Below are 115,343 nucleotides of genomic sequence, written 5' to 3'. Positions count from 1 at the left end.
AATGACAAAAATGAAACATCTGTATCAAAATATCCCCGGCTCGCCGCCTGAATGCCATAATATCCATTTCCAAAATAAATATTATTAAGATAAAACTCTAAGATTTCATCCTTGGTATATTTCTTTTCCAGCTCTGTGGCAATGAAAATTTCTTCCATTTTTCGCTGCCACGTTCTGTCATTATTTAGGAAAATGGTTCTTGCAAGCTGCTGCGTAATGGTACTTCCGCCCTGGGTTACTTCTCCATTACGCACCATCGCCCAGACTGCACGGATAATTGCCTTAAAATCAATTCCGCCATGACTGTAAAATTTTTTATCTTCTATACTGACCATGGCTTCTTTGACTTCTTCCGGTATCTCATCACTGGTCAGATAGCTTACATCCTTGGTGCCACGAAGTGACATGATTCTCGTTCCATTCACATCATAAACCTGGCTGGTCTGCTCCGCCCGGAATGTGTCCTTCGTCGACTCTTTTACAAACCGGACTGCCTCTTCATGCATGGCACTGACCTGACTGGCATACCCGCCAAAATAGTAATACGCCAGCCCGCCGATTACCAGAAGTATCAGAACTATCTGCAGCTTTACAAAAAGCCAGAAACCACGGTATTTCTTTTTCCTTTTTTTCTTCTCTTTATGGGACATGGGATTCCTCCATATTGCTCTATTTTACACTGTTCCATAAAAAGATACAAGGCTACTGTTCCATTTGTCTTCCTAAAAATCCCGCCGCTGTAATAGCAAGCTTGCTTTCGGTTTCTCCCATTTTTGCAGTTTCATTTTTCTCATATAAAACAACTGCTCCGATGGCATCTCCTTCACAGATAATCGTGCTGATTGCCTGGTCATGATAGTTCCCGGTATCATCTAAGGTAATTCGTACAAATTTGCTGTCTCCCTGCTGTGCAAGAATATTTTTCCGGTCTTCGATCAGTTCCTCTAACTGCCTGCTGATTGGTTTTCCTTCGAATTCCTTCTTTCCGTTTCCTGCAGCCGCAATCACATGGTCCCGGTCGGTAATACATACCAGATGCCCGGTGCTCTGTGCCAGGCTCTCTGCATACTGTCCGGCAAACTGGCTCAGTTCTCCAATCGGTGAATATTTCTTAAGAATAATCTCACCTTCCCGGTCTGTAAAAATTTCCAGCGGGTCACCTTCCCGGATTCGCAGTGTCCTGCGGATTTCCTTTGGCACTACAACTCTCCCCAAATCATCTATTCTACGTACAATTCCTGTTGCTTTCATTAAAAATTCCTCCTGTTTCCTACATACTTTCCATTTTTGTGCTGTATGGGTAGTATGTGGAAAACAGGAGGAATTATGCAAGCCTTCCTCGTATTTACATTTTTAAATCACTGGTGTTTTTATTAGCCAAAATCAATCTTTTTTCATTTTTGGCTGATAGCTGCAACCAAACAGTACTGGCAGTGCAAACAAAATTAACGGCTTCATGATTTTTCCTTCCGGTTTAAGATTGCAAATGCAACAACACAGATAATTGCGGAAAGCAGGGAGCCTGCTGCCGTTGCCAGTCCCATTGGGAATAAGGTATCCGGGAATAAAGTCGAAGTCAGATAAACGCCCGGAATTCTTACCAGTGTAATTGCAATAATATTATGTAAAAATGAGATGCCGGATTTGCCGCAGGCACAGAAATATCCGCTGAAGCTGAAATGAATTCCTGCGAACATGCAATCCCAGACATATCCCCTTAAGTATTGACCTCCCAGACGTACCACTTCCGCTCCCGATGCATCCGATGCATCTGTAAATAACGCCACCACCGGACTGGCGAAGAACTGCATGAAGATTCCTACGATAATTCCAAAGCCCACTGTAATCATCACAGCATAGCGCAGTGTTTCATTGGCACGCTGCCTCTTTCCCGCTCCGATATTCTGTGCACCAAGTGCAGATACTGTTGATAACATGGAGGACGGAATCAGGAACAGGAAGCTTATTATCTTTTCCACGATTCCCACAGCTGCTGCATCATTTAATCCACGCTGGTTCGCAATGATGGTGATAATCATAAATGCCACCTGAATGAAACCGTCCTGCAATGCAATGGGAATACCGATTTTTAAAATCTGTCCCATTACATTTCGGTTCGGTCTGAAATCTTTTCTGCTAAGAGAAAATTTCTCCCGCTGTCTTATAATCATAACGAGGGAAATCATTACACTGATGACCTGAGCGCAGGTAGTTCCAAGAGCTGCACCTGCCGGTCCAAGATGCAGGCCGCCGATAAATACATAATCCAAGACAATATTTGCCGCACATGCAATGGCAATAAAGTACATCGGACTCTTGCTGTCACCCATACCACGGAAAATTGCACTGATAATATTATATGCTGTAATAAAAGGAATCCCGATAAAGCAGATGGTAAGATAGGATATCGTTCCCATTATTGCTTCCTGCGGTGTAGACATTACTATTACAATTGGTTTTGTCAGCAAGAGCAGCACCGTCATCAGCACAAGGGCAACTCCCATAAATAGGATTACCGTGTTTCCAATTCCTTCTGCCACCCGTTTCTTATCTTTGCTTCCAATCGCCTGTCCGATGCTGACCGTTGTTCCCATGGCAAGTCCCACCAGCATAACTGTTATCATATGCATGACCTGTGAGCCAATGGATACCGCCGTAGTGCTGGCAACTCCTTCAAACTGCCCGATGATAAATAAATCTGCCATTCCATACAATGTCTGTAAAAAATAAGATAAAAGGTATGGTAGCGAAAATATAATTACATTTTTAAATACACTTCCTGTAGTAAGATTCCGTTCCACCATTTCATTCTGCTTCCTCTAAGCCAGCGCTGCGCCCAGATGACGGGTCAGCAAATCCACCAGCCATGCATGGTCTTCTGCTGACAGCTCGCTCTGCCTTACCAGAATCACCTGATTGGACAGATTTCTGATATAAATATAATTTTCATAGAATCCCCAGTCCTTATATGCAGTCCACAGATTCACACCCTCCGCTATTTCTGATTTTATGCTGATGCTTTCTTCACTGAAAATATACTTGCGGTGGCCACTTACCAGTGCCTTCTGTGCATTTGCATAAAATCTCTTAAGTCTTGCTTTCTGCTGTACCTTTTTGCCGCCGCATGCAAAATATAGAAAAGCTGCCCATAGAATCATAAAAAGTGAACCCATTTCTGCCCTGCCAAGCATAAAGCTTAACATTCCGGATGACAGACAGACTATGCACATAATCACAGAAGTAATCGTTACCACTTTTCTTCTCTTCCGGTATACATCCGATTGCAAAGTTATTTCCAACAGCGCGTCCCGCTCTTCTTTTCCAATTTCAATTTCATATTCTAACATCTCTGTTCCCCCATTTTCTTTTCGTCTATTTTTTATTTATTTTCTTTCCATTCATTTCTCATTTACTGCTTTTCCCAGATGACGGGTCAGTAAATCAATCAGCCATGTCCTTTCTTCTGCCGACAATTTATCCTGTTTTACAAGAACATTTTCATTCGACAGATTCCTGATGCAGATGTAATTTCCATAGATTTCCCAATCCTTATAAAGTGTCCATGCAGTATTTCCTTCTGAAACTTCTGATTTTAAAAGAATTCCATCTTCACTGAAAGTATACTTCCGATAACCGGATTTTAGTTCTTTATCCATTACTGTAACAGATTTCTTTAATACCGTCTTCTGCATCAGCTTGCTTCCTCCGCATATCATAAAAAGACTATATGCAGCCAGGAGTGAGCAAAGTACAACAAGCCTTGTATCGCTATTTGTTACTCTCCATATTATAATCAAAATACAAGCTACAATCAGAATTAAAAATTTTATTGCTTCCGCTTTTCTTTTCTTTCGATACTCCTTCGAATTCAAAGCGATTTCAAGCAGCGCATCCTGCTCTTCTTTTCCGATTTCAATTTCACATTCTAACATCCCTGTTCCCCCATTTCTTTTTTCTAAAAACATTGTAATGAACACTGCTTATTCTGTCAAACACTATCGGTTGTTATCTTTGCTGTTCTGCTTTTGCATGAAACTCTGACTCCTTTTGAAATTCCGGGAGCACTGCTGATACTAATCGGCACAATACCGACTTCTATAGAAAATGCCTCATAGACGCATAAAATGTCTATGAGGCATTATAACTTTACTCGGCAAATATCTGCTCAATTATTTTATCAAACTCTAATGTGTGATATCTTCTTTTTAATGAATCGAGATTGTAAAGTGCCTGACCATTTATCAGTCCATTACAAGTATCATTATCATCTCCTTTATTTTTTGCTACAGCTCCCGAAAATTCCAAATCATCTGTATCAGAAAGCCATAAGGATGTCAGAAATCCTTCACACTGAATTCCAGGCATTGTATATCCATACATTCTTTGTGGCATAGATAAACCGTGCTGCATTCCTAATGTTACAATTTTTCCCAATATAGCCAGTTTTTTATTCCCACTATACTCTGCAATTCGCATTAAATCTGGTACGAATTCTACAAATTCATCGTCCACATAGCTACATCCCGGAATAACATCACACCCTGCCCAGCCAGTTGTTCCAAAATCATTCTTTCCAAGAAGTGTATTTTCATCAAACGGAATATCCCAAAGATAAGTCCATGATGCAAGAATCTGTGCTGCTGATTTTGCGCCATACAAATATCGTTCTTTTTTGGTAGTTTCATATGCCAACAACAATGTCCGCATATTATACATTACTCCAACAGCATCTATCTTTACAGACTTTTTATGTGTTGTATCATTTAATCCTCCCAGATATAAAACATCTTCTACATAATGTTCCATAATAAAATCAGCAGCTTTACACAATGCACTTCTATATTTCTCATTACCGGTGTATTCATGTACTAATGCTAATACTTCTCCCGGAAAAATTGTTCCTGACCCCTGCTCTATCACATTACTTCCAAACCATTCTTCCGGATATGTCATTGGAGTACCTTCCATCGTATATGCCCGATACCAGGAGCCATCTGTATTCTGAATTTCAATCATTTTATCACAAAATGCAACCACTACATCCAGCCAATCTTTATGTAATGTTCCATTTTCCTTTTCCTCCAGAAAACAGAGCATTAAATAATACATAGCCTCCGTCATGGTCCGGCAATAATTTCCTTTTGTTCCTTTTAATTTTTCTGCAATTCCCATCATTGCACCTACGACCTGATTCCCCAGAAATTTTTCTAATTCTTTCCTGTTTTCCGAATACTGAAATGGCATTAATACGCCAGTCCACCAATAAACAAATTCTTCTTTTTCTACACTGTACATTGCATTCGGCAAACCACTTTCTGCAATACAGTGTTCCACAAAAAATTGTATTGTTTTTAATGCCCGTTCCCTATATTCTTCCTTTCCTGTTTCTTCTGCAGCCCGAAGCATTTCATAGCAAACCATAGTCTGATTTCCAGAAAATCCATATTCCAGTACATTCTGATTTCCATATTTTTCTCTTGGTGAGAAATGGCACACATAACCACAAGGATGATTTTTCTTTTCTGGAAAATCTCTAAAGCTATTGTGTAATAAGTCTCTTCTGTATGGTATTGTTTCTTCCAGACTAAATGGATGTCTGATATCATCATTAAGAATTCGTTCCATCTGAAATACGCTCGTCTTCCACGATGCTTCTGTCAGATTTTCAGCTTCTCCAAACTGCAGGATATATGAAACTTCCAATTCTTCTCCCTGTTTTATCTTTCGATATGCAGCCCACTCCGATCCATCTACATTTAAGCAAAATGAATTTCTCTCATAAAATGGATAATCACAACGTAACAAAAATTCTTCCATTCTATTTGCAGATGGTGCAATTCCCAGGGATCCAATATCTGTATTATGAACAAAATGCCTTTCTGCTATCTGTTTTCTGGTTATTGTAGTATCCACCTTTGGAATATCTGCCCGAATTAGTGAAATAAATTGCTTGTCATTTTTTGCAAATCCTGTCACTGACAAATTTGGATTTCTATCATCCTTATAATCCTGCTCAAAAGTTCCAAGATAATCATCCTGTCCATTCTGGTCTGTATCATTCTTATTATAAAAAGCACCCGGTATTACAAATTGATAATCGTCAAAATTTTTTGCATGTTTTGATTTACAATGGAATTCCGTAGATATCCGGATAGCAGTCTCTTTTTCTGCTGAAATACAGGCCACCTTTCTACTCAGTTTTATATTATTTGTATTTTGTTCCCACATATCAATAATATGAAATCTATTTTCTTTATTTACTTCTACGTCTGCTTCTGCAATATGAATGTTTTTTTCACTTCTTATAACATCATACTTTGCTTTCTTATTTCTTTCCTTTAAAATCTGAATCTGAACCGGCCACGGTACTTCTATTTTTATTCCGTCCCTTTCTATTAAAACTTCATTTTTTTCTAATCCTACCGGAAATTTAAGTTCCATCACATCATCCCTTCCTTTCCACTAATTCGATACAAATTTGATTTTTCCTACCTGCTATAAGCTTTTCTTCCAGTTCAGCCTGATGTAGCACAACAGAGGTACTATTTATCTGATTCTTCCATACTTCTCCATTTATGCTAAGTTCTCCCAACTGATATTCTCCATAATCCAAATATTTTCTGTTATAAAAAGAAACACATACTTCTTTTTCCGCAAATAATGTGTCTACTGTTAAAACTTCACCGGAATCATACTGCTCCTTTACTAGTTTTGGTTCAATTAATAAGTCTCCAAGCTTTCCCCTCACACCATATACCTGTGTCAGCATCAGAAAAATTGTCCAGCTTCCTGCACCAGTAACATAAGAATACATTCCCCTTCCTCTGCTACTGATATACTCCGGCACACCAGGATATATTTGTGCTATTTGTGTATTTGTAGAAAGTTCATAAATAGATTTTATAATCTGATAACCTTCCCTTACATACCCTCTGCTATATAACGCATAAGCATACATAGTTGTCATATGGCTAAACATGCCACCATTTTCTTTTTCTCCATAAATAAGTGCAAATCCTCTTCCAAAATTCCAGGTATTATCTCCCAATGGTAACGTCAGCCTGATTCCTCCGGTATTTTTATCCGGAAGATAATTATTTACAGCATGTATTGTTTTTTGAACCTGTTCATCCGTCGCCGCCCCTGACATAATAGAAAAGGTCTGGGCTGTCAATCCAAATCGCAATTTTCCATCTCCAAGAATTCCATCAACTGCATTTCCATTATTATTATAATAACCATTAAAAAAGCCTTCTTTTGATGATAATTCAATCCATTCATTTTCTCGGACCTGCTGTAATAATTGTTTTCCTTTCCAGCGCAACATATCTTTTAATTCTAAAACCGGTATTTTTTTCTTTTTTCCGCTTATTCCAAATCTTATGTGTTCATAATATTTCTTTAATACTTCCACTTCTTTTTGGGGTTCCTTTTCCTTTAATCCCTCAAGCAGTATTTCCATTTCTTCAAATACAGAAATCGTTTTTCGGTCTTCTTTCTCTATTTGAATCTCAAGTAAATCTGCTATATCACATATATTTTTTCCATAAAAAGCCGTAAATGGTATTGTTTCCCCTTTATCCGGAGCCATATCCAACTGATCATTCCAATCTCCATCTTCAAGCTTTATATTCCCGTGTTCTCCAATATTTAAGCTGCAAATTAAATTTTCTAAAAGTAAATGCTCTAATATTGTTCCGGTATAACATTCACCATCCTTTGTCTTTTGACTATTTCCATCTTCTTTTTTCCAATTTGTGTCAATCCTTTTCGCTCTTTCAATTTGTGCATCTTTCCAGTAAGACACTTCTTCATCTAAAATAGAAATATCTCCAGTTTGATTCATATATAACAACAATGTAAATAATGGCCAGACACCATGATCCATCCAAACTCTGGATATTTTGTTTCTGTCTGCCTGAAAATTGCCCTCACCGTCCAAAATAATAGTTGCATTACTTCCATCCAGTCTGACACCTTTCATGTTATGAACAAAAACACTTCGAACCCGCATTGGATTTTGTAATAATAATGTCAGATAATCCTGCCACAAATCTCTCCACCCGCGACCACCTCTTCCATAATCATGATATGGAAGAAATGAACAACCATATATTTTTCTTAAAACAGGCTGTATACTTACCCACCTTAACCAGCCATCAAACTTATCTGAATTGCCTTGAAATTTTATCTTGTCAGCTTCTCCATTCCAATGCTCTTCATTTTGTTTCCACGCAGCTTCAACCTTTTCTTTACTGTTATACTTTTCAAACTCCTTGTTAAAATTTTCTTTTTCAGTAATTCCAGCGCAGATAATATATTCTTTTTTTTCGCCTGGTGCTAACCGTACCTTTGCAAAACGCATTGCGCCAATGCATTCCATACCATCTTTCCGATATGTCATATCATGTTCTGGTATACTATTTTCTACTACTGTTCTAGGCCAGTCTAATGTTCCTCCCTTTCCAATAAACTCCTCTACTGTAGGGAACATTTCTACTGCTGCCTGCCCGCTTTCATCTGATCCATATACAAAATAACTTGTATCATTCGGTTCATGACCTCTTTCATCATGGTGTATCGTTGGCTTTACAACAATCCCGTTTTCTTCCAATGTTATCCTCTGCATCAGTGATGTTGCATGTCTATGATCTCTTAAATTATCTGCCGATCGTCCAAAAATAGGGAATGCCGCTGTTGGCACAAATTCCAGAATTTCTGACCCGTAATTTTCCAGAATAACCCTGTTAATTTCTACTACATCCTCATTTGCCGGACAAAACGTTGTAAAAATACAGTTTAATTTCAATTCAGGGATTGCATAATACAAGCTGTGATATAGCAAACCGCACTCTATTTTATTCCATTTTTCTTCATCTTTAAAGCAATGCTCCGCTCTCTGTCTTGCAGAATTTCCCACCACAGAAAATGCTCCCTGCTCTTTTGTATAAACCCAGAAATTTCTTCCAGAACGATTATTATGTAAGTCCTCTACTGAAACTGGCAGATACAAAAATTCATTTTGATTCTTTTTGGCATCTCCATTTAAGCAGGGTGTCACCGATGCTTTCATTCCAGCCTCATTGCATATAGGAAAATATAATTGATTTACTTCCCGGGCATTTTCACAAACAAAAGTCCCTTTTTTGTCAATAAAATTCCACTTAAATCCGTGTTCCATTCTTTACTCCTTTTTCTTAACCCTTAACCGCTCCTGCCGTTAATCCTCCTACAATATATCTTTGGAAAATTAGTGCTAATACCATTGGTACAACTGTAGCCAGCAATCCTGCAGTCATCATCATTCCATAATCAATTCCATACTTTGTTCCAAACTCTGATACCGCAACCGTTAATGTCTTCGAAGTTTTTGATGTAGTAAAAATTAATGCGTACAGAAATTCATCCCATGCCATAAGGAATGCAAGAACACCTACTGCAACATACCCCGGTAATGCTGTTGGCATAATAATTTTCCAAAACACCTGATTCCAACTACAACCATCTACCCGTCCTGCTTCTTCAAGTTCAAATGGAACCGATTTAAAATATCCGTTCAAGACCCAGATTACATAGGCAAGAACTGCATTTGTATTAATTAATATTAATGTTCCCAAATGATCCAGCAGCCCCATCCGGCTAATCATGATATAATACGGTATTACCAATGCAATTGGTGGTAGCAGCTGAAAAAACATTACTCCAAATAACATTGGTTTTTTCATTCGAAAGCGTAATCTTGCAAACGCATAGGATGCCACTGCACCTAATACAAGACTAATTACTGTTGTTGTACCCGCAACAATGCAACTGTTTTTTATTGCCATTCGGAATACTTCAACTTGTTTTGTTGGATTTTTATCCAACAATAACATTTTGTATCGTTCCCAGGTAATTGATGTAGGCAGTATTTTGTCACTACTTAACAATTCATTTTCTGATATGATACTGGATATAAACATCCAGATAATTGGCAATAGCGTCCAAAGAACCAATAATATCACTGCCAAATATAATAATATCCTTCCTATTCTTCTCTTTACCGTTCGATTCATATCTTAATCCTCCGTTTTTCCTGCTTTCAGGTAAAGAAGGCTCAATAACAATATAACAACTGCTATAATTACGCATATTGCCGAACCTTTACCATAATGTAAGTAATCAAAGATTTCATGATACGCATAAAAGCTTACTACCTGTGTACTGTCATTTGGTCCACCTGACGTCAACGAATATACAATATCAAAAACTCGAATCGTCTGAATTGTACGCAAAACAAGAACCACTATATACATTGGCCTTAATGCAGGAAAATACACTACTTTAAATCTCTGCCATGCATTTGCCCCGTCTATAATTGATGCCTCCTTTGCATCATTAGACACGGTCTGGAGTCCTGCAAGCAGCATAATGATAACAAGTGGAAGCATCTTCCATGTATCTGATAATATAATCATATTAATTGCAAGCTTACCACTTCCAAGCCAGACTATATTTTCATCTATCAAATGTAATTTTAATAATACTTTATTCAAAATTCCTGCGTTCGCATTAAAAATCCATTTCCACAAATTTGCATTTACAATCGTTGGCACTGCCCATGGAATCAGAATAATTCCACGCACAAAGCCTCTTCCCTTAAAATTTTGATTCAGCAATAATGCTGTAAGTGTTCCCAATATAATCTGAATTATCACTGATACAACTGAAAAATATAAAGTAATTTTTAAAGAATTCCAAAATGCATGGGTACTCATAACTTCTGCATAATTCTTTAATCCAACAAATTTCGTTGCAAGACTACCTGGATTTACATCATTTAAGCTGAACCACAATGTAAACAAAACAGGAAATAATCCTAATCCCATGATAATCAGCATGGCAGGAGTAATCATTCCATAAGCAGTTCTTGCTTGTGATATACTTGATTTATTCTTCCTCTTCATATTCTTACCCTCATATTAAAAATGGCAGGCAGTTTACCTACCTGCCATTCTCTATTTAATTCACAAAACTTTCTGATACTTCTTCTGCCTGATTTAGTGCATCCTCTATTGAAGTTGACCCTGACAGTGCTGCCGAAAATAATGGTTGTACTGTATTAGACCACTCACTATAATCAGCAAGCTGAGGTCTTGGATGTGCTGTTGCAAACTGCGGATAAAACTTAGCCAGCTCTTCATGTTCAGTCACCAGATTCTCATCTTTATATAATGCATCAATTGTCGGCAGTACATTATAATTCTCATATGCATATTTCTGAATATCCTCACTAGTAAATAACTCAATATATTTATATGCATACTCCGGATATTTTGAGGTAGATAATACTCCGAAGCCACCGCCACCAGTTACTGAAGCACTTTCTGCTTTATCAGTTCCAGGCATTAAACATACATCTACATTTCCTGCAACAGTAGAATTTTCTGGATTATTTGCATATCCATACACATAAGCCCAATTCATAACAAATGCTGTATCTCCTGCCATGAATGGATCCAGGCAATCTCTGTCCGTGTAGGTAATTGATGCTGGATCTGCCCATCCATCCTGCATCGAATCATACATAAACTGTACTGCATTATTTGCACTTTCACTGTTGATGTCAAATGAGCCATCTTCTTTCTGCCATGTTCCGCCAAAACTGTAAATCATGGTTGTCAAATCACAAATCAAACCTTCTGCCTGGGATGCTCCCCACGCAATACCATACTTGCAAATGCCTTTATCCATCATATCCTGAGACATTTCTTTTAATTCATCCCATGTTTTTGGTGGCTCCTCATATCCAGCATCCGCTAACATCTGCTTATTATAAAACATCCATTTTCCACCATTTGCAAACGGAATTGCTTCTGTTTTTCCATTATAAATCATCTGATTTAACGAACTCTCAATCAAACTGTTTTTTACATCTTCATCCATATATTCACTCAAGTCTATGGTTACTCCCTTACTTTCAAATTCTGCAACCCATGGAATATCTACATAGCATACATCCGCATTGCCTCCACCGGTCCATGTTGTAGTAATTTTTTCGTGTGTACTATCATAGGACTGACAAATCAGATTTACTTTTACACCATACATTTCTTCGTACTTCTTTCCAGCATACTCATAAAGTCCTTCTTCGTCGGTTGTACAAATAACGCTAATGCTTTCCGGTTTATCTCCGGCTTCTGTTCCTGCTACTTTGTTATTTTCTGTTTCAGAGTTACCACAAGCTGTAATTGATACTGCCATTGTCATACACAAAAGTACTGCAACTAATCTCTTCATTCTTTTTCCTCCTTTTACACTAATACTTTTTTGTTCTTCTCCCCTGGCGCCTTTTACTTTATTCTCCTTGCTTTTTGTAGTTTAAATATAACGATTTTATATTCATGATTCAATTTCATTCTTGCTTTATTTTTGCACTATTTTGCGTGAGACATTTTTAATTAAAAAAAGACGAAATATACTAATCACATTTTGTATATTTCGTCTCCTTTATATACTACTATATTTTAAATTCTGGAATGATGATAACCCTCACAGTTTATTTCTTCATTTCCACTTATTTTACGGTATCTGCTTGGTCCCATAGAATATACTTCCTTAAACTTCCGGTTAAAATAGCTCAATCCTGAGAAACCAGATTCATATGCCACTTCACTGATGGGGAGTTTTGTGGAAAGCAATAATTTTTCTGCAGATTTTAATCGGATATGATTTAAATACTCTACAAATGTATAATCTGTTGCCTGTTTAAACACTCTGCAAAATGTATACATACTCATGCAACACAATTCTGCTACATTTTGTAACTCTATATGATTTTGATAATTTTCTTCTATGTAAGACAACGCAGGTCTGATTTTTTCCAAGGCTATCATAACTTCTGTCGCAGGTCTTCTGGCACAAATATAATCATTTCGCATAAAGTATACCATTAGTTCCATAATATACGCAGGTATCCGAATCTCATAACCCAAAATCTTCTTTTTATATTCTCCCTCTATTTTCCACATAATGGATTCTACTTTTTTACTTCTCAAATTAAAATGTCCAACTTTTCGAAATGGATCTAATAATATACTTGGAATGTGTTGATATTCCTTTGCCACAGAAAAATAGGGTAAAACAGGTTCCATTTGAAACTGTAACAACAATATTTTATGTCGCTTTGTAATTTTTTCCGTTTCATGTGGTTCTTCCCCAGAAATGACCGTGATGTCGCCTGGTCTTGAAATAATCTTCTCCCCACCAAATCTTACATATGCTTCACCCTCTAACTGGCACAAAATTTCCCATGAATGATGCCAGTGCATCGCACACCCCGCTAAAGTATAAATTCCTGCTGAGAACGGTAATTTTGCCTCTTCAATATAAAAAAGCTCCGAAGAGTGAAACTTATTTGCAGTTGATATGGGTTCTTTGATTTTTATAATTTCTTTCTTGTCTTCCATTTTTCTCCTGTTAATCTCTCCCATCCAAGCTATAATTTTTTTGTCAAATCCACCAATTTTTCTACTCTGTAATCTGCCTGCTGCTCTAACTCTCTTAATTTTTCGTTGGTTATGGCATCTTCCGGATGATACCAACAGGTTTTAAGTCCTGCAGCATGCCCTCCTGCAATATCTGCTGTCAGGGAATCACCTATCATCAGGCATTCTTCCGGTTCAATTCCAGGCAATTCTTCCATACATTTTTCAAAAAAACGAAGGCTCGGTTTCTCTACGCCAACCTTTTCCGAAACAAAGCAATGTGTAAAATATTTACGCATGCCGCCTCGTTCCAGGCGGTTTAGCTGCTGCTCATACGGTCCGTTGCTTGCTGCACAGAATATGTATTTTCCTGCTAAAGCTTCCAATGTTTCCAATGCACCGCTCACCGGCACTGCACTATTATGAAGGTAGCTTCGGAACACATGCTCCATTGCCACACCATCGGCTTTTAATCCCAGCCGTTTTAATATAATCTGCCAGCGGACATAGGGAAGGTCTTCCCTTGATAATTCACCCTTTTCGATTTTGTCCCAGATAATATGATTTTCTTCCTGAAAAACATTAAACATTTCCGGTTTAAACTCCAGCCCCAAATCTGCAAATGCCTGTTTCATGGAATCTTCTGCTCCCGCATCAAAATCAAGCAGTGTATTATCAATATCCCAAAAAAGGACTTTTATATTCTGGATTTTATTCATCCTTTATTTCCTCATCATCCTAAGGTTTTATGCTATGCAAAATGCAATACATCTATCAACAGCAGCCAGACTAATCCATAATAGGTTACTACTGCTACCAGGTCATTAATTGTGGTAATCAATGGACCGGATGCCACTGCCGGATCAATCTTAATCTTATGAAAAAGCATTGGAATCAAGGTTCCCACAAGGCTTGATATTACCATTGCTATCATCAGTGCAAGGCCCACGCATCCTGAAATAATAAATGCATGACTCACCGGATTATTCTTTAACAACCAGACATATAATCCGATAAAGGAAAATGCCAGTATCCCCAGAAAAAGCCCGTTCATAAACCCAACACGCATTTCTTTTCCTACCAGATGACGCTTCTGTTTTGATGTAAGATTTTCATCTACCAGTACACGAATGGTTACAGCCAGCGACTGTGTTCCTACATTTCCTGCCATGTCAAGTATCAGCGACTGGAAACACATGACAATTGGAATTACGGCTACAACGGTCTCAAAAATCCCCACTACGGAAGATACGCCCATGCCAAGTACCAGTAAGATAATCAGCCATGGCAGACGTTTCTTCATACTCTCTACCAGCGTTTCCTGTAAATCTTCTTCGGCGGTCAGACCTGCTAACTTTGCGTAGTCATCACCCATCTCATCATCCACAACTTCTACGATATCCTGAGATGTGATAACACCTAAGATTTCATCATTTTCATCCAGTACCGGAATGGAGTCCTCTGCATAGTCCTTCATTCGCTCGATACATTCACTGATCTGTTCATGATCCCGCAAATACGGATAGGATGTACTGATGATATCTTCCAGTGCATTATTTTCACGGGCAATGATTAAGTCCTTTAAATCGATGGCTCCATAGAATTTACCTGCTTCATCAGTAACATAAACTGTCAAAATGTTATCATTTTCTCCCGCCTGACGAATCAGCTCCCGCATAGCCTGCCGGATGGTAAGATCATTCTTAATCACAATGAAGTTCGTAGTCATCTTACTACCGACTTCATCATCCTCATAGGACTGAATCATCTTAATGTCATGACTGGATTCCTCGTCCAGCAACTCTACCAGCTGTGCCTGCTTGGAATCATCCAGTTCGTCTAAGACATCTACCGCATCATCGGAGTCCATGTAGGAAATAACCCGTGCCGCTTTATCCAGATCCAATTCATTCAGATATAGATCCGGGTCATCAATATAAGTAAAGATTTCCGCAACCTGTTCCGCTCCCAGGATTGGGTATAATCTCTTTCGTTCTTCTTCATCCAGACGCACAAATGCATCCGCAATATCATTTTCATGATAATCGGATAATTTATCCCGCAGTTCCTCATTGCTCTTCGTACTACGGATTATCTCTATTAACTCTTCTACATAATTCTGCTCTTTTAATTTCTCGTCCACTGCTTCTGCCTCCTTACATCATTTTCCTGCAGTAGCAGCACAGATGATACCCTCACAATTACAGGAAACACACAGCGCATTTCCAGCGTAAAAAGAGCAATTGTCCTGTATGGATTCTTACCTGAAATCCATGGCCAATTGCGCCAAAATCATCTTCTGTCTGCTACCGCAGATACTACTTCGCCCAGTACTGTCGCAACTGTCCATGCATTTCACCTCCTGATTCATTCTCTTTTTCCATTCTAATCCTCGGAATGAATCAAGTCAAGATTTGCTTTGTCTGATATTTGTATAATCTTTGTAAAATATATATTTTTTATTCTATTTCTTCCATAAATATTCCAGGCAATTGTGAATGAGGGATTGAGAAGAGTTGCCACAATAATATTACGTTGATTCGCAGTGGATTTTCTTTCGCTACGAAATACCACAGTTCTAAAATGCGGGGTTTTCTTTTGGTTATAAAAACAGTCTTTCCAATGTTTGTCAGAATCGCTGTACGGTTCGCCGAAGTACAGATGCCTGATAAGGGCTGTTAGGGGCACTTGGAATTTCGTCTGGCAACGGGCAACGCTGGTACAGGGATGTACCAGCGAGGTGCAATTGAACATGGATGTGAATTTGTGCCGGTTGCCAGATGAAATTATAATTATATCGAAATTCCCAGTGCCCCTTGCAGGCTTTATGTGGCATCTGCTCTCGACGGACAGTGCAGCGATTCTGACAAAGCAAGCGGAAAGACAGTTTACAAGCAAGAAAAACCCGCATTCTAAGAACTGTTGGCATTTCATATCGGATAAAGATAATCCTCTGTGAATCAACGTAATATTTTCCGTGCAAAATCTATCTCTCTTTCGCAATTGCCTGCTATATTTATCGAATATTTGTATAGTCTAAGAAAAAGCACATACAGCTTGCCCGTTCACTTCCTTCATTCCGGTAAATGTGCGGCTGGTCTGTTTCAAATTTGTAGACCTGGCTCTTTTCCACCTTCTGGCTGTGGTCATGGCATTCTATGGTCAGCGTGCCGTCGATTACCGTAATATATTCTCTCGTCCGCTCGCCGTGGCTTCCACTGGTGTATACACCGCCCGGCTCTACGTCAATCCGGTAGATTTCTACGGACTGGGAGTCCTCAAATGGAAAGCAGGTAAAGACCTTATACTGTCCCTCCAGTTCCTTGGTTGGAATCATTTCTTCCGGCTTCACCAGACAGAAATCCACACGGGGAGCTTCAATTAAAGTCTGAAATTCAATCCGCAGTCCGCTTGTAATCTTTCCAAGCACACCCAATGATGGATTTGCCGTTCCCTTTTCAATCTGTGCCAGCATACTCTTACTTACACCGGTCTGCTCTGCCACCTGATCAAGACTCATCCCCTTGGACTGACGCAGTCTCTTTAAATTTTCCGATACATTGTGTGACAGGTAATCCATACATTTTCCTCGCTTTCCATTTGAAACTTCCACTTCAAATTTTTTACATCAAACTTTTCGCATCAAATTTTTATGATATTAACCGATGTTTTTGATAAAGATATCTGTTTTACAGTGCCTTGCGGTATAACATTTCTATATCACACTGACGGGATGACCGTGGGTTCACTGCAATATTGCCGCTCTTCATGGCATCTGCTGCCATTGCTTCTATTTTCTCTTCGATGGTCTCCCGGCTGATGCTTCCTGTTTTGCCTGCCTGATTGATGGCTTCCGTAAGATTTGCCGGAATTCCGATGGCTTTGCATAAGGAACGGATGGCATCCACTAACATCATCGGTTCAAATTCATCTTCATAGGCCGGAATTTCACTGATGTAGTTATAAATTTTATAATACCTTCCATGGTCAGCTAAGGCATTATACTCCGCTACTACCGGAAGCAATACTGCATTGGCAACTCCGTGTGGCACATCAAAAAATGCACTGACTGGATGGCTCATGGCATGTACATTTCCAAGTCTTGCAAAAGAAAATGCAATTCCAGCAAACAGTGAGCCTACCATCATTGCCTCTGCCGCCTCCACATCGGTGCGGTTTGCCACAAATCTCCGGATATTTTCTCCGATGAGCTCCATTGCTTTTTCTGCCATGGCATCGGAAAATGGAGAAGCCGCAGTTGAAATATACGCCTCTTCTGCATGGATAAATGCATCAATTCCGCAGGCTGCCGCCACACTGGCTGGTGCCGTTGTAATCAGGTCTGCGTCCAGAATAGCATATGCCGGCAGCAGTTCATAAGAAAATACCGTCAGTTTATAGTCTCTGCTGTGGTCAGTAATTACAGAAAATGCTGTTACCTCAGAACCGGTTCCTGCTGTAGTCGGCAGTGCCACCAATGGAATAATTTTGCCCGGCACTTTATGTGCCCCTTCATATTCGGTAATGCTTCCACCGTATTTTGCTACTACACCGACTGCCTTTGCTACATCCATCGGAGAACCGCCGCCAAAAGCTACGATAAAGTCTGCCCCGGAAGCCTGAAATGCTTCTGTCGCTGCTTCCACGGTTGTAACGGAAGGATTTCCTTCGATATCCGTAAAGTCATCCACCAAAATTCCTTCGGCTCTTAAAGATTCTGCAGCTTTCTCCACCAGTCCCATCTTCTTAAGATGCGGTCCGGATATGATAAACGCATGCTTTCCACCCATTTTTTTTGCAACTTCCGGAAGTTTTGCCATAGAGCCTCTTCCTACGATAATATTCTGTGGTACTGAAAAATTAAATTCGTTCATAGCTTTTCCTCTCATTTTCTGTCGGTATTTTCAGAACTTACTACTCGACTTTTCTATATTCTGCTTTCTTCACTCTATACATTCCATTATCCTGCCAGCCGCGCCAATACACGGTCGATTGCCACATCGATTACCTGATCCAGCTCCACATCATCTGCCTCCGGCATCAATGTTGCTGCATCTTCATCTGAAATAAGCTGTACCAGACTGCCAAAGGACTCTTTGTATTTCTTTTTACAGATTACAAAGAATACAACTCCAAGCAAGCTCCAGGCTCCAACCATCAACCACTCCGGAAGAATCAGGCTGCCGCCGGTTCCCGGAATGCAGTACATGCATACCATAAATCCTGACATTAAAACTGCCATTACACCCACAAATTTATAACCAGTCACTTTATACGGACGAGGCATATCCGGTTCTTTCTTTCTTAAAATCAGAAATGAAATGGATACCATACAATAGGCAAGACAGCATCCAAAGTTACCTGCATCACAAATCCATACCATCATGACACGTCCCGCAAACGGTGCTAACATCGTAAGAATTCCCATCAGGATTAATGCATTTAACGGGGTCTTATGCTTTGGATGAAGTTTTGCAAAAGTTCTTGGAATCATATAGGATTCTGCCATGGAATATAAAGCACGGGAACCACCAATCATAAAGGAGTTCCAGGAAGTAATGATTCCGCACATTCCACCAACAATAATTACTTTTGCCATAACCGATGTTTTGAACGCTACTGCCATGGCATCTGCGGTTACAAGACCGGTTCCTGTCTGTGATGCTGCAATGGCATCCGGCTTTAATACCAGACCTACTGCAATGATAACCAGTGAGTAAAACAGCACTGCCAGTACAACAGATAATATCAGCATTTTTCCAATTTTCTTCGGTGGAACATTGATTTCCTCTGCTGCCTGCGGGATAACATCAAATCCGATAAAATAAAATGGAGATAACACCGCAACACTGAGTACTGCCTTGATTCCACCTCCGGTTGATGTGCCGGCAAACATCTGTCCGTTAAGATTATCTACACTTCCGTTGATGACGGATGCAACAATCAACAAAATCCCTGCTCCACCAATGATAATAGTAAGAATGGTCTGTAAAATAGCTGCTGTTTTGGCTCCAAAAATGTTTATTATCATAATTAAAAATGCAACGATAATTGCTACAATCAGCCAGGAAGCATAGATATCAAACCCAGCTACCGTATAAAGATATCCCTTTAAAAATCCCGGCCAGAGATAGGTCAGAATCGTTGGAAATGCACATGCTTCAAAGCAGGTAACTCCGACATATCCCAGGACGATTGCCCATGTACAGATAAAGGAACCATTTGAGCCCATTGCCCGGTAACTGAACACATGCTCACCACCACACTGTGGCATGGCTGCTGTAAGTTCTGCATAAGTCAATCCCACAAAGAATATCATGATTCCACCAAGAACAAATCCGATAGCTGCTCCAAGAACTCCGCCTTTCTGAATCCAGCCACCGGAGGATACGACCCAGCCCCATCCAATCATGGCACCAAATGCAATGACAAGAATATCCCAGGCATTAAATACTTTATTGAATTCTGTTTTCTTCTGTTCCATATTTACTACCTCCTATTCCTGAAATACTTTTCCGGCTACTTCTTCAATCAACTGTGCAGTTCCATCCACACCCAGCAAATCGCTGTTAATCAGCATATCCCTGTTATGTCTGTCTCCACGATTGCTTCCGGTCAGTGCCATATGTCTTTTGTGATAACGTTTATCTTTTTCCACAATCAGCAATTTTGCATCATCTGCCGAAAGATTGTGGCTTTCCATTACATTCTTTATCCGGATTTCGTCCGGTGCATAAATGAAAATGCGTAATATTGGTTTCTGTTCTTTTAAAATATAATCAGCAGAACGTCCTATAATCACACAGGACTCTCTTGCTGCGAGTTTTCGAATAATTGTTTTCTGGACGTGAATTGCACGTTCTGTCAAATCAGCGTATTTGGAGAAAGAACCCCTGACATCACCTTCTGCTCCTTTACCGGCAATGGTCACTCCTTCTTCTACCTTTTCCATAATATCTTTGGGAATTCCTACTTCTTTGATAATCTCATCTACCGTTTCACGGTCATAAAACTTGATGCCCAAATCCTGTGCAACCTTTCTCCCAATCTGATTTCCTTTTGCGCCATATTCGCATCCTATTGTAATAACAAGATGTTCCATTTTGCTTCCCTTCCTTAATGTATATACATGCGTTTTTTCTCATCCATACGAACCTGCCACTGGCAGCTTCGTATGGATGCCTGACAACTATCTGCATAAAAAAGACGAGGGCGCACTTATTTTCTGTGACATCCTCGTCTTTTCTATTTCTTATTTTTATCTTTCTGTTATTCTTCCGGTGCCCGGTTTGAAGGACACGAATTCCTAAATTTCTTACTTTTCCAGTGATTTTACCGTTTCTTCAATGATTGCATATGCCTTGTCGCATTCTTCTGCGGATACGATAAGTGGCGGCACCATACGAATGACATGTGCACCGATAGCTGTAATCAGAAGCTTTCTGTCTAAGCAGCCATGTTTTACATCTACACCGGAAATGGTATCATCAAATTCTACACCAACTAATAAGCCCTGATGTCTTACTTCTTTGACATGTGGTAATTTTTCTAATTTTGCTGAGAAATAATCTCCCATCTTCTTTGCATTTCCAGCTAAGTCATTGTCTAATAGCTCTCCTACCTCAGCTAAGGCTGCTGCACAGCTGATTGGATGTCCACCAAAGGTTGTTCCGTGGGAACCTGGTGTAAATGCTTTGGCGACCTCTTCCGTTGCACAGATTGCACCGATTGGCATTCCGCCGCCAAGACCTTTTGCCATAGATACGATATCCGGTTTTACGCCATAATTCATATAAGACATTACTGCTCCGGTTCTGCACCATCCGGTCTGTACCTCATCTAATAATAAGAGCATTCCTTTTTCATCACAGAATTCTCTTAAGCCTTTCATAAATTCCATGGTTGCCGGATGTACTCCGCCTTCACCCTGTACCGGCTCGATCATAATTGCAATGGTATTCTCTGTGCATGCATTTTTAAATGCTTCCAAATCGTTGTATGGTGCATAAGAAAATCCATAAGTCATTGGTCCGAATCCTACCTGGCAGCCATTTCCCGGCTGACCGGTTGCTGACATTGCTCCAAATGTTCTTCCGTGGAATCCCATTTTAGCAGTTACGATATGATATTTATTTGGACCGTATTTTTCAATTCCATATTTACGGGCCATTTTAATCATTGCTTCGTTTGCTTCTGTTCCAGAGTTCTGATAGAAAATTTTATCCATGCCAATGGTCTTACAAACTTTTTCTGCTAATAGTGCCTGTGGAATGGTATATGGATAGTTGAAGGTATGCATGATATCATCTACCTGATCTTTTACTGCTGCTACTACCTTCGGGTTACGGTTTCCTGCATTGTTAACAGCGATTCCTGCATAGAAGTCAAGATACGGTGTTCCTTTCTCATCATAGAGGTACATGCCCTCTGCTGTCTCAGCCAGGAAATCGAAACGCTCATATGTTTCAATCATATATTTATTTACTTTATCTTTAATGTCCTGTACGCTTAATCCTGTGTCTTTTAATTTCATAATTGAATCCTCCTTGACATATTCTTTACTCTTTTTTGTTTTCTCTTTAAACCGGTTTGTTTTGTTCAATCGACGGAACAATGAATGTGCCTCGGCACATTCTCGCGCCTGCGTCGGTCGCTTGCGACATCTACCTTATACGCCGCAGTGCGCATCCTCGCGGAGCGTTTTTTACTTTACAGGAAAGCAATTTCCTGTAAAGTAAAAAAGGCACTTACCGATTGGTAAGCGCCTTCGCTTTTGTTTGTCTATTATTTTAAACAGTTATACAATATCACGTCTTTTTTGCTCTGTCAATATTTTTTTACAAAAAGTTGCATTTTCCTGTTTTTTCTGCTTTTTTCAGTCTGTTCGTTAGAATTAATAGAATATATTGTGTTATTTTGTGTATTATATCGTACATTTGTATTATCCATTCGTACACTATAGTATCGTTTTGACTTTATACACTCTCCGCTCCGATATAAGCTTCGATTCTATCCCGTTGTAAATGCTCTCCGATTACAATAATAACTTCCTGGCCTTCCTGAATCGGTTCCATCCGCACTCCGTTATGGGTAGCATTAAGTTGTATCCAGGAATTATCTTCTGCTTTTATAAATCCCTTAATCCGAAATACTGCTCCGCAGGAACTGTCTTCTAAGATTTCTTTTGCAACCTTCTGCATTTTTTCTGCCGTCATAGGTACATTCATAAAATACTGTGACTCGAAGCCGGAGTGTTCCTCCAGATCCATTTTCTCATAATTTTCCATCACATAGCCGCTGCTCATAATCCAGTGTAAATCTTCCGAAGTAAGCTGCGGTGTACTCTTACGCAGAATCTCTTTTTCAATTCTTCTCTTACAGTGTATCTTCTCCAATGCTTCGTTGATGTGTGAAACCGTTGCATCCATTTCTTCTGCTGTAGCTTCATCTGCATGGCTTAATAGAATGCAGCCTGCATCTGCCACCTCTGATGCCAAAATAAAATCTGCCTCATCAGACAGCTCTTTTTCCAGCTTGGCATCTACGATTGCAATTACATTTCCAATCTCATACCACTGATCCAGCGGTTCTTCCCTCAATGCATCAAAGAATTCGTCCACATCAAAAATTCCGGATGGCTCCACCAGCACCCTGTCATATCCGCACATGCCCATGGCGATTAGCTTTGTCTTAAAACGTCTTCTGTGGCAGTCCTTATCACAGCCTCCGGCTACCATTTCCAACTCACAGTTATCTCCCATCAAATCCTGCAGCAGCATCATGTCCACATTTACTGCGCCATAGTCATTCTCCAAGATTCCAATATTCATGCCCTGTTCCATCAGATACTGGGCGTATTTTCTTATAAATGTTGTTTTACCGGAACCTAAAAAGCCGGTAATTAAGTCGATTTTTACCATGTTTGTCTTCCTCCTTCTCAGACATCCCGCTCCAGCCGCCGCAAGAGCTCCTGGTATGCCTCCATTACTTTATCATGATGACTTCGGATATAATCCGTATCCGGAATGTCATGATTCTTGATGGCATACTCTAATCCCTTAAACTGCTCGGACAGCTCCATGGCTCCGATATTCGCAGACACATTTTTCAGTCCATGCACATGAATCTGATACTGTGCCCAGGCCCCTGCCTCATAATCCTGCTGCAGAGTATCCACCATCTCATCTTTCAGATAGACTTTTAATATCTTAAAATAAAACGCTTCATCTCCCATGCATACGGACATTCCCTGCTCGGTGTCAAGGTATGGGAAACGCTCCTGCAATAATTTCTTATTTTCTTCTGCTCCACCGTCAGAATTTTGCTTTTCCACTGTATCTGTCTGCTTATCCGCCAGAAAACGTTCCAGTATCTTCCACATCTTCTCTTCAAAAATTGGCTTCGAAATATAATCTACAAATCCCTGCTGCAGATACATTTCCTTTGCTCCTTTTACCGCATTGGCTGTCATGGCAATTACCGGTGTAGTTTTATTCTGATGATTCATTCGCTTCATTTCCTCAAAGGTGGCAATGCCATCCATATCCGGCATCATCTGATCCATGAAAATAAGATCATAGTGCTGCTCTTTCATCAGAGTCAGCCCTTCTTCTCCACTGCCTGCCACATCCACGATTGCACCAGTCTGCAGCAGCATCTCCCTTGCTACGATACGGTTCATTTCCATATCATCAACCACCAGAATATGTGCGCCCTTAAACTGCGGAACCTCTTTCTGCAATGCCGCAGATAATTCGTAGTTTTCAAATATCTGCTTCATATCTCCTACTCCATCCAGACAGATGACCTTCTGCGGTATGATTGCCGTAAATGTTGAGCCTTCACCATACTGGCTTTCTACCTGTACTTCTCCGTGCATCATATCTACCAGACGTTTCGTCAGGCTCAATCCCAGTCCGGTTCCCTGAATATTCCGGTTCTTATGTTCCTCCAGCCTGGTAAAATTCTGAAAAAGATTCTCCATATCCTTCTTCCGGATTCCAATTCCACTGTCCTTTACATCGATACGCAGATTAATATTTTCCTCATCTATCCTGCTATAAGAAATTTTTAAAATTACATGACCACGCTTCGTATATTTTACCGCATTGGACAGGAAATTATTTACAATCTGGCGGATACGGACATCATCTCCATATAAAATGGATGGAAGATTCTCATCAATTTCCATATACAGATCCAGATTCTTTTTCTTGCAGTTAGAGGCAACTATCGTATAGCAGTCATTGATGAGGGATGCCAGCTCATAACCCTCGCAAAGCAGCTCCATCTTTCCGGATTCAATTTTGGAAATGTCCAAAATGTCATTTACAATGGCAAGCAGAGTTCTGCTGGCCCGCTGCATATTTCCTGCATACTCTGCAATCTTCTCTCTTGGCAGTGTATCAATCTGCCGGAGCAGGAGGCTGTTCATTCCCATAATACCGTTGATTGGCGTACGGATTTCATGGGACATATTCGTAAGGAAATCGGTCTTCGCCCGGTCTGACACCCGTAGCCGCTCTAAAAGTCCTTCTTCGTAAGTAATATCCACCAGTGTTACGATAGTGTTCTGCATCTCGCCATATTCATCGCAGACCATCGAAGAAGTTACCGATAAAATCTGATTGCCCTGCAGGCATTTCACCTTGCAATGCTCTAATTTTCCCTGATAAAGCTGTTCTGCAAATTCTTCCTTATTGCCCTCGCAGGTTACCAGTTCTTCAAAAGGCTGTTCCACATCTGCACCAAACAACACTTCTGCATTTGTATTATGTAAAATATGTGTTCTCTGATAATCATATACCATCACACCATAGTCAATCTGATTAAACAGATAATCTGAAACTGTTAATTTTGATATTCCAAAAGTATCATACCGGATACTAAAAAATACAGTCATTAAAAACGAAACTGTTACACCATAAACCGAACTGGGATAAGATTTAATTCCGTAAAACGGTAACACCGTATCCGGAATTGACGAAAGAAGCATAATTGTATTTCCCAGAATGATATATGCCACATATTTCCTCTGACTTTTACGCATAATTTTCTTCGACCAATATAGTACAATATAGATGCAGCACAAAAAGCAAAGCATAATATACATCCAGTGGTAAAACACGCTGCCATGAAATTCTGTGGTAAAGCAGGTTCTTCCATTGACCCTGTAAAAATGGCGGATCCGCATACTTCCAAAAGAAACACCATCCACCAGAGATGTCAGTATTCCTAATCCAACCATCAGACCATATCCCTTTATTTTTACACCAGTCAGACACGCCACATAAATTACAATCGCAATGACATATAAATTAAAGCCCACAATTGTCATGCAAAAGAAATTCTGTGCCAATCTGTCATCTGTACAATTTCCATACAATGCTGAACCCAGCGCCCAGATTCCTCCTCCTATTCCCAGAAGCAGGATGCAAATCCGCCCCTTGTTTTTCGTATTATTAATAAAAAAGTAAAAGATGCCAACGCCAATACATATAGTTGCACATGCCACCAAAAGCACTGTTGTAATCATTCCTGCTTCCATCAATTTTTCTCCCGGGTTGTTTTACTTCATTATATATAAAATCCAGTTTGTTCGCAATAAAACAATCCCTGTGGAAGCTGCCACCAGCATTTTCTTATTGCCGCAAAAAAGCAGGAGCTCCGTTCCAGTTCCGGTGTTCCTGCTTTTTTCTGTCTTTTTCTAATTTTCCAACTCTGTTCCTACTTTGAACTTTTATTTTGAACTTTTATTTCAAACTTTTTACTTCAAACTCTTATCCCAAACTCTTATTTTAATTCTCCTGCCGGATGTATCATATCCGGTGTAATCAGCCCTTTGATAATCAGGTACTGCTCAATGGTTTTTACACAGTTCTGCACGCCAACCCGCTCACTGTTTAATGTCATGTCATAATTGACCGGGTTTGTCCAGTAATTTCCATGGGTGTAATATTCATAATAATCTGCCCGGAATTTATCCGTCCGCTCTATGGTTGCATTAGCGACCTCTTCGCTCACGCCCATATTTTCCATGGTACGGTTCACGCAGAATGCTCTCGGTGCCTCAATATAGATGCTCACCACATTTGGTTTGCCCTTCAGTACATAATCGGCACATTTTCCGACGATGACGCAGGACTCTTTTTCTGCCAGATCTTTGATAATTTCACTCTGATATTCAAACAGCTTGTCATCCGATACGAATTTTTCATTTCTGGAAATGTAACGTCTTGACCGTGGCAGTCCTCTTAAAAAGCTGGAAAATCCACTGGTCTCCCTCATTTTTTCATTTACTTCCTGAAAAATATTCTCATCCAGTCCACTGAGCTGGCTTGCCAGTGTTAAGATTCGGTTTTCATAACAGTGAATACCTAACTCCTTTGCCAGCTGGGAAGCAATCGCCTTTCCGCCTGTTCCGAATCCTCTTGCAAAGGTTATTACAAAATTCTCCATATTTTCTGTCCTCCTTTAACCTGCTAAATAACGACTTAAGAATTCCCGTGTTCTCGGATTCTTCGGATTGGTAAACAGTTCGGATGGAGCTGCATCCTCTGCCACATAGCCGGAATCCATGAAAATGGTTCTGGTGGACACATCCCTTGCAAATGCCATCTCATGAGTAACAATAATCATGGTAAGTCCCGTCTTGGCAAGCTCTTTCATAACATTTAATACTTCTCCTACCATTTCCGGGTCCAGTGCAGAAGTCGGCTCATCGAAAAGAAGTACTTCCGGATTCATGCAAAGAGACCTTGCAATGGCAACCCTCTGTTTCTGTCCTCCGGAAAGCTGTGATGGTTTTGCATTGATATAAGGAGCCATTCCTACATCCTTTAAATGTGTGATTGCCCGGTTAAATGCCTCTTCTTTGGAAATATGAAGCACCTTTCTGGTGCAGAGCATGCAGTTCTGCAATACAGTCATATTGTTAAATAGGTTAAAGGACTGAAATACCATTCCCACCCTGGAGCGGTATTCATTGATGTCTTTCTGTACATTCCGGACTTCCTTATCATGGTAAAGAATTTTGCCGGAGGTCTGCCGCTCCAGTTTATTGATACACCGCAGCAGCGTCGACTTTCCAGAACCGGAAGAACCCACTATACAGATAATTTCTCCTGCTTCTATATCAATATCTATTTTTCTTAAAACCTCATGGTCCCCAAATGATTTGCTCAAATCCTTGATTGAAATTACTGTTTCTCCCATATCCGTTCCTCCTACTGATTATCCATATACTCAATTGCCAGTGCGTAATCTGTCTTACCCTGCATTTTCTTTTCAATAAATTTGAAAATTTTATCAAACACAAAGCACAATACAAAGTAAATCACTGCAATTACCAGATATGACTCGAAGTATTTATAATAATTTCCTCCGACTGTTTTCGCAGCCATGAAAAGTTCCTGTACTGCAATTACATTTAATACGGATGTCATCTTCAGGTTTGTCAGGAATGTATTTGCCATCTCTGGGATAATATTTTTAAATGCCTGTGGCAATACCACATACAACATTGTCTTAAATGGCGACATTCCCATTGCCCATGCACCTTCACGCTGGCCCATATCAATGGAGCCGATTCCGGCACGTACTGTCTCACCCATGTAAGCTCCGGTATTTAATACCGTTACCACAATACCTGCAAATACCGGTGTCATTTCTACTCCCAGCATTTTTATTCCATAGTATACAATCATTGCCTGAACAATCATTGGAGTGTCACGGAAGATTTCCACATATACGGTAAAAATGATTTTCAAAAGCCGCATCAGAAGCTTCTTGAAAACATTATCACCCTCGCTGATTTTTGCATCATTTACAAGTCCGACAATATAGCCTAACACAAAACCAACCAGCGTTCCGATTACAGCAATTTCCAGTGTAAGCCAGGTTCCTTTGATAAACATACTTGCATATTTCTGGGCTAAAAATATCATCCACTCTAACGAATTACTCGGATTTTCTATTAACATATTTCTCTACCTCACTTTATCTATTTACTCAGCTTACGCTGGAAATATTTCTAGTTTGCTGCCGGCTGCTGTGTCAGAACAGTATCCATCAGCTCATCCATTTTGGCTTTATCATTCCAGCCAATGGCATCCATAGCATCCTGGATTTTATCTCTTAATGCGGTATTATCTTTTCTGGTAGCGATACATACATTTACCATTTCATCATCACCGGTGAAAGAATCATCTGCATCTAACTGAATAATCACAAGGTCATCATTGGTAAGTGCTGCTGACTGTGCGGTTGGCAAATCTACGACACATACATCTGCAACACCATTGGATATTGCCATGAAACATTCGGATGTTGTCTCATAATTTCCTGACTGCTCTGCACCTTCAATCTGATCCAAAAGAGGTACCCAGCCGGTTCCTAACTGTGTTGTTACTTTACATCCGGTTCCTGCCAGATCAGAAAGTCCTTTTACATTTTCATAAGCACTTCCCTTTTTTACTACGATACAGTTATCTCTGTAATAATATGGTTCTGTAAATGAATAAGAAGCTTCTCTTTCTGCTGTTTTTCCCATTCCTGCAATGATTACATCATAATCTCCTGCATCTAATGAGATTCCAATGGAAGACCATTCTACTTTATGAACCTCTAAATCCATTCCCATCTCATCAGCAAGCTTCTGGGCTACTGCCACATCATATCCATATGCATAATAGTCAGATCCATAAATCGGAACCGCCTTGCTTCCATCCGGTGTTGTATCACTGTCCTGTGTCCAGTTAAATGGAGCATATGCACATTCCATTCCAACTCTTAATACATTCTTATCAGATGTCTCTGCTGTCTCTGAGGTTTTCACATCTGTATCGGATGTTTTTGTATCTGATGAACCACATCCTGCCAATGTAGATATTGCCATAACTCCTGTCAGTACCAATGCTAATAATTTTCTTTTATTCATAATATGTTCCTCCTTAAATGCAAATGTGAAGCCGACTTTTTGTTTCTCTAGAGTATCAAAAAAGACGCTTGAGATTTCTTTCTCTCAAAGCGTCTTTGCTGATAGACAGTATAGTATACTTTCTTTTTCTTCTTTTCAACTTTCAAGTTGCACAATTTGATTGTGCATTTTGCACAGTATCTTAATTAAACATCAATCTTTTTACCAGAATACAGTTTACAATATCGAGATATTCCATGGAATCTTCCAGGTCAACCTCCAGTATTTCTTCTATCTTCTTCAGGCGGTACTGCAGGGAATTCCGATGGATATACAAAGCCTCTGCTGTCTTTCCCACATTAAATCCACTCATATAATATGTCAGCAGTGTCTCCACCAGAAATGCCCCATTGGTCTGGTCATACATCTCAAGCTTCTTTAATTTGTCATTGCAGTAGTCCAGTATCTCCTGCTGATTTCCCTTGTTAAACATATATTTATAAATGCCCATGGAACTGGCACTAAGCACTTTTTTATTAGTAGGATTCGGCAGATAATCTTTCTTTGGGATCAGATTTTTTGCTTCCTGATAGCTCTTGCCAAATTCAGACGGATCCGTATAAGCTGCGCCTAAAATACAGGTACTGTGTATCAGCCCATCGAACTGCGGGCGGCTGTCCAGTTTCTTTAGCAATTGTTCAATCTGCCGTTCTGTCTCCTTATCCTCCGTTGCCTCAAACAGCAGCACAAATTTATTTAAGAAACGCATATACATCGGACGATTTTCCATATGCATTACTTCCCGGTTCAGACAGTCCGTATAATAGAGATAAGTATGCTCATCCTGCTCCAGGTTAATTCCATATTTCCGGTCAATTACAATGATTCCAACACGATATGCCCGGTCGAAAGCCAGTCCAAACTGGCTGGATATTTTTTCAATATATTTATCATTTACTTCATATCCAAACAGCAAATTATATAAATAGTCCCCGGTACGCTTATTTGTAATATTGGTTTCCAGTATCAGCTGCCCGATACTCTGTGCAATATCCACGAAGGTTGCGCCTTCCCAGCGGACATAGAACAGTGGCAATTTCAATTCAACCGCCTTGTCTATCATTTTCTGTGGAATTTTCTCCCGGTCATCCACAATTGATATTGCAAGTCCGGAAATTCCCAGTGCATTCAGTTCTACCATTGTTTCAAAGGTCTTCTCAATGTCAAACCGCAGATAATCCACTACAATCAGTGCGAAGTTGCCAGGATTCATATGCTCTTCATAGGGCTTCGTCTGCACAAAATATGTCCAGGACACCACTCTGTCCAGTCCTACTTCCCCTGTCAGCAGTTCTACTCCATCCAGATCCAAATTATTGACGTCTCTACAAGTAACCATAATGTCTCCCTCTGTTGGTTGTATGCAAGTTGCAAAAAACCCGGAGAAGTGCGAACACTCTCCGGGTTAATTTTACTTATTTTAGCAATTCATTGCAAGAGCAAAGATTACTCAATAACTGTAGCAACACGTCCTGAACCTACAGTACGTCCACCCTCACGGATAGCGAAAGTAAGACCCTGCTCCATAGCTACTGGATGGATCAGTTCGATAGTCATTTCTACGTTATCACCAGGCATACACATCTCTGTACCTGCTGGTAATTCACAAACACCAGTTACGTCAGTTGTTCTGAAGTAGAACTGTGGTCTGTAGTTATTGAAGAAAGGTGTATGACGTCCACCTTCATCTTTTGTTAAAACGTAAACCTGAGCTGTAAATTTTCTGTGGCAAGTAACAGTACCTGGTTTAGCAAGAACCTGTCCACGAACGATCTGGTCACGGTTAACACCACGAAGAAGTGCACCGATGTTATCACCAGCCTGAGCCTCGTCTAACTGTTTACGGAACATCTCGATACCAGTTACAACTGTCTTCTGAACATCTTCCTTAACACCAAGGATTTCAAGTTCGTCATTCAGATGTAATGTTCCTCTTTCTACTCTACCTGTTGCAACAGTACCACGACCTGTGATTGTGAATACGTCCTCAACTGGCATTAAGAAAGGTTTATCTGTATCACGCTGTGGATCTGGGATATAGCTATCTACAGTATCCATTAATTCCATGATCTTGTCGCCCCATGGTCCGTTAGGATCTTCAAGAGCTTTAAGAGCAGAACCCTGGATGATTGGGCAGCCTTCAAAACCATATTCCTCTAACTGCTCTGTAACTTCCATTTCTACTAACTCGATTAACTCTGGGTCGTCTACCATATCACATTTGTTTAAGAAAACAACGATGTAAGGTACACCTACCTGACGAGACAGAAGGATGTGCTCCTTTGTCTGAGCCATAACACCATCAGTTGCAGCAACAACAAGGATAGCGCCGTCCATCTGAGCTGCTCCGGTAATCATGTTCTTTACGTAGTCAGCATGTCCAGGACAGTCAACGTGTGCGTAATGTCTCTTCTCTGTTTCATACTCAACGTGAGCTGTAGAGATAGTGATACCTCTTTCTCTCTCTTCTGGAGCTTTATCGATGTTAGCGAAATCTGTAGCTGTATTACCTGCAACTCTTGCTGCTAAAACTGCTGTAATAGCTGCTGTTAAAGTTGTTTTACCATGGTCTACGTGACCAATGGTTCCGATATTACAATGTGGTTTGGTTCTTTCAAACTTAGCTTTTGCCATTTTAAAACGTCCTCCTTAATTTTATGCCCTTTCTGGGCGCTTATTTTTACATTTTAATAAGTCACTCGGCTATTTCTGATTATATAAAAAACTTGCGAGTTTTTCAAGCATTTTTATTATTTTGCTTTAGATGCAACAATCTTGTCCTGTACAGACTTCGGAACCTGCTCATATTTCTCGAAGAACATTGAGTAGTTACCACGTCCCTGAGTTCTGGAACGTAAGTCTGTTGAGTATCCAAACATCTCAGCAAGCGGAACATATGCTTTAACCATTTTTCCACCACCGATGTCATCCATACCTTCGATACGTCCACGACGAGAGTTAATGTCACCAATAACATCTCCCATGTACTCTTCCGGCATAGTAACTTCAACTTTCATGATTGGCTCAAGAATTACAGGAGCTGCTTTTGCCATAGCCTCTTTGAAAGCCATGGATCCGGCAATGTGGAATGCCATCTCAGATGAATCGACCTCATGGTAAGATCCATCATATACGGTAGCATGAACACCTACTACTGGGAATCCTGCAAGGATACCAGCTTTGGTAGCTTCTTCGATACCTTCGCCTACTGCAGGGATGTATTCCTTAGGAATAGCACCACCAACAACTGCAGAATCAAACTTGAAGAGTTCATCTCCGTTAGCATCCATCGGCTCGAATTTAACTTTACAGTGTCCGTACTGTCCACGTCCACCAGACTGTTTTGCATATTTGTATTCCTGATCAACTGGCTTTGTAAATGTCTCTTTGTAAGCAACCTGTGGAGCACCTACGTTTGCTTCTACGTGGAATTCACGAAGCAGACGGTCAACAATGATTTCCAGATGGAGCTCACCCATACCAGCGATGATGGTCTGTCCTGTTTCTGTATTTGTATGAGCACGGAAAGTAGGATCTTCTTCTGCAAGTTTTGCAAGAGCTTCACCCATCTTACCCTGTCCAGCTTTTGTCTTAGGCTCGATAGCAAGCTCGATAACTGGCTCTGGGAATTCCATGGACTCTAAGATAACCGGATGCTGTTCATCACAGATGGTATCACCAGTAGTTGTAAACTTAAATCCAACGGCTGCTGCAATATCTCCAGAGTAAACTTTTTCAAGCTCTGCTCTCTTGTTTGCATGCATCTGAAGGATACGGCCTACACGTTCTTTTTTATCTTTTGTTGCATTCAGTACGTAAGATCCGGAGTTCATTACACCAGAGTAAACACGGAAGAATGCAAGTTTTCCTACGAATGGGTCAGTCATAATCTTGAATGCAAGAGCGGAGAATGGTTCATCATCAGATGAATGTCTCTCTACTTCATTTCCTTCAAGGTCAACACCCTTAATAGCTGGGATGTCTGTTGGAGCTGGCATATATTCTACGATAGCATCCAATAATTTCTGAACACCCTTGTTACGGTAAGCAGAACCACAACATACCGGAACTGCTGTACACTCGCAGGTACCTTTTCTGAGGGCAGCCTTCATATCATCAACAGATGGCTCTTCTCCCTCTAAATACTGCATCATAAGGTCATCATCTAACTCGCAGATTTTCTCAACCAGTTCGGTATGATATAATTCTGCGTCGTCTTTCATATCATCCGGGATGTCTGTTACAGAGATATCATCTCCCTTATCATCATTGTAGATGTAAGCTTTCATCTCAAATAAATCAATAATTCCCTTAAAATCATCTTCTTTACCGATTGGTAACTGAAGAACGATTGCATTTTTACCTAATCTTGTACGAATCTGATCAACAGCTCCGTAGAAGTTTGCACCCAAGATATCCATTTTGTTAATGAATGCCATTCTAGGTACGTTGTATGTGTCAGCCTGACGCCATACATTTTCTGACTGAGGCTCTACTCCACCTTTTGCACAGAACACGCCGACAGCGCCGTCCAGTACACGAAGTGAACGCTCAACCTCAACCGTAAAGTCTACGTGTCCAGGAGTATCAATGATATTGATACGATGCTCTAAAGCACCTTTCTTTGGCTTTGTAAACTCTTCCAAAGTCCAGTGACATGTCGTAGCGGCTGAAGTAATGGTAATACCTCTTTCCTGCTCCTGCTCCATCCAGTCCATGGTAGCAGTACCTTCATGAGTATCACCAATCTTATAGTTAACACCGGTATAATAAAGGATACGCTCTGTCAACGTTGTTTTACCAGCATCGATGTGCGCCATAATACCAATGTTTCTGGTTCTCTCTAACGGATATTCTCTTCCAGCCAAGGTTTTTTCCTCCTAATTTTCTTAACCGAAAAAATATGCTCTCGTTCTGATTAGAAACGATAGTGTGCGAAAGCTTTGTTTGCTTCTGCCATCTTGTGCATATCTTCTTTTTTCTTTACAGATGCACCAGTATTGTTTGCTGCATCCATGATCTCATTTGCCAGTCTTTCTTCCATTGTCTTCTCGCCTCTCTTGCGTGAAAACAGTGTAAGCCAACGAAGAGCCAGAGCCTGACGACGGTCCGGTCTAACTTCGATAGGTACCTGGTAAGTTGCTCCACCGATACGTCTAGCCTTTACCTCAAGTACTGGCATAACGTTGTTCATAGCTTCCTCGAATACTTCAAGAGCTGGTCTCTCAGTCTTCTCTGCAACTCTGTCAAATGCACCGTATACAATCTTCTGTGCAATACCTTTCTTACCATCTAACATAATGTTGTTGATAAGCTTGGTAACCACTTTGTTATTGTACATCGGATCTGCTAATACGTCTCTTTTCTGAGTATGTCCTTTACGTGGCACGTTACTTCCCTCCTTAATCATGTTTTGCATCACAGGTCATTGTGCCTGTCATGTAGTATTTGTTTCGATTAATTCAACGGTACTCACATGTGTCTCTCTAAAATGTGTTCGTGCGGAAATATATCGTATGTGACAATAATTCCAACACTTACCTTTAGCTCTGTTTGTGATACTATTGGTGTGCGCTAAGCTTATTTAGCGTCTTTTGGTCTCTTAGCGCCGTATTTGGAACGAGCCTGTTTTCTGTTAGCGACTCCTGCTGTATCAAGAGTTCCACGGATAATATGGTATCTTGTACCTGGTAAGTCCTTAACACGACCACCACGGATAAGAACAACGCTATGTTCCTGTAAGTTGTGTCCCTCTCCTGGAATGTAGCTTGTTACTTCGATTCCGTTGGAAAGACGTACTCTGGCGATCTTTCTAAGAGCTGAGTTAGGTTTTTTAGGTGTAGCTGTCTTAACAGCGGTACAAACACCTCTCTTCTGAGGAGCAGAAGTATCAGTTGCTTTCTTCTTTAAAGAATTGTAGCCCTTCTGAAGTGCAGGTGCAGTAGACTTCTTAACAGATGTCTGACGTCCTTTTCTTACTAACTGGTTAAATGTTGGCATTATTTTCACCTCCTGTGCTATTATTTGATAAATGTGCATTTGTATGCACACTAATTCAGTATATAAGCCGATTCGCCACTTGTCAAGCAAATTTTTCGTGCAAGCTACGAGCCAGAGAAAAAAGAAGGCTTTCAGCTGTTCAAATTTATTTGATAACGGCTGAAAGCTTTCTTTTTGATGTGGTGACAGCCACGACTGAGATGGAGCGTCAGCGGAATCGAAGTTCTCTGGCTCGCTGGCTGGGACTTTCTGATGATGTGGCGACAGCCACGACTGAGATGGAGCGTCAGCGGAATCGAAGTGGCGTTTCTCTTTCTTATGCCTGAATCTTTCCGTTCATGTGGCGACAGCCACGACTGAGATGGAGCGTCAGCGGAATTGAAGTGGCGTCTTTTCACACTAAATGCAGCAACATATTCCTTTTAGTATGATTTTTCCGCAACTTTTCTTACTTTTCTCATACTAAATCTGTCTTTATCTTCTTTTAAGTATGATTTTTCTGCTTTATAACTTACTTTTCAAGAGATTTTCTCTCATTTTTCATACCATTTCTTCTATATTATTAGCGTTAGTATGATATTTCTGTTAACCAACTATTTTTCAGCTATCATTCTTCCTCCTAATTATGCTGCTTCTCAGTAAAAAATGTCATCGAAGCGTAGTACCCTTTTCCCGGCTATGTAGCCCGGTTGCGATGGGAACCCACCATTACAATATTGAAGCGCAGCACTCTTTTCCGGGCTATATATTGCCTGCCATCCCATAAAATCTATTCCTTATATCTCTTCGAAACGGCTGGCATCCAGATACTTTATTACCCTTGCCGGATTTCCGACTGCGACTGCATAGTCCGGCACATCTTTTGTCACTACTGATGCTGCCCCGACGATGGCATGTTTTCCAATGCTTACCCCCGGCAGGATGCTTGCGCCCGCGCCAATCCATGCGGCTTTTTTAATTAACACCGGCTTGCAAGTCAGTATCGACAAATCATAAGGATCATGATTATTCGAAATTAGCTGGACATTAGCTGCAATCTGCACGCCATCCTCTATGGCGATTCCACCACGTGCCATTGCCAGCAGCCCAGAATTAATATAAACATTTTTTCCAATTTTCATGGTACTGACACAGGCACCACTGATTGGTGCTGCAACGTAGCTTCCCTCTCCAAGGTTCTCTCCAAACAATTCTTTTAAAAGTGTCTGATATTCTTCCGTAAAAGGCATCGTATGGTTCATTTGAAACATAATCTGCGCCGCCCTTACATTTTCTTCCCGGTCTTTTGGATTTGGTATTCTCATATCAACTCTTACTTCTTTGCAATCCATTCGCCGTATTCTCCTTAATTATTCTTCCTTTGGCAATTAACCATTTGAATGCAATCGTGTTTCCGCTGTTTCTGCACGCTGAGCCCAGTCTTTCACGCTGAGGCCGTCCTTTTCTACTTTACACATAAGAAACCATATCTTTACGCCTGCTGCACCTGCCTCTTCCAATGCTTTTCCAAACTCAGGATGGGTCATTACATTTGCCCGCACTTCTTCCACACCTTCCATCTGAATTACAAATGCCAATATACATTCATAGCCAGCCTTCCTTGCTTCTGCCAGCTCCCGCAAATGTTTCACGCCACGTTCCGTCGGTGCATCCGGGAAATAACCAATGCCATCACGTTCCAAAGTACAGCCCTTTACTTCCATTAAATATTCCTGCTGTCCCTTTTTCATATAAAAATCTATCCTGGAATTTCCATATTTATATTCCGGTCTAATCAAATCAAACGATTGTGTCTCAAGCCATTCTTTTGCCACCTTGTTAGGCGCCTGACTATCTATATTAATAAGCCCGAAATTTTCTTTATATACAGCAATCAGATCATATGCTGTCTTTCGTTTTGGATTGTCTGCCACTTCCAGATAGACTGCTGCATCCGGAAGCAGCAGTTCCCTGCAGCGCCCGGTATTTTTTACATGCACCGTCTGAAGTTCTCCATCAATTTTAACATGCGCAATAAAACGGTTGGGACGGTCTACAAATTTTCCCTCTATCACTTTTTGATATTTCAATTTCTATATCCTCTGATTCCTGTTTATCTTATTTCTGAAAAGTCAGACGCATCTGGTTCCACACCGCGTCTCCATGGGCAGACTCTGATACGCCTTCATTTTCAAATCCAAATTTCGCATAGTAATGTATCAGCTTATCCTTGCAGGTCAGCACCAGCCCTTTTCTTCCCTGGGCTTTCGCATCCGCAATAGCTCTTTTTAATAACTGTTCTGCACGACCGTGTCTTCGATATGCAGGAATGGTATTCACACCGAAAATCATCTGCCAGTCCCCCTGCTCCTCATGCAGGTCTGCCTTTTCATACATTTCATCTGTAAGGTCTTTCTGATTAGTCACCATGCCATCAACAAATGCCACCAGATGTCCCCCATCGAACATCAGCCAGAAATGGTCTTTATAATATTTTAAACGTTCTGCGAATTCTTCCTTTGTTGCTGCTTCTGCCGGTGGAAAACATTCTGTCTCCACTGCTGTAATTGCATCAATATCTTCCATCTGCGCGGTACGGATTGTCATTTTGTGTACTCCTTTTATAACTCTTTATAACTTTTTAATTCTTTTATAACCTTTTATAACTTTCTCCTATTGTATAACCCCTTATGATTTTTCTCAAGAGACGAATTCCAGTTCTCGTAGTATTTCCTGTGAAACGGGAAAAGCACAACAGCCTTGTTCTTTATCAAAGACAATTTCTGTCGTGCTTTTCTATTCTGTTTTTTATTATATTTTTCTGTTCTGCTTTCTGAAATCCAAACTATTCTTTCACTGGCACCAGGCGAATGTTTACTCCGCTTACCTTCAATTCCACGCCATCACTCAGTTCCACATTTTTCACTTCTGGTGTATAAAGACCATTTCCATCGTCTACTCCAAACATCTCATTCATTCCACCATCATATAAATTTGATGTGCTGACGTTTCCGGTTCCATCCACAGCTGTTACGGTATAAGTTCCTGCCGGGAAATCTGTGCCTGCCGTATAATTGCCACTGCCTAATTCCACTGCCGCTGATTCATCATATTCTCTTCCACTCATGCCTCCGGTTACTTCTGTATAACTGACCTGTACTACTACATCTCCTGAAATCTTAAGTTCCACGTTTTCCTTTATTTTCAATCCATTAAAAGAGGATTCATAAAGTCCGTTCCCATCATCCACGCCAAACATTGCATTGATGCCGCCATTAAACATATTACTGCTGCTGACATTTCCATTTCCGCTTACTGCTGTCAGATTGCACTTACCAACTGGAAGGTCAACACCTGCTGTGTAATGTCCTGCTCCAAGCGTATAGTCCGTCTCGATTTGTGATAAATCTTCTTCCGGAGCATCTTCCTTCCCAACATCTTTATCAGTATCTTTGCTCTTGCCGCTCTCTGCCTGTTCTGTGTCTGTAACAGAATTCTTATCCGAATCCTTCTTGCTGCTTCCACCGCCTGCTGCAATTGCAAATACGACTACAACGATAATTACCCAGAACCACCATTTCTTATAAATTGGTTTCTTTACTTTTTCCATCTTATGCCTCCCGTTTTCATAAATCTTATGTATGAGACAATCATATATGAGTCGGAAGGTTTTGTGGTATGCTGACGGCATACATTTTTAAATCGTTTTTATGTCAATCATTTTCCTGTCTCTTCCTGCCAGGCAATTTCTATTGTGATGTCAGCCCAAGCAGCGTAAATTTTACATAATTTTCCAGTAGCATTCCAAAATAGAAAAGGATAAGTGCCAGGATAATCCGGATGATTATCCGTACCGGTTTCTGAAGCGAACGGATTCCCGGAACTTTGGTATCCCACAGCAGGAAATTGAATCCCACCGCGCAGGACAGCCATGCATAGATAAGTACCGCAATTGCTTCCAGTCCAAAAGCGGCCGGCGTTTTACCATACATCATCATAAACTGTATACTGCCTATAATCAGAAACAGATAAATAAAAACTGCCAGTATCTCTTTCCAGACAACTCCGGTCCGGAAGCCCGGAAGAATCGTCTGCTTCCCCTGGGGCATTTGTCTCTCCGGTTTAAATGCCAGCCTGAGTTCACTGACACTCTGGTAGCGGTTCTGTGGGTCAATCTCTATGCACTTTTTTATGATACCCTGGAATGGTTTTTTCCCTGTCAGCCGTACATTCGGCAGCACGCCCTCTAACATCACATTCATCAGGACACCCACTGCATAAATATCTGCCGTTGCATCTGTCTGAAGGAAACCATACTGTTCCGGAGATGCAAAGCCAACCGTTCCAAGAATCGTTGTGTCTGCATTCCGGTTCATTTTCCATTGCCGAGAAATGTCAAAATCCAGTAATTTTACAACTCCATCTGTGGAAATCAATATATTTTTCGGTGAAATATCCCGATGTACAATTCCCTGTGCATGAATCTGCTCCAGCACCTCCAACAGCTGCTGTGCATAATTTCCGACAAGTTCCGGCGGCATTGTCCCATATCGCCGCAATTTTTCATCCAGTGTTTCTCCACTGATATATTCTTCTAATATCACGCCCACATCCTGCTGCTCTTTGCAGCTTATGATTCTTACAAGATGTGGACTTTGCAGGTTCTGTAATTTACAATAAATAGGAATAAGATGTAAATGAATTACTGTATGAATTAGGATATAAGGAACTCGCCTGAAATTATTTTCTTACTTCGCCCAGCAAAGCTGTGGCAGGAAATGTTTTTCCTGTTTCAAAATGAATTTCATTAAATTCAGCAGCATTGGTGACAACCAATGCGGTAACTGTAGAAAATCCTTTTAATTTCACAAATTCCAGATCACAGCTTATAAGTTTCTGTCCCTTTGTTACCTTGTCCCCTTCTTTTGCAAATACTTCAAAGCCCTGTCCATTCAGTTCCACTGTATCCATACCTATATGAATCAGCAGTTCTGCACCCTTTGGTGTCTCTATTCCAATGGCATGTCCAGTTTCTGCCACAGAAACGATTTTACCATCTGCCGGTGCATAAACGGTGCCATCTTCCGGGCAGATACCACATCCTGTTCCCAGCATTCCTTCTGCAAATATTGCATCCGGAATCTGTGCCTGTTCGATATATTTTCCATTCATCGGAGCAAATATTTCTTCTCCACTTTCTTTTTTCTTAAAAAACATTATCTATTTCCTTTCCCATCCTCTGTTTCTTCTGCACATTTTTCCTTACTGCAAATCCGGTTTACATGCAGAATCAGATACATTTTTTCCTCTTCTGTTACTTCACAATCTAATTTCTGATTCAGATATTCTATAATACAATCCACACATCTGGAAATATCCGCAAACTCTTCCCTGAGATTCTGATACAGTGTGATATTATCCGTATCAATATATTGTTTACTGCAAATCCGGTCCAAAAGATATTTTATATGAGTTGCAAATCTGGCATAATCAAAGGATTCTTTATTTACCACGATATGAAGCTCCTTTTCTATAATCCGGCCGATATCCTTCAATACGCCTTCGAAGTCAATCTTATCCGTTCCATTTGTCTTCTGCTCGGATGTAATCTTTGCACTTATGATAGACATGGCAATTCCTGATAATTCATTTCTTTTTAATTTCACATGAAATACTTTGTCCATTTGTGCCACAATATACCGGCTCAATTTCATTTCCATGGGATACTGCTGCTCCATGTCATAAATAAGCGGCATCTCAATATAAATTTTCTTCCTCTCCCGCTCCATTGCAAATGCCAGATGGTCCGCCAGTGTCAGCACAAGATTTGGATTTAAATCATAATCCAGCTTGCTCTGTACCACCGGCAGTATTTTCATTGTAAATTCTATGATATCCATCGGCAGTTCATTCATCAGTCCCATGTACTGTGCGCTGATATTGTAAAATGTCCTGTCTATATTTTCCAGTTTTATCTCATATGGCATCTGTGGAAATCCAATTCCCTTTCCAAAAGCAATTAATTCACAACCATTCCCATCTTTACATACTGCTACATTATTATTGATTTTCTTAATTGCAAGCATCGCTTTTTCCTCCACATGAGTTTTCTCTATTATACTACGTTACTGATAGTATCTTCCATCATCTTTTTCACCAAATACACCAATATTATAATCGATTCCTGTTACCAACCACCTGCCATCCTCTTTTTTCAGGTGCCACAGGTAGTCTACCGAATAAAACATAGTATCAATATTACCAGCATGGGTAAATTTTGTGCCGATTCTGTGCGGTTCATACCGCCATACCACCATTTCTGCTTCATTGCCGGTTTGCTTTATCGACACAATCTTTCCCACATGCGACATACTGTTTTCCTTTTTCCGCTTTCCCTGCAGCATAGTGAGCAGTTCCTTTTTTCCTTCAAAGGAGTTTCCCGGTATATTCGACTGAATCGTCTCTGTCATAACCGATGCTGTAATCTCAAAGTCATCCTCATCAATCCCCCATGCATACCGGCAGAACAGATCTGCAATCTTTTCTTCCTCTGTCCAGTCTTCCCCATTGTCCATTACCCGCCATGGTGCTTCCTCTTTTGAAATAACAGGATGTTTTTTATAGCCGGTCCAGATATCATAATCAATTAACTTCCACCATCCACGGACAAAGGATGTATTTCCGCATTCCATATCATGGCAGTATTTCAGACTACTCATTTTCCATATCGCATCTTCCTTTATCCAGTTTATCAGATAGTGTCCGCCAAATGTAAACCAGTGTAAATAATAATCTTCCTTCACTCCCACTGTTGCAATCACATATGCCGACTGCACCGCCTGATCCTTTTCCTGAAAAATACATGTATTGTAAATCCGGTACCGGCTGAAATCCAGCTTTGGTCCTCTCCAGACCAATTTCTCTTTGACTGCATCAAATCCCTCCGCATCTCCAACCGTTTCCGACTGCATTCTGCAATCTTTGGCAATGACCACCTCCCAGAACTTCGCATCATTCTTTTCCAGACCCTGGACAAAATATTCAAACTGTTGCTTTATTTTATCTCTTTCTCTCATATGATAAACTCTCTTTTCCCCGCTTTCTATAACCTGACGGTACCAGTAATAAGATTCTTTTGGAATTCTCTTTCCACTTCCATTTCCTTTGTTATCAAAGTCTACATAAATAATTCCATAGCGTTTATCCATTTCACCTGTACTCACACCTACTAAATCTATACATCCCCACGCCGTATAAGCCTTCACATCCGCACCATCTTCCAGTGCTTCTTTTACGGCATTTATATGTTCCTTTAAATAGGCAATGCGGTAGGTATCCTGAATTTTTCCATTTTCTATATGGTCTCGTGCTCCCAGACCATTTTCCAATACCATAAGCGGGACTTCATACCTTCCATACAATTCATTCAAAGCAATCCGAAGTCCCTCTGCATCAATCTGCCAGCCCCACTCACTTTGTTTTAAATATGGATTCTTCACTCCTACCATCAGGTTTCCCATGGAGGACTCCAATCCCTGCTGTCCACTGATACAATTCGAAAAATAATAACTGAATCCACAAAAATCGGCTGTTCCTTTCTGCAAAAGTTCTTCCTCTTCTTTACTGCATGTTATCGAAATCTTATTTTTCCGGAAAAACTTTTTCATATACCATGGATACTTTCCTTTTAACCGCACATCCAGGCAAAAGAGATTGTGAATCTTATGATGCTCCTGTGCCATTCTTACATCCTCCGGTCTGCAGGAATAAGGATAAGTACAGTAATAGGCAATCATTGTACCAACCCTGATATGTGGATATTTTTCATGTGCATATGCACTTACCCATGCTGCCGCAAGAAACTGGTGATGCAAACACCGGTATCTTCTTTCCATGTCATCCTGTTCCGGTAAAATATTGCATCCTTCTTTTTCGATTATTCCACCGCCAAATACTGTTCCAAGCGGCAGTGTCAGGCAGTTTATCTCATTAAAAGGAATCCAGTAAACCACCAGATCTGCATATTCATCGATTATGGTTTTTGCATATTTTTCATATAGCGGGATCAGCTTTGGATTACTCCAGCCTTCATATTTCATTGCAAGTGCCAATGGCAGATCATAATGCAGAATTGTAACTATCGGCTCTATCTTATATTTTCTGCAGGTTTCAAACACGCTTCTATAGTAGTCTAAGCCTGCCTGATTCGGAGTTTCTTCCTCTCCAGTTGGGAATATTCTTGTCCACGCAACAGACATCCGGAAACATCGAAATCCTGCTTCTGCAAATAATTTGATATCTTCTTCATAATGCTCATAAAAATGATTTCCATAATGGGATGGATAAATATATTTTTTATCTAAGGAGGGGAAGCATTTTCTCCCCTCCTCCTTATCTCCCAATGCCATACAGTCTGCTATGCTGGCTCCTTTTCCATTTACATTCCAGCCGCCTTCTGTCTGACACGCTGACACAGCACCACCCCACAGAAAATCATCCGGAAAGCTTCCTTTATCTTGCTGCATCCTTTCTCTCTCCTTTACCAAATCCAAACACTGCCATCAAAATAAATCCTGCGACCATACTTACTGCTGCTGCCAGTAAATAGAATCTAAATGTATCTGAAAAATATCCGGATAATCCTAAAATCCCTGCATTGACAAATCCCATTGCCTTACATCCGAAAATCCCCATTATCATACCGCCCAGGGCTCCGGCAATACCAATCACTGCATAAGAACGTTTATATTTCATACATACGCCAAAGAGAATCGGCTCTGTCACTCCGGCAAGTAATGCGGTAATTCCGCTTGCTCCTGCAAGAGATTTTACTTCCTTGTCTTTGCTTCTGAACCAGATAGCAAATGCCACTCCAATCTGTGCATAACAGGTTGCACTCATAAATGCCAATACCGGGTCAGCTCCCATATTTGTAAAATTCAACATGATAATAGGTACCAGTGCCATATGTACACCAAGAATAGTCAGATATCCAACAGTTCCACCTACCAGAATTCCAAACAAAACTGCATTGGTATCATTCAGCCAGTTACTTGCCTTTCCAATCAGATTGGACAATTCACTGGATGCCGGGCCAATTACCAATACACTCAATACCACCATAACAAAAATGGTAATCAGTGGCACAAATAATAACTGGATTGATTTTGGAATAAACCTCTTCAGTAATTTTTCCAGTTGAGCCTGTATAGGTACTATAATTAATGCTGGTATAATCATGGAAGAATATGTTATTACCGTTAGCGGCAGTCCAAATAATGTTAATGGATCTTCTGCTCCTGCCAGTGCCGTAAAATTCGGTTCCATCAACGCTCCCATGATAACCATTGCAACAACAATATTTGCTTTTAAATATTTTGCTGTATTATATGCAATTAAAAGTGGTATAAAATAAAATACTGCATTTCCTGCTGCTGACAATACAGCATACGTTGCGCTGGTTGCATCCAGCCAGCCTAAATAAGTAAACAAGGACAGGAATCCCTTTAACATACCGGAACCAACCAGTGCCGGAACCAATGGTATGAATGCATTGCTGATATAATCTAATATCTGCTGTCCGATTTTTTTCTTTTCTCCAGCCTCTTCTCCATCTGTAATATCTAATTCTGTAGTTTTGATATTTGCAATTTTGCAGACACAGTCATAGACATCATTTACATCTTTTCCGATGATTACCTGAAACTGTCCTCCTGCATTTTTTATGCCCAGTACTCCCTGTAATGCCTCTATTTCCTCTACTTTCACCAGGCTGGTATCTTTTAATGTAAACCGCAGTCTGGTCATACAATGTGTGCAATTACTTATATTTGCTGCTCCCCCTATTCTTTCCAGTATTTCTTCCGCTATTTTTTCAAATTTACTCTGCATATGAAACACTCTCCTTTCTGCTGCCTCGTTTTATAACAATCATTTTGAACAAAAAATACCCAAAACACATAGCACGCGCTTTACTATGTCCTTTGGGTAATGCTCCTGTTTCCAGGATAACAATCCTCTCGGAAATTTCCATTTGCTGCAACAAAAAAGCTCCTCTTTGGCACCATACAACGAAAAGCTGTACAAGTAATGCCTCCAAGGAGTTACAATCTTGTTCTCAATTGATATTTTTATAGTACCATGCAAATCCAGCAATTACAAGCCGTAATATTTGCCAAATTATACCAGCAAATTTCGTCACTTCTGACAATTTCCAATCACCCGGAATACCTGCTCTGCCGTATAGCTCATATTCTCATATGCCACTGTCTTCTGCATGGCTTCTTCCAATGTCATCACACCTGGTAAAATTGGAAATGCTCCATCTACAAGCTGCATTTCATCCTGCACTTTCCGGACGCCCTGTGGTTCAATGCTGCCGGCAAATACCAGTACCATGCAGTCCTTTTCTTTTGCCCGCTTTGCAATTCCAACCGGCGCTTTTCCCATAGCAGTCTGTCCGTCAAATCTTCCTTCTCCGGTCACTACGATATCAGCTTCACTTAATTCTTTCTCCGGCAATACCGCATCTAATACTATCTCTACGCCCGGACGTAAATCCCCGTCCAGATAGGATGCAAATGCGAAGCCCAGTCCGCCTGCTGCTCCGGCTCCCGGAAGATTCCGGTTATCTGTCTTTAACACCTCTTCCGTCACATCTGCCAGATGGGAAAGTGCATCATCAAGCCGTCCTACCATTCTGGCATCTGCGCCCTTTTGCGGTGCAAACACCGCACTGGCTCCCCTCTCACCACACAGTGGATTCGTTACATCACAGGCAATTTCAAACCGGCATTCCTCCAGCCGCCTATCCATTCCATCGATGTCCACACGGGCAATTTCTTCTATCTCTTCTGCTCCAGGGCATATTTCGGTTCCATCTTTTTTATAAAAATGACAGCCTAATGCCTGCAGCATTCCGGTTCCACCATCATTCGTAGCACTGCCGCCGATTCCAACGATAAATTTACGGCAGCCCTTTTCCAGTGCCTGCTGTATCAATTCACCAACACCATAGGTTGTTGTATGCATTGGATTGCGCTGGTCATCAGGTACAAGTGGCAGACCAGCTGCTTCTGCCATTTCTATTACAGCAGTTTTGTCCGGAAGAATCCCATAGACCGCCTTTACTTTCTGACCAAGTGGTCCTGTCACTTCTGCTTTTTCCAATCTGCCATTCAGACCGCTTGTCAGCGCAGATACTGTTCCTTCGCCACCGTCTGCTACCGGCTTTATAATTATTTCTGCTTCAGGCATCGCCCTCTTTATTCCTTCTTCCACTGCTTTTCCTGCCTCTAAGGAACTTAAGCTGCCTTTTAATGAATCTATTGCTACAATTACTTTCATTGGATTTTCCTCGTTTGTTTATTCTACCACCTGAAGTATGTCACAAAAATCATGAATTGAAAAGTCTGAACTATTACATTTCGCGGCACTGCCTATGGCAATTGCCACCATTCCGGCTGCTTTTGCGGCCTGTATACCAGCCTCTGCATCTTCTACCACATAACAGAGTTCCGGTCTCACCAACAGCATATCTGCTGCCTTCAAAAAAACTTCCGGATTCGGTTTGGAATGCTGTAATCCATTTCCGTCTGAAATTGCATCAAAATATCCCGTCAACGTCGTTCTTTCCAGAATATATTTTGCATTTTTACTGGAGGAACCGACCGCAAGAAGATACCCCATATTTTTTAACTGTGATAATGCTTCCCTTACTTCAGCTTTCACATCCTGCGGAGTCATCTGTGATAATAACCGGCGATATATTTCATTTTTCTTTTCTGCCATATGTTCTTTTTCTTCATTGGTGTAAGTCTTATCTGAGTCTTCTAATACAATCTCAAGACTTTCCATACGGCTGATTCCACGCAGTCTGTCATTTTTCTTCTCATCAAATGGAAGATTTAATTCATCTGCAAGACTTTTCCATGCCTGATAATGATACTGGTCTGTATGCACCAATACTCCATCTAAATCAAATATGATTGCCTTCATATCCTTATTCCTTTCCATATTTCAAATGCAGGTCATCTTTCAAAATATATTTTTTTTCCTGGACTTTTATCGTTACCGGTTCCTTGCTCTTTCCGCTGCTGCATAAATGGAGTGAAATATTTTCTTTATCTATAAAGCAGTCCATTTTTTGTCCATGCACCATAACAGAAAATTTTATGGAATTCCAGTGTTCCAAAAGATGTGGAGCTAATATAATACCATCTTCATCACAGGATACTCCTGCAAATCCTGCAACAACACATTTCCAGATTCCGCCTAAGGATGCTGCATGAATACCATCTACAGAATCCTGTGGGTTGTCGCATAAATCCGTTTCCAATGCCTTGGCAAAAAATCTTTCTGCCATCTCCATCTCCCCTATTTCTGCGCAAATCTGTGCATGGGCGCAATAACTTAAGGAGGAATCATGCAAAGTCCTTTTTTCATAAAACAGAACATTTTTCTTTACAACATCTGCTGGAAACAGTCCCGGAAAAAGTGTAAACAGCATTACTAAATCTGCCTGTTTCAATACCTGCATATCTACCACTTCATCTCTGGAATAATCCAGCAAAACGGATTGTTTCACAGGTGATTGTCTGTATTTTTCAATATCCTTTAATTCTTCTTTGCCAAGAAATGCATCATCTTGCGGAATAATTCCATTTTTATCCGGCTTTGGAAGGTAAATGTGTTCCAGAAAATACTGCCACTTTTCCTGCATGACTTTCAGGGTTCCATTTTCCTTCATCTTTTTAACATATGGACTATCCAATGTTTCCTTGGATGCTTTCAGGGCAAGTTTTACATTATATGCCGCCATATAATTGGTATAAGCATTATTATCAATATGCTCATTATATTCATCCGGTCCGATGATATTGAGAATTTCCAGTCTTTCATTCCGTTCTTCTGCTCTGGACACCCAGAAATTTGCTGTTTCACAAAGTATTTCTGTTCCATACTGATTCAAAAACTCCCTGTCATTACTCCAATAATAATAACGGCTTATTGCAAATGCAATATCTGCGGTTACATGATGCTCTTTGATACCCGACCATACTTTATTTGCCTTACCGGTATGTATATTTAACGCTGCATAAAGCGGTGTTTCTTCAAAGCCATCCTTTGCACATTCCCAGGGATACATAAATCCCTGAAAGCCATACTCTTCTGCTTTTCTTTTTGCACCGGCTTTTCCTCTATAGCGGTACTCCAATAACTTTCTTGCCGCCTCCGGAAACTCAGCGACAAAAAATGGCAGGATGAACAATTCTGTATCCCAGAATACATGTCCTTTATAACCTTCACCGGTTAACCCTTTTGCCCCTATGCTATACCGGTTGGTATAAGCCGGATCCATGCCATACATCTGATACTGTGCATATGCAATTCCTGCCTTTTCCTGCAGACTGGCTCCATCAATTTCAATTGCAGCTCTTTGGCAGAACCCTTCCATACTTTTTTTCTGGTTTGCTATTGCCCGCTCATATCCACGCTTTAACTGCTGCTGTATTTTTTCTAATTTTTCTTCCAGAACATCTTTACATTCTGCGGAATCTTCCTGTATATGAGAAATCCGAAACAGAGTTATCGCATCTCCCTTTTCCATTAAGATGCTGTTTTTGGCGTAGATACTGCGTCTCTTTAAATGATAGGAGCAGTCCTGCTGTTCCTGATTTTTTTCAAAACAGGTTCCTGTCAGTATTTCCAGTCCATCATCCTGCAGTGCGCCATGATATGCCATAATCTCTTTTCCATAGACTCTGCATTCTGTTTTTTGAAAATGAGAAGTTCCGGAATTGGTTATCTGTCCATTAATTCCATATTCAAATGTAACTGTTGTCTTATTTCCATCTAGCAATGTTACTTCTGTCTTATGGTAAAATAGGGTTTTTTCAAAATCTGCTGCAAAACGTTTTGACCGGAGTAGAAAACGTAGTCCATTTTGTGTCCGGAACAGAATATTTATCCACAGTTCCCCGGTATAAAGATTTAATTTTCTTTGAAATTCCTCTACCCGGACATTGTCAAGGTTCACTGACTCTCCCTGTATATACATGCCTAATTCTACCACATCAGGACAGTTCACAAGTTCTGTTACTTCACCATCCTGTGCTTTCTGGTATAATCCGCTCACAAACATACCGGGAGTTGCATCAATGCCTCTCAACTCCAGCATTGCCCTGACTCCAAAGTGACCATTGCTCTGTGCAAATACTGATTCTGTTTTTGCTATGTAACGTCTGTTATAATGCTCTTCCGCCAGCCAAAGCCCCTCTTTATTTTTGATTGGTTGATAATAGAACATACTCCACTCCTATTCTTCCAGCATGACAGGTTCTCCACTCTCCGCTGAACGATACAATGCATCGATTAATCTCTGCACATAATACCCTTGTTCTGCTGTTACCAGCAATTTTTCTTCACCTCTTACCGCCTTTATAAAATTATATAAAGCCTTTGTATGAAGCTCCATTTCTTCTATAAACGGATAGGATGTATTGCTCATTTCTGCACCCTGATAAATCTCCAGTGGAAAAAGTGATAGTCCACTCTTTTCTCCACAAAGTTCAACATTCCGCTTATCCTTTTCTTTTATATTTAATGCAAAAGCTGTCTCCAGCTGCATAACTCTTCCGTCAGTAAAACTGATGAATCCAAACAAACTGTCTTCCACACTATATTTATCCGGATTCCATTCTCCCATAATTCCTTTTCTTCCAGTCTTTCCGATTTTGTCAAAACTGCCGGCACACACATATGCTATTTCCGGATAATCCAGAAGATAACAGGCAAGATCTAACATATGGGCCCCAATATCAATGAGCGGACCACCGCCCTGCATTTCACGATTGGTAAAACATCCCCATCCCGGGATTCCTCTTCTGCGCACCCAGGAAGCTTTGGTATAATAAACGGTTCCCAAGTCACCTTTATCTATTTTTTCTTTGGCAATTGCTGTATTTCTTCCATGCCGGAAATGAAAATCATAGGTAAGGAGCAATCCATTCTTTTCTGCAAGCTGCCACATTTCCAAAGCTTCCTTTGGGTTCATTGCAGGAGGTTTCTCACAAAATACATGACAGCCGGCATTTAAAGCTTCTATTGTCAGTGGATAGTGAAATTTATTTGGAACACAAATGCTCACTACATCCGGTTTTACTTCCCGAAGCATTCTGGTACTGTCCTGATAATATGCAGGAATATCAAAATCCTCTGCAAGCCTTTGTGCAGCTGCCTCATTTGCATCACTTACTGCCACGATTTCCACATTTTCCATTGAACGGTATGCCGGAATATGGGAAGTTCTTGCAATCTGACCTGATCCTATAATTGCGGCTCGAATTACTTTCTTTTCTTCCATTCTCTTTCTTCCCTTCTGTCATGTATATCTGTCTTTAAATAAACTGTTTCATATAAGTTACTGATTTCTGATATGCTTCCAGTGGATTCTCTCCACGGATCCTTCCTTCATTTACTACAGCACCATCAAATCCAATTTCTTTTAATGTCTGCATATGACGTTTAAAATCAATAGAACCGGTACCCGGCTGATAACGATGATTTTCTGCAATATGTACATGACCGATATAATCTTTGTATTTTCTTAAGGTCTCAGAAATATCATCCTCTTCAATGGACATATGATAAAAATCTGCTGTAATCTGGACATTTTTGAAATGTCCCATGTCAATCATGTCTACACCGTCTTTGGTTGTATTTAACATATGATCCTGGTAACGGTTTAACGGTTCAAGATAAATTTTCACACCATATTCTCCAGCTACCGGATCCAGTTCTTTCAGGGAATCCTGGATGGCTTTCACATCACCTTCATGACTTCTTGGTGAAACCATAGGTGGCAGACGATAGGTAAACATACCCCATGCTGCCGGAACGACAACGCCTGTTCCACCTACTTCTGCAATATTTTTTAAAATAACTTTTAAATCTGCGATTCCATTAAGACGACGCTCTTCTATAAAGTCACCAATCCAGCCACGATATCCGCCACACGCAGAAGATACCGGAAGTCCAGACTCTTTGATTGCCTCTTTTAATTCATCCTTCTGTTCCATCAGAACTTTTCCATCGATTTCAAAGCATTCAAATCCCATTTCTTTTGCAAATGTAAGTTTCTCAACTAAATCTTTTGGAAAAAAATCTCTATCCTGTGTTCCAAGTAACATATTCTGTTCCTCCTTTTCAATAAAGCCCTTTGTTATTTAAATGTTACACCAAGCTTGATGCTCTTATCCGGTTCTCTGTCTACATATTTGCAGAATCCTTCTGCACTTTCTTCAAATGAAATAATCGGATATACAATATCACGGCAATCTAAATATCCATTCATCAGCATATTCCATACCACATCTTCAATTCTCTTTCTTGTCCATCTTGGATATTCTGGCAATGGCTCTGAGCAGGCTCTGGAAAATACAATTTTTGCCTGATTAAAATGACCTGCCTGTCCTAACCAAAGACCTGCCGGAAATGGTTTTGCAAATGCTGCATAGGCAATGGTTCCATTGTATGCAACTCCTTTTAATGCGGACTGTAATGCCTGCATGCTTCCACTGGTTTCAATAATTCCATCTGCACCCATTTTTCCGGTTGCTTTTTTAATTTCATAACCAACATCACACTGTGTCGGATCAAAGGTGAAATGAGCGCCCATTTTCTTTGCTACTTCTCTACGATGTTCAATCGGGTCTACACCAATTACAACTGCTGCACCAGCTTTTACTGCAAGCTGTAATGCAATCAGACCAATGGCGCCAAGACCAATAACTGCTACACAGTCTCCCGGTCTTACTTCCGCATCACGGACCGATGCCAAAGCAAACTGAGCCGGGTCATAGCATACTGCATTTGCTGCAGAATCTGTCGGTTTCATTTTACGGAGCTTATAATTATTAACTGCTTTTACAATCTGGGTCTCCTTAATCTGTCCATAAGAACATACTCTGTCACCTACTTTATATTCAGTAACATCTGCTCCTGCTTCGATAATGGTTCCAACAAACATATTTCCAAGTGGTAAATCACCAAAGACAATTCCTCTTGGTTCATCTTTATCTCTTTGTACAAACATTCTCCACTCATCATCAAATTTTCCATCAATAAAAGGAGTGGTTCCACGAAAATCTGCCAGCTCTGTTCCATGCTTCGGGGCTGCAAACTCAACCTTTACCTTTACTTCATCTGATGCGATTGGTCTGTCTTCATACTCTACCAGTTTTGCCTCTCTTGGGGCTGTTGCGACTAATTTTTTCATATTAATATTCTCCTTTTTCTATATTAACCTTTCACGCCGCCTTCGGTTGCGCCGCTCTTTATGAGGTTCTGACTAAATGCATACATAATTACAATCGGCAGTGAAGTTACAAGCGATGCTGCCATCATTCTGCCCCAGATATAATCCGGTGTATTAAACAGTGAATTCAATCCGATTGTAATCGTCAATTTATCCGGTGAATCTAAGAATATGGAAGCAAATAATACATCATTCCATGCAATCATAAACGCATATACAAATACGGAAATCAGACCCGGAATCGACAATGGTGTCATAATACGGAAAATAATACCCATTCGTGACAAACCATCTACCCTTCCTGCCTCTTCCAGCTCATATGGCACAGTTTCAAAATAACTTCGTGTCATATAAATAGCTGTCGGCAATGTCTGGATAATCATACAGATAATTACTGCTTCTCTTGTATTTCGTAATCCGATAGATGCAAGCATCTTATATAATGGTACAATCAATAAAATTCCGGAAAACATATATACAAAGAAAAACATTTCTGTCATTACATTTTTCCCTTTAAAGCGAAGTCTTGCCAGTGCATAGCCTCCTAAGATTCCAAGGAACACTACCAGCACTGATGTAATCAACGCTATGTACATACTGTTTTTAAAATACTTCATAAACGGAAAAATACTCTCATTAAATATGTCTGCAAAATGCTTTAATGTAAAACTTCTTGGTATTATTGTCGGTGGATATCCAATTGTCTCTGAAGTTTCTTTCAGAGAGACGCTCAGCATCATAATCATTGGAAATACTAATACCGCCAGAACTGCAATGAGTATTACATAAAAGACGATATTCTTACGAATTTTTCTCGCATTCCTATTCTTCTTTCTCACTGCGGAGCACCACCTTTCTAACCATTATTACACAGGCAAATATCAGTACAAATAACAGTAATGATATTGCTGCTGCCTTTCCAAAATCATGTGTTGCAAATGCCATGTCATACAGATATACACCGATAACATCTACCTGTTTCGTCAACAGATATACTTCTGCATAAATGTAGAATACCCAGATGATACGCAGGCTTACTACGGTAACCATTGTTGATTTTAATGCCGGGTATGTTACTACCTTAAACTTCTGCCATGCTGTTGCTCCATCTATATCTGCTGCTTCATACAATGATTTATCAATGGTCTGAAGAATTGCAGTAAAAGAAAGATATGCATACGGGAAGAAGCGCCAGATACAAAACAGTGCAGCCAGTATAAAAGCACTGACCGGCTGGTCAAACCAAAGCGGCACCTCTTTTGCAAGATGTAACACATCCACCACAATATAATTTATAATTCCATAAATATTATTGAACATATAACGCCAGGCAAAAATCAGACATACCGACGGAATTACATAAGACAATATTATTAAAGAATTTACCAGTTTTTTACCTACAAATTTACGGTTCAAAAAGCACGCCATTGCAAGTCCAACTACCGTACTAAGTACAACTACTACAAATGTAAACACAAGTGTTGTAATTACACTGTGATAAAAGGATGGATCCGTTAATACAGATATATAATTATCTAATCCCACAAATACAGAAGGCTTACGTGGGTTTACCGGAACGTCCAGAACACTGATATACATGTTATAAAGCATTGGATAGCCAATTAATGCTGCCAGCAGAATCAAGCTTGGGGCTAACAGCAGATATGCAAATTTTGTATCGCTTAATGCTCTTCTTTTCCTCATCTTTTCTACCTCATTTTATCAGGAAAGTGCTGATATTTCCGGGGCACATAATATCCTGTGCCCCTTCCATATCATTTTTCTTATTTCAGCATTGCTTCAACTTCTGCCTGAGCATTTGTCAGCTCTGTCTGAGAGTCGCTTCCCTGTACTACTACGTTGTTAATCATCTTGCTTAAAATTCCTTTGTTGGTAACATCACCCATTACCATGTAATTTTTACCATCTACACATCCGAACAGCTTAAGATTATCAAATGCTACTCCAACTTCGTCTAAGAGATGTGCCAGTGGAACAATTGCTTCATTCTCTTTGTATGCTGCATCTTCTGCTACTTCACCTAATACCGGCTGGATTCCACCAGGAGCCATCAGAAGCCAGGATTCATTGTTTTCTTTTTCCAGCATAAAGGATACAAATTTCTCTGCTGCTGCTTTCTCTGCATCACTTAATCCGGAAGCAATGGATAATACGATAACGCAACCATATGCTGCCTGCTGTGTCTTATTTGGTAATGCCAGTTCTACATCATCCAGGAAACCTGCTTCCTGAACAGCACTTAAAATATAAGTAGAATACAGGCATAATGGTGCATTCTGATTTATAAATGCATCTTTTACATCTGCAACTTCAGTAGAACCCGGCATAGAATAAGATGAAAGCTCTTTATAGAAATCTAATGCTTCTTTCATTTCCGGTGTATCAATGGTTACATTTCCATCTGCATCAAATACATTTGCTCCATTGGAAATTGCGAACTGTGAAAATACCTGTTCACTAAATGCAGATTCTGATGTAGGTAATGCAATTCCGTACTGTTTGTTGTCCGGATCATAAAATGCTTTTGCAATTTCTAATACATCATCCCAGTTCTGAGGTACATCAAATCCTTTTTCCTTTAACATTGCTGTATTACACCAGATTCCCTGTACCCATCCGGAAACAGGAACTCCAACATAGTCATTTCCATCTTCTGTTTTAATTACGTTTAATGCTCCATCAAAGAAAGCATCTTCACCTTTTCCGTCAATAACCTCTTTATTTGCTTCCAAATCAATAAAATCATTCGTTACACTTGTCTTTGCCTGATCCTGTGAGAATTCCATAACTGCCGGAAGTACACCGGTTCCACCAAGGGATGTGATTTTTGTATCATAATCATCCTCATTTGTAGGCATCTGTTCTACCTTAATTCCAGGATTCTCTGCTTCAAACTCTTCAATCAGTTTTGCAATTACATCCTGTCTTTCCTGCTCTACCTGCATATGCATAAACTGGATAGTAACCTCTTCTCCTGCATCTGCTGTCGTATCTGTTCCTTTTTCAGAATTTCCATTTCCTGAATTGCTGCCGCAGCCAGCCAATGTTCCAACGGTCATTGCTGCTACTAACATCATGCTTAAAATTTTCTTCTTCATATTCCTTCTCCTTTTCCTTTATTGTGTGAGTTATTTTCCAGAATCCATGCTGCTTCATAGCCAGAAAGTACAAGTGTTCCTTTTATCTCCTTACCGGTCAGAAGATTTTTTCCACTCACTTCATTCTCACCACTCTGCCACACTTCCTCTGAAATATTAATATATATGGTAAGCCGTTCTTCCTCCGTAAATCTTCTGATGTGAAAGACCTTGGAAGAAGTCTGGATTACTTCCTGTTTTGCCTCCGGTGCAAATGCCGGATGTTCTTTCCGGATATTAATTCTCCGGATTAGTTCTTCGAATATTTTCTTCCGGTTTGTTTCTTCTGTAAGCTGTCTCTCCAGCCAGCTTACGTCCAGCTGTTCCCGGTTTATTCTTCTGTAAATTCCAGATACTGCCTTATCATAATAATCATTTCTGGAACCCAGAAGACTATGAATATAAATTGCAGGAAGTCCCTGCATACTAAGTAAAATTGTTTCTGCTGCAAGAAATCTTTTTATTCTGATCTCATCCGAATCTTCCGGGGAGGCAAGTGCATCCTGATAATTGATATTTAATTCATATGGACTTTTTGTTCCGTCTCCATTATCTTTATAAGAGACTTCTCCACCATTCCGAAGAGTTGCATCAACCATAAGCTGAATTTCTTCCTTTGTTAATATTCCCTCTACCGGACGGACACCAATTCCATCATGGGAACTCAAGAAATTAAAATAGGTACATCCCACCGGTGGTTCCGATAAATTTTTTGCCCATTCTGTTAATTTTTCAGAGTTCCCTGTAAGAATCGAAAACATAACCAATGGTGGCAGTGGAAACTGGTATACCATATGTGCTTCTTTTTCGCCCTCACCAAAATAACTGATATTTTCTTTATGAGGCACATTTGTCTCCGTAATAATCAATGTTCCCGGTGCTGCTTCATCTAAAATTTTGCGGAAACTCTGCACCACCTTATGTGTCTGCGGAAGATGCATACATGTTGTTCCAAGTTCTTTCCACAAAAAACCAATTGCATCCAGCCGAATCATTCTTGCACCATTCTGTGTATAGTACAAAAGAATAGATAAGATTTCTTTGTATAAATCAATACTCTGATAATTTAAGTCAATCTGATCCGTACTAAATGTTGTCCAATAGCTCTTTTTCCCTTCCTTAGTGTCAAATTCTGTCAGCAAAGGAAGTGCTCTTGGTCTGGTCACTTTGCTGTAATCAGCCTTTGGATCTGCTTCTATAAAAAAGTCTTTATATGGTTTTTCTCCTTTTAAACATTTTTGAAACCATTCATTTGATTTTGAACAGTGATTAATTACTGCATCAAACATTAAATCATACGATTCACCAAGTCTGTTTACATCTTCCCAGTCACCCAGTGCCGGATTTACTTTTCTGTAATCGCTCACCGAAAAGCCATCATCTGATGTATAGGGAAACATCGGCAGAATATGTACTATACTGATAGCATCCGCTACATGCTTTTTCAAAAAATCATTTAATACTTTAAGTCCCGGTTCTTCTTTATCTGTGATAGAATCACCATAAGTAATCAGAACTGCGTCTTTCTGTGTAAGCCATTGCTTTGTATTCTTCTGCGGACTATTTTTTATCAATTCATCCACATCCTTCAACAGCTGTTCTGCTTCCTTTTCTCCATATATCTGTCTATATAATTCTCTTAATTCTTTTTCCAGTTCCTGTCTCATAATTTTCTCCTATGTATCAGGTTGTTAAACAATTTTGTCATTTGTTGACAACGTTGTCATTTTATGTTAAAAAAATAATTTTTTCTGCCGGAGATTTCTCCCCGGCTTCGTATTAAGTTGACTCTCTTTCTAATACTTCAGGCTGGAACTCTATTACTTTTCCACCTTCTATTTTTTCACCTCTAATTAATTTTACCAGCCGGTCAATACACTCTTTTGCCAATTGTTCAAAATTCTGATCAATTGTTGATATTCTTGGATAATAATATTTTCCAATCGGAATATTGTCTACACCTAATACCGCAACATCTTCTGGAATCCTCAGCCCATGTTCATGTATTGCCTGATAAACACCGAGTGCTCTTTCATCTCCTGATATGAAGAAAGCGTCCACATTTCCCTCTGCCAGCAATTCATTGGCTTTTTCATACGCAAGCTGTATGGAATTTACACCAGAATAAACTCTGTATTTTCCCTCTTTTCCTTTTACGGAATCTTCAAATCCTTTTATACGGTTCTGTGTAGATAAGAACTTTGCTTCTCCGACCAAAAATGCTATATTGCGGTATCTGCAGCCAGTCAGATATTCACCGCCTTTATATCCTACCTGATAGTTATCCAGACTGACGGCGTAGGTCTCATCATCATCCGGTTCTCCAAACATTACATACGGAATATTGTGTTCCCGGAAATATACTGCCCTCGGGTCACTGTGTACATTTTCCAGCAGGATTGCGCCATCTGCCATTCCATTTGCCAGCAGAGTAAATCCGTCTGTATCATCATCAATACACCTTGTACTGTTAGATGGTGACATCACAACCTTCATTCCACTTTCTTTTGCATAGCGGAAAAGGTATTTCAGCATCAAAGTATGCCAGTTGCTCAAATGTTCTTCTCCATGCCGGTCGGTAAATATCATGATTATATTGGTTTTCTGTCCTTTCAATCCCCGGGCAAACATATTTACCTGATATCCCGTTTCCTTAATTGCATCTAATACTTTTTTTCGGGTGCGCTCCGATACATTAGAGTCCTGATTTACAACTCTTGATACTGTTTTTACGGAAACTCCACACATATCCGCCACATCCACTATTGTTACATTACTTGATTTCTTCTTATTGTCTTTCGTTGTCATATGCACTTTTCACAACCCATCTTTCTTTGTCTTACGTTGTCATTATACATAATGTTAGTAATTTCGTCAACATCTCTCTTCATAAAATTATACACAAAATGTATTTTCCATTTTTGTTCAATCTATCCAAGTCTGCATCTTCATCCGGTGAATCTATTCTTATATATGTCAGGAAGGGAAACTCCGGCCTATCAAGCCAGAGCTTCCCTTCCATTAGCTCTGCCAGTTCACAGAACTGACTCTTATTCTTCTGTAGAAGCAGTTACTTCTTCTTTTGCTTCTGTCTCTTCGATTTCATCTGTCACAGGTGCTTCATCGAATCCGTCAAAATCATCAAAGGAGAGTTCTTCCTCTTCGTTTACATCTGTGTTCAGTTTGATGTTACGATAACGCTTCATACCAGTACCAGCCGGAATCAGCTTACCGATAATTACGTTCTCTTTCAGACCAATCAATGGGTCAATCTTGCCCTTGATAGCTGCTTCTGTCAGAACCTTAGTTGTCTCCTGGAAGGATGCTGCTGATAAGAAGGAGTTGGTTGCCAAAGATGCTTTGGTAATACCAAGTAATACCTGTTTACCTTCTGCCGGCTCTTTGCCTTCTTCCTCTAACTGCTCATTCATCTCTTCGTAATCCAGATTATCTACTAATGTTCCTGGCAGGAACTCAGAATCTCCGTTATTTTCAATACGAATCTTCTTTAACATCTGACGAACGATAACCTCGATATGTTTATCATTAATCTCAACACCCTGCAGACGGTATACACGCTGTACTTCCTGAATCAGGTAATCCTGTACGGCACGTACGCCCTTAATCTTAAGGATATCGTGTGGATTTACAGAACCTTCGGTCAGTTCATCACCAGCCTCTAATACTGCGCCATCCATAATCTTAATTCTGGAACCGTAAGGAATCAGATAAGTCTTAGTCTCACCTGTTTCATTGTTTGTTACAATGATCTCACGTTTCTTCTTGGTATCTTTAATGGTTGCAACACCACCAAATTCTGTGATAATTGCAAGTCCCTTAGGCTTTCTTGCCTCAAACAGCTCCTCGACACGAGGAAGACCCTGTGTAATATCGTCACCGGCAACACCACCGTTGTGGAATGTTCTCATGGTAAGCTGTGTACCAGGTTCTCCGATAGACTGAGCTGCGATAATACCAACTGCTTCACCAACCTGTACCGCCTGACCGGTAGCCATATTGCTTCCATAACATTTTGCACAAACTCCGATGTGGGAACGGCAGGTAAGAATGGTACGGATTTTAACCTTGGTTAATGGCTCTCCATTCTCATCTACACCCTTGCTCATAATTGCTGCAGCACGTTTTGGTGTAATCATATGGTTTGCTTTTACAAGCACATTACCATCTTTATCGCAAATTGTCTCACAGGAGAATCTTCCTGTAATACGCTCTTCAAGACTTTCGATTTCTTCTTTTCCATCCATGAATGCTTTGACATACATACCAGGAATCTCTCTTCCTGTGCCTGCGCAGCAATCAGATTCACGGACAATCAGATCCTGTGATACGTCTACCAGACGTCTGGTTAAGTAACCGGAATCGGCGGTACGTAACGCAGTATCGGACATACCTTTTCGGGCTCCATGTGCGGACATGAAGTACTCCAATACTTCAAGACCTTCACGGAAGTTTGATTTGATAGGCAGCTCGATTGTTCTACCGGTTGTATCAGCCATCAAACCACGCATACCTGCTAACTGTTTAATCTGTTTATCAGAACCACGGGCTCCGGAATCTGCCATCATGAAGATGTTGTTGTATTTATCCAGACCGGAAAGCAGTGCTTCTGTCAGCTCATCATCAGTCTCTTTCCATGTTTCAACAACTTCTTTGTAACGCTCTTCCTCTGTAATAAGACCACGTTTGTACTGTCTTGAAATGCGGTCTACCGTATCCTGAGCCTTTGCAATCATTTCCGGTTTCTGAGGCGGTACTGTCATATCTGAAATAGATACGGTCATAGCTGCTCTTGTAGAGTACTTGTAACCCATGGACTTAATATCGTCTAATACTTCAGCGGTCTTGGTTGCTCCGTGTGTATTAATAACTTTTTCCAGAATCTGTTTTAACTGTTTCTTTGCCACATGGAAATCGATTTCCAGTACCAGTTCATTTTCAGGCTTGCTTCTATCTACAAAACCTAAATCCTGAGGAATGATTTCATTGAAGATAAATCTTCCCAGTGTTGACTCAACGACACCAGTCTTAACAGTTCCATCCGGCATTGTCTTATGAACACGCACATGGATTCTGGAATGCAGTGTAAGTGCCTGATTCTCATATGCCAGAATTGCTTCGTTTACGCTCTTATAGTATCCACCTTCTCCTAAGGAACCTGGTCTTTCCTGTGTCAGATAGTAGATACCAAGAACCATATCCTGTGAAGGAACGGCTACAGGGCCTCCATCAGAAGGTTTTAACAGGTTGTTCGGTGAAAGCAGCATAAAACGGCATTCTGCCTGTGCTTCCTGTGACAGTGGTAAATGGGCAGCCATCTGGTCTCCGTCGAAGTCGGCGTTGTATGCGGTACATACCAATGGGTGAAGCTTAATTGCTTTACCTTCTACCAGGATTGGCTCAAATGCCTGAATACCGAGTCTGTGCAGTGTAGGAGCACGGTTCAGCATAACCGGATGCTCTTTGATGACGTCTTCTAAGACATCCCAGACTTCCGGCTGTAATCTTTCAACCATCTTCTTTGCACTCTTAATATTGTGTGCAGTTCCGTTTGCAACCAGCTCTTTCATAACAAACGGTTTAAACAGCTCGATTGCCATTTCTTTTGGCAGACCACACTGATAAATCTTAAGTTCCGGTCCTACGACGATAACGGAACGTCCAGAGTAGTCTACACGTTTTCCAAGAAGGTTCTGACGGAAACGTCCAGATTTACCTTTCAGCATATCGGACAGAGATTTCAGAGCACGGTTACCAGGTCCGGTTACCGGTCTTCCTCTTCTACCGTTGTCAATCAGGGCATCTACTGCTTCCTGTAGCATTCTCTTCTCGTTACGAACGATGATATCAGGTGCACCTAACTCTAACAATCTTCTCAGACGGTTGTTTCTATTGATAATTCTACGATATAAATCATTTAAATCAGATGTTGCAAAACGTCCACCATCCAGCTGTACCATAGGACGTAAATCTGGTGGGATAACGGGGATAACGGTCATAATCATCCACTCCGGTTTGTTTCCGGATTCACGGAAGGATTCTACCACTTCCAGTCTCTTGATGATTCTTGCACGTTTCTGGCCGGTAGCATCTTTTAATTCTGCTTTCAGCTCTGCTGCGTCTTTTTCCAGGTCAATTGCCTGTAATAACTCAAGAATGGCTTCTGCACCCATTCCAACACGGAAAGAGCTGCCATATTTTTCCCTTGCATCCTGATATTCCTGCTCGGATAATACCTGCTTTACAGATAAATCTGTAGAACCTGCATCCAGTACGATATAGGAAGCAAAGTACAGAACCTTCTCCAATGTTCTTGGAGAAAGATCTAAGATTAATCCCATACGGGATGGAATTCCTTTGAAGTACCAGATATGGGATACCGGAGCTGCAAGCTCGATATGTCCCATACGCTCTCTACGAACGCTGGCTTTGGTGATTTCAACACCACAGCGGTCGCAGACAACACCTTTATAACGAATCTTTTTGTACTTACCACAATGACATTCCCAGTCTTTGCTCGGTCCAAAAATCTTCTCACAGAATAATCCGTCTTTTTCCGGTTTCAAAGTTCTATAGTTAATGGTCTCAGGTTTCTTAACTTCTCCTCTGGACCACTCTCTGATTTTCTCAGGTGATGCCAGACCAATCTGAATTGCATCAAACTGTATCGGCTGGTAAGTTTCCTGTTTTACTGTTCCTGGCATTAATGACACTCCCTTCCTATTTATTCTTCGTCAAGAACTTCATCGGCAGCATCGTCAAAATCGAAGCCTGCGTCATCATCCTCTTCCTCTTCTTCTACGTTGTTGAGTTCTCCACTCTCAGAATCAAATTCCTGTTTGGTAAAGCCCATCTTTCCGAAGGACTCACTGTCTTCAAACGCGAAATCTTTATCGCCTGAGATAATGGAATTCAAATCTGTGTTACCATATTCGCTGGTCTCCATCAGTTCAACTTCGTTACGGTCTTCGTCTAATACTCTGACATCAAGACCAAGGGACTGAAGTTCTTTGAGAAGTACCTTGAAGGATTCTGGGATTCCCGGTTCAGGGATATTGTCACCCTTAATGATTGCTTCGTATGTCTTCACACGGCCAACCACGTCGTCGGACTTCACAGTCAGAATCTCCTGTAATGTGTAAGATGCACCATAAGCTTCCAGTGCCCAAACCTCCATCTCTCCGAAACGCTGTCCACCAAACTGAGCTTTACCACCCAGAGGCTGCTGTGTTACTAAGGAGTAAGGACCGGTAGAACGTGCATGAATCTTATCATCTACCAGATGATGCAGTTTCAGGTAATGCATGTGTCCAATGGTAACCGGTGAGTCAAATTCTTCTCCGGTACGTCCGTCACGAAGCTGAACCTTTCCATCACGGGAAATCGGAACACCCTTCCATAATTCTCTGTGGTCTCTGTTATCGGAAAGATACTGCATTACATCTTCACGCAGTGTATCTTTATATTTTGCTTCAAATTCTTCCCATGTGGAGTTAACATAATCATTTGCCAGTTCCAGGGTATCCTGAATATCAATCTCCCGTGCGCCATCAAATACAGGAGTCTCAATGTTAAATCCAAGTGCTTTCGCTGCAAGACTTAAGTGAATCTCCAGGACCTGACCGATATTCATACGGGAAGGTACACCCAATGGGTTCAATACAATATCCAGCGGACGACCGTTCGGCAGGAATGGCATATCTTCTACCGGAAGTACACGTGAAACGACACCCTTGTTACCATGACGTCCAGCCATCTTATCTCCAACGGAGATTTTTCTCTTCTGTGCAATGTAAATACGAACTGCCTGATTTACACCAGGGGATAATTCGTCACCATTTTCTCTTGTAAATACTTTCGCCTCTACAATGATACCATATTCACCATGTGGTACTTTCAGGGAAGTGTCCCTTACTTCTCTTGCTTTCTCACCGAAGATGGCACGTAACAGTCTTTCTTCTGCAGTAAGCTCTGTCTCTCCCTTTGGAGTAACCTTACCTACCAGAATATCACCGGCACGGACTTCTGCACCGATACGGATGATTCCTCTTTCATCAAGGTCTTTCAACGCATCATCGCCGACACCAGGAACGTCTCTTGTAATTTCTTCCGGTCCTAATTTAGTATCACGGGCTTCTGCTTCATACTCTTCAATATGAACAGATGTATAAACATCATCCTGTACTAATCTTTCGCTCAGAAGAACAGCGTCCTCGTAGTTGTAACCTTCCCATGTCATGAATCCGATTAACGGGTTCTTTCCAAGGGCAAGCTCACCATTAGAGGTAGATGGTCCATCAGCAATTACTTCTCCAGCTTCTACATGATCACCTTTGAACACAATTGGTCTCTGGTTGTAGCAGTTGGACTGGTTGCTTCGTGAGAACTTGGTCAGTTTGTATACATCTCTTGTTCCATCATCATTCTTCACGGTAATCTGATTTGACTCAGATTTTTCAATAGTACCGGATTTCTTTGCAACTACACATACACCGGAGTCTACTGCAGTTTTGGTTTCCATACCGGTTCCTACTACAGGAGCTTCTGTGGTAAGAAGAGGTACTGCCTGACGCTGCATGTTGGATCCCATCAGTGCACGGTTCGCATCGTCATTCTGCAAGAACGGAATCAATGCAGTAGCAACTGAAAATACCATCTTAGGAGATACGTCCATATAATCAAACATCTGCTTGTCATATTCCTGTGTCTCGTCTAAGTAACGGCCGGAAACGGAATTTCTTACGAAATGTCCTTCTTCATCCAGTTTTTCATTCGCCTGTGCTACATGGTAATTATCCTCTTCGTCTGCGGTCATGTATACAACATCTTCTGTAACACGCGGATTCTTAGGATCTGTTTTATCAATCTTACGATATGGTGCCTCAATGAAACCATATTCGTTAATTCTTGCATAACATGCCAGTGAGTTGATAAGTCCGATGTTCGGTCCTTCAGGAGTCTCAATAGGGCACATTCTTCCGTAATGGGAGTAGTGTACGTCTCGAACCTCGAATCCAGCACGGTCTCTGGATAAACCACCTGGTCCTAATGCGGATAAACGTCTCTTATGTGTCAGCTCACCCAGCGGGTTGTTCTGATCCATGAACTGTGACAGCTGGGAAGATCCGAAGAACTCTTTCACTGCTGCGGTTACCGGTTTGATATTAATCAGGCTCTGTGGAGAAATTCCTTCCTGATCCTGGGTGGTCATACGCTCACGAACCACACGTTCCATTCTGGAAAGTCCGATTCTGTACTGGTTCTGTAATAACTCACCTACGGCACGGATACGACGGTTGCCTAAGTGGTCAATATCGTCATCATTTCCAATGCCCCACTCCAAGTGCATATTGTAGTTAATGGATGCGAAAATATCTTCCTTGGTGATATGCTTCGGAACCAGTTCAGATACGTTTTTACGAATTGCTTCCTTGATATCTTCCAAGGATTCATTTTCATCCAGGATTTTCTTTAATGCCGGATAATATACCAGCTCAGTAATACCAACTTCCTTCGGTACTACATCAACATAGGTAGTGAGGTCTACCATCATATTAGAAAGAACTTTTTCATTTCTTTCTTCTGTAGCAATATATACTGCCGGAACAGCTGCGTTCTGAATCTCTTCTGCAAGCTCTCTGGTCAGCTCTGTTCCTTTTTCGATTACCTCTCCGGTAGTCTCAAGAACAACATCTTCAGCCAGCACTTTTCCGCGTAAACGGTTCTTAAATGCCAGCTTCTTGTTAAATTTATAACGACCTACTTTTGCCAGGTCATAACGTCTTGGGTCGAAGAACATTGCGGTAATCAGGCTCTCTGCACTGTCAACAGAAAGAGGCTCGCCCGGACGAATCTTCTTATATAATTCCAGAAGACCTTCCTCGTAGCTTGTAGCAACGTCTTTTCCAAAAGATGCTAAAATCTTTGGCTCTTCACCAAATAAATCTATAATTTCCTGGTTGGTTCCCAGTCCTAATGCACGCAGTAATACTGTGATTGGCACTTTTCTGGTACGGTCAACACGTACATAGAAAATATCATTAGAGTCTGTTTCATACTCTAACCATGCTCCACGGTTTGGGATTACGGTACAGGAATAGAGTTCCTTACCTACTTTATCATGCGCAATGCCATAGTAAATACCAGGGGAACGAACCAACTGGCTTACGATAACACGCTCTGCTCCATTGATAACGAAGGTTCCGGTCTCTGTCATGAGAGGTAAATCGCCCATAAAAATCTCATGTTCATTAATTTCATCTGTTTCTTTGTTATACAGTCTGACTTTTACCTTCAAAGGAGCTGCATAAGTTGCGTCTCTCTGTTTACACTCCGGAATTGTATACTTCACATCATCCTCACATAATGTGAAATCCACAAATTCCAAGCTAAGATGTCCGCTATAATCCTCAATCGGAGAGATATCTGCAAACACTTCTTTCAGGCCCTCGTCTAAGAACCACTGATAGGAATCCTTCTGGACCTCAATCAGGTTTGGCATTTCCAATACCTCTTTTTGTCTTGAGTAACTCATACGTATGCCTTTTCCAGCCTTCACCGGACGTATTCTGTTTTTCTCCATTGACGTTTCACCTCTCGTTTTTTATTCTCAATCCACTAAATTTCAGCAAATTATATTCTTCGGGCTTCATTTCCTAAAAAAGGATATAGTAAAGCCACCTCACCACAATAGTGCAACGTATATGATACCACAAGTAGTTTTCTAAAGTCAAGCATTATTTTCGCACAATATGCATATATTTTTCAATATTGGGGAATAATTTTCATCCTCGCAGTGATGCAGCCTGCCATCTGCGTTTTTTATAGCTGTCTAATATCAGAAAAAGCAGCCATGAAATGCTTTTTTCTTTGCATCCCATAGCTGCTTTTTTCTTTACCCTTTTTCTTTATTTTTCTATTCTATTACATATTTCATTATCTATTTTATTGATTCCGGTTTTATTTTAAGTCCACATCCAGTTCTGCAATACTTTCACCTGCACCATTTTTGTTGGTTACGGATATATGGATTGTACTCTCTCCATTATAAAGCAGCATAATCCGTTCACTCTGGCTTCCATCCTCATTTGGGGTAAACCGGCCGCCTAACCACCACATTGCATTGCCTGCTTCGTCGGTAATAAATATATCCGGGTCATTATGTGGGTCATTGTACGGTGCGCCGGTAATATCCGGGAGCTGCATGTCAACGTTCAAGACGGCACCGGTTTTGATCACCTGACTTACTGCAACACCATTATCTTCTTTATTTACTGCGATAGTCTCATTCTTGGAAGTATCCACATGCACCGGGAAGGAGAGCTGCCAGTCTCCGCTTACTTTTGTGGTGGTCTGATATTCTCCATTTTCATCCCATGCATCGGAAAGATAGCCTTCCAAGGTGTCTATGCTCCAGGTTACGGTAAAATCTTTCAAGTCCGAAATATCAATCGGATTATCATTTTCATCAGTCAATGTTGATAAATCAATTTGTTCCATCTTCACATAGCTTCCGTCCTCTGCCTTTTCAAAAGGCTGCCCGATTGCCGACTGAATCAGGGTTTCATTGATAGAAACATTTTCCATCACCTTATCACTCTGCGGTCCCATAATCCAGTCTGATTCATTCAGTTTTTCATTGTCTGTGCTAAGGGTGGTTGTGTAGTAAAGCAGGTAACCATCGCAATACACATCCGAAACGCTTATCTTTACTCCACTCTGGTCTGTTTCCAGCACACACTGATTATCCGAAGCCAATTCCGTGGACTCTTTTCCAATGGTAGAATAGATATCCGAAAGTTCCTTTTCATCTTTATCTCCCTGTGTTGCGCCAATCAGTTTTCCGATTGTGTTGCTGTAGATGCTGTCTGCCAGTGCAGAATTAGAAAATCCTGCTACTCCTACTGCAACCGCACAGGCTGCTGCCATTCCTGCCGCAATTTTTCTTATATTTTTATTTTTCTTATTCCTTGTTTCCATGTTCATACGTTTTACCTCCATCCGGATTCTCGTTTTATACCGTTCCTTTTCTTCGAAGGATAACTCTTCTACTTCATATTCATTCAAATCAATTTCCGCATCATTTAACATTTCATAGATTTTATCGTCTTTCATCTCTTCATGCCTCCTTCTGTTTCAAATACATGTTTCTCATTTTCTGCTTTCCTCTGGATACCCGGTTGTAAATGACATCTCTCGGAAGTCCGGTATCTTCGCTTATCTGCTCTACAGATTCTTCCTCTACAAATAATTTCATAAATATTTTCCGGTCAAGAGGTTTCAGGCACAAAAGCAATTGTTCTACTTCATGGCTTAATTCCCCTTCTATCAGTTGTTCTAACATCCTGTCATTTTCCGCCGCTGTCACATCATCCATACAAAGCTGTTCCAAGTCCCGCTTATATTTTCTAAGATAGTCGATGGCTTCGTACCGGGCAATGGCTGCCGCCCAGTTCTTGAAGCTGTTCTTCTTATCATCAAAGGATGCTGCGTGTTCCCAGATGGAAAGCAGCACATCGTTCATGCATTCTTCCTGTTTCTGTGGCATGGTAAATAAGTGTTTCCGGATGACTGCCTTAAGCAATCCACCATACATATCTATGACATAAATCAATGCTTCTTCATTATGCAATTGTAATTGCTGAATATAATTCTTCTCTGTTATCTTCATTGTTATCCTGCCTTTTGCTTCATGCACCATGGTTTGCATTTTTGCAGCTACACTTATTATTACGAATCTGGTGTCTTAAATCTATCACTTTTATAAAAATATTTTCTATAAAACAAAGAACCTTCCAGCATTTCTGCCAGAAGGTTCTTCTTGTTGATGTCTCATTCTACTGGAAGCTGTCCCAGTCTTTCTGCATAAATAAGTATGTAATTAGTGGGCACAATACTGCGCTGATGATACTTTTTACCACTCCAACTCCGCCAAAGATATTGATTACCAGACCGATTGCTGCACATGCAATCATCAGATAGAATCCAACCTTTTTCTGTGCAAACAAAATCAGGCCGGCACCTACGATAATAAGCACTTCTGCAATGAGGCTGACAATCAGCAGTGGCTGAATGAGCATTAACGGAATCATCATTACTCCGGAAATGATATTGATTACAAATACAATCCAGAGCCATACCTTAAGTCCTGTGTTCATAACTAATCTCCTGTTCTTATATTGTTTTCAAGTTACGCTACTATTATTACATATTTTCTTTTTACGTCAATAGGTCTAAAGTCCTATAAACTACAAGAAAATCGGATCCATATTTCTATGAATCCGATTCCTATCATTTCTAATTCAGTTGTGAATTAAAAATTATTTTAATGTTACTTTAGCACCTTCAGCTTCTAATTTAGCTTTGATGTCATCAGCTGTAGCTTTGTCAGCCTGCTCTTTTACGATCTTCGGAGCGCCATCTACTAAGTCTTTTGCTTCTTTTAAGCCTAAGCCAGTAGCTTCACGAACTACTTTGATAACCTTAACTTTGTTTGGTCCAACTTCTGTTAACTCTACGTCAAACTCAGTCTTCTCTTCTGCTGCTGCTGCGTCTCCACCTGCTGCTGCAACTACAACGCCTGCTGCTGCGGATACACCGAACTCTTCTTCACAAGCTTTTACTAATTCATTTAACTCTAATACGCTTAACTCTTTGATAGCGTCAATCATCTCAGCTGTTGTTAATTTAGCCATTTTAATTTACCTCCGTTTTTGGTTTTGTTTTCAATAAAATTGGTTTGCAGATTATTCTGCTGCTGGAGCTTCCTCTGCAGGAGCTTCTACTGGAGCTTCTTCTGCAGGTGCTGCCTCTTCTGCCTTAACTTCTACGTCTGCTGCGCCGCCTTTTTCAGCGATCTGATTAATAACACGAGCGAAGTTTGTAATAGGAGACTGGATACTTCCAAGGAATTTGGAAAGTAATTCTTCTCTGGATGGGATTGTAGCGATTGCTTTCATTCCATCTGCATCATAGAAGGTTCCTTCTACTACGCCGGCTTTAATCTCAAGTGCAGGAGCTGTCTTTGCAAATTTAGCAATTACTCTTGCAGGTGCTGTTGCATCTGTTGTTGAAATTGCGAATGCGTTTGGTCCTTCCAATACGTCGGAAAGGCTTTCGAAATCAGTTCCTTTGATTGCAAAATTAACTAATGTATTCTTATATACTTTATAAGCAACACCAGCTTCTCTTAACTGCTTACGCAGCTGAGTATCTTCTGCAACGGTAAGTCCACGGTAGTCAACGACTACTACTGACTGTGCATCTTTAATCTGCTCAGAAATTTCCTGTACGATAGGCTGTTTAAGTTCTACTTTTGCCACGAATCGTGCACCTCCTTCTTTATTTTTCATCTTGCGAAAGACAGGTACATTACCTTAAAAAATCCTCTCTGTGGAAGACAGAGAGGATTTGAAATCTCATTTACAAATACATAAGTATCTGCATTTCCTCGGTAGGTTCTCTACGGTTACGCCTTACGGCACCTACTGTCTTCGGCAATATGCTTTGCTATTATAGCAATTAATATCTTGGATGTCAATAACAAAAACTAAACAAGCTTCAGTGGGTTGATTTTTACACCCGGTCCCATGGTAGGAGCTACAGAAACGCTCTTCATGTACTGACCTTTTAATGTAGCCGGTTTTGCTTTGTTTACGGCATCAATAAGAGTCTGGAAGTTGTCCGCTAATTGTTCTTCACTAAAGGATGCTTTTCCAATTGGCACATGGATAATATTTGCTTTGTCTAATCTATACTCGATTTTTCCGGCTTTGATATCGTTTACTGCCTTGGTAACGTCCATAGTAACAGTTCCAGCTTTTGGGTTTGGCATTAAGCCCTTCGGTCCAAGTACACGACCAAGACGTCCAACAACACCCATCATATCAGGAGTTGCAACAACAACGTCGAAGTCAAGCCATCCTTCGTTCTGGATCTTCGGAATTAATTCCTCTCCACCAACGAAATCAGCACCTGCTGCCTGAGCCTCGTCTAATTTGGTTCCCTTTGCGAATACTAATACTTTTACAGCTTTACCAGTTCCGTGTGGTAATACAACTGCACCACGGATCTGCTGATCTGCGTGACGTCCGTCACATCCGGTACGAATGTGAACTTCGATAGTCTCATCAAATTTTGCAACGGCTGCTTTCTTTGCAAGTCCGATTGCTTCTGCCGGATCATATAAAGTTGCTCTATCAATTGATTTTGCAGCTTCTAAATATTTCTTTCCTCTTTTCATTCTAAATAACCTCCTGTGGTATTATCGGGAGTGGAACCCTCCCACGTATTTTCGTTTCTTCTGGGTTACTCTTCTACTTCAATACCCATACTTCTTGCTGTACCAGCGATCATGCTCATTGCAGCTTCAACAGATGCAGCATTTAAGTCTGGCATTTTCAGCTCAGCGATTTCCTGAAGCTTAGCTTTAGAAATTTTTGCAACTTTTGTCTTGTTAGGAGTTGCTGATGCACTCTTTAAGTTGCAGGCCTTCTTCAGCAGTACTGCTGCTGGAGGAGTTTTTGTAATGAAGCTGAAGCTTCTGTCTGCGTAAACAGTGATAACTACAGGAACGATTGTGTCTCCCATATCTGCTGTTTTTGCATTAAACTGTTTTGTGAATTCCACAATATTCACACCGTGCTGACCTAAAGCAGGTCCAACAGGTGGTGCCGGAGTTGCTTTGCCGGCAGGAATCTGCAATTTGATATATCCTTCTACTTTCTTTGCCATTTGAGGTTGCCTCCTTTAATTCATCTTCTTTACATCTGAAAAACTAATCTCGACCGGAGTCTCCCGGCCAAATAAATCCACATTAATCGTACAAATCTGTTTTCCGTGATCCATACGCTGGATAACACCGATGGTGTCCTTCCACACACCACCGATTACAACGACGGTATCGCCTTCATCGAAATCTACGACAATGTTGTCTGACTTGATTCCCAGTGGTCTCATTTCAGCGTCAGTGAGTGGTACCGGCTTAGATCCCGGTCCAACAAATCCGGTTACGCCTCTGGTATTTCTTACCACATACCAGGTATCATCATTCATGACCATATTGATAAGCACATATCCCGGGAACATTTTCTTCTGAACCTGCTTTTTCGCACCGTTCTTAAGCTCGACAACATCCTGCATCGGTACTCTGACTTCGAGTATCTGCTCTTCTAAATGCCGGTTCTCGATTGCCTTATCGATGTTCGCTTTGACCTTATTCTCATAACCTGAATAGGTATGAACTACATACCAGTGTGCCTCTGCCATAATCACCTATGCCTCCATTATAAATTCACTAGAAAATTCACACCGTACTGGATGATTGTATCCAGAAGTGTAATTATCAGACCAAGTACAACTGACACAATAACAACTGCTGTTGTCTGACGGGCAAGTGATTCTTTTGTAGGCCAAATGATTTTTTTGAATTCAGCCTTAAGACCGGCGAACCAGCTCTCTTTTACTGCTGTGTTCTTGTTTTCGGTTTCTCCCATTTTGTCACTTCCTTTTCTTTTTGCTCATTGTCACGCATTCACAAATTATTTTGTTTCTTTGTGTAATGTATGAGTCTTGCAGAATCTACAATACTTCTTTGTCTCCATTCTGTCTGGATGAGCTTTCTTGTCTTTTGTCATGTTGTAATTACGCTGCTTGCATTCTGTGCATGCTAATGTAATCTTTGTGCGCACAACTTCCACCTCCATTACTTTCTTTGTGTTTTCTATGCCTATTTTTAGGCATAAAAAAAAGACTTACTTCCAAGCTAGTCTATGATAGCACAAACCACATGGAGCGTCAACTCTTTTTTCACATTCTCTGTAAACTTGTAATCCAGTACATATATTACCACAAAATCTAGCGTTTTTGCAACATTTTTTGTATATCTTGTAGATGACTTTTTCTTATTTTTATGCTATATTAGATATGTATAAATGGATTTTACTATACCCCGGCATTAAGAAGATGCACATTTCATGGAAGAAAGGAGGGGGTTATTTATGGCATCTGCTATTCTTGATAATATGTATAACTATTATCTTACAACTTATGGCAAGTCTACCGTTTCCCGGTATGATTCCCACAAGAAGAGTGAGTTGCGCTCTGTTTACAATAATATTGTAAAAATCAATAAAGAATCCCCTCTTTACAAAATAAAAGATTCTGCTGATGCACAGAAGTTTGCTATCGATATCAAAGAGCATGCCCGTGATTTAAAAAATGTCATTGCTTCTTTATCCACCGGTGACAGTCTTGCAGAGGCTTTTCAGAAAAAAATTGCCGTTTCTGATCAGGATGATATTGTTGATGCAGATTATATTGGAAACGGAGATTCCGGCGAGAATACCAACAGCTTTCAGATGGAAATCAAGAAGCTTGCTTCTCCGCAGTTAAACTACGGTAATTACTTAAAGGATGACCAGCTTGCTTTTAAACCAGGCAGTTATTCCTTTGATCTGAATACCAGCAGTGCTTCCTATGAGTTCCAGTTCAATGTAAATCCGGATGATACCAACCGGAGTGTCCAGGATAAGCTGGCAAAGCTTTTCAATACTGCCAGCATTGGCATTCATGCAGATGTTAAAGAAGATGACTCCGGCCACAGTGCCCTGGTCTTAACTTCCAGACAGACCGGTCTTAAGGATGACGAAGATTTTCTGTTCCAGATTCTGCCGGGAACTTCCAACGAATCCATACAGGCAATGGATAAGCTTGGTATTAACAAGGTTACGGATGCAGCTTCCAATTCCGTTTTTCTGTTAAACGGTACGGAACACAGTTCCTATTCCAATACGTTTACCATCAACAATACTTTTGAAGTACACCTGAAAGCGGTCAGCCCGGAAGGCAGACCTGCTACCCTTGGTTTTAAAGCAAATGTGGATGCCGTTGCCGATAATATTCAGGAACTGGTGGATTCCTATAATTCCATGGTGGATACCGCTAATGAATACCGCGAGTCGCAGCCGACCAGCCAGAAGCTGCTTTCTGATATGAGCGGTGTTGCACAGCATTTTAAAAATGATTTTGAAGCCATCGGACTTATTATAAATTCTGATTCTACTATTTCCGTTGACCGGGATTTACTGGCGGACGCTGTCGAATCGGATGATGCCGCCGAGAGTTTCCATGTATTAAACCGCTTTAAGAATGCCTTAAGTGCAAAAGCCAACCAGGCTTCCTTAAATCCGATGCAGTACGTGGACAAAGTAATTGTTGCTTACAAGAACCCGGGCAAGAATTTTGCCACACCTTATATTACGTCTATGTACTCTGGTTTGATGCTGGATAAATATTTATAAGACCTGACTTTTACATGTGGAAAAAATCAGGTCTTATTTTTTTGCCGCCGGTAGCAGGTTATGTTCTTTATTTTGCGAAGCTGGTGCTTTGTGTATACAATTCATCCGGACAGATATCCTGACCTTCCGGCCATACAACAGTATATCCATCTGTTCTTACCCTTCTAAAGTAATCCGGGTTCTCCAATTTTCCATACCACGAGCCTTTTATATATGGTTTAACATCAAACCGCTTTCTTTCTCCATTATCAAATTCAACATCAAGAATATAACCTTCTTCCGCCCGAACGCTTGTAGCCGTTGGTCTAAGCATCTTCATATCCTCCTTGTTCTGTTCCATTATTTTAATGGAGCTATCCGGAAATAGCCTTCTCCCTCACTTAGCATTTTCCAATTGGCATATAATTCATCTTCATGGATTGTCATCCATGCCAATAGCATTTTTAACTGCCGATTAGGGAACTTGCCTTCCAATACTTCTCCATTCAGCGAAACTATAATTTCCTCTTCTCCATACAACGCATGAATATGTGGTTTACTATGTTTTCCACCTTTTTCACTCTGCATGCGTACAATAATTCCATAAAACATTGATAATGCGGGCATTTCATTCTTCCTCCTATGCAATTTTTCACAGGAGTTTTCTAAAAAAATCCTGCTTTTTTTGTGAGTTTAAAGCATGAATTTTTCAAGAAATATAAGATGTGTTCATTGATTCTATGAAATGAGGCATTATACGGATTCCTTTTTGCGTATTGCCAAAATTATGAAAAAATATGCTTCGTAGCTATTGTAACATAACCGTCGAAGCATATACAATACAAGTTTCTAAAAACACTGTAAAGCGTCTCTAATTTTTTTATAAATCCACTATCTTCTACTCCTCCCCAATCTTTTCCAATATAAACTTCAGACGTTTCCGATAGCTGCAGCAGTTCTTCACTTTCTCATAACCATTCTTTGCTATCTGCTGCCGTTCTTCCTCATGGGTAAGATAGTAGCTGCATTTTTCTACCAGTTCTGCTTCGGATTCAAAGCAAGCCAAATCTTTTCCAATTTCAAAATAATCCGGTAATTCTGCCTGATAATTGGTCAACAGGAATCCACCTGCACCAAGTACATCAAAAATCCGTAGAGGCAGCCCGCTCTTGATATTCGGAATCGTAAAATTAAGATTGATTTTCGAATAGTGGAATACCTTCGGCATCTCCGACCAATAATCTACTGAGCCGCAATTCTTTACCCGAAGCAAAGTATCTCCGCCTGTATTTGTATAAAGGTTTACCGGGAATTTAGCCACCAGTGCCAGCAATGCACGCTGCCTCTGCAAAGAAGCAGTTTTAAATCCAAGCACCGTTGTTGCAAATACCAGCCCCAGATCAGAAAAAGAATCCTTCGATTTCTTCAGTTCAAAATATTCCGATACACGCTCTAAGACATCTGCAGTCAACATCGGTTCGATTATATTGCCGCCGCTGATATTAAGCTGTGCCTCCATGACAGCATCAAAATAACCCCGCAAATATTCCGGGAATCTTGTTTCCAGTTCATCATAGCTGTTCTTCTCATATAAATTTCCTACAAAAGAAATCCCGCCTGCAAAATCCCGCACCGAATGTTTTGAGGCATTCCCACTATCTGTTTCTGCTAACTGCATTTTATCCATAGTATCCTGTGCAAATAGCTCATCCAGCCGGTTCGTATCCACTGCCAGCGGCAGATGCCAGATATGTTTTACGCCCATTCCCTTGAATTCCAGATAATTGATCTTATCAAAGAGAAAGAAATAATTGCAGTCCAAGAATACATTCTTGTGATACATACTAAGCAGCGGGCTGTCACAGCTCCAGGATACATACTTTATCCCCATCTGCTGGCATACTCCGGAAATCACTGCAAAATAATTCACCGTAAAGACAAAGTCATAGTTTTTCTTCTGCAAGATGCCATGCAAACGTGCCGCAAACACTTCATCCTCATCATAGCTTTCCAGTTCCTGCTCAATTACATCCACCTGATGTCCCATGGATTGGAATGTTGCAATGATGTCTATGTAGTTGTAGGAATTCCAGCGGTAAACCAAAATATTCATGGGATGGCTCCTTTGCTATCTTATAGTCTTCCTTCTCTGATAATTCTTACTGTATGTGCCGTACCTTCTTCTCCACCAAAAAGTCCCTGCCAGCCCAGCAACTCCAGCTTTTCCCCATTCAGGCTGGAATTATCCATGGGATTAAATGCCTGTCGCTCTTCCTCTTTTGGGATTTGAAACTGCACCTGAACCCCTGCTTCCTTTGCAAATTGCTCTGCCAGCTCTTTTATAGACATAATGGAATTTCTATTTGAAATATTATATGCCTGTTCCTTTTCGCCTTTTAAAAGCAATAATAAAATTGCCGATGCACAATCCAGTGTGTAACAATAGGACCTTATCTGCGTGCCATTACTTTTCATAATAAGATTTTTGCCATCTGCTGCATCATATGCAAACATAGAAGACACACGATTATCTGCTCTCCGTGCTGTAGGTCCGTAAATATGCCCCGGACGGGCAATTGTAACATGAAGATTATATTCTTTTGCATAACTGATGCACATTGTCTCTGCTGCACGTTTTCCCATCGAATAAGAAGATCTTGGATTTAATAAATCTATATATCCATATTCCGACTCTTCCAATGGATTTTCACCTGCATGTTTTCCATACACTTCACTGGAAGAGATAAATACCATCCTCTGAATCTTCTGTTTCACTCCATACTTTAACATCTGATCTGTGCCATATAATGCTACCTGCATCGTTTCTACCGGACTTTGAGTAAACATTTTCGGATAGGCAATTCCCGCGCCATGAATAATATAGTCTACTGGACATTCAAAGTTTATTTTTTCAGATGCTTCATATGGCACAATATGGAACCAGGCTGCTTTTTCATAAGGCTTAAATTTTTCTTCTATCTGTTTCTCATTTCTACCGGCTGCATATAGTTCAACCGGCACATTTCTATCCTTGTTGTACCAGATTAATAAATCTGCAATCGCAGCACCAATCAATCCAGTTGCACCAGTCAGCAATACCTTTTTTCCTTCTAACGCCTTTAAGATATCATTGGCTGACTCAATTGTTTTTTGCAAATCTTTCCGATATGTCTCGCTGTTATATCTGCTCATTTTGCCTTCCTACTTTAACCACTCTGACCGTTTTGCCAGCAGCAGTGCCTTAAATATATCAACATCATCCACTGTTGTAATTTTTATATTCTTCTCTGAGCCCATGGAAAAATGCACCTGTTTTCCCAGTTCTATCATCAATGTACAGGAAGCCACCGAATTAGTTATTCCTGCTTTTTCTGCTTCTCGATGCAATTGGCAGATATCCCCTAATTTAAATCCATGCGGAGTTTGTGTCCGCTTTAATTTTTCCCTTGGATAACTTCCCGTAGATACCATGCCATCTTCTGTTTCAAGCATTGCCTCTGCACATGGAATAACCGGAATTGCATTTCCGAACTGTTTTGTCTTCACAATGCAATCTAATATAATATCTGCCGATACCATTGGTCTGTTCGCATCATGTATCAATATAATATCATCTTTCTCATATTCTTTTTCCAATGCATAAATTCCATTTCGGATAGATGCCTGTCCGCAGTCTCCACCCGGGAAAATATGTTGTAATTTAGTTATATTAAATTGTCTGGCATATGCTTCTAATACATGTTCCCATCCTTCCAGACACACTACCGCAATAACATCTATTTCAACATGTTTCTGAAATGCCTCTAATGTATATACAATAACAGGTTTTTCATTTACCGTAAGAAACTGCTTCGGAATATCCTGTTTCATTCTTGTACCTGCACCACCTGCAATCAATAATGCAATATTCATTTGTTTTCCTCCCTCACATAATAACCCAGTCGATTTAATTCTTCTTTTGAGAAAATATCTTCCGGCTCTAGCAGTTGAATTTTGGATACACTTAAATGTGCCTTTCGTTCTTCTTTTGGAGGAAGTTTCCTGTAATCTCCATATAATTCCCTCAGATAATTATCATATTCCTTAAACACCCGGAAAGAATATCCTTCAAATTGCATATCCATCATTTCATCAAAGCACTCTGCCGGCATACCATATTTTCCATGCGGATAAGGATATGTCATATGACTGACCAATGTTGTCCTTTTCCTGTTACACCTTCCGGCAATTCGATTCCGCCAGGAAAATATGGTATCTCTTGGAACTACACGATATAAACAGCCAAACCACTTCCTTTTCAATCCGGAAGAAGCTGCCTTCATCCCCAATTCAGAATACAACAGTTTACGAATTACATAGCATGCCATATAATGCAGCCTTCTTAAAATATATCCATCCGGAACATTATCAACTACAAATATGTCAAGAAAAATTCCTCTTGTGCTCTGCATATGTTCCTGTCCCAGCCGGACAAATTCTGTTCCCTTACGCCGCAGCTTTGCATAGCCCCAGCGATAGTTCTTATCTGTCCGGTATTCCTGCAAAGTAAAACGTTTCTGATCCAGTTCTCTTTTACACGCTTTATAAAATCTCTGATATTCTTTTCTTCGCATAATGACATCTACATCATCATCCCATGGAATAAATCCTCCATGACGCACTGCCCCAAGCAGGCTTCCTCCGTCCAGCGAATATGCAATCTGATATTTCCGGCAGATACGGTCTACTTCTATCAGCATCTCCAATAAATCCAACTGCAACTTACGCAGTTCCTGATCCGATAATATGATTTCAGTGTTGTTCTGTTCTACTGTATCTTTCTTACGACCGTTCAACTTCAAGAAATGCCTCCCAAAACTGTTTCATGTATTTTTTTGCTCCGGTGGAAATCCGTATCCATCCACTCAATACACCCTTCTTATAATCCCGAATCCAGATTCCTTTTTCTTTTAATTCTGCCACAACCTCTGCCGATGGTTTTACCGGCTTCACCAGAATATAGTTCCCCTCTCTGGCATAACAGATATATTTTTTCTTTTCCAGTTTCTTTAACAGCCATTGTCTGCCTTTCCGCTCCGTTTTTTTCAGTTTCTTTTCCAAATCACTGTCCCGGATTACTTCTAACGCAAACAGAATCGCAACATTATTTACATTAAAAGTTGACTCCGCATTTTCAATATAGGAAATAAGTTGCTCACATCCCGCAACATATCCGATTCGAAGTCCTGCCATGGAAAATAGTTTGGAAAATGTCCGAAGCACCATAAGATTGTCATATTTTTTAACCAAAGAAATAGCACTCTTTTTATAAAAATAATGATAGGCTTCATCAATCACTACGAACGCCCCCATCTCTTGCGCTTTTCTTATAATTTCTTCTATTTCATTGTCCTTATATACCGTTCCAATCGGGCTGTTGGGATTCAGCAATACAACAATATTGGTCTGAGTGTCTATTTCTTTACAAATGTCATTTACATCAACCGTAAAATCATCGTGATATTCTACCATCACATGCTGCATTCCAAACATTTTGGCATATACATCATACATTTCAAAGGTCGGTGCAACTGTAACAACTTTCCCACCTGCTTTTGCAAAACATTGGAATATCAGCCGCATTGCCTCATCTGACCCCGCCGTTACAGAAATATTTTCACAAAGCAATGCATCATGTTTCGCAATTGCTTCCATAAGTCTATCTTTCTGTGGATATGTTGCAAGATACTCCGGTGTAATTTTTTCCATCACCCGCCGAAATACTTTTTCCGGAAGTCCGCCCGGATTTTCATTCATATCCAGTCGAAGTACACCTTCCCGGTTATCATGAAATTTTACTCTGTATAAATCCTTAATATTTTCATTGATGTAATACATATGTATTTCCTCATTAAATTACATATTTTCCAGTTCATTACGAACATATTCCAATGACAGCAGTTTTTCCTTTACCTGCTCTACATTCAGAATCGTGGTATTATCCGATGTAAATTCTTCTAATTTTGCTTTCTCTACCTGACCCTTTTCATAGTACTGTTCGTAATTTAAATCTCTGTTATCCGCCGGAACACGATAGAAATTTCCAAGGTCAAATGCATGCATACATTCTTCTCTGGTCAAAAGAGTTTCATACTTTTTCTCGCCATGTCTTGTTCCGATATAATGAATTTCATTGGTATCATGGAAAAGTTCTCTTACGGCCTGTGCCAGAACTCCGATTGTACATGCCGGAGCCTTCTGCACCATAATGTCTCCAGGCTTTGCATTTTCAAACGCAAACATTACCAAATCCACAGCCTCATCCAAGCTCATTAAAAAACGTGTCATTTCAGGGTCTGTAACTGTAATCGGCTTTCCGCTCTTTATCTGATCGATAAACAGTGGAATAACAGAACCTCTGGAGCACATTACATTACCATAACGGGTTCCGCAGATTGTAGTCACATCTGTTGTTCTTGATTTTGCCACAAAAACACGTTCCATCATCGCCTTACTGATACCCATCGCATTAATCGGATATGCAGCCTTATCAGTAGAAAGACAAATTACCTTCTGCACATCCGCCTGAATTGCTGCTGTTAATACATTATCTGTACCAATTATATTGGTTCGAACCGCTTCCATCGGGAAAAATTCGCAGGACGGAACCTGTTTTAATGCAGCTGCACTAAATATGAAATCTACACCATGCATTGCATCCTGTACGCTTCGTATGTCACGAACATCTCCAATGTAGAATTTAATTTTTGTATTATTATACAACTTTCTCATATCATCCTGTTTTTTTTCATCTCGTGAAAAAATACGGATTTCTTTGATATCGGTATCTAAAAATCTTTTCAGAACTGCATTTCCAAAAGAACCAGTTCCACCTGTAATCATCAATGTTTTGTCTGTAAAGAATCCCATCTATCTAATCCTCCTGTTTCTTAGCTGCTCTGCTGTCTCTTTTGCAATATAAAGTGTATTTTCTATCGTAGACATATAATGAACATAGCCTTTTTTCTCCATCATCTGTGAAAATTCAGCTTCCCGTCCCCATACTTCTACGCAAATCAGCTTTACTCGAAAACGATCTGTATCTAAAGCTTCCAATATTTCAAAGTCCATGCTTTCTGTATCAATGTCAATAATATCCGGGGCTTTGGTACAGTTTTCTTCCAGAATACGATTGATATTCATTACCGGAACATCCTTATAATTGTCTGCAAATCCTTCTCGTTCTGCAACCTCCTGGTTAAATGTATTATAACCTTTCAAGCTGGACTGATGATTCATATAATAGCGGAGAATTCCACCTTCGTCACCACTGGCTCCCGCCTCAACAATTTTATTCTTTGGTCGATATATCTGTGCCAGTTCACACATATTTCCATTCGGCTCTATTAATATGCCATTGGTATAACCTTTTTCATATAGAAGATAAGTATTATTTCTGACTACCGGATGGCAAACCCCGATGTCAACATATAGTGGATCCTTTATTCCCAGTGCCTCTATCAATTGTGTAAAAATAATATCTTCATTTGCAGTTGCATAAGAATGTAAATACGGTGCCTGTGGACAGTCAATTAACCGGGATGCAATAAAATCATACTCTTTGAGGTATTTTTCTATTTCCGGCATTATCTCCAGTTCAATATTCGGATATATAATAAAGCAGACCTTTTTTCCGACAAAATTCTTTAATATTTCCTGGGATTCCATCTTTATGCCACAGCGGATTTTCCCCCAGTTCTCTTTGGCTGCATCAATCATATAATCCAATTGATACAGGCTTAAATTATATCGTCTGTCATATTCATCCCTTCCGGCACCCCAGCCAACCAGATAGTCATAGGAAGTTCTCAATTCATTTATGTTAGTTTTACAGGTGTATCTCATGTGCTATTTCCTCCAGACCTTATCGTCAATAATGCGTGTATAGCTCTGAACAATTCTTATTACAGTTGAAGAAACATTTACGGCTTCATAATCCGGAACTGCTTCTCCAAAATCTCCCAGTTCAGCCATTCTCACAGCCATATCAACAGACTGTAACAAAGATTCTTCTGTAATCCCACCAATTACAAAACAGCCCTTGTCCAATGCTTCCGGCCGTTCGGTAGAAGTGCGGATACATACTGCCGGGAAATGACTGACCGCCGATTCTTCCGGCATAGTTCCACTATCTGATACCACACAAAAAGCATGTTTCATCAACGCACTATAATCGGTAAAATTAAATGGCGGCATTTTCCTTACCAGTGGATGGAACTGATAATTACGCTGTTCTACAAATTTGGCACTTCTTGGATGCAAAGAATAAATAACCGGCATCTGATATTTTTCTGCCATCTTATTTACCGCATTCATCAGACTTTCAAAATGTTTCTCATTATCAATATTTTCTTCTCTGTGTGCTGAAAGAACAATATAATTCCTTTCTGTCAGTCCAAGAGTGGTCAGCACATTGCTTTCCTCGATTTCTTTCTGATGTGCCAGAATCACCTCTTTCATCGGAGAACCGGTTACATAAATATGTTCTTTTCGAATTCCTTCTGAAATCAGATATCTTCTTGCATGTTCTGTATATGGAAGATTGACATCCGAAATATGATCTACAATACGTCGGTTGGTTTCCTCCGGAAGATTCTCATCAAAGCATCTGTTTCCCGCTTCCATATGAAAAATCGGAACCTTTAAACGTTTTGCAGAAATTGCAGTCAATGCGGAATTGGTATCCCCCAGTATCAGCAATGCATCCGGTTTTACCTTCTGCATCAGTTCATAGGATTTTGCAATAATATTTCCCATCGTTTCTCCCAGATTGTCTCCAACTACATTCAGATAATAATCCGGCTTTCTTAATTTTAAATCATCATAAAAAATATCATTTAACCTTGCGTCATAATTCTGACCGGTATGCACAAATATATGTTCAAAATACAAATCTGCTTTCTTTATAATTTCTGATAATCGAATCAATTCAGGTCTTGTTCCGGCAATTGTCATCACTTTCAATTTTTTCATTATGCTATACTCCTTTATACTGTTGATAAAGCTGTGGATGTTTCTGTATCCATTCTGCCATTTCTTTTACCATCTTTTCATAAGACGGTACTTCAAAAATTTCATCCTGCGTATTAACCAATGACTTATTATTAACAATACTACAATTTTCTTTTATTTCAATCTTCTTTTCTCTGCAATATTGATTAAACAATCCCAATAATGCATACTTACTGATCTCTTCATTATTTACCAGATGGTAAAGTCCTTTTTGATTCTTCTTTCCATCTGCTTCAATTGCTTTTGCCAGCTGTAAGGTTGTAACACCGGACCAGATTACATTTTTATATCCGCTCACAGAATTTCTCTGCAACATAAACCAGTGAAAAAGTCCGATTCCATTTTCCTTTAATTCCGGTCCTACAATCGAAGTCCTGATTGTAAGATTGCGGTTATCACAAACTTCTCCCAATGCCTTAGAACGTCCATAATAGGATGTTGCATCCGGCAGATCTTCTTCTGTATACTTTCCTTTTGTACCTTCAAAGACACAATCTGTACTGATATGTATCAGCTTACTTTTTGTATTCTCTAACTTTTCTGCCAGAAAATGTGGGAATACGCTATTTAAATAAATTCCATCCGAAAGTTTCTTATCTACTGCTGTATTCAATACTCCAATACAATTTACCACCACATCAAAATCATCAGCTGTAATTGCATCCAAAAGCTCGTCTTTCCTGCAGGCATCACCTATGATTGTCTTACATATCGCACTTTCTTTTTTTGCAAACCCTGTTACATCATGTTTTTGTTCCAGCAGGTACTGTGCCACCATATGTCCTGCCATTCCATTCACTCCAAGGATTAAATATTTCACGTCAGTCTTCCTCCGATGCATCCATTATTTCATTACAAACATAATCAAAAATTCCTTTTCCAGCACTTCCATCATTCCGTGCAAAAGTATCCAGTACCGCATTTTTTCTCTGCTTTGCATAAATGTCTTTCTTATTTCTTACCAAATCTGCAAAATAAGAAAATCCAAACAGTGAAGAACGGTAAATATATTCTTTTTCTCCTTTACATTCCAGAATTTGAGACACCAGTTCTTCTGTATGCTGCGTCTGAAAACGTTCTTTTTTCAGACTGTTATCTTTCGTATCCAGCACATAGAAATCCGCAAGCATAAATGGTGGAAAATATATTTTATCTTCTACTGCAACCGCCTCTGAAAATGGCTGTTCATGCTGTCTTAAATATTCTATCACTTCAATATGGTCTATATCAATTCGAGTTGGTTTTCCATTTTTCTCTATTTTAATAAAATATGGGACATTTCTTGGTATCAGCCATAAATTCTCTTTCTGCAGTACCATCCGATAAAACAGAAATGTCTTATCCTTGTCTTCCATTGGTATAAATTCATCATATTCAATCTTATTTAACTGCCTAAAATCCTTACTACATTGCAGCAAATATTGTCCATCTGCTGGAAGTATCCACAGCTTATCATCCCAGAATATGCACTGCATGAATCCACCATCTATTTTTTCCAGTTTATGACTGATAACCTCTTCTCTCGTAATTTCCAATATCCGGTTTTCTGTCCGTATCGGAATATACAACTTTTCATTATTGATACAGCTTTGACCATAATAAAAGCTTCTCTGGTTATCGTTATCTTCCGGAAGCGCTCTTTTCTTTATTTCTTCTGTCTCAAGATTTAAAACAAGCACCGGATCTCCAGAAAAAAGTGGTGTAATTACCAATTTATTCTCCTGTCTTATTGCTGAAACACATTTTAAATCATCTTCTTTTTTGTAATAGTTTAGAAGATAATGTACTTCTTTTGTTTTTTTATCAACAACTGCGATATGTCTGGCAAAATTTGGCAGCATGAATATCTTCTCTTCTGTAGAAACCACATAACCATATGCATTTTCCTGCATACGATTTTCTTCTAAAATACTTCGTATATATTGTACCGTTTTCGTCTTCCGGTTGATTGCAAACAATGTATTACAGGCTCTTCCCGATCCATAACAGACTTCCTGCTCCAATTCCGTCAAATTCGCACAAGAGAACTGCTCTGCCGGTGTCACTTTAAGATTATCAACATCAGAATCCAGAAGATAAACCGGCTTTCCTGTGACTTTATACAAAGTCAGCAAAGAACCTCCATCGCCAAAGTATGCATCACTTAACGCTATTGCACAATGCATGTCCGGTGTATCATCATAAATCACATTCTCTATTTTTTTGAATTGCCGGATAACTGCTTCATATTTCTCATATATTTTCCGGTTCATTGCCAGTGCAGTGCTCTCACTTAATGGATGCGGTCTCCAAATCAGCACGATATCCTTGTGCTCTTCAAAGAACTCTGCAACCTTTCGCAAAAAAGTAAATGCTCCTGTCTTTTCATTGATAATCCGTGACACATGCGTATTCAAAAGAAATACTGTTTTTGTTCCAATTACTTTCTCCCACTGCATCGGAACTGTCACTCCATTTCTTCCTTTCAGAATCTTATCTATCTTCGGTGAACCCAAAGCAACCACTTTATCTGCCCCGACATATTTTGCATAGATTTTTCTCAGTTTTTCAGACTGTACGAAAATCTTCCATGCATTTCTTACACCCGGCACAATACAATACGTCTCATTAAAACTGTTTTCATTTACGACATCATAGGGAACATAACACAAATGGCTGGTATATTTTATTAATTCACTGCTGTAAAACTGTTCCTCAACTCTGGTTACCCGGTTATATCCATCATAAGGATTATGTATAAAGATTACATCCGGTCGTTCCTCTTTAAGCTTATATTGATATGCATCTACAATGGGTAATCCTTCCGGGAATCGATTTCCTTCATATACTGCTGTTTTCTTTCCATCCTCCAAAAGGTAATAAGGAACTGGCATTACAGACACCCTACACTTTGAATTTTGTACGGCAGCCAAATATATGCTTTCCATAGAATCCCACATAGCTGCTTTATATGGCAGAAACAATATTTCATATTTTCTATACAGCAGATGCTTTACATAATAATCTTCTGCCTGCTCCAGCTTTTTTCCTGCTTTTTTATTTTCCACTGCTGCCTGAAGTCTGTTGTTTTTTTTCATGCTCTGAAACATCTGATATACAAGCTCACAATACTCTTCCAACATTCTGATAAAAGGTGCTGTCTGTCCCATATTCTGTTCCACATAATTTCCCAGTTCAATGATTGTGCCCTGATTTTCTTCCAACAGGGCAAAGACTTCTTTCTCTGGCAGACTTTCCAATATATTATGCTGTTTTCGTATATTTTCAAGAATAGACTGTACTTTTTTTCTCTCAGACTGTTTCATAAATGCCTCCATATAACCACTATTCTATCTGCTCTGCAACCTTCACTTTATTACAGTTTGCCTCTGACCAGCCTGCACATTTTTTACAAAAATCCACATAACCTTTTGTAGTATATTTCAGTAGAAATTCAAGTAACTCCGTTTTTCGGACTTCTGAATAATCTTTAAGGTCAAAGTAATCATTTTCTGTTTCTTCTATAATTCCTGCCTTCGCTGCAAAATGTGCAAAATTGCAGGAGTACAATCTTTCATTTTCCAGGCAGTTCCACGGGCTGCCACAATTATCAAAATAGTTTTCCAGTTGTAAATCAGTCATATCACTATGTTCTGTATGTTCCACATCCAGACTGAACCATTCCGGAACATAATTGTCAATCCACTCAATGCCATATTTTTCCAGTTTTTCTACTGTTTGTGTATAGGTTTCCCTTAACTGAGGTACATTCTCACGATAATCATCCAAATAAACCTTTATACGATGTTCTTTCATCAACCGGCATAGTTCATCACCCGGTACAATACTTCCATTAATTACAGTTTCTATACTTTCAATCCTGTTTCTGTAATTTTCATCCAGATAAACCAGTGTCCTTCCCAAATCTTTATTCAGCAAAGGCTCTCCCCCGGAAACCTGAAACCTTGGAGTATAATCAATCCACCGAAACAGCGTATCAATATCTCTTTTTACAAAGGTAAAATCATGTATAATATGCTTTTTAAAATATGGTGAAAAATTCAAACAATCCTTGCATTTTAAATTGCATACTGTACTTGGAATCATACAAACAGAAGAAATCATTAACTTATCGGCTGCAAAAAAAGCATATTGCTGATAGGTATAAAAATCCAGAAAGTCTTCGATATAAAAACAATCGAGAGCCTTTATATATCCTGCCGTTCTAAGCAGCCTCATAACCTGCTCAGCAGCCTTTTTTTCCATAGCAACAATAATAATATGTTCCTCATCTACTTTTTGAAGAATCTTTTCCGGTGCAATTACCTGCTCTCCCAGATAACCATTCTGTTGTTTTTCTACGTTGCGGTCTATAAAACCATCTATATTTCCAAGCCAATTGATTCTATGATACAAATCAGCTCCATAGATTCCTGCTCCGTAAATATATATTTTAGTTTTCTCTCCATAGATTGATTTTACATGGTCTAACTGATGTCCCCGGTTTGTCCATTTCATTACAATTACTCCTTTGCTTTCTGAATAGCTGCATCTTCCAGATTCGGATTAATGGATGTCCAGCCTGCACATTTTTTACAGAATTCTACATATCCCTTTTCATTGTATCGTAATCGGAATTCTAATAATGCTTTTTTGTCTACCTCGCCTGTTAATACAAAGTAATTGTCTTCATCATCCGGTAAAATCCCTGCCTTTGCTGCATAATGTGCATAATTACAGCCTGTTATCTTCTTCTTGCGAAGTGTTGACCACGGATTACCACATCTTTCATAGAAACTTTCCAGTTTCTCTTCTGAATCTTCTTCATGGCTTGAATTTTCAGAATACATACGAATCCACTTTTCTGCATAATTATAAATAACAGAAATTTCTTCCTGATTAAGTTTATTTTTTACACGTTCATACAATGCTTCTCCATTTGGAAGGGTCTTTCTGTAATCATCTAAAAATACCGTTACCTTGCATTTCTTTAAGATCCGGCAAAGTTCATCAGATGGTACAATTGTTCCATTCGTCACTGTCTCAAGGCGAATCACTTTATCTTTATAATTCTCATAAATGTATTCCAATACATGTCCCAGCTCTTTATAAAGAAATGGCTCGCCACCACTAATCTGAAGACGATAAATTAAATCCACCTGTCCAAAAAAGGCATCAATATCTGCTTTTACTTCTTCCAGACTGTCCACAATATGTTTCTTAATATATGGGTTAAAATTCAGACAGCTTCTGCAGTTCAAATCACAAACGGTACTTGGAATAATATTTTCCGATGTGAAAAACAGCTTATTCTTCACATACATAAAATAGATGGGAAGATATGTATAAAGGAAATAACTATAATCGTAAATATCTTCTTCCTTTATTTCATGTTCCAGTAAACCTTTTTTTATCTCTGCAGCTCCGGATGGTGTTGCACAGATTACTACAAAGTAATTCTCTTTCTCCTTCTTCCAGAGTTCTTCCGGAGACATTACACGATATCCTCTTTTTCCTTCCTGCTGTTTTTTTTCATCTCTGTCTACCAGCCATAGTTTCCAGCTGTCTTTACATTCAGAACCCTCATACACATTCAGAATATCCTCTGCATAATCTCCTGCGCCATATATAATCATTGTTTTCTTATCCTTTAACTGATAGCCGATGCTTTCAAATTCTCTTCCCTTATGCTTCCACTTCATGCTCATGTTTCAAATTCTCCTTTAATACTGATTTTAATGGTTCACAATAGAATAATTTTTTGTATATCTCTGAATATTTTTTTATGTATTTTATGTTGTTTTTTTTCAGTTGAAGTTTTATCTCATCTTCTGCCAGTGCAGACACAATAACCGCTGTATGTTCCTGATGTTTCACCAGATAATCCATTCCATAGCATGGAATACCACAGATTCTTGTGTTCCATTTTTTCTCATCATTATCAATATAAGAATGTACCAAAAATCCTCTCAACTGTAATTCATTCAGCATTCTTTTCCCATAATCCCCTGCGCCAAACAAACATATTCTATCTACCCCTTTATCCTTCCATTCCGGGAACAGGAGATTCATATCTCCTTTTCCATCTGACATTATTTCATCCTCTACAAATGCCAGCAGCTTATCCTTAAGATATCCCAGTATGGTATCCGCCTTCGGACTCTGTTTCAACAAAACATATAATCTGTAATAAAAGTTAAATACACTTCCACACATATTTATCTTTTCATCATCTGTCAGCCATTCACAGAAATTTTCAAACATTTTATTATATTCCGGTCTGTGACATGCCAAAGTCTGGCTGCCCTGCTCTCCATGAATTCTTCCCACAAAAAGACTCTCCGGCACAAATACAGATTTCTGTCCCCTCATTACATGAAACAAAAATACAGAATCCTGTGTTGCAATCAGTTCCGGATCGTATAAGCCAACTCTTTCAAAATGACTTTTATGTATCAGGATACTGCATCCATGAATACACAGGAAAACTGGTGCAAAATTACTGTTCGTCAGTTGCTGCATATCATATTGTTTCAGCCAGTCCACACTGGTTTTTTCTCCTGTTGTCATATTTAAAAAATCAAAATTAGAATGAGCAATTGCTGTCTTATCTCCGGATTTTTCAATGGCTTCTATCTGTTTTTCTATTTTCTGCGGATAATAATAATCATCATGAGACAACCAGGAAAAATACTCACCCTTCATCTCCTTTATTCCTCTGTTTACCGCGGTTGCTACTCCACCATTTTCTTTTTTGATATAGCGGATTCTATCCCCATAGGATAATGCAATTTTCTCAGTGGCTCCATTATCATTTGAACCATCATTTACAACAATTACCTCGCAATTCGGATAAGTCTGATTTAATGCGCTATCAATTGCCTCCTTCATATAATTTGCTCCGTTATAAACCGGAATCACAATTGACACTATTGGCTTTTCCACTTTTTCTGCCTCCTGACCTAACTTCTTTCTTTTTGCTTTGCAGGTGATACAATATGATCATTAATATCGACATAACCGCTGCATCTTTTACAGAATTCCACATATCCCTTTTCATTATAGCCCATACGGAATTCCATCAGTTCTTTCATTCGGCTTCTGTCATATTTTTTCAAATCAAATACTTCATCTTCCTGTTCTTCCATAAATCCTGCTACAACTGCATAACTGGCATAATTACAACTGTATATTTTTTCACCGCGCAGCTCCTGCCACGGAACATGACATCCTTCAAACCACTTCTGCAGGCGCAGTTCACTCCAGTCACTATGGTCTGTTGTCATCGGTGCAAGATCAATCCAGTTGTCAACCTTGTTTATTTCATATACGATTCCATATTCTTTAAACAGCTTCTGAATCTCCTGAAATCTCTCTTCCGATGCCGGAACAGCCTCCCTATAATCATCTAAGGTAACATCCACATTATATTTTCTACAGGCTTCCAGTATCTCCTTTTTCGGCAAAACAGTTCCGTTTGTTACTGTTCGCAGGAAATGAACTTTATGTCTGTAATTTTCTCCGATATACTCTATCAACTGTGCCAGATGCGGATATAAGAATGGCTCTCCACCGCTGATATGGAATAGCATAATATAATCCACACACCGGAAAAACATATCTACATCTGCCTTCACAATCTCCCAGGAACGAACCATCGGCTCTTTCATATATGGTGTAAAATTCAGACATGCTTCACAATTTAAATTACATTTTGTGCTCGGCAGAAAAGAAATGGATGGAATATACAATTCTTCTCTCTGATATGCAAAATAAACGGACATGAAGATTTCCATTGTAAAAAAGTCCTGATTATAAACATATCCACTGGTCATCAGCTGCTGTATTAGCGGCTTTCTGGTATAAGGTGATACTGTTATAATAATTCCGGCATTTTCATTATCAATTTCCTCTAAATCAAATACACGTTTTCCTAGATAATGCTCTTTTTGTTTTTCCGGGTTGTTATCAATAAAACCTGCAACCGAAAGCTTATCTTCTAATTCCTGATAAACTGCTTCTCCATATTCACCAGCTCCGAATAAATAGAATTTATCCTTTTTTTCTATATTCTGATAAACTGTATCAAATTCGTGTCCTTTATTTGTCCACTTCATACTTTCACCTGTTTCCTGCTTCTATCTGTTAATATTCCATCAATCTCCTGCCGGATTATGATATTGGTAAAGCCAAGCTTTTGCAATTGTTCCAGCGCACTCTGGCAATTTCTGAGAGCCACTACAACCATAATATTATCCTTATCATCAAGTACCGTTTCCGGTAATTGACAAGGCAATCCATCTATTATCTTCTGATTCTTTTCTGTGCTATTATCTAAAAACAGTTCTGCCTCTATTCCCCTCTTCAGAAGTTCATAATGCATTCTTACCCCATACTGTCCTGCACCAAATATCACAATTCTTTTCCGGTTCTTCTGAAGTTTTTCCGCTAATATCTTGCGGTTTCTATTGTCAGAATCATTCGGACTGCATTCGGCAAGCATTTTTTCTATCACAGAAATATCTCCACCGTAACTCTTTATAAAAGCTGTCATGCGTACAAGAAAACGCCATGGTGAACCGAATACACGTTCCATTTCTGCCAAACTCATTTTCTTTATCAGTCTTATATACAGTGCACATGTCTCCGCATAATAAGACGGTATGGTTCTTGAGCCTGCTGCTGCATGTTCTCTTACCCGAAACAGTGCTTCCGGAACAAAACAGGATTTACGATTTCTTAACATACGAAACCAGAGTTCTATGTCCTGTACCGTATAAATCGTTTCATCAAAACAGCCTGCCCGGGTAAAATTGTCCCGATGTATCAGCGCTCCGCAGGCATGTATCTGTAACTGTAATACACTGAATACAGAATTGGTAATCTGTTCTAACGTGTAATATTTATGAAAATTTGTCGTAGTAAGGCTCCCGGATGCCATATCATAAAAATCATATTCACATTGCACTACTGTTGTCTTATCCGCAAGCGACTGTACTGCCTGCATTTCCTTTTCTATCTTCTCCGGATAATATAAATCATCATGTGACAGCCAGGAAAAATATTCTCCCTTCATATTTCTAATTCCCATATTCAGTGCGCTCGCCACACCACCATTTTCTTTCTTCAGGTAACGTATCTTATCTCCATAAGACAATGCAATTGCTTCTGTTTTTCCATCATCCTTTGAGCCATCATTTACAACCAGTATCTCAATATTACGGTACGTCTGATTTAACGCACTATCAACTGCTTCTTTTAAATAATTGCCCCCATTATAAACAGGAATTACAATTGATACCAAAGGCAGTTTACTCATCTTATTTCCTACTTTCTCTTGTATGTGCAACATAATCTATAATTCTTTCATAATCATCAAAATAATCTATTTCTGCCCAGAACTTACCGTCCACATCCACGGTATAAATATCCTGTTCTTTCTGATCCGTAAAGGAATATAATACATTTTCCCACCAGGCACTATGCTGCTGGCTTCGAATCATTTCCTCCATACGTTTTTTAAATAACGGCAGAAAACTCTTTTCCACTTTTGCCATACCTACATATTCGCAGCTGCGCAATTCAATCGGAAGTCCCTTTCCATACTTTTCAATTCGGCCATTCCATGCCGTCTTAAAAAAATAATCTCCCTCCTGCACCCGGGAACGGTCGATTGCCATAACTGGACTTCTTTTATCTTTAAGCAGTGCAGTTAATATCTCTTCAGTAAAGAACACATCTGCATTCATGATAATCAGATCATCATCCATCTCTTCTCTTGCAAACCAAAGACTTGCAAGGCTGTTTGTAACATCAAAAAAAGGATTGTAGCAATATGTAATTTTTTCCATTCCTTCTAATGCTTCTTTTACCTTTTCTTCTTTATATCCGGTGCATACAATACACTGCATTCCAGCTTTCTGAAGCAATGCTACGGAACGCCGAATCAATGGTTCTCCATCTATCGGCAAAGTTGACTTTGGCACCATTTCAACATTTCTCGCTATTCTGGTTCCCCGTCCTGCAGCCAATAAAATAGCCTTCATAGTTCTCATTCTCCTTTGTATCTATTCACCCTTTGAGCATGCCCTGATTCTCTCCTGTGCTTTTGCATAATCTCCGCATTTCCGATAATATTCCAGTGCCTGTCCGATGTCTCCGAGGCACTCCCGGATTACGCCTGCATTGTAATATGCCAGATAAGAATTTGTTCCTGTCATCCGTGCGCTCTTATACTCCGTTGCCTTTAAGAACTCAGCTACTGCTTCTTCGTAACGTTCATTATTCATATAGATGAGTCCCATCAGAAACTTGAAATCCGCACAGTCTCCAAACTCTTCATAAATCCCCTGAAACTGCAATGCCGTTTCAACCCGCCCGGTATTCAAAAGTGCGTATCCATAGCTTTCCACCATGTCAATTACATATTCCAGTTTTGGATTCAAGTCATAGCCCAATGCTTTTTCAAAATACCGGATTGCTTCTTCATAATCCTCTGCCATATAATAGCTTTTTCCAATCTGATACATGAAATAAGTATCATCCGGATGATTCTCCAACTCTTTTAACAATAACTTCAGATTACGTTCTGCTTTTTTCCTCCGCTCCTCTTCGGTGCCTTCATAACCATCATGCAAGATAACAACCGGAGCAAGGTAAGTTTCATACTCTTCTTTATTTTTCGCTGTAACCTGTTCGTGGATACTGCCCGAATATTCATATTGCTGCCTGGAGAATATCCGGTTAATCCGTTCTATGTATTCTGTTTCCTGCTCTCCTACGGAAACGCGGTTAATTCTTTTGATTCGCCCTACCATAGAAGGATGCTGCTTTAACAATTTTTCCAGCTCGCCTGTATCTATTTCCTGTAAATATTCATCACTGTCTATCATCATAACAATGTCATTGGACGCCTGAGTCAATGCATAATTCCGTGCTGCGGAGAAATCATTGCACCAGCTGAAATAGCATACTTTATCTGCATATTTTTTTGCCATGACAACCGTATCATCCGTAGAACCGGTATCTACTACAATAATTTCAAAGCCATACCCCATCAGTTGTTTCAGGCACTTTTTCAATTTTTCTGATTCATTTTTCGTGATGATACATACAGAAATTTTTCTCATGTTATAAATCCTCAAGTATTACTTTCATCCGTTCTTCAAATCGAAAATCTTCTTTTACCCGCTGTAATCCTCTATCCGCAATTTCTTTCCGTTTTTCTTCATGCTGCAAATAGTAATTTACCAGATAATAAAGCTCTTCTATATCTCCATAAGTGATGATTTCTTCTCCCAGCCGGAAGTACTCTGCCAACTCTTCCTGGAAGTTTGAAATCACAAATCCGCCACTGGCAAGAATGTCAAGTACACGCAGCGGAATTCCTGTCCGGATTGTTTTCAGCGAAATATTAAGATTCACTTTAGAGCATTTAAATACTTTTGGCATCTGGGTATAATAATCGATATAATTCTTCTTTCTTATCTTTGGTATGGCTACATTCTGTTCTCCGGAATAGAGCGCTACATCAAAATGATTGGAAAGAAGCGTTAATATTTCCTGCCGCTCTCTTCGTGTAATCTCACTGGCCAGCAGAAATTCAATTTCACGATGATTTACCGTAATCTCTCCATTCCACTGCTTCTGATAAACTGCATTCATTCTCTCTATCAAATCATCCGTTATAAAATCCGGCAGGAAATAGCCGCCATATACTTTTTTCTGAGCCGCAATCACACCTTCCAAATATCCTCTGTCATACTCTTTCAAAGGTGCCATATACTGTGGATAGACAGTCTGATATAATTTTCCTACCAGTGAAATCTCTGCTCCATATTCCTTTTTATCGACTTCTGTAACTGCAACCGGATAAAATGTTTCCACATCTGCTGCCAGTGGCAAATAGCCGGCATTGATTCCCTGTCTTTGATATTCTTCTGCCTGTCCACGGTCAAAAAAATACACTTTTGTATAGGAATTCTTCAGTGCCTGTACATTGCGGATATGAATCGGAGAATCATAGACCCACGCACGATAAGGCAGTTTATGATTCTGGCATACATCAGAAATAACCGGATTAAAATTTATAGAAATCACTGCATCATACGCCTGCTGCGAAATCCTCTTTTCCAACTGCTCTGCAAACCGATCATCCGATTCCCAGTCATTCATCTGATAAAAGAAGGTATCATAAGCAATATTCAATCTGTGTAACGCACGTTCCATTCCTTTTCCCATAAAAGAATGCCATTGCCAGAATAATATTTTCATTGTTCTCTCCTGCTTTGTAACGAAAAACACTGATACCTTTCGATATCAGTAGTTTTTTAATTCATCTTAACTTTGGCTACTTCTTCCAGTTTTTCAAAGAATGGTATCATGTCCTTCTCAAAGACTTCTGCAAGCTTCTCATCATCTTTTTCCTGATATATTTTGCTGAAATTTACAAACAAAGCATTTGCTGCCTGCTTATCAATAAGCTGCTCGATTTCATTGAGATAGTCCATTGTTCCATTTAAGACCTGAATTTCCCAGTTCATACCTTTGATAATGCTCAAAAGATATTCATCGGTATCCGGCTGACGATTTCCATGTAATTCTTCCATTACATTTCTCATAGATTTTAATAATTTCGGGCTATACTCCGTCAATACTTTTAACGCTTCTTTTTCTTCTCTTCTATTATCTTCCATGATATTTTCACCCTGGCACATCCTGTGCCGCCTTTCTATAGAATGTATATCGGTTCATTCCTTCATTTTCACAAGAGTATTTTCACTTTTCACTGCATTTTCTTTCCTGGGCATCTATTTCATCAATAAATGCAAGAAGCTTTTTTGCGCTCTGCTCCCAGGTATAATTTTCCTTTGCTTTCCTATAAGCATTCTCTGCAATCATCTGCAGGTTATCTCTTCCTGCCCCTTTCAGATAATCCGCAAGCAGTTCCGGAATCTTATAAAGTTCATTCAACCGGTACATGAGAATATCTTTCCCATCTGTAAACTGCTCTTTCAGATAAGTGCTTTCATCGGTAAGCACCACGCTATGCTGTAACATGCTGTTTGCAATCCGCTCCGTAAATCCATCCTTATGCCAGGCCATCACATTAAAAGATATAAGGCTTTTTTCCATGACTTCAAGGCTTTCTCTCATATCCACCGCTTCATGAATACGAAGATATGGTGAATCCCCAAACGGGCTCTTCTTCCAACTGTCCCCAAATACTTCCAGTGTAATGCCTGCTTCTAAAATTACCTTTACTGCTTTTTCCCGGTAATAGGACATGATGCAATAAATCATTGGCTTGACACCATCTAATACTTCTAAAAATTCTTCATCCGATAGTACAATTCCATCTTTTCGTAAGGATTCTTCCAATGCTTTCTCCGCAGTCTCTTCCGGGTGCTGTTTCATCTGAAACAGAAAATGGGCTGCTATCTTTTTAATGATTCCCTGGCTATTTCTGATCAGTGGCAGATAACTCCGATAGTCCGTATAGGTGCCAATAAAGGATATCTGATATTCCTTTTTATCCTGCACCCCCCTCAAATTCCGCTCTGCTTCCTGTTTTCCATTCTCTCCTGCTGACTTCTCACAACCTCCCGGAAAGATAATGGAACTTCCTGCAATTCTCGGATAATACTTTTCTATAAATGCCGCATAATTTCTGTCATGGGTTGCACTATAGCAATGCTCCGGCATTCTGATATAATGATTCTTCATCCAGATTGGATGGTCAAACTGGAAATTTATTTTTGGTCCCTTTATCAAGTCATGTAAATAAATGCCTGCCTTCGGAAGATAAATATCAAAAAGATAACTCTGAAAGCCAATTACCGCCTGATATGTTTTTCCTGCATAAGCTGCCAGAGCAGCTTCGCCGCTCTGCTTCACATCAAAATATTCTACCTCTTCTCCAAGCCTCTGTAACGCTTCTCCCAGCTGCTCTGCAAATGTATTTAAAATGTTATAGCAGATTGGTTCTCCCTTATAGATTAAAATTGTCCCTTTTGCTTCTCTTATTCTATGCTCCATGTTATCTCCCGTCCGGATGCTGTACCTGCTTTTCCTGCCTTATCGTATAAGTTTCCACAAATTCACATAACCTTCGATAGTTTTCTTTTTCATCTACTGCAAGAATTTCCTCTGCTTTTCTGCGGCATGCTTCCTTCTTCTTCTCCATGAATCCTTTATCTTCACAATATTGATGTACCAGATTTACCATCGACTCAATAGAATCACAGGTGAATACCTTGCCCACATTTACCTGCACATCGCAGTTGTCCAGTGTCACTACCGGAATTTCCTGTAAAATTGCATACATGGCTCCGGTACCGCCGCCCTGTCTTGGCGGGTTCAAAAACAAATCTCCTATGGTCATGGTTTTCTGTAATTCTTCGGTATATCCAAGGAAATAAAAACGCTCCCGATATGCTTCTGCTATCCTTTTTTCCAGTGCCTCGCAATTTCCAATAACCGCCAGTACTGCTTTTGGATTTTCCTCTAGCATCGTATAAATCGTCTTAAGGAAATCCTCTGTTACTTCCTGCACCAGCCGGTTTCCCACCAGTAAAATTACGAACTTGTCTTCTGGGATGCCATAATTTTCTTTCTTCTCTTTTTCCACAACCACTGTATTTCCCACAATGGAATGTTTTACTTCCACAAACTGCTGGTACGGTTTCAGCCAGCTCTGATATCGTCTTTCTTCCGCCATGGTATAATCCGAAGCCAGTACGATAATCGGTGCATTGGTTACCGGAATTGTCTTAACACACCTTCTGGTCAATACGGTGGTAAACTGCCGGCATAAATCTGCCAATATTGTTTTATCACCGATTTCAAGCACCCACTCAGGTGCTTCCTGCCATATCATTTCCGCCGCATCATAAAGCTGTTCCGGATAATTTTCCTGTGTAAAAAGCAGATTATAACCCTTCAGTTCCTCTCCTTCTATCTCGCCCTGAAATGCTCCGGCTGTATTCATAAAATTATTCCACAGACACTGCTTATACCACAACGGTGCTGTATTCTGATTTGGCATATAGGCGACATATAATACCACTTCGTAACCCAGTTCCTTTAAATAACGGTTCATCTGCAATGTTATTTCCGTCGGTGCATGCTGTCTTCCGATAAACTGTTTTGTTATCAGAACAATTTTTTTATTCCGTTTTTCCCACGGCAGATAGGAAAATTCCTTTTTATTCCGCTGTCTGATTTCATCCATCAATGCAGTATAAGCGTCACTGTTTCTCTTATATTCTGCCTCGTCATCCTTTATCATTTCACTGGCAAAAATTGTCCGCTGCAACTGATTCATTAATTCCACTTTCTGCCATAAATTCAAAGAGTCATCTGCCGTTAATTCTCCCATATAAGGAATGATTTTTTCATCCCGAAGAACCGCCAGCAGGGATGACCAGATGTAAATCTGCAATGTTATTGGAAACTTTGCCAATGACTGTTCTATTACGCGCAGCATATTCTGCTGCATCGCTGCATCAAATTTCTGGTAGCTTTCCTTTAACTCCCGCAGCGTTCCTTCTTCATATTCCCCTGTTGCATCCAGCTGCCCCAGTCCTCTTTGTAAAATCATAAAAAACTGTTCCATATATTTTCTTTTCGTCCTGCGACGATTTCTCCTTATTCTAACCTTGTTTCTTTCTTTCGATTTCGTTACAATAGTTATAGTTATTATACTCTATATCCAAGGAAGAGGAAAGTTTATCATGAAAATACTATTCTACCGTTATGGAAGCATTTGCGAACCGGATATTATCGAAGCCATGAAGCATTTAGGGCATGAAGTATTCTGTATTAATCTTGAAATTACCGATAAAAATATTCCCACACAGACAGTCATCAAGCATGTTTCTGATACACTGTTATCATCTTCCTTCGACTGCATTTTCTCGATAAACTTTTATCCTGTTTTATCGGAAATCTGTAATATCATGAAGCTTCCTTATATCTGCTGGACGGTAGACAGTCCTGTCATGGAATTATATTCGGATTCCTATTCGAATGAGTGGAACCGTATTTTTCTCTTTGATTCCATGCAATATCAGGACTTTGCGCCATATAACCCGGCTCATACCTTTTTCCTGCCGCTGGCAACCAATGTAAACCGTTGGAATTCCGTTCTTACTGATGTCAATCCCGATTCCTACAAAAGTGATATTTCCTTTGTAGGCTCGCTTTATACAGAGAAATGTCCTTATGATTCCATCAAGAATCCTTCCCCTTATCTCGAAGGTTATCTGAATGGAATTATGGATGCACAGGAACAGATTTACGGTGCGTTTCTTTTAAATGAATTGCTGCCGGATTCTATTGTCAAAGAATTTATTGACTGTATGCCGGATTATTATATTCCGCCGGAAAAAGCCAGACGGGTTGACCGGGATATCATTGCACAGCAGTACCTTGGCATGAAGGTAACTGCCAATGAGCGGAAGCACCTATTGTCCCTTCTTGGCTCCCATTTTTCAGTAGACTTATACACCGGAAGTGATGCAGACGCTCTTCCTGTCCACAATCGTGGACGGGTTAAGACTTTAACAGAAATGCCTCAGGTCTTTGCCCACAGCAAAATTAATCTGAACATGACCTGCAAATCCATCCGGAATGGTATTCCCCTTCGTGTCTTTGATGTTCTTGGATGCGGTGGCTTCTTACTGACAAATTATCAGAATGATTTAAGTGAATGTTTTACCATTGGAGAAGATTTAGACATCTATACCAGTCCTGATGACCTTCTGTCTAAATGCGAATACTATCTTTCCCATGAAAAAGAACGGATAGAAATTGCCGAAAACGGCTATCAGAAAGTATTAAATCATTATACTTATGAGAAACAACTTCAGAAAATGTTATCCTCTGCGCTCTCTCTTTAATGAAAGGAACTCTATGAAAATATTATTTCTTGATTCACCGGCTTTTGCCAAAAAAGATATGTTAGAAGCATTTCATAACTGCAACATTGAAACCGATTTATTTATGCACGAGGATTATAATGTCCGCAAAAGTGCTGCCTATGATGCGGCTTTTGATGCTACTGTAGAAAATACTTCCTACGACTTTGTATTTTCCTTTAACTATTATCCGATTCTGGCCACCTGTGCCCATCGGCATAATCTCCGTTATGTTTCCTATGTTTATGACAGTCCGCTGGTGGCTTTGTATTCCTTTACGATTACTTATCCCACCAATTATATTTTTCTTTTCGATTATCCGATTTACGAAGAGTTAAAGCAGGGGGGCATTGACCGGGTATTCTATCTGCCGCTTGCTGCAAATGCAAAAAGACTTTCCACCATGCAGGCAGCAGATTCTATCCTTGATATAATCTCTTCCGAGATTTCTTTTGTCGGTTCTCTTTATAACGAAGACCACCTGCTTTATGACCGCTTATATCAGAAGCTTCCTGCCTTTACGAAGGGATACCTCGATGCAATTATTGCCGCCCAGCAGCAGGTATATGGTGAATTCCTAATTCCCGGTTTATTAAATGATACCATCTTAAGTGATATGCAAAAATCCGTTCCATATGCGCCAAATGAAGACGGCATCGAAACACCGCGCTATATTTATGCCAACTATTTCCTTGCCAGGAAACTGGCAGAATTAGACCGCACTGCAATCCTAAAAAAGCTTTCCGCAGTGCATCAGGTGAAGCTTTATACCAACAATCCTACTCCGCAGCTTCCCAAAGTAGAAAATATGGGAGCCATTGACTATTATGAAATTATGCCTCTGGTTTTCCAACATTCAAAGATTAATCTTAACATTACATTGCGCAGTATCCAAAAGGGCATTCCTCTGCGGGCATTCGATATTATGGGAAGCGGTGGTTTCCTGCTGACCAATTATCAGGAAGATTTTCTGAATTACTTTGTTCCGGGAGAAGATTTCATTTATTATTCTTCCTATGAGGAAGCAGAAACTTATGCCGACTATTATCTTTCCCACGAAAAAGAACGTCAGCAGATTGCTGCCAACGCCCTTGGTAAAATTTTAGATGCCCACACCTTTGAGCACCGGATTCAAACCATGTTATCTGTTATAGACGGTCAATAAATTTTTCATGTAAATCTGCTATGAGTCGATCTACCGCAGATTCATAGCCTTTGTACCAGGCTTTTGCACGATTGCATAAGTCTGGTATTGTTAAATCTGCAGATAATACATCATCCCCAATGGAAAATTCTATTTCACTGTTATAATATAGTAACAAATCCTGCACCGGCTCTTTCTGGATTTCTTCATTAAGATTTCCAAATTCTGTCAGCAGCTTCTTCTGCTCCTCTATATTTCCATCTTTGGATGCCTGTTCTAACTGCTCTGCAACTTCCCTTGCTTTCTTAATATTTTCCTTTACTTCTTCCAGACGCTTCGGCTCTTCCTTTATCTCATGGATAATATCCTGCCGTTCTTCTTCTGAAAATGCCAGTGGTACTTCCTGCAATAATTTTTCGAAATCAATTTCTTTCGTGCAGGAATCAATGACTTCTTTTAATGTCATCACTTTTGCGCCTTCTATTTTTGCACCGCCCTCTGTTGCATTGATTACCGTAATATCCTCCGGCAATTTTAAAATTTCATTTTCAATCCATTTCCGGTACATATCCATCTGATAGTCTGTATCCAGCATGGTTCCATCATTGCCCTTTACCTGCACAATGACACGTTTCTTCTGATGCTGCTCATTCTCTTTTTCATCCATTTTCAGACCGCTGTTATAGCTCTGTCCTCCGGTAAAAGCAAGGTCCTGGCCGATAAATACAATTTTCTTAAAACCCAGTGCCTTTACCAGCGAAAATGCGCTGGTAGAAATAGAACCTCCGGTTAAAATATCATCCAAGACATAGCCTTTTCTTTCTATTACAGCCTTTGCAAACATATTACACGGAAATTCATCATAGAAATGTTTGCCGGTATGTCTCTTTACGATTTCTTCTCTGGATATTGCCTCAAATACAAACGGAAATGTGCTGATATCAATTCCTTCAAAAAAGCGGTCTGCAACTCTTGCGTCTACCGTCATTCCCAAATCTGGTGTAATTCCGGCATTTACTACTGCCCGGAGTGCTGCATCCACCACAAGAATCAATGCTTTTCCTTTCGCCCGCTTCAGTTCCTGCACATTTTTATTTAAGGATGGTCCTGCCGCCACAATAATTGCCGGTACATCGCTCAAGTCCTCCTCCGCAAGACATTCTTTCAGATAATGGGTATCTGTCTGCCAGAGATAATCATACATATTACTGAGAGCATGTGCCGCAAACTCATCCCGGAAATTATAGATGGTATTCCGATATGTTTTCGTCTTATTCATGAAATATATCATAGTCTCTAACATATGTTTACATTCCTTCGGATAAATGGAATCATAATTCGGAAGAATACCAAGACGCAGCATCCGGATATTGTTGAAGCTGATACCGGATTCTAAATAATCCTGCAGCATGTTCTCTGACTCTACTATCAAATACACATTTTTCTTCTTTAAAAGTTCAGTATAATCAAAGGTCTCTAATGTTTTTTGGAAAATAGCAACGGATGGTTCATATACAATAAGTGTCATGGTCTCATCCAGCGTCTGCGCCAATGCTTCTATACTTCTTCCGTCTCCAAATCCCAAAAGAAAGAACACACTGTAGGAGCCTTCTTTTTCAAACTGGCTGACATACTGCATGGATGCTTCCTTTGGATTATATTTACTATTTAACCGGTATTCCAATCCGCCCTTTGTCACAATCGGATAAAGCATTTCATCTTCCGCTGCTTCATAGCGTATCTCTACTGATTGCTCCGGCTGTGCCGTTTCCAGATATTCATGAAGTCTTACATGGTGTTCCCGGATTGCCTGCATATTCTTTTCGTATATCGTCATATTATATCTCCCATCCCATATATCTGCCATATTCATAGTTCAGGCAATCTGCCAGTTCCATGATCTGATGATTCTGATATGCATGAATCAAATGTTCCAATATAGTAACTGCCTGTTCCTGTATTGCTACGTCGGTTTCACCTTTTTCTGTATAATATGTAATTTGTTCTAACAGGCTATCCTTTATCTCCTGAATATGTGCACCAATCCATGGATAAGTTTCCTCCTGCTGGTTCTGATACAACTTCCGGATTACTGCTTTCATTTCCTCTTGTAATTGACTATACTTTCCTGCTTCCACTTTATAGTACCTCGTCTTATCTCTTTTCTTCTATTCTACATGATACTAATCTTTTCGTCACTAAGAAAATAATTATCACTACCCGTGTAACAAAGAATGTGCCTTAGCACATTCTCGCACCTGCGACATCTAGCTTATACGCACCGTGCGCATCCTCGCGGAGCGCTTTTTTACTTTACAGGAAATCAATTTCCTGTAAAGTAAAAAATAAAGCCGACCCTTTCGGGTCAGCTTTACTTTTATGGTTGAGTACTTATGATTACTGAAGTAAGGATAATACACCCTGAGTAGACTGATTAGCCTGTGCTAACATAGACTGACCTGCCTGACCAAGGATGTTATTCTTGCTGTATGTAACCATTTCAGAAGCCATATCTGTATCACGGATACGGGATTCTGCTGACTGAGTATTCTCAGATGTGGTATCCAGGTTGGCAATTGTATGCTCCAGACGGTTCTGGATAGCACCCATTGCTGAACGCTGTTTAGAAACAACTTCGATTGCATCCTGAACTGATTTCATGTAAGAACCAGCTTTTGTAAATGTACTTACACTTAAAGTTTTCTTAAGACCAATCTTTGTTGCACACATATTAGCAATTGAGAAGTCGATAGACTGTCCGGAAAGGGCACCTACCTGTAATTTCATCTGATTTGTTGCTCCAGAGAAAGTACCATCTAACAGGTTCATTGTGTTGAACTGTGTGGTAGACTGGATACGGTTGATTTCAGATGTTAACTGATCCAATTCAGCACGGATAGCGCTTCTATCTACAGAAGTGTTAGTTCCGTTAGCTGCCTGTGTAGCAAGTTCGTTCATACGCTGTAAGATAGAATGTGTTTCATTTAATGCACCCTCAGCGGTCTGTACTAAAGATACACCATCCTGTGCGTTTGAAGAAGCTTTGTTAAGACCACGGATCTGGCTTCTCATTTTCTCAGAAATGGAAAGTCCTGCTGCGTCATCTGCTGCACGGTTGATTTTGTAACCGGAAGATAATTTCTCAGTTGATTTTGCCTGTGCACTTGTTGTGATACCTAACTGTCTGTTTGTGTTTGCTGCCTGTAAATTGTGCTGTACTACCATAATTAATTCCTCCTTGAATTTAACGTCGCTTCCTTGCGACTACTTGTTTTTTGTTGCAGATATCTTATCGGTCGTACGCTCCTCAAATCCATCTGCTAAGTAACAATATCTTGTTTACTTGTTATATATATCGGACGGTCGTCTCGATACTTTATAGTAAATGGAAAATTTTTTTAAATTTTTCCAGTCTACTTCTTATCATCCAGAAATGTGGAACCCGGAGTTCCCATTTTCATCATATTTCTGTAATAGGAATTCACCGCCTGTCTGGATTTCTTTACTTCCTTAATCTGTTTCTTCACGGAAGTAAATTTCTGCTGCATCAATACCTGATTGCGTTTTTCCTGGCTCTGGATTGCAGTGCTCTTGTCCATGATTGCGGTAATATCCCGCTTCATCTGAGCAATGTCTTCCGAATATGCCCCACGGTTCTCTGTCAAATCAGCTCGGACCCGGTCATAAATCTGACTGAATCCGTCATCTAACTTTGATAACTGCTCTACCAGATCTGCCTTACGGTTCAGATTTTCTTCCAGTTCATCCGGATCTAAATCCGGATTTTCCAGCATATCTTTCTGCAATACATTTAATGCCATAATTGTATCCAGCAGTTCTATTTTTTTCGTAAGGCTCTGTTTTAAGATTTCAATATAGCTGTTATTTGCTGTGTGCAAGCTTCATTACCTCTTTCCAAGTATCACGCATGGTGCGAAGGTGTACCAGTACTTCCTCTAAAATTTCTTTATCTTTTTTCATGTTTGCCTCAACCAGACGTTCCTGTAAGTACTTATACACATTTTCAAAGTCCTTTGCAACCGGATACTTATGATTTAAGGTTGCCTGAAACTCTTCTATGATATTTTCTACTTTTACAATATTTGTATGGGCTTTCTGGATATTATTCTCCTCAATTCCCATGATTGCAATATTACAGAATTTGATGGCACCTTCATAAAGCATCAGTGTCAATTCTGCCGGAGAAGCAGTCATAATCTTACTGTTCTGATATGCTGCATATCCATTGTTCATTGTCATCGTGTTACCTCCATGTATTTTCACATTATCACCGGTCTATACCTGTGACTGACATTTATCGGCACTTATGAACCTAAGAGACCTGACAGTGAGGATGTAGACTGCTGTAATTTTGCCAGTGCAGTTTCCATCGCCGCAAATTTCTTATAATAAGAATCTTCCATCGAAGTAATCTTATCTTCCCACTTCTTAATGGTGGTAGTGTAATTGCTATACTCTTTTGCCATCTGCTTATCATTATAAACAGTCATTGCACTGCTCAGAGAATTAGAGCGCATCTTGGTATCAATCTCATTGTATACACCGGTAACAAGCTGCTGCATGAATGCCGTAACTGTATCCGGGTCTTCCTGTAACATCTGTTTTAACTTATTGGTCTTAGAAGAAACCGCTGAATCATCTGCATCACCATCAATATGATAAGCATTTTCCTCATTCTCATCTGCATTGAGATATCCCAGGGTTGAAATACCAAAGCTGGAAAGGCTGTAACTCTTGCCATTCACAGTATATCCCTTATACATGGCACTGGTCATGGAATTTAAAAGATTACCCAGACTGTCATCCCGGCGAAGCAATGCACTCTTTACCTTCTTCTCCCATTCCTCGACTTCAGAATCTGTCATGGCATCTTTTTCTTCCGTTGTCAACGGCTCATATCCTTTGGCAGAATCTGCATTGTAAAGAGAAGTCATCTCATTAATCAGGGAATTATATTCTTTTAAGAAATCTTTTATTTTCTTGTATACACCGTCTACGTCATTCTTTACCGTCACATTAATCTCACTGCCCTCTGTTGAAGCCAGCGCCTCAATCTTCAGTCCGTTAATGCTGAAGGAGTTAGAGGATGACGTATATTTTGCATTATTTACATAAATCTCTGCATCCTGACCATCTACGCGGGTTGCATCCGTATTGTACTGTGTCTTGTCAGCTGCATTGGCAAGCTGTTTTACCGCATAGGAAATACGTGCCTCTAGCGTCGCCTGATCTTCCCCGTTATCTAACAGGGCATATTTTTCAAGAACAGCCTTATTGTCACTGATAATCTGATTCTGGGCAGTAATACTGTCCTGCTCTTTCGTAATCTTATCATTGTATGCATTGGTAAGTTCTTCTATGGATGCATATTCTGAATCTGCTGTCCCCTTATAAGCATGCTGTACACTGGTGATAAAATCATTCATATCCGCTTTTTCATCAGCTGTCAGGGTGTCATCAGCTGCCTGGGCGTCATACTTGTCTACTGCAGCCTTTGCTGCCGCAAATTCTGCAATGGTAACCTGTTTTACATCTTCGCCGGCATTTTCATCCTTCTTCTTAACAAGACCTGCCTTGGCTGCAAGGGCATTCAGGCGGTCTGTACCGGTTGCTTTTTTATCATCTGCGACTGTATCATCTGCTACAATCAGCTTTCCTTCTGAATCTCTTTTAAAGTTTCCATCATCATCCAATTCATATGTTTTGGATAAATCAGCTTTGGACATGGATGCCAGTTCATCCAAATCACGGATTTCTCCTGCATTATCAAGTCCCTTATATGCATTCATCATGGTCTCATAGGAAGATGCATAATTTACCTTTGTTGTATAACCGGAAATCTTAGAGCGCGACTGTGTAATGCTGTTATTGGCTGCTGAGATTGCATCCTTGGAATTCTGCAGATCCGCAAGAATCTGCGCTATATCCTGTCCATCATACGCTGCCCATGACTTATAATTCTCTGTATTGCTCTTGGAAGCTACCCTCAAGCCCAGTGCCTTTAATGCTGTGCTTCCATTGTCATCTACTCCTGACAGGCTGAAATCATTGGCTGCTCCCGTACCGGATGCTGCCACATAAATTCTCTGATTTATCGAATCATAAGATGCCTTTACTCCTGCTTTGTTTAATTTTGATACAAAATCACTGATTGTTGTATCTGCCGTCACTTCGATTGTGCTGGTCTTTCCGGCAGATGTCACTTCAATCTTTCCACCGGTAAAGCTGTCATCACCCAATAACTCGCTGAGCTTGGTTGCTCCGGTTGTAGAGGCTGCTAACTGGCCGCCGGTAAGATAACCGGACTTTGCCACCTGATTAATCTTTAAGCTGTAGCTTCCGTTTACAGCAGTACCCTCTGCACTGACACTTGCCTTAGTAGTATCTGACACCGACGCCATCTTGGTCTTATACGCAGAACTGTACTTTAAGCTTGTCATGTTACTGTAAAGACTCTTTACCTTTTTATTTAATGTCTTCCATGCATCCTGCTTCCAGGAAAGCTTGGTCTGTGCTTTTACATATGTATTTTTCTTTACATTATATGCAGATACGAGCTGTGTAACAATCGACTCGGTATCCATTCCTGACGCTAATCCTGATACTCGAATTGCCATCTTAAGTACCTCCTATCTCTTCTCGTCTACCATCAGCCCTGCCATCTCCCAGAGCTTCTGTATCATGTCAAGTGTCTTCTCCGGCGGATATTCTTTAATCACTTTCTTGCTCTCTTTGTCCACAATCTTAATAGTGACACGATTGGTTCCTTCGTGGATACCAAAGATTGCTTCTGTATGAGCCTGGCTGCGATTGATGCTCTCCACCGCCTTCTTAACCTGTTCCGAGGAAGAGGCAGTTGCTTTTTCTTCTTCTGTTGGATTCTGACCCTGTGCTGCTGCATTTTCTAATACGCTGGCATTTTCCTGCTGTATTTCATCTGCACTTGTCTGTAATCCTTCTGTTGTTACTGCGGAACTTTCTCTTATTGTTCCCTGAACCGGAGAACTTCCCTGATACACCGATCCACTGTTTCTGATTGATTCAATTGACATTGCTTACACCTCCATGTGCTTCTTGTCATTTCCGTTTACCATTGTTCTAACTCTTATATCGGTAGAACCCGTAAATTTATTTAGCGGTTACAGTAAATTTTTCAAAGCTTCTAACCCATCAGCTTTAAGAGAAGCTTCATTTTCCTTCTGAATCTGTAAATATACTTCTTTCCGGTATACCGGCACATTCTTCGGTGCGCAGATGCCGATTTTAATCTGGTCTCCTCTGATTTCCAGTACTGTTATCTCAATATTGTTATTGACAACAAGGGATTCTCCCTTTTTTCTTGTTAATGCCAGCATCTTATTCACCTGCCTTCTTCTTTGCTTCTTCTAAAATTTCATAAATTCTGTATCTTACCGGCAGGTCATCCTCTACGATTATCTGACTCGCTTTTCTTGTGTCTGTATTAATTACAATCGGTGCTTTTAAGTTCACTGCAAGTTCTTTGATATTCTGTGGCACGGTAACTGTTACCAGTACATAAAGGTTATCCTCTTTTATGGTTCCAAGGTTCTTTAACAATTCATCTTCCACACTTGGATTATATGTTTCACAAACGAACAGCGGATCCATTACCGGAAATGCTATCTCTGGCTCGTCCATGGACTGTAACCAGGAAATGGATGGTCTGCCCTCTTTTTCTTCATCGAAGATTAAGGTAAACTTCTTCATATCCGGAAATCCAATGATTCCGTCCTCAAATGTTATGATTTTGCTTTCGTCAATTTCTATTTCCCCAAACAATCTTGTTGCTGCTTTCATGCCAGTTTCTCCTTTCTTACAGATAATCCAGTAAAGTCTGTCTTTCTAATTTAGCGGCCGCCTGTAAAGATGCCTGATATGCAGTATAGGAAGAAGTATAGTCAATGATAATATCTGACAAATCCTTATCCTCATTGTCTGATTTTAGTGCCTCTACCGTCTGCTGCTGATTAGACATGCGGTTCTTTGTAATATCAAGCTGCTGTCCCTTGCTTCCCACATCCGTGATTGCAAGGTTTACATCTGACATATAGCCTTCGAATTTTGTCAGTCCCCTGTTAAACACTGTCTGCAGCTGATGATCTGCATAATCTGCCTGTTTCTGGGCAGCAGCCAGACAGCTTTCCAAATATTCCTGGTCGTCCTTTGAGGAATACTGGCTTAAGCCTTTCATTTCCTTAATGTTGTCCACTACACTATGTGCGTCAATTGCTGACTGCACAATGGAAGTAAGATTATCTAAATCTCTTGCGATATCAGAATTGAACACTGTGCTTGCCTGTGTATTTACCACCAGCGTCTGATTCGATGCAATGGTATATTCAATATCCTGCCGGACTCTCTTTCCATTTTCAAAATTAGTATATTGGATTGGATTAGCTGCATCTGTATTATTGGTACAGTCAAAATAATTCTCCGGTCGTAATTCTCCTTTGGAAAATCCGGTCTTATCATAATTTACAGAAACCGTTGCTCCGAATGATTTCAGATTTGATGCCAGCGTTTTTCCCATCAGAAATTCACCGGTGTCTTTATTAAATACAATGTCATTATCTGCTATTGCATAAGAAGACGCTTCTAAATCACTGGTGGTAACAGTGGTAACATTCAGCTCTTTCGTGGTCATCTGTCCGGTTGCTGTGTCTGTATAACTGTAACTGATTTTTCCACCAGTAATATCGGTAATATTGTCATAGGAAAGGCGCAATCTGTGCAGTGTAGTATTCTCCGGTGTACCCGGTGCTGTCTTTGCAGCTACGTCTGCAGCTGTCGGCGTCTTAACATTTCCATAGGAATAATTATATTCTTCTATTTTATCTGCGGATAAATACTCGCTGATATTATATGTCTCTTTGCTGTCTGCCTGAAATGTCAAGGTTGAATTCGTCTTATAACCGGTAAATACTGTTCTTCCTGCATAATCTGCATCACCTTCAGAATAAATCTGGTCACTTAAGGACTGTAACTGCTTTAAAATAGTCTTACGGTTTTCTTCCGTCAGTGTTCCATTGGCTCCTGCATCACACTGGGTGTGAATGGTAGTCAGCAGCTTTTTCATGTTAGTAAGAGAGGTTTCGGTAACATCTAACCACGCCTCTGCATCCGGAATATTTTTTTTATAATACTGATTAATCTGGCTTAAACTGCTGCGCAGCCGAAGTGCACGGATAGCAATAACCGGGTCATCAGATGGCCTGCTGATTTTCTTCTGTGATGTCATCTGATTATTCAATGTATTCACATTGGTCTTATTTCCATTGATATTTATTTTGGTATTGCTCATGATCATGTTATTGGTTACTCTCATTCTAACAAACCTCCTTATACTCCGGTCTCTAAGATTAATCTGTCATACATCTCTGCCATAACAGAAACCATCTTGGATGCCAGATTGTATGCATTCTGGAATTTTACTAAGTCCAGTGCTTCTTCATCTTCATCTACACCGGATACAGACTGTCTCTGCATATCGATAGTCGACTCTATATTGGAATAATTCTTGCTGAAAAGCTCCGCTTCTTCTGTATCTACAGAAATATCCGAAAGCAGACACTGTAAGAAAGCATCTGCCCCCGTTCCACGGTAAAGCTTGGTGTCACTCTCTAATTTCTTCAAGCTATCCAGCAATGTATATTTATCCACACCATCGGTGTACTCTGACCTGGTTACTGCTGCAAATCTTCCCGGGTCTGTTATGGACTCTGAATTTACAGCAAAGTTTAATGCTGTCAGCTGATAATAGGTATTGGAACCGGAGGATATCTGTGTATCTGTAAAATCATATTCTCCGCCTAAAGCTCTCTTTCCTACAAAGAAGCTTCCCATTTCTTTTCCATTTAAATCTACTGCAGGATCATTTGCATCTCCCCGCTCAATATCATTAAATGCTTTGGTAAAGCTCCTTAAGAACTGGTTCATCTGGGACATATAGTACGGGATTCCCATGGCATCCACACTCTTTCCAATGCTGACACTTTCTCCTAAGAACTTGCTTCTCTGGGATGCATTTAACTCCTGCTTTAATGTAAAAGTATAACTTCCATCTGCATTCATGGTAAAATCGGAATAAAGATAATCATTGTTTAATACTGTTATGATTCCCTGTTCTGCAATGGATAATTTCTCTACATCCGTCATAGATGGATTCTTTACGGTAATCTGTGTTACAGTTCTTCCATCTACCACAGTATTCCGGATACTTCCGGCTTCTGTTCCTATTTTACCGGTAAAGTTTTCTGCATTATTTCCATCCCGCATTTCAAACAAAGCTCTTAAGCTTCCACCCATGGATGCACTGGCTGCATTGAATTTTACTCCGGTATCTGACCAGGTCAGGTCGTACAATCCATCAATATCAGTCTGGTTAATCTTCTGCTCTCTCGCTTCATAAGAGAGGGTACGGTAATCGTATCCGTCCACCATGGTCTGTCCATTAATTTTCACGGTGTATTTATTAATTCCAAGATCCATATCCGGATAGTTACTGTTGGTAATCGGCACTTCTGATATTTCAACCGGAACAATTGCGGAAAGTTCATCCACCAAAAGTGCTCTCTTATCTCTCAGCTCATTGGCATGTCCACCATTGATTTCCACCTGATTAATCTGCTTATTAATCAATGCAATTTTCTCTGCAATGGAGTTTACATTATCTACAGTAGACTTAATCTCATTGTTTAAGGTTCCCTGTAATTCCTGAAGGTTCGTAGCAACTCCGTTAAAATAGGTAGCAAGACTCTGGGCACTTCCGATAAACTGCTTTCTTACATTTTCATCAAAGTTCGTATGCTGTGTGGTATCCAGATTATTAAACATGGTTTTTAACAATGTGGAAAAACCCTTTTCCGTATCATCATCTGTAAAATATGTCTGAATCTGTTCCATATAGTAAAGACGTTTCTGATACAATCCAAGGTTTCCATTATTATTCCAGTATTTCGTGTCATAATAACTGTCCCGGAGCTGTGTGACAGAAACCGCATTTACTCCGGTTCCGGTGGTTCCGTATTTTGCATTGACACGCATTCCTTCACCGGCTTCTTTATTCGTTACCTGTTTACTGTAACCCTTGGTCTGTACATTGGATACGTTATTGGCAGCAGTATTTACAGATGCCTGAAATGCATTTAATGCAGATGCTGCTATATTTAATCCAAAAAATTGTGACGGCATATTCCCACCTCTTCTATATTAATTACAATCCGTTAATTAATGTCTCTATCATGTCACTTACCACATTCATAAAACGGCTGGCTGCATTGTAAGCATTCTGGAACTGAATCATACTGGTCAGTTCCTCGTCAGAAGAAACTCCGATTACCTGCTGACGCTTATTATCAACGGTATTTACCGTGTTATTCAGTGTCTCTGACATGGTATTGTAAACAGAACCTGCTGTTCCTGTTTCACCAATCATCTGTGCATAATATTCCATAAAGGTACATTTACTGGTAGCATTCGGATTCAAAGAAATCTCACTCTTCTTCCACATCTCTGTAAATGCGGTACCAAGCTGCTGCGCTACCTGTTTATTATTACTATCCTGTGTCAGATGCGGGATGTAAGATGGCTGGCTGATAATTTCATCATTTACCTTAAGGCTGGACAAGGTATACATTTTAGAAATATCTGTTGCACTTTCCTCATTGTATACATAGTATGTCCTGGTATTTCCAGCCGCATCCGTTACATTCACCTCTGTATAGCGATCCGTTCCTACCCTGGAAAATAGCTCCTGTGGTGGAAGCTTTCCATCACTTCCTACTGCGCAGTTATCTGTATCTAAAACTTTCATCCCCTGTGTAATGGTAAACGCATTTCCATCTGCTGTTGTTCCGGTTAAATCTGTGCCAGCATATTCTACATTCGGACAGAAGATATCATTGATTGCTGTAACCAGTTTATGTACCAGCTGGTCTAATTCTGCTTCTGTAGAAAGCATTACAGACATTCCTGCACCATCATTATATTCCTGACGGGATTTTCCTTCTATATCACGGTAATCTGCCACATAATTTCCACGCTGCATTACCAGTGCCTTCAATTCTCCGATATCAGTGTTATAAGCAGACGAAATATCTACATTAAAGTTAAATACATCGGCTGTCTGTCCACGATTCGTATCTGACATCTGCGGCCAGTATGGTGTAATATAACCGGTCTCATCATCTACGCTTTTTCCCATCTCATATACCTGGGCACGATTTACGAAATCAACACCTTCTATTGAAACAAATACAGTTCCATCGTATTTCTCATCATAGTCGATATGAACCAGACCTGCCAGTTCGTCCAGTGCGTTATCCCGCTGGTCCCTTAATTCCATTGCAGTCTCGACTCCACCAGCCTCGATTTTTACAATGTTCTCATTTAAATCATAGATTTTCTTTCCCAGTTCATTGATCCGGTCAATGTCCTTGGAAATTTTTGTATTTAAATTATTCTGATAGTTCTGTAAACTTGTGTAAACGGCTTTCGCCCGGCTGATAAACAGACTCGATTTCTGCATTACAAGGTTCTGGTTTACCGAATCAGACGGATCTTTGGAGAACTCTTCAAATGCAGTATATAAAGACGAGATACTATCCTGGAATGCTTCTCCCTCCAACTCCTGAAAATAAGTATAAATTTCATTGGTTGCAGAGTAGCATGCGGAATAAAAAGACTGTCTTCCAGTCTCTGTCCGATATGATTTATCTAAAAATATATCTCTTGAATGAATGACATCTGCAATACTTACACCAAGTCCGGACTGCTGATTACTGATTGCTGCATTTTTATCAAATGTATTGTAATGGCGGTCCGCCTGAATGACCTGCTGGCGCACATATCCGGTTGTGTCAACATTCGCAAGGTTATTTGCTGTCGTATTCAAGGCATTCTGGCTTGTCCGAAGTCCAGAAGAACCAATATATAAACTTCCCATTCCATTTGCCATGGTACTTTTCCTCCTGCCTACTGTTTCGTGTCAAAAGCGCTGCTTCCTAACAAATCTCCGGTATTGTATGCAGATTTGTTATAATTTGCCGTTTCCGGTGCCTGTCGCAGGCTCTTAAACAAGGTCAGGTCAAACTCCACCATCTCTAAGGACTGTTTTATCAGTGCCTGATTCTGTGTGTTTAGCTGTGCCATTTCCTTTAACGTCCTGTGAAGTTTATCCCGAAGTGAAATAAGGCGGCTTTGTTCTTTTGGCTGTGATTCCAGTATCTGTATCATGGTCTCAATGGTAAAATCATCCTTTGATTTACCCAGTACATCTGCCATATCCTGTAAGATAGTTCTGCGGCGCACTTCATATCCATGAAGCACATCTGTCATTTCCTGCTCCATTGCAGTAATTTCTTCCAATCTCTTTACATTTCCGGCAACCAGTACATCTGTCTTCTCTTTTGAAAGAACAATCAACTCCTGATATTGTTTATCTTCCTGCAGAAGTACATCTGCCAAATCCTCCATCAAACTAGCCACGGCTTATCCTCACTTCTTACTTCTTCATTTCGTTATATTTTGCCAGTAACATACTTGCAAAATCTCCGGAATCCACATCATATTTTCCTGACTGGACACTTGTTTTCAGTTCTGCTACTTTATCTTCCCTGATATCCGAAGCTTCTGCGACTGCCTGTTTTGCGATCTGGTAATCTCTTCCCAACTGGGAAATCTGCACTTCATCCCTGCCTGTGCTTACACCATATGGTTGCTGTACTTTACCAGTCTTACTTGTTTTATATATGGATGCGATCTGGTTATAAGCTTCTATACGCATAACGGCATCTCCTTTCTTCCTTGAAATGATTCGCATTTCTGCTGTCTAATCTATTTATCGGACGTTTCTTTGGAAAACTTAGTGCAATTTTAAGAAAATATTTTTTCCTCCTGTTACCAGTCTGTAGTGCCTGCCTGCAGCAGCTTCTTGCGTAAAATAGCCCCGGCATCACTGTGATATGTACCCAGAATCCTGGACACATATTTATGAACTAGGCTGAACACATGGATGCT

At 40.0% G+C, this 115,343-nt stretch carries 101 protein-coding genes and 1 other annotated feature (1 of these 102 running past the window's edge); of the genes, 3 read left to right on the top strand and 98 right to left on the bottom strand.

The window, feature by feature from the left end; translation table 11 throughout:
* From DXB39_RS06890 to rpmG, 61 genes are all read right to left on the bottom strand, one after another.
* Window positions 1–650: the 5' portion of a transglycosylase domain-containing protein gene (locus DXB39_RS06890; RefSeq protein ID WP_117841424.1), read on the bottom strand. The gene continues 1,462 nt to the left of window position 1, outside the view; only the first 650 of its 2,112 coding nucleotides appear in the window; the start codon lies at window positions 648–650; its stop codon lies off the left edge, out of view.
* Window positions 651–702: 52 nt separating this feature from the next.
* Entirely contained in the window at window positions 703–1,251 is a 549-nt protein-coding gene (gene spoVT, locus DXB39_RS06885) for a stage V sporulation protein T (RefSeq protein WP_022243657.1), read from the bottom strand.
* 203 nt (window positions 1,252–1,454) lie between these two features.
* A complete protein-coding gene (locus DXB39_RS06880; RefSeq protein WP_330416495.1) occupies window positions 1,455–2,804 on the bottom strand; it encodes an MATE family efflux transporter in 1,350 nt (449 codons plus the stop codon).
* A gap of 15 nt (window positions 2,805–2,819) precedes the next feature.
* Entirely contained in the window at window positions 2,820–3,347 is a 528-nt protein-coding gene (locus DXB39_RS06875) for a hypothetical protein (protein WP_117841425.1), read from the bottom strand.
* A 51-nt stretch (window positions 3,348–3,398) separates the two neighbouring features.
* A complete protein-coding gene (locus tag DXB39_RS06870; protein WP_147339146.1) occupies window positions 3,399–3,932 on the bottom strand; it encodes a hypothetical protein in 534 nt (177 codons plus the stop codon).
* A gap of 214 nt (window positions 3,933–4,146) precedes the next feature.
* Window positions 4,147–6,441 (bottom strand): hypothetical protein, encoded by a 2,295-nt coding sequence (locus DXB39_RS06865; protein ID WP_147337958.1) that lies wholly within the window; start codon window positions 6,439–6,441, stop codon window positions 4,147–4,149.
* A gap of 4 nt (window positions 6,442–6,445) precedes the next feature.
* On the bottom strand, window positions 6,446–9,181 hold the full coding sequence (locus DXB39_RS06860; protein ID WP_117841428.1) for a GH36-type glycosyl hydrolase domain-containing protein: 2,736 nt from the start codon (window positions 9,179–9,181) through the stop codon (window positions 6,446–6,448).
* 16 nt (window positions 9,182–9,197) lie between these two features.
* Complete coding sequence (locus tag DXB39_RS06855) at window positions 9,198–10,055, bottom strand: carbohydrate ABC transporter permease (protein ID WP_117841429.1); 858 nt, start codon at window positions 10,053–10,055, stop codon at window positions 9,198–9,200.
* A 3-nt stretch (window positions 10,056–10,058) separates the two neighbouring features.
* Complete coding sequence (locus tag DXB39_RS06850) at window positions 10,059–10,946, bottom strand: carbohydrate ABC transporter permease (protein WP_117841430.1); 888 nt, start codon at window positions 10,944–10,946, stop codon at window positions 10,059–10,061.
* 55 nt (window positions 10,947–11,001) lie between these two features.
* On the bottom strand, window positions 11,002–12,279 hold the full coding sequence (locus DXB39_RS06845) for an ABC transporter substrate-binding protein (RefSeq protein ID WP_117841431.1): 1,278 nt from the start codon (window positions 12,277–12,279) through the stop codon (window positions 11,002–11,004).
* 227 nt (window positions 12,280–12,506) lie between these two features.
* Window positions 12,507–13,448, bottom strand: a complete 942-nt coding sequence (locus tag DXB39_RS06840; protein ID WP_158565797.1) for a helix-turn-helix domain-containing protein — start codon at window positions 13,446–13,448, stop codon at window positions 12,507–12,509.
* 29 nt (window positions 13,449–13,477) lie between these two features.
* The gene (locus DXB39_RS06835; RefSeq protein ID WP_022243669.1) at window positions 13,478–14,185 is read right to left on the bottom strand and encodes a YjjG family noncanonical pyrimidine nucleotidase; all 708 of its coding nucleotides are present in this window, start codon (window positions 14,183–14,185) and stop codon (window positions 13,478–13,480) included.
* Window positions 14,186–14,217: 32 nt separating this feature from the next.
* Window positions 14,218–15,609 (bottom strand): magnesium transporter, encoded by a 1,392-nt coding sequence (mgtE, locus tag DXB39_RS06830; protein WP_117841433.1) that lies wholly within the window; start codon window positions 15,607–15,609, stop codon window positions 14,218–14,220.
* A gap of 873 nt (window positions 15,610–16,482) precedes the next feature.
* Complete coding sequence (locus DXB39_RS06820; protein WP_117841435.1) at window positions 16,483–17,046, bottom strand: helix-turn-helix domain-containing protein; 564 nt, start codon at window positions 17,044–17,046, stop codon at window positions 16,483–16,485.
* Between the two features lie 109 nt (window positions 17,047–17,155).
* Window positions 17,156–18,340, bottom strand: a complete 1,185-nt coding sequence (locus DXB39_RS06815) for an iron-containing alcohol dehydrogenase (RefSeq protein WP_117841436.1) — start codon at window positions 18,338–18,340, stop codon at window positions 17,156–17,158.
* 86 nt (window positions 18,341–18,426) lie between these two features.
* On the bottom strand, window positions 18,427–19,950 hold the full coding sequence (locus tag DXB39_RS06810) for an APC family permease (protein WP_117841437.1): 1,524 nt from the start codon (window positions 19,948–19,950) through the stop codon (window positions 18,427–18,429).
* Between the two features lie 12 nt (window positions 19,951–19,962).
* Window positions 19,963–20,568 carry a cytidylate kinase-like family protein gene (locus DXB39_RS06805; protein WP_117841438.1) on the bottom strand — a complete coding sequence of 202 codons (606 nt, stop codon included), beginning with the start codon at window positions 20,566–20,568 and terminating at the stop codon, window positions 19,963–19,965.
* A 213-nt stretch (window positions 20,569–20,781) separates the two neighbouring features.
* Window positions 20,782–21,999, bottom strand: a complete 1,218-nt coding sequence (locus tag DXB39_RS06800) for an aspartate aminotransferase family protein (protein ID WP_117697227.1) — start codon at window positions 21,997–21,999, stop codon at window positions 20,782–20,784.
* A 442-nt stretch (window positions 22,000–22,441) separates the two neighbouring features.
* On the bottom strand, window positions 22,442–23,386 hold the full coding sequence (locus DXB39_RS06795) for a GTP-binding protein (RefSeq protein ID WP_117841439.1): 945 nt from the start codon (window positions 23,384–23,386) through the stop codon (window positions 22,442–22,444).
* A 17-nt stretch (window positions 23,387–23,403) separates the two neighbouring features.
* On the bottom strand, window positions 23,404–26,013 hold the full coding sequence (locus DXB39_RS06790; protein WP_117841440.1) for an ATP-binding protein: 2,610 nt from the start codon (window positions 26,011–26,013) through the stop codon (window positions 23,404–23,406).
* Window positions 26,014–26,258: 245 nt separating this feature from the next.
* A complete protein-coding gene (locus DXB39_RS06785) occupies window positions 26,259–26,924 on the bottom strand; it encodes a cytidylate kinase-like family protein (protein ID WP_117697233.1) in 666 nt (221 codons plus the stop codon).
* Between the two features lie 15 nt (window positions 26,925–26,939).
* Entirely contained in the window at window positions 26,940–27,680 is a 741-nt protein-coding gene (locus DXB39_RS06780; protein ID WP_117841441.1) for an amino acid ABC transporter ATP-binding protein, read from the bottom strand.
* Between the two features lie 11 nt (window positions 27,681–27,691).
* Entirely contained in the window at window positions 27,692–28,447 is a 756-nt protein-coding gene (locus DXB39_RS06775) for an amino acid ABC transporter permease (RefSeq protein WP_117841442.1), read from the bottom strand.
* Window positions 28,448–28,497: 50 nt separating this feature from the next.
* Entirely contained in the window at window positions 28,498–29,403 is a 906-nt protein-coding gene (locus DXB39_RS06770; protein WP_199535121.1) for a transporter substrate-binding domain-containing protein, read from the bottom strand.
* A 181-nt stretch (window positions 29,404–29,584) separates the two neighbouring features.
* Window positions 29,585–30,781 (bottom strand): helix-turn-helix domain-containing protein, encoded by a 1,197-nt coding sequence (locus DXB39_RS06765; protein ID WP_243006007.1) that lies wholly within the window; start codon window positions 30,779–30,781, stop codon window positions 29,585–29,587.
* A gap of 107 nt (window positions 30,782–30,888) precedes the next feature.
* Window positions 30,889–32,076 carry an elongation factor Tu gene (gene tuf / locus DXB39_RS06760; RefSeq protein ID WP_117697235.1) on the bottom strand — a complete coding sequence of 396 codons (1,188 nt, stop codon included), beginning with the start codon at window positions 32,074–32,076 and terminating at the stop codon, window positions 30,889–30,891.
* A 116-nt stretch (window positions 32,077–32,192) separates the two neighbouring features.
* Entirely contained in the window at window positions 32,193–34,310 is a 2,118-nt protein-coding gene (gene fusA / locus DXB39_RS06755; RefSeq protein WP_117841443.1) for an elongation factor G, read from the bottom strand.
* A 50-nt stretch (window positions 34,311–34,360) separates the two neighbouring features.
* A complete protein-coding gene (rpsG, locus tag DXB39_RS06750; protein ID WP_207659146.1) occupies window positions 34,361–34,831 on the bottom strand; it encodes a 30S ribosomal protein S7 in 471 nt (156 codons plus the stop codon).
* 191 nt (window positions 34,832–35,022) lie between these two features.
* Window positions 35,023–35,442 carry a 30S ribosomal protein S12 gene (gene rpsL / locus DXB39_RS06745; protein WP_022242941.1) on the bottom strand — a complete coding sequence of 140 codons (420 nt, stop codon included), beginning with the start codon at window positions 35,440–35,442 and terminating at the stop codon, window positions 35,023–35,025.
* A gap of 776 nt (window positions 35,443–36,218) precedes the next feature.
* Window positions 36,219–36,773: an acyltransferase gene (locus tag DXB39_RS06740; protein WP_117697243.1), complete on the bottom strand. Its 555-nt coding sequence runs from the start codon at window positions 36,771–36,773 to the stop codon at window positions 36,219–36,221.
* A gap of 36 nt (window positions 36,774–36,809) precedes the next feature.
* Entirely contained in the window at window positions 36,810–37,511 is a 702-nt protein-coding gene (sfsA, locus tag DXB39_RS06735) for a DNA/RNA nuclease SfsA (protein ID WP_117841444.1), read from the bottom strand.
* A 28-nt stretch (window positions 37,512–37,539) separates the two neighbouring features.
* Window positions 37,540–38,028 carry a GNAT family N-acetyltransferase gene (locus DXB39_RS06730; RefSeq protein ID WP_117841445.1) on the bottom strand — a complete coding sequence of 163 codons (489 nt, stop codon included), beginning with the start codon at window positions 38,026–38,028 and terminating at the stop codon, window positions 37,540–37,542.
* Window positions 38,029–38,266: 238 nt separating this feature from the next.
* Window positions 38,267–39,031 (bottom strand): hypothetical protein, encoded by a 765-nt coding sequence (locus tag DXB39_RS06725; protein WP_117841446.1) that lies wholly within the window; start codon window positions 39,029–39,031, stop codon window positions 38,267–38,269.
* A 139-nt stretch (window positions 39,032–39,170) separates the two neighbouring features.
* A complete protein-coding gene (locus tag DXB39_RS06720) occupies window positions 39,171–40,082 on the bottom strand; it encodes a serine/threonine-protein kinase (protein WP_278336364.1) in 912 nt (303 codons plus the stop codon).
* Between the two features lie 79 nt (window positions 40,083–40,161).
* A complete protein-coding gene (locus tag DXB39_RS06715; protein ID WP_117841448.1) occupies window positions 40,162–40,638 on the bottom strand; it encodes a PTS sugar transporter subunit IIA in 477 nt (158 codons plus the stop codon).
* Window positions 40,638–41,507, bottom strand: coding sequence for a PRD domain-containing protein (locus DXB39_RS06710; RefSeq protein ID WP_117697257.1), 870 nt, complete (start codon window positions 41,505–41,507; stop codon window positions 40,638–40,640). Before DXB39_RS06710 ends, DXB39_RS06715 begins: the two co-directional genes overlap by 1 nt.
* A 39-nt stretch (window positions 41,508–41,546) precedes the next feature.
* A complete protein-coding gene (locus DXB39_RS15190; protein WP_117841449.1) occupies window positions 41,547–43,946 on the bottom strand; it encodes a family 1 glycosylhydrolase in 2,400 nt (799 codons plus the stop codon).
* The gene (locus DXB39_RS06700) at window positions 43,933–45,312 is read right to left on the bottom strand and encodes a PTS transporter subunit EIIC (protein WP_117841450.1); all 1,380 of its coding nucleotides are present in this window, start codon (window positions 45,310–45,312) and stop codon (window positions 43,933–43,935) included. Before DXB39_RS06700 ends, DXB39_RS15190 begins: the two co-directional genes overlap by 14 nt.
* Window positions 45,313–45,618: 306 nt before the next feature.
* A complete protein-coding gene (locus DXB39_RS06695; RefSeq protein WP_117841451.1) occupies window positions 45,619–46,767 on the bottom strand; it encodes a glycerate kinase family protein in 1,149 nt (382 codons plus the stop codon).
* An 18-nt stretch (window positions 46,768–46,785) separates the two neighbouring features.
* Complete coding sequence (gene pgmB / locus DXB39_RS06690; protein ID WP_117841452.1) at window positions 46,786–47,418, bottom strand: beta-phosphoglucomutase; 633 nt, start codon at window positions 47,416–47,418, stop codon at window positions 46,786–46,788.
* 4 nt (window positions 47,419–47,422) lie between these two features.
* Window positions 47,423–49,729, bottom strand: a complete 2,307-nt coding sequence (locus tag DXB39_RS06685) for a glycosyl hydrolase family 65 protein (RefSeq protein ID WP_117841453.1) — start codon at window positions 49,727–49,729, stop codon at window positions 47,423–47,425.
* Between the two features lie 9 nt (window positions 49,730–49,738).
* The gene (locus DXB39_RS06680; protein WP_117841454.1) at window positions 49,739–50,785 is read right to left on the bottom strand and encodes a Gfo/Idh/MocA family protein; all 1,047 of its coding nucleotides are present in this window, start codon (window positions 50,783–50,785) and stop codon (window positions 49,739–49,741) included.
* A gap of 34 nt (window positions 50,786–50,819) precedes the next feature.
* The gene (locus DXB39_RS06675; RefSeq protein WP_117841455.1) at window positions 50,820–51,611 is read right to left on the bottom strand and encodes a sugar phosphate isomerase/epimerase family protein; all 792 of its coding nucleotides are present in this window, start codon (window positions 51,609–51,611) and stop codon (window positions 50,820–50,822) included.
* A 32-nt stretch (window positions 51,612–51,643) separates the two neighbouring features.
* The gene (locus DXB39_RS06670; protein WP_117841456.1) at window positions 51,644–52,699 is read right to left on the bottom strand and encodes a zinc-dependent alcohol dehydrogenase; all 1,056 of its coding nucleotides are present in this window, start codon (window positions 52,697–52,699) and stop codon (window positions 51,644–51,646) included.
* A gap of 23 nt (window positions 52,700–52,722) precedes the next feature.
* On the bottom strand, window positions 52,723–53,577 hold the full coding sequence (locus tag DXB39_RS06665; protein WP_227709594.1) for a carbohydrate ABC transporter permease: 855 nt from the start codon (window positions 53,575–53,577) through the stop codon (window positions 52,723–52,725).
* Complete coding sequence (locus tag DXB39_RS06660) at window positions 53,561–54,442, bottom strand: carbohydrate ABC transporter permease (protein WP_117841457.1); 882 nt, start codon at window positions 54,440–54,442, stop codon at window positions 53,561–53,563. Before DXB39_RS06660 ends, DXB39_RS06665 begins: the two co-directional genes overlap by 17 nt.
* An 80-nt stretch (window positions 54,443–54,522) precedes the next feature.
* Window positions 54,523–55,857 (bottom strand): ABC transporter substrate-binding protein, encoded by a 1,335-nt coding sequence (locus DXB39_RS06655; protein ID WP_117841458.1) that lies wholly within the window; start codon window positions 55,855–55,857, stop codon window positions 54,523–54,525.
* Window positions 55,854–57,563, bottom strand: coding sequence for a sugar phosphorylase (locus DXB39_RS06650; protein WP_117841459.1), 1,710 nt, complete (start codon window positions 57,561–57,563; stop codon window positions 55,854–55,856). The genes DXB39_RS06655 and DXB39_RS06650 overlap by 4 nt, the downstream gene beginning before the upstream one ends.
* A 112-nt stretch (window positions 57,564–57,675) precedes the next feature.
* Window positions 57,676–58,704 (bottom strand): LacI family DNA-binding transcriptional regulator, encoded by a 1,029-nt coding sequence (locus DXB39_RS06645; RefSeq protein WP_117841460.1) that lies wholly within the window; start codon window positions 58,702–58,704, stop codon window positions 57,676–57,678.
* Window positions 58,705–58,946: 242 nt separating this feature from the next.
* Complete coding sequence (rpoC, locus tag DXB39_RS06640; RefSeq protein ID WP_117697278.1) at window positions 58,947–62,618, bottom strand: DNA-directed RNA polymerase subunit beta'; 3,672 nt, start codon at window positions 62,616–62,618, stop codon at window positions 58,947–58,949.
* A gap of 20 nt (window positions 62,619–62,638) precedes the next feature.
* Window positions 62,639–66,496: a DNA-directed RNA polymerase subunit beta gene (gene rpoB, locus DXB39_RS06635; protein WP_022242932.1), complete on the bottom strand. Its 3,858-nt coding sequence runs from the start codon at window positions 66,494–66,496 to the stop codon at window positions 62,639–62,641.
* 377 nt (window positions 66,497–66,873) lie between these two features.
* Window positions 66,874–68,028 carry a DUF4179 domain-containing protein gene (locus tag DXB39_RS06630; protein ID WP_117841461.1) on the bottom strand — a complete coding sequence of 385 codons (1,155 nt, stop codon included), beginning with the start codon at window positions 68,026–68,028 and terminating at the stop codon, window positions 66,874–66,876.
* A gap of 4 nt (window positions 68,029–68,032) precedes the next feature.
* Window positions 68,033–68,584: a sigma-70 family RNA polymerase sigma factor gene (locus tag DXB39_RS06625; protein ID WP_117841462.1), complete on the bottom strand. Its 552-nt coding sequence runs from the start codon at window positions 68,582–68,584 to the stop codon at window positions 68,033–68,035.
* A 166-nt stretch (window positions 68,585–68,750) separates the two neighbouring features.
* Window positions 68,751–69,071: a hypothetical protein gene (locus DXB39_RS06620; protein WP_022242929.1), complete on the bottom strand. Its 321-nt coding sequence runs from the start codon at window positions 69,069–69,071 to the stop codon at window positions 68,751–68,753.
* A gap of 162 nt (window positions 69,072–69,233) precedes the next feature.
* Entirely contained in the window at window positions 69,234–69,608 is a 375-nt protein-coding gene (gene rplL / locus DXB39_RS06615; RefSeq protein ID WP_117697286.1) for a 50S ribosomal protein L7/L12, read from the bottom strand.
* A 51-nt stretch (window positions 69,609–69,659) separates the two neighbouring features.
* Entirely contained in the window at window positions 69,660–70,235 is a 576-nt protein-coding gene (gene rplJ / locus DXB39_RS06610) for a 50S ribosomal protein L10 (protein WP_022242927.1), read from the bottom strand.
* 47 nt (window positions 70,236–70,282) lie between these two features.
* Window positions 70,283–70,428, bottom strand: a sequence feature (ribosomal protein L10 leader region).
* 34 nt (window positions 70,429–70,462) lie between these two features.
* The gene (gene rplA, locus DXB39_RS06605) at window positions 70,463–71,155 is read right to left on the bottom strand and encodes a 50S ribosomal protein L1 (RefSeq protein WP_022242926.1); all 693 of its coding nucleotides are present in this window, start codon (window positions 71,153–71,155) and stop codon (window positions 70,463–70,465) included.
* A gap of 65 nt (window positions 71,156–71,220) precedes the next feature.
* Window positions 71,221–71,646, bottom strand: coding sequence for a 50S ribosomal protein L11 (rplK, locus tag DXB39_RS06600; protein WP_117841463.1), 426 nt, complete (start codon window positions 71,644–71,646; stop codon window positions 71,221–71,223).
* A 15-nt stretch (window positions 71,647–71,661) separates the two neighbouring features.
* Window positions 71,662–72,180, bottom strand: coding sequence for a transcription termination/antitermination protein NusG (gene nusG, locus DXB39_RS06595; protein ID WP_022242924.1), 519 nt, complete (start codon window positions 72,178–72,180; stop codon window positions 71,662–71,664).
* A 17-nt stretch (window positions 72,181–72,197) separates the two neighbouring features.
* Window positions 72,198–72,407 (bottom strand): preprotein translocase subunit SecE, encoded by a 210-nt coding sequence (gene secE / locus DXB39_RS06590; RefSeq protein ID WP_022242923.1) that lies wholly within the window; start codon window positions 72,405–72,407, stop codon window positions 72,198–72,200.
* 45 nt (window positions 72,408–72,452) lie between these two features.
* Window positions 72,453–72,602, bottom strand: a complete 150-nt coding sequence (rpmG, locus tag DXB39_RS06585; RefSeq protein ID WP_117697288.1) for a 50S ribosomal protein L33 — start codon at window positions 72,600–72,602, stop codon at window positions 72,453–72,455.
* Window positions 72,603–72,911: 309 nt separating this feature from the next.
* Here rpmG and fliD (DXB39_RS06580) point away from each other — a divergent pair, with 309 nt between their 5' ends.
* Window positions 72,912–74,213 carry a flagellar filament capping protein FliD gene (fliD, locus tag DXB39_RS06580; protein WP_117841464.1) on the top strand — a complete coding sequence of 434 codons (1,302 nt, stop codon included), beginning with the start codon at window positions 72,912–72,914 and terminating at the stop codon, window positions 74,211–74,213.
* A gap of 67 nt (window positions 74,214–74,280) precedes the next feature.
* On the opposite strand, the gene DXB39_RS06575 is transcribed toward fliD (DXB39_RS06580), so the two are convergent.
* From DXB39_RS06575 to DXB39_RS06465, 23 genes are all read right to left on the bottom strand, one after another.
* Window positions 74,281–74,526 (bottom strand): DUF2442 domain-containing protein, encoded by a 246-nt coding sequence (locus DXB39_RS06575; RefSeq protein WP_022242921.1) that lies wholly within the window; start codon window positions 74,524–74,526, stop codon window positions 74,281–74,283.
* A gap of 26 nt (window positions 74,527–74,552) precedes the next feature.
* Entirely contained in the window at window positions 74,553–74,819 is a 267-nt protein-coding gene (locus DXB39_RS06570) for a DUF4160 domain-containing protein (RefSeq protein ID WP_117841465.1), read from the bottom strand.
* Window positions 74,820–75,090: 271 nt separating this feature from the next.
* Window positions 75,091–76,305 carry a CgeB family protein gene (locus DXB39_RS06565; RefSeq protein WP_117841466.1) on the bottom strand — a complete coding sequence of 405 codons (1,215 nt, stop codon included), beginning with the start codon at window positions 76,303–76,305 and terminating at the stop codon, window positions 75,091–75,093.
* A 20-nt stretch (window positions 76,306–76,325) separates the two neighbouring features.
* Window positions 76,326–77,384: an NAD-dependent epimerase/dehydratase family protein gene (locus tag DXB39_RS06560; protein WP_117841467.1), complete on the bottom strand. Its 1,059-nt coding sequence runs from the start codon at window positions 77,382–77,384 to the stop codon at window positions 76,326–76,328.
* Window positions 77,385–77,393: 9 nt separating this feature from the next.
* Window positions 77,394–78,104, bottom strand: coding sequence for an IspD/TarI family cytidylyltransferase (locus DXB39_RS06555; RefSeq protein WP_117841468.1), 711 nt, complete (start codon window positions 78,102–78,104; stop codon window positions 77,394–77,396).
* Window positions 78,101–79,033, bottom strand: a complete 933-nt coding sequence (locus DXB39_RS06550; protein ID WP_199534951.1) for a LicD family protein — start codon at window positions 79,031–79,033, stop codon at window positions 78,101–78,103. Before DXB39_RS06550 ends, DXB39_RS06555 begins: the two co-directional genes overlap by 4 nt.
* Window positions 79,014–80,069 carry a pyridoxal phosphate-dependent aminotransferase gene (locus DXB39_RS06545; protein ID WP_117841469.1) on the bottom strand — a complete coding sequence of 352 codons (1,056 nt, stop codon included), beginning with the start codon at window positions 80,067–80,069 and terminating at the stop codon, window positions 79,014–79,016. The genes DXB39_RS06550 and DXB39_RS06545 overlap by 20 nt, the downstream gene beginning before the upstream one ends.
* A gap of 18 nt (window positions 80,070–80,087) precedes the next feature.
* Window positions 80,088–81,101, bottom strand: a complete 1,014-nt coding sequence (locus DXB39_RS06540; protein WP_117841470.1) for a polysaccharide biosynthesis protein — start codon at window positions 81,099–81,101, stop codon at window positions 80,088–80,090.
* Entirely contained in the window at window positions 81,102–82,076 is a 975-nt protein-coding gene (locus tag DXB39_RS06535) for an FkbM family methyltransferase (protein WP_117841471.1), read from the bottom strand.
* A 3-nt stretch (window positions 82,077–82,079) separates the two neighbouring features.
* Window positions 82,080–83,204 (bottom strand): non-hydrolyzing UDP-N-acetylglucosamine 2-epimerase, encoded by a 1,125-nt coding sequence (gene wecB / locus DXB39_RS06530; RefSeq protein ID WP_117841472.1) that lies wholly within the window; start codon window positions 83,202–83,204, stop codon window positions 82,080–82,082.
* Between the two features lie 4 nt (window positions 83,205–83,208).
* Window positions 83,209–84,063 (bottom strand): dTDP-4-dehydrorhamnose reductase family protein, encoded by an 855-nt coding sequence (locus DXB39_RS06525; protein ID WP_117841473.1) that lies wholly within the window; start codon window positions 84,061–84,063, stop codon window positions 83,209–83,211.
* Window position 84,064: 1 nt separating this feature from the next.
* Window positions 84,065–86,548: a hypothetical protein gene (locus DXB39_RS06520; RefSeq protein WP_117841474.1), complete on the bottom strand. Its 2,484-nt coding sequence runs from the start codon at window positions 86,546–86,548 to the stop codon at window positions 84,065–84,067.
* 19 nt (window positions 86,549–86,567) lie between these two features.
* Window positions 86,568–87,740 carry a radical SAM protein gene (locus DXB39_RS06515; RefSeq protein WP_117841475.1) on the bottom strand — a complete coding sequence of 391 codons (1,173 nt, stop codon included), beginning with the start codon at window positions 87,738–87,740 and terminating at the stop codon, window positions 86,568–86,570.
* Window positions 87,741–87,745: 5 nt separating this feature from the next.
* On the bottom strand, window positions 87,746–88,930 hold the full coding sequence (locus tag DXB39_RS06510) for a radical SAM protein (RefSeq protein WP_117841476.1): 1,185 nt from the start codon (window positions 88,928–88,930) through the stop codon (window positions 87,746–87,748).
* The gene (locus tag DXB39_RS06505; protein ID WP_117841477.1) at window positions 88,908–90,167 is read right to left on the bottom strand and encodes a glycosyltransferase; all 1,260 of its coding nucleotides are present in this window, start codon (window positions 90,165–90,167) and stop codon (window positions 88,908–88,910) included. Before DXB39_RS06505 ends, DXB39_RS06510 begins: the two co-directional genes overlap by 23 nt.
* Window positions 90,168–90,184: 17 nt before the next feature.
* Window positions 90,185–91,339, bottom strand: coding sequence for a radical SAM protein (locus DXB39_RS06500; protein ID WP_117841478.1), 1,155 nt, complete (start codon window positions 91,337–91,339; stop codon window positions 90,185–90,187).
* Window positions 91,336–92,541: a glycosyltransferase family 2 protein gene (locus DXB39_RS06495; protein WP_158565971.1), complete on the bottom strand. Its 1,206-nt coding sequence runs from the start codon at window positions 92,539–92,541 to the stop codon at window positions 91,336–91,338. Before DXB39_RS06495 ends, DXB39_RS06500 begins: the two co-directional genes overlap by 4 nt.
* Window position 92,542: 1 nt before the next feature.
* Complete coding sequence (locus tag DXB39_RS06490; RefSeq protein ID WP_117841480.1) at window positions 92,543–93,268, bottom strand: phosphocholine cytidylyltransferase family protein; 726 nt, start codon at window positions 93,266–93,268, stop codon at window positions 92,543–92,545.
* A gap of 21 nt (window positions 93,269–93,289) precedes the next feature.
* Entirely contained in the window at window positions 93,290–94,351 is a 1,062-nt protein-coding gene (locus DXB39_RS06485) for a glycosyltransferase (RefSeq protein ID WP_117841481.1), read from the bottom strand.
* Between the two features lies 1 nt (window position 94,352).
* Complete coding sequence (locus DXB39_RS06480) at window positions 94,353–95,495, bottom strand: CgeB family protein (protein WP_117841482.1); 1,143 nt, start codon at window positions 95,493–95,495, stop codon at window positions 94,353–94,355.
* Window positions 95,496–95,551: 56 nt separating this feature from the next.
* The gene (locus DXB39_RS06475) at window positions 95,552–95,917 is read right to left on the bottom strand and encodes a molecular chaperone (protein WP_117841512.1); all 366 of its coding nucleotides are present in this window, start codon (window positions 95,915–95,917) and stop codon (window positions 95,552–95,554) included.
* Window positions 95,918–95,999: 82 nt separating this feature from the next.
* A complete protein-coding gene (locus DXB39_RS06470; protein WP_117841483.1) occupies window positions 96,000–97,259 on the bottom strand; it encodes a glycosyltransferase family protein in 1,260 nt (419 codons plus the stop codon).
* Window position 97,260: 1 nt separating this feature from the next.
* Complete coding sequence (locus DXB39_RS06465; RefSeq protein ID WP_158565970.1) at window positions 97,261–98,823, bottom strand: glycosyltransferase; 1,563 nt, start codon at window positions 98,821–98,823, stop codon at window positions 97,261–97,263.
* Between the two features lie 133 nt (window positions 98,824–98,956).
* Here DXB39_RS06465 and DXB39_RS06460 point away from each other — a divergent pair, with 133 nt between their 5' ends.
* Both DXB39_RS06460 and DXB39_RS06455 read left to right on the top strand, forming a co-directional pair.
* Window positions 98,957–100,123, top strand: a complete 1,167-nt coding sequence (locus tag DXB39_RS06460) for a CgeB family protein (protein ID WP_117841485.1) — start codon at window positions 98,957–98,959, stop codon at window positions 100,121–100,123.
* 13 nt (window positions 100,124–100,136) lie between these two features.
* Window positions 100,137–101,306, top strand: a complete 1,170-nt coding sequence (locus DXB39_RS06455) for a CgeB family protein (RefSeq protein WP_117841486.1) — start codon at window positions 100,137–100,139, stop codon at window positions 101,304–101,306.
* Here the strand turns inward: DXB39_RS06455 and DXB39_RS06450 are convergent.
* The 14 genes from DXB39_RS06450 to flgM all read right to left on the bottom strand — a co-directional run bounded on the left by DXB39_RS06450 (window position 101,290) and on the right by flgM (window position 115,110).
* Window positions 101,290–103,122, bottom strand: coding sequence for a motility associated factor glycosyltransferase family protein (locus DXB39_RS06450; RefSeq protein ID WP_158551970.1), 1,833 nt, complete (start codon window positions 103,120–103,122; stop codon window positions 101,290–101,292). The genes DXB39_RS06455 and DXB39_RS06450 overlap by 17 nt on opposite strands.
* A 1-nt stretch (window position 103,123) precedes the next feature.
* Window positions 103,124–103,423, bottom strand: a complete 300-nt coding sequence (locus tag DXB39_RS06445; protein WP_022242370.1) for a hypothetical protein — start codon at window positions 103,421–103,423, stop codon at window positions 103,124–103,126.
* Between the two features lie 259 nt (window positions 103,424–103,682).
* Complete coding sequence (locus tag DXB39_RS06440) at window positions 103,683–104,510, bottom strand: flagellin N-terminal helical domain-containing protein (protein ID WP_117841487.1); 828 nt, start codon at window positions 104,508–104,510, stop codon at window positions 103,683–103,685.
* A gap of 188 nt (window positions 104,511–104,698) precedes the next feature.
* Window positions 104,699–105,184: a flagellar export chaperone FlgN gene (flgN, locus tag DXB39_RS06435; protein ID WP_022242368.1), complete on the bottom strand. Its 486-nt coding sequence runs from the start codon at window positions 105,182–105,184 to the stop codon at window positions 104,699–104,701.
* Window positions 105,168–105,545, bottom strand: a complete 378-nt coding sequence (fliS, locus tag DXB39_RS06430) for a flagellar export chaperone FliS (RefSeq protein ID WP_022242367.1) — start codon at window positions 105,543–105,545, stop codon at window positions 105,168–105,170. Before fliS ends, flgN begins: the two co-directional genes overlap by 17 nt.
* A 65-nt stretch (window positions 105,546–105,610) precedes the next feature.
* Window positions 105,611–107,923, bottom strand: coding sequence for a flagellar filament capping protein FliD (gene fliD, locus DXB39_RS06425; RefSeq protein WP_117841488.1), 2,313 nt, complete (start codon window positions 107,921–107,923; stop codon window positions 105,611–105,613).
* Window positions 107,924–107,935: 12 nt separating this feature from the next.
* Window positions 107,936–108,358, bottom strand: a complete 423-nt coding sequence (locus DXB39_RS06420) for a flagellar protein FlaG (protein ID WP_117841489.1) — start codon at window positions 108,356–108,358, stop codon at window positions 107,936–107,938.
* 87 nt (window positions 108,359–108,445) lie between these two features.
* The gene (csrA, locus tag DXB39_RS06415; protein WP_117841490.1) at window positions 108,446–108,661 is read right to left on the bottom strand and encodes a carbon storage regulator CsrA; all 216 of its coding nucleotides are present in this window, start codon (window positions 108,659–108,661) and stop codon (window positions 108,446–108,448) included.
* A 1-nt stretch (window position 108,662) separates the two neighbouring features.
* Entirely contained in the window at window positions 108,663–109,124 is a 462-nt protein-coding gene (gene fliW, locus DXB39_RS06410) for a flagellar assembly protein FliW (RefSeq protein WP_117841491.1), read from the bottom strand.
* A gap of 16 nt (window positions 109,125–109,140) precedes the next feature.
* Window positions 109,141–110,652 carry a flagellin N-terminal helical domain-containing protein gene (locus DXB39_RS06405; RefSeq protein ID WP_117841492.1) on the bottom strand — a complete coding sequence of 504 codons (1,512 nt, stop codon included), beginning with the start codon at window positions 110,650–110,652 and terminating at the stop codon, window positions 109,141–109,143.
* 14 nt (window positions 110,653–110,666) lie between these two features.
* A complete protein-coding gene (gene flgK, locus DXB39_RS06400; RefSeq protein ID WP_117841493.1) occupies window positions 110,667–112,517 on the bottom strand; it encodes a flagellar hook-associated protein FlgK in 1,851 nt (616 codons plus the stop codon).
* A 22-nt stretch (window positions 112,518–112,539) separates the two neighbouring features.
* Window positions 112,540–114,282, bottom strand: a complete 1,743-nt coding sequence (gene flgK, locus DXB39_RS06395) for a flagellar hook-associated protein FlgK (RefSeq protein ID WP_117841494.1) — start codon at window positions 114,280–114,282, stop codon at window positions 112,540–112,542.
* Window positions 114,283–114,299: 17 nt separating this feature from the next.
* Window positions 114,300–114,812, bottom strand: a complete 513-nt coding sequence (locus DXB39_RS06390; RefSeq protein ID WP_022242359.1) for a flagellar protein FlgN — start codon at window positions 114,810–114,812, stop codon at window positions 114,300–114,302.
* A gap of 16 nt (window positions 114,813–114,828) precedes the next feature.
* On the bottom strand, window positions 114,829–115,110 hold the full coding sequence (flgM, locus tag DXB39_RS06385; RefSeq protein WP_117841495.1) for a flagellar biosynthesis anti-sigma factor FlgM: 282 nt from the start codon (window positions 115,108–115,110) through the stop codon (window positions 114,829–114,831).
* Between the last annotated feature and the right edge of the window lie 233 nt (window positions 115,111–115,343).

This window comes from Roseburia sp. OM03-7AC, from assembly GCF_003462625.1.
Taxonomy (GTDB): Bacteria; Bacillota; Clostridia; order Lachnospirales; family Lachnospiraceae; genus Roseburia_C; species Roseburia_C amylophila.
The sequence above is the reverse complement of the archived record's forward strand: the minus strand, read 5'-3'. Positions and strand labels throughout refer to the sequence as shown.

Coding starts and splice junctions, on each gene's coding strand:
- spoVT (WP_022243657.1), bottom strand. CDS start 1,251: ATGAAAGCAACAGGAATTGTACGTAGAATAGATGATTTGGGGAGAGTT.
- DXB39_RS06880 (WP_330416495.1), bottom strand. CDS start 2,804: ATGGTGGAACGGAATCTTACTACAGGAAGTGTATTTAAAAATGTAATT.
- DXB39_RS06875 (WP_117841425.1), bottom strand. CDS start 3,347: ATGTTAGAATATGAAATTGAAATTGGAAAAGAAGAGCGGGACGCGCTG.
- DXB39_RS06870 (WP_147339146.1), bottom strand. CDS start 3,932: ATGTTAGAATGTGAAATTGAAATCGGAAAAGAAGAGCAGGATGCGCTG.
- DXB39_RS06865 (WP_147337958.1), bottom strand. CDS start 6,441: ATGGAACTTAAATTTCCGGTAGGATTAGAAAAAAATGAAGTTTTAATA.
- DXB39_RS06860 (WP_117841428.1), bottom strand. CDS start 9,181: ATGGAACACGGATTTAAGTGGAATTTTATTGACAAAAAAGGGACTTTT.
- DXB39_RS06855 (WP_117841429.1), bottom strand. CDS start 10,055: ATGAATCGAACGGTAAAGAGAAGAATAGGAAGGATATTATTATATTTG.
- DXB39_RS06850 (WP_117841430.1), bottom strand. CDS start 10,946: ATGAAGAGGAAGAATAAATCAAGTATATCACAAGCAAGAACTGCTTAT.
- DXB39_RS06845 (WP_117841431.1), bottom strand. CDS start 12,279: ATGAAGAGATTAGTTGCAGTACTTTTGTGTATGACAATGGCAGTATCA.
- DXB39_RS06840 (WP_158565797.1), bottom strand. CDS start 13,448: ATGGAAGACAAGAAAGAAATTATAAAAATCAAAGAACCCATATCAACT.
- DXB39_RS06835 (WP_022243669.1), bottom strand. CDS start 14,185: ATGAATAAAATCCAGAATATAAAAGTCCTTTTTTGGGATATTGATAAT.
- DXB39_RS06820 (WP_117841435.1), bottom strand. CDS start 17,046: ATGGATTACCTGTCACACAATGTATCGGAAAATTTAAAGAGACTGCGT.
- DXB39_RS06815 (WP_117841436.1), bottom strand. CDS start 18,340: ATGAACGAATTTAATTTTTCAGTACCACAGAATATTATCGTAGGAAGA.
- DXB39_RS06810 (WP_117841437.1), bottom strand. CDS start 19,950: ATGGAACAGAAGAAAACAGAATTCAATAAAGTATTTAATGCCTGGGAT.
- DXB39_RS06805 (WP_117841438.1), bottom strand. CDS start 20,568: ATGGAACATCTTGTTATTACAATAGGATGCGAATATGGCGCAAAAGGA.
- DXB39_RS06800 (WP_117697227.1), bottom strand. CDS start 21,999: ATGAAATTAAAAGACACAGGATTAAGCGTACAGGACATTAAAGATAAA.
- DXB39_RS06795 (WP_117841439.1), bottom strand. CDS start 23,386: ATGGTAAAAATCGACTTAATTACCGGCTTTTTAGGTTCCGGTAAAACA.
- DXB39_RS06790 (WP_117841440.1), bottom strand. CDS start 26,013: ATGGAAGCAGGAATGATTACAACAGTGCTTTTGGTGGCATGTGCAACT.
- DXB39_RS06785 (WP_117697233.1), bottom strand. CDS start 26,924: ATGGAGAATTTTGTAATAACCTTTGCAAGAGGATTCGGAACAGGCGGA.
- DXB39_RS06780 (WP_117841441.1), bottom strand. CDS start 27,680: ATGGGAGAAACAGTAATTTCAATCAAGGATTTGAGCAAATCATTTGGG.
- DXB39_RS06775 (WP_117841442.1), bottom strand. CDS start 28,447: ATGTTAATAGAAAATCCGAGTAATTCGTTAGAGTGGATGATATTTTTA.
- DXB39_RS06770 (WP_199535121.1), bottom strand. CDS start 29,403: ATGAATAAAAGAAAATTATTAGCATTGGTACTGACAGGAGTTATGGCA.
- DXB39_RS06765 (WP_243006007.1), bottom strand. CDS start 30,781: ATGGTTACTTGTAGAGACGTCAATAATTTGGATCTGGATGGAGTAGAA.
- tuf (WP_117697235.1), bottom strand. CDS start 32,076: ATGGCAAAAGCTAAGTTTGAAAGAACCAAACCACATTGTAATATCGGA.
- rpsL (WP_022242941.1), bottom strand. CDS start 35,442: ATGCCAACATTTAACCAGTTAGTAAGAAAAGGACGTCAGACATCTGTT.
- DXB39_RS06740 (WP_117697243.1), bottom strand. CDS start 36,773: ATGGATTGCAAAGAAGTAAGAGTTGATATGAGAATACCAAATCCAAAA.
- DXB39_RS06730 (WP_117841445.1), bottom strand. CDS start 38,028: ATGACAATCCGTACCGCGCAGATGGAAGATATTGATGCAATTACAGCA.
- DXB39_RS06725 (WP_117841446.1), bottom strand. CDS start 39,031: ATGGAAAAAGTAAAGAAACCAATTTATAAGAAATGGTGGTTCTGGGTA.
- DXB39_RS06715 (WP_117841448.1), bottom strand. CDS start 40,638: ATGTTTTTTAAGAAAAAAGAAAGTGGAGAAGAAATATTTGCTCCGATG.
- DXB39_RS06710 (WP_117697257.1), bottom strand. CDS start 41,507: ATGCTTGCAATTAAGAAAATCAATAATAATGTAGCAGTATGTAAAGAT.
- DXB39_RS15190 (WP_117841449.1), bottom strand. CDS start 43,946: ATGCAGCAAGATAAAGGAAGCTTTCCGGATGATTTTCTGTGGGGTGGT.
- DXB39_RS06700 (WP_117841450.1), bottom strand. CDS start 45,312: ATGCAGAGTAAATTTGAAAAAATAGCGGAAGAAATACTGGAAAGAATA.
- DXB39_RS06695 (WP_117841451.1), bottom strand. CDS start 46,767: ATGAAAGTAATTGTAGCAATAGATTCATTAAAAGGCAGCTTAAGTTCC.
- pgmB (WP_117841452.1), bottom strand. CDS start 47,418: ATGAAGGCAATCATATTTGATTTAGATGGAGTATTGGTGCATACAGAC.
- DXB39_RS06685 (WP_117841453.1), bottom strand. CDS start 49,729: ATGTTCTATTATCAACCAATCAAAAATAAAGAGGGGCTTTGGCTGGCG.
- DXB39_RS06680 (WP_117841454.1), bottom strand. CDS start 50,785: ATGGAAGAAAAGAAAGTAATTCGAGCCGCAATTATAGGATCAGGTCAG.
- DXB39_RS06675 (WP_117841455.1), bottom strand. CDS start 51,611: ATGTTACTTGGAACACAGGATAGAGATTTTTTTCCAAAAGATTTAGTT.
- DXB39_RS06670 (WP_117841456.1), bottom strand. CDS start 52,699: ATGAAAAAATTAGTCGCAACAGCCCCAAGAGAGGCAAAACTGGTAGAG.
- DXB39_RS06660 (WP_117841457.1), bottom strand. CDS start 54,442: ATGAGGAAAAGAAGAGCATTAAGCGATACAAAATTTGCATATCTGCTG.
- DXB39_RS06655 (WP_117841458.1), bottom strand. CDS start 55,857: ATGAAGAAGAAAATTTTAAGCATGATGTTAGTAGCAGCAATGACCGTT.
- DXB39_RS06650 (WP_117841459.1), bottom strand. CDS start 57,563: ATGAGACAGGAACTGGAAAAAGAATTAAGAGAATTATATAGACAGATA.
- DXB39_RS06645 (WP_117841460.1), bottom strand. CDS start 58,704: ATGACAACGAAAGACAATAAGAAGAAATCAAGTAATGTAACAATAGTG.
- rpoC (WP_117697278.1), bottom strand. CDS start 62,618: ATGCCAGGAACAGTAAAACAGGAAACTTACCAGCCGATACAGTTTGAT.
- rpoB (WP_022242932.1), bottom strand. CDS start 66,496: ATGGAGAAAAACAGAATACGTCCGGTGAAGGCTGGAAAAGGCATACGT.
- DXB39_RS06630 (WP_117841461.1), bottom strand. CDS start 68,028: ATGAAAGACGATAAAATCTATGAAATGTTAAATGATGCGGAAATTGAT.
- DXB39_RS06625 (WP_117841462.1), bottom strand. CDS start 68,584: ATGAAGATAACAGAGAAGAATTATATTCAGCAATTACAATTGCATAAT.
- DXB39_RS06620 (WP_022242929.1), bottom strand. CDS start 69,071: ATGAACACAGGACTTAAGGTATGGCTCTGGATTGTATTTGTAATCAAT.
- rplL (WP_117697286.1), bottom strand. CDS start 69,608: ATGGCTAAATTAACAACAGCTGAGATGATTGACGCTATCAAAGAGTTA.
- rplA (WP_022242926.1), bottom strand. CDS start 71,155: ATGAAAAGAGGAAAGAAATATTTAGAAGCTGCAAAATCAATTGATAGA.
- rplK (WP_117841463.1), bottom strand. CDS start 71,646: ATGGCAAAGAAAGTAGAAGGATATATCAAATTGCAGATTCCTGCCGGC.
- nusG (WP_022242924.1), bottom strand. CDS start 72,180: ATGGCAGAGGCACACTGGTATGTAGTTCATACCTATTCAGGTTATGAG.
- secE (WP_022242923.1), bottom strand. CDS start 72,407: ATGGGAGAAACCGAAAACAAGAACACAGCAGTAAAAGAGAGCTGGTTC.
- fliD (WP_117841464.1), top strand. CDS start 72,912: ATGGCATCTGCTATTCTTGATAATATGTATAACTATTATCTTACAACT.
- DXB39_RS06575 (WP_022242921.1), bottom strand. CDS start 74,526: ATGCTTAGACCAACGGCTACAAGCGTTCGGGCGGAAGAAGGTTATATT.
- DXB39_RS06570 (WP_117841465.1), bottom strand. CDS start 74,819: ATGCCCGCATTATCAATGTTTTATGGAATTATTGTACGCATGCAGAGT.
- DXB39_RS06565 (WP_117841466.1), bottom strand. CDS start 76,305: ATGAATATTTTGGTTTACCGCTGGAATTCCTACAACTACATAGACATC.
- DXB39_RS06560 (WP_117841467.1), bottom strand. CDS start 77,384: ATGAGCAGATATAACAGCGAGACATATCGGAAAGATTTGCAAAAAACA.
- DXB39_RS06555 (WP_117841468.1), bottom strand. CDS start 78,104: ATGAATATTGCATTATTGATTGCAGGTGGTGCAGGTACAAGAATGAAA.
- DXB39_RS06545 (WP_117841469.1), bottom strand. CDS start 80,069: ATGTATTACATCAATGAAAATATTAAGGATTTATACAGAGTAAAATTT.
- DXB39_RS06540 (WP_117841470.1), bottom strand. CDS start 81,101: ATGGGATTCTTTACAGACAAAACATTGATGATTACAGGTGGAACTGGT.
- DXB39_RS06535 (WP_117841471.1), bottom strand. CDS start 82,076: ATGAGATACACCTGTAAAACTAACATAAATGAATTGAGAACTTCCTAT.
- wecB (WP_117841472.1), bottom strand. CDS start 83,204: ATGAAAAAATTGAAAGTGATGACAATTGCCGGAACAAGACCTGAATTG.
- DXB39_RS06520 (WP_117841474.1), bottom strand. CDS start 86,548: ATGAAACAGTCTGAGAGAAAAAAAGTACAGTCTATTCTTGAAAATATA.
- DXB39_RS06515 (WP_117841475.1), bottom strand. CDS start 87,740: ATGAAATGGACAAACCGGGGACATCAGTTAGACCATGTAAAATCAATC.
- DXB39_RS06510 (WP_117841476.1), bottom strand. CDS start 88,930: ATGAGCATGAAGTGGAAGCATAAGGGAAGAGAATTTGAAAGCATCGGC.
- DXB39_RS06500 (WP_117841478.1), bottom strand. CDS start 91,339: ATGAAGTGGACAAATAAAGGACACGAATTTGATACAGTTTATCAGAAT.
- DXB39_RS06495 (WP_158565971.1), bottom strand. CDS start 92,541: ATGAGTAAACTGCCTTTGGTATCAATTGTAATTCCTGTTTATAATGGG.
- DXB39_RS06490 (WP_117841480.1), bottom strand. CDS start 93,268: ATGAAGGCTATTTTATTGGCTGCAGGACGGGGAACCAGAATAGCGAGA.
- DXB39_RS06485 (WP_117841481.1), bottom strand. CDS start 94,351: ATGAGAAAAATTTCTGTATGTATCATCACGAAAAATGAATCAGAAAAA.
- DXB39_RS06480 (WP_117841482.1), bottom strand. CDS start 95,495: ATGAAAATATTATTCTGGCAATGGCATTCTTTTATGGGAAAAGGAATG.
- DXB39_RS06475 (WP_117841512.1), bottom strand. CDS start 95,917: ATGGAAGATAATAGAAGAGAAGAAAAAGAAGCGTTAAAAGTATTGACG.
- DXB39_RS06470 (WP_117841483.1), bottom strand. CDS start 97,259: ATGGAGCATAGAATAAGAGAAGCAAAAGGGACAATTTTAATCTATAAG.
- DXB39_RS06465 (WP_158565970.1), bottom strand. CDS start 98,823: ATGATTTTACAAAGAGGACTGGGGCAGCTGGATGCAACAGGGGAATAT.
- DXB39_RS06460 (WP_117841485.1), top strand. CDS start 98,957: ATGAAAATACTATTCTACCGTTATGGAAGCATTTGCGAACCGGATATT.
- DXB39_RS06455 (WP_117841486.1), top strand. CDS start 100,137: ATGAAAATATTATTTCTTGATTCACCGGCTTTTGCCAAAAAAGATATG.
- DXB39_RS06450 (WP_158551970.1), bottom strand. CDS start 103,122: ATGACGATATACGAAAAGAATATGCAGGCAATCCGGGAACACCATGTA.
- DXB39_RS06440 (WP_117841487.1), bottom strand. CDS start 104,510: ATGGTAGTACAGCACAATTTACAGGCAGCAAACACAAACAGACAGTTA.
- fliS (WP_022242367.1), bottom strand. CDS start 105,545: ATGACAATGAACAATGGATATGCAGCATATCAGAACAGTAAGATTATG.
- fliD (WP_117841488.1), bottom strand. CDS start 107,923: ATGGCAATTCGAGTATCAGGATTAGCGTCAGGAATGGATACCGAGTCG.
- DXB39_RS06420 (WP_117841489.1), bottom strand. CDS start 108,358: ATGTCAATTGAATCAATCAGAAACAGTGGATCGGTGTATCAGGGAAGT.
- csrA (WP_117841490.1), bottom strand. CDS start 108,661: ATGCTGGCATTAACAAGAAAAAAGGGAGAATCCCTTGTTGTCAATAAC.
- fliW (WP_117841491.1), bottom strand. CDS start 109,124: ATGAAAGCAGCAACAAGATTGTTTGGGGAAATAGAAATTGACGAAAGC.
- DXB39_RS06405 (WP_117841492.1), bottom strand. CDS start 110,652: ATGAGAGTAACCAATAACATGATCATGAGCAATACCAAAATAAATATC.
- flgK (WP_117841493.1), bottom strand. CDS start 112,517: ATGCCGTCACAATTTTTTGGATTAAATATAGCAGCATCTGCATTAAAT.
- flgK (WP_117841494.1), bottom strand. CDS start 114,282: ATGGCAAATGGAATGGGAAGTTTATATATTGGTTCTTCTGGACTTCGG.
- flgM (WP_117841495.1), bottom strand. CDS start 115,110: ATGCGTATAGAAGCTTATAACCAGATCGCATCCATATATAAAACAAGT.